The sequence below is a fragment of the Kovacikia sp. CALU 1929 genome (assembly GCF_056784235.1).
The window spans coordinates 1-115,343 of the sequence record NZ_JBXBCF010000081.1; the positions used below are offsets into that span (position 1 = coordinate 1).

Genomic DNA, 115,343 nt, shown 5'->3' on the forward strand with positions numbered 1-115,343 from the left:
GTTTGTCATTTTCTAAAGAAGCTCGAAAATCACATTGGTGCGATTTGGAACTTCATCCATCACTACAACCAGAAGATTCGAGAGAAATTACAACGCGAGCAGATGACTGATTTTTCCCTATCCTTTACCTAATGGCACTACCAAAACGGCAACTGTACCGGAATTAAATAAAACACAATCTGCGATAGAAAGGCGGCTAGATACGTCAAGCCTGCAATTTGCCAGGGAAAAACTTCAGTTGCATCTATTCCTGCATTCTGACCAACTTCGGTATGGTTGGGTTCGGGCAAGACCAGCACGACGAGCGGCAAGATGAGTAATGCCAGGAGATAGATCAGAAAAGGCATTCGCCAGTTCACATCTGCCAGAAAGCCACCCAGGGAGAGAAACAAGACTCCACCTAATCCCATGAATCCTGCCTGAAAGCCGAGAAACTGGGCACGGACTGCCCCAGTATAATAATCGGCGATCAGGGCGGTCGCCGTGGTCATGATGCCTGCCACACTCAACCCCAGCAGCACTCGCCCAAACAGGATGATGCCAATATCGTTTAATACAGCCCCCGAAGTGCCTGCAATACCATACAACAATACGGCAAATGCCAGCAGTGGTTTCCGTCCGAAGCGATCGATCATCGTCCCGACAAAAGGCGCACCGATCGCAATAAACAGTGCGGGAATCGTCAGCACGAGGCGTACCCAGTAGTCGGCATTGGATGTTGCTGCAAAGTAATCGCGCATGGCAGGCAGAGACGGGGCGATCGGCGCTCCTGCCATCACTGTGAGGCTACTACTCAAAAGCAGCGTTGCTTTAACAAGAAAAGCGTTTGTTTTGAGGGGGCATAGACGGGTTAACTTGCTAAAATTCCTGCCATCCACTTTTCAACCGATTTGGGGTCTTGAAGTAACTGAGCTTGCATCTCCTGCGCTTGCTCTCCGGGATAGACATCCTCAACCTCATCAATAACCGCCTGAAGTGCTGCCCGTACAACCTCTTCAGGGGCAACTTTAGGAGGTGGGAAGTTTTTACTCATGCCTGTATCCACCGTTCCGGGCATGACCCCAACCACCAGCGTTTTTTGTGAGGCAAGCTCTGCTCGAATTCCCTGGGTTGCCAATAGAGCCGCCGCCTTAGACGCACAGTAGGACGAATTCAGCGGAAAATTAACCTTTGCCAGGATGGTGAGCATATTAACGATTGCCCCTCCCCCATTGGCTTTCAAAACTGGAGCAAACGCCAAACACATCCGCAACATACCGAGGTAATTGACTTCAATTTCCGATCGCACCTTGTCAAAATTGATATCTGCGACCAATCGTTGATTAAATCCCACTCCAGCATTGTTGATGAGGAGATTCACATCTGAGTACGCCTCAACTGCCGCATTGACCGAAGCTTCATCAGTAATATCGAGTGGAATTGGAATAATGCGATCGGGATCTGCTGCCGCAATGTCCTTCAAACTATCTGGATTACGTGCCCCTGCATAAATGCGTGTGGCTCCAGCCGCTTGTAAGCCTTGAATATAGTATTGCCCAATCCCACCATTTGCGCCCGTTACTAATGCGATCGCACCTTGAATTTGCATTGTGTTTTGTCCTTAAGGGGTTTGTCATTTGTCATTCGTCATTTGTAATGCACGTAACCAATGACCAGTGACCAATGACCAGCAACAAAGAACAGGGTATACTCCTACTAACTTTTTCGGAAGTACTTACTTTTTTGTAAGCTCCCTCAAGATATGGGAAAGTAGCGTTAGATGACCAATGAACCCACTCAAGGCACTGTGTTTGTGCAAACCACCTTAAGAGTGTTAGGTGGAAAATGGAAGATTTTGATTCTGTGGCATCTCAAAGATGAGAAAAAGCGCTTTAGTGAACTCAAGCGATTGATGCCGGAGATTACAGAAAAGATGTTGATTCAACAATTACGAGAGCTAGAAAAAGATGGCATTGTCAATCGTAATGTCTATTCAGAAGTGCCACCTAAAGTAGAGTACTCGTTTACAGAGTATGGTCTGACTCTCAAACCTGTCCTGCAAGTACTGTGCAATTGGGGAGAGAATCACTTGGGGCGTAGTCAGTAAAGCAATTGAAGTTTACCTGGAAAGATTGGGTGCTACAGCATCGGGAAAACTCTCAAAATTACGCCGCACCCAATCCATACCGACTTCGTGATTGAGTTTAATCTTTTGCGGCGTGTTGGGATAAAGTTTTCCAAGAATATCAGCATCCTGATCAATTACGACCTTACCGAATTTGAGATACGTTTTACCAAATACTCTAAAGGCAGGATGTTTAGCTTGACCAAAAAGCAGGATGTAAGTCCGAGTGCGATTCTCGGCTTCTGGTACAAAGAAATGACACTGTGCTGCTTTCCCTAGTGGCATCTCACCATGAAAGATGATCAGGGAGGGAAAATGGTTTTCCAAGTGTGCTTTGATTGCCGTAGGCAGTAGAAATAAATCTGGTTTTCTCAGCTTCTCTACCAATGTGTAGGGTGCCGTAGGCATGTCATAAAACGCATGAGAATTTAGCCCATTGTCAATAAACTGATGAAACTCGACATCGGTGATGCGGAACAGATCCCGATGGGTACCGTTCTGATGGTTGTAATCATGCATATTCAGCAGCATGGTCAGCAAATCGGTTTCAACGCTGCGATCGCCCGTATGTCCCACAAAGCTATATTTCACTGCAATGTCATTCATCACAGCAGGAATGGGGATCTTTGGTTCGTAACCACCATAGGACCAGATGAAATCGCCTTGAATGATGAGTTCCAGGGGGTTCAATAGAGACAATGTTTTCTTGCCGGAACCTGGCAGAACCGTGCAACCTGTGGCGTCGAAGGGCAGCGCATGGAATGGACAAACAACGGTACTGATACCATCGTTCTGCACTTCACACCATCCTTCTGAAAGCATCGCCCCCATATGAGGACAGGCGTTCGGCAAGGCATGAACTGCTCCAGTTGAATCTTTCCACATCACATAGTCAACCCCATACAGCGAAACTTTTTGCGGCTGATTGACCTTCAGCATCGATTTGTGTGCCAACAACCAGGGCGCACCGGGGAGCATCGAGCGCATAGTGTCCTCCACTGATAAAATTGTGAAAAATCCGTCATGTTTCAACTTATAGAATTCAAAATATGACAGAACATTCACGTTCGTCAAGTCCCCCATCATCTGTTAATTTGCGTCGTCAGCCGAAACAGCAACGGGGCAAAGAAAAAGTTGAGAAGATCCTGGATGCGGCGGCGTCCGTGTTTGATGAGGTGGGCTATGACGCTACAACGACTCACATGATTGCAGCCAAAGCAGAAACAGCGATCGGGTCACTCTATCAGTTCTTCCCAGACAAAGCCGCGATTTTTAAGGCAATGGAGATTCGCCATTCAGAACGGGTGAAAGGGTTTTGGTCGCAAGTGGACATTCCAGCCCTGGTGCAGCTTCCTTTACGTCAAATGATTCATGTTCTAGTCGAGTCGGTTGCAGAACTGTTTGAGCAACCTGTTTCACGGGTTGTATTCGTCCAGTTTTACTTGGCGCGTCAGATTTTTCAATCGATTGACGAAAGTATGACCCAGGATGCGATCTCCTTCATGGCAAGTATTCTGAAGCACCGCAATCCCGCTCTATCAGAGGAACTACACTATTTATTGGCGGAAGTCTGTGTCCACAGTAGTAATGCCGTCATCCTGGCAGCACTCCGCAATCCAGATCCAGAGCATCGCCAACGCCTAACGCAACAGATTGAGGATTTGATGGTGTCATATTTAGAGCCGCATGTGGGCGATCAGCGGTCAGGCAATGTAATGAAAGTAATGATATGTCCCCATTGCCAATCTGACCAGTTATCGAAAAATGGCTATCGTCGGGGGAAGCAGTGCTATCTCTGTAAGAATTGCCGCAAGCAGTTTGTGGCTTAGTCATTTATGATCGAAGCAATGAATGGCAGAGGGTTCTATGCAATCCACAACAACCAATCCCATCCGCTGGACGATCGCTGACCTGGTGATCTTTGAGGGCGATCGCACCAATCGCTATGAAATTATTGATGGAGAGCTATTTGTGACCAGGGCACCCGATTGGAAACATCAAGCAGTTTGCGGCAACATCGTAACCTTGCTCAAACTTTGGTCTGATCAGAGTGGCTTGGGTCAAGCTGCAATTAACCCTGGCATCATTTTCTCGGAATCCGACAATGTAATTCCTGATGTGGTCTGGGCAAGCCATGAACGGTTGGAACAGTCGTTGGATGAATCAGGACACCTCACCGCTGCGCCAGAGTTAGTGGTTGAAGTGTTATCACCGGGCAAAGCAAATGAGCGACGAGATCGGGAAGCAAAGCTGAAATTGTATTCTGTTCGAGGCGTACTGGAATACTGGATCGTGAATTTCCAGGAGCAAGTGGTTGAGGTTTATCGCCGTGAGAATGGGATATTGAAGCTGGCAGCAACGTTGTATCATCAGGATGAATTAACCAGCCCCATCCTGCCCGGTTTCAGCAGTTTGATCAGCAAGTTCTTCTAACTGAAATAGCTTGGTGGATGTTGGAATCCACCAATCACAGCGTCAAGTTGCTGAGCGATCGCCAATAACTCCATTTCTTTCCACCGTTTACCGACAATCTGCATCCCGATCGGTAATCCACTTCGGAAATACGTACCGTTCTTCAAATTGGCTCTGCTTCCAAAGAGGAATAAGAGCGTGTCTAGCTGCATTTAATTGAGACTGAGAGTACCTAATTTCATAATTTTTTACTATAGCAATGAATGACCGCGATATGAGATCAGCAATGAAGGCGAATTCATATTCTACTCTATTAATCCTCTCAAGATGTTGGTTCAAAGCCTGAAGAATGTAGTCTTTATTGAGACTTCTCATAAAATTATAATCACATTCTTTGCCAGATTGACGTAAATCAATTGCATACATATTTTCTATTAAATAATTAATGCGATCACCTGTCGAAAAATCAGCTTCTCTACATAGCTCTATGAAATTTTTATAATATGAACGCAGAATTGAGGCATCCAGATTGTACCTATATATATGATATATATGAATCCACGATTGTACATCGTGTAAGTAAGGTACTAAATGCTTTGGCTTATCAGCCTTCTCTAGAGGAATCTTTCTATTAGCATCAGTTTCATAAGATACATAAGATCGATACCATCCTTCCTCGGAGTTCTCACTAAATTGCCAATAGTACTTTTCAAATTCATCAGAATAATAACTCTCGATTTTAGGAATTAATTTTTCTATAAGCCATTTCTTTGTATACTCAACAGTCCAAATACCTTTCAATCCGATAGTCTGTTGCCAGGTTGTTTTATCTAAGCGTGCGGAAAAAGTAAAAGAGGTATCATCTACAGCATAGATGACATCAACATATCCACCTAATAAATTATTAGAATAGTCCCCATCACAATGAACTGGATATAGATATGCATTGGTATGCAAGCCATGTTTTATACGAATAGCTCTAGTATTGAACGCAAAGATATCCCATTCTGATCGATCATCTTTATTACACTGCTCCTCTGAAAAATTTTTCATTAAATCCCAAAACCATTGTTGAACTGACAAAAGACGAAAGCCAGGTATAGAGAAATTTGGAATCTTCACAGGTATATATTTTTCTGCTTCCAGCAGAGTTTCAACTTCAAGTATGGTGTCTTTATATCTTTGACAGATTTCATCTATGCACGAGCATAAGTCTTCAATTTCTAACCTGGATAATGTTGTGAAAGTATCACCTAAAACAACTTCAAACGCATCTTCACTAACTTTTTTAATAAAAGAACGTGTTCCCCAATCTACTGAAGTACCTAAGCCAATCATAAACTTGCCAAGAATATCTCGATGATTGACTGTTATTTGTAATCCCCGACGTAGGATATTACTGAATTTAATTTCACAATTGCCTTCTTTGAGTAAAACTGGAAGGCTGCATTCAACTGAAACTTTTGGCTTAATAATTTTAAGTCTGTTTGTATAGGTTTGCAATTCTGGCTCAAACTCACCTTGCTCCAAAATGGTTTGTAGTTCTGGATAATTCCGGAGAGCTTTTTCCAGTAAAATATACTTCTCATGAGGTAATGCGTCTGCTATATCTTGATATTGTTTCTTGGCTCTACCCACAGCTTTAAAGTTGAGTTGTTCGTAAAATTTTTGAGTTGTCTCAATTTTGCTTAAAAGCTCTTCTATAGTCAAATCAAAAACCACTTCTGATTCAGCACATCGGTTTGGTTTAATAACTTTTAGATGATACCCGTTTGTCGCCACTAAAAAAACTGGCTTTAAAGAGGTCTCATAGAACTCAGCCTGTTCTATTGCTTTCTCAAGCTGTGTGTCTTTGGGTTCTTTTGCTTCGATAACGATTAATGATGTTTTTTTATTCTGTTGCTCTGGACTACTTACCGAGAAATATACTCGATCAGACTCTGGCTTTCTTCCACTTTTGCCAGGGCTGTACGTTTTAGTAGGGTATTTACCACGATAAAATTCATCTGAATAACCAAGCTTCTGAAATAGTGGAATAACAAATTTTGTCTCTACTTCATCTTCATTCTGTAGCCATTCAGCTTTAAAGTTCTTTAACCAATCAAGTAACTGATAAACCGGATTTGAGGTGGGCATATCTTTACGACTACAGGTTTTTCTCTAAAAACTCTCCTCTAGTGTAAGCTATGCTCTTTAGAAATCTCTAGACTCCATCGTCCACAAACAATCTGACTTAATGACGATCGATCGCTCTATAGACGAAAGCTATGAAGTGATGCTGGATGCGTTATTGGTGGCGATCGCGCATATTCAACATTTCTCAAAAATTAAGGAGTTGTGAAAATTAACTTCAACGAACGGCGTACATAAGCTTCCCATGATTCAGGAGTTGGTTGAAAAATCATGGTATAGAGCATAATGCCGCTCATCGTATCGAAAACCAGACCGGGATCTAAGTCAGGCTTCACTTCCTGTCTTGCCTTTGCGCGCTCCAGGACAATAGCAAATGCTTCTCGTCGCGGATGTAAGTATTTTGTCCAATAGATTTGAGCAAATTCAGCATTACTTGATGCACTGCTGATAATCATGGCAACAGTTTGTCGTCCTAACGGATTCAGCGAGATTTGAGCGGCATTTTGAATGAGAGCATCCATATCACCCCAAAGGCTCCCAGTATCAGGGATGATAATCTCTTCCCGAATACTCTCGATCGCATCCGCCACCAATTCGGCTTTGCCGTTATAGCGCCGATAAATGGTGGTTTTGCCAACTCCGGCACGGGCAGCGATCGCCTCAATGCTCATCGCTTCAAAACCAACCTCTGCAAGCAATTCTAGGGTTGCTTGCAACATTGCCTGATGCGATTGGGCACTCCGGGGTCTTCCAGGCGACTTTTTACTTGGATTCGTCATGGCTGCTATTATAATTTACGATACAGTATCGTATCGATATGGAAAGCCGCTCATGCAACGTCCTCGTTATGCCAATAAAGCCAGTACCCAAACTCTGGAAGCGGGGTTGGCAGAATACTACGCCCTTAATCCCCATCTCACTCTACCTGAAACCCAGCCACCAGAATTTGCTAGAATTCTGCGTGCTCATGATGTCGGTCATGTCATCTATGGCTGTGACACCGGCATGTACGACGAGTTAAAACTTCTACCGCTGTTTTGGTGGACAAGTGAGTGTACCTTTCAACGGTTCCGGGAAGTGAGAATGAAAAATGCTGCTGTGATTGACGTGATGTACAACGATCTGATTCGTGACAAAGGTACATTATGGTTGTACGGCAACATTCTCAAAGTGCTTCCACAACTTATGCCAGATCTGATTTCGCTTTGGTTAAAAACGCGCGATCGCACCCGTCAAGTTCCCTTTCTAGAATTTGAACCTTTACTCGATCGTTCTCTTCTGGATATTCGTCAGGAGTATAACTTGCTACCACTGTTTAAATAGTTCATCAAGCTTTCCTTACCAGGGTACAGGCTTACCATCTCGAAAGAAACCGCCTGTCGGTCCATCATCCGGTAGCATCGCTGCCCAAACGACACTGGCAGCCCCATCCTCTACAGGTCGCCCACCTGATCCTCCCATATCAGTTGCCACCCAACCAGGACAGATCGCATTCACTAAAATTCCTGCGTTCCTTAGTTCAGCTGCCAGAGAACGGGTAAAGGCGTTGAGTGCAGCCTTGGAGACGCTGTAGGCAGGGGTGCTGTTGTCCATACTGGCGATCGACCCCGCACCACTGGAAACGTTAACAATCCGACCCTTTTGGCTACGTCGCAGCAGGGGAACAAATGCCCTACACATCCGCCACGGACCTAATGTATTAGTACTAATTGCTTCCTGCACTGTATCGAAATCCGCTGTACTGGGCTGCTGCCAGGTATCGTAGAGGATGCCTGCATTGTTGACTAAAATATCCAATCGTCCATATTCCTGTTCCACTTGAGCCGAAAGCCGAGTCACGCTTTCTGGATCGGTGACATCTAATTGGCGTGGAAGAACCTGTAACCCTGCGTCAATCGATTGCGCCGCTGCCCGTTCGCCTTTTTGCAAATCCCGCGAACCGAGAATAACGGTCATGCCTTTGTGAGCAAGTTGCCGTACCACTTCCAGCCCAATCCCACGATTTGCGCCTGTAACAATGGCAATACGTTCTGCTAATGGCATAGGCGATCGCTCCTTCTACAAAGGGGACAATAATCTCAAACCGGGTACTCTAATACTACTGTCTAGAACCTGGACTTTTGGCAGCAACGGGTTCAGCTCCTTCGTACTGATCGCGGTGACGTGCGGCTAATCGTACATATTCTGGATCAGTCTTCGCCAATTGCCACTGTTCATAGAAAATCCTGGCAGATTGAGCTTTGATCGGATCTTCTTCGCGCGGCAAAACTGTTTTGGAGCCTGCTGCATACTTGCGTCCTGACTTGTGATTGGCATAGCGACGAGAGCGGGTGTAGCCCATCTGCAAAAACTTTCGTGCCATATCCATACCAACAAAGTCGCCTTCGGCTTTGTATTGAAGAAACAGGCTGTAGATTTTGTCAGCAGACTGACGAGCAATGTCTGGGGTTTTGAATTTCCAGTAGGGCAAAATCTCGCTCTTGTAGGGTTCAACCAGCAAAACGCCCTGTTCGCCCCGACCAATCCGGTACAGTTCTGGATGCTGGCGAAAGTCGATCGCCTTGAAATCGAGCGAGTAGTCAAATTCCTTCATCTGCAAAAGCTCATTAAACCAAGACTGCTAATTTTGATTTAGCTTCTTTATCTTGGTTGAATCCACTGTCGATGGAATCGCCCTGCTGGCATACTGCCCTTCCAATACCCCATATTTGGTAGTACATCTAAATCAAAATAGTAGGAACAGAACCGTGCATTTCCTCAATGAGCTTGTGACACCACCTGAACGATAAGCAGCAATCCAACTAAAGGACGATTACAAATTGGCATGGTCTGAATGGGGACCTGAGGATGGTATTCCGGTTTTGTTTTGCACTGGAGCGGGGATGAGCGGCTCGCTTGGTTTCGGTGCGACTCATCTTCCTGCTTTGGGATTGCGACTGATGGCGATCGCCCGACCGGGATTAGGGTTATTGGACTCCCACCCCAACAAAACTCTGTCCTCTTTAGTTGATGATGTGAGGGAGTTGATCCATATCAGAAATCGAAATCATCGCTACCTCTGAAATCGAAGCGATCGCATGGCTAAGATACAGGGATGTAGACCAGTGCGCTCCAGCCACTCAACGGGCACTGGAGTATTTGTATCAGCAGTATTGGATTGATTAAGCGCGATCGCTTCATCCAGGAGATTCTGTCATTTATCAGGGAATAAAAGGCTTAACTGGAGAGCGGTCCAGAAGTTGTAATCACAACTGAAGGAGCCGATCGCTCCATTGCTCCGTGATAGACGGCTTCGATATTATTGCCATCGGGGTCAAGTAAAAAAGCAGCGTAATATCCCGGATGGTAGTGCCGTTCACCGGGCGCACCATTGTCTCGACCTCCGGCTGCCAGTCCTGCCTGATAAAACTGCTGCACGGTTGCTTCATCGTTGGTTTGAAAGGCAAGATGAACTTTCGACGGGGCACTATCTGCCTGATCGACAAACAACTCATCCGCAAAAAAGTAACCATCTCCTTCCCCATCGATATCTCGTCCTAGCGATTGCAACACTGCCTGGTAAAACCGTTTGCTGGCAGCAACATCAGCGACCCGAAGATGGACATGATCAATCAGGCGACCCCGATGGAATTCCATAGTGTTATCCTGCATCTAAAAACGACTCATACTCTGGTCAACCATTGTTCTGGTTGAGTTCCTGCTCAAGCTGTTCATCCCAAAAGGCGGCTTCTATTTTGTGTCCATCCGGATCGCGCATAAAGCAGCCGTAATATGGCTCACTATATTCAGGTCTGCCACCGGGGGCACCTTCGTCTTTGCCGCCTGCCGCTAATGCTGCTTCATAGAAGGCATGGACAGCTTCTTTGGTGGGCGCGATAAAGCCAATGTGAGTGCCATTGCCAACCGTTGCAGGTTGCCCGTCGAAGGTCGTTCCCACCCAAAATTCAGGATACTGTTTGCCATAGGCGATCGCCCCCGGATGCTCCATCAGTCGTTTACAGCCCAACGTTGGCAGCACAGCGTCATAGAAGGCGATCGCTCGTTCAAAATCATTGGTGCCAATCGAGACGTGCGAGAGAATGCTGGGATTGTTACCCATGTCTGAATTCTCCATAAGTTAAGTTGAACGTGAAGATGTTAGGGCTGAACTTCGCGTAGCCGACGCTCCAAGAAGCGACGCTCACTGTCATTTGTCACCAATTCCAGTGCCCGTGTATAGCTTTGGGACGATTCTTCTAATGCCCCGACACGCCGTAACAAATCGGCACGGGTGGCATGAAATAGATGATAGCTGTCAAGTTCTGGAGCAAGTTGATCAATCAGTCCAAATGCGGCTTGAGGACTCTCTGCCATTGCGATCGCCACCGCTCGATTCAAGGTCACAATCGGTGAAGGCTGTAACCGTTCTAACACCTCATAGAGCCGCACAATCTGTGCCCAATCCGTATCTTCGGCGCGGGCTGCCTGACAGTGAAGGGCTGCGATCGCCGCTTGCAGGGCATAAACCCCCGTTCCACCGCGCAACGCTGCTTCCACCAGAGGTAACGCTTCAGCAATTTGTTGGTGATTCCAACGGCTCCGATCCTGATCTTCCAGCAGAATCAAATCACCTGCCTCATCCAGACGGGCATCGCGCCGCGAATCGTGGAATAACATTAATGCCACCAGTGCTGTGACTTCAGACGGGGGTTGGGGTGCCATCAATTGCCGCAGCAGTTGCCCCAGGCGAATCGCTTCAGTGCAGAGGTCAGCCCGCACGATCGAATCTCCTTTTGTTGCAGCATAGCCTTCATTGAAGATGAGATAGATTACTGTCAGGACTGCCTCTATCCGAGGAGCGAGATCAGTTGTCTCTGGCACTTTATAGGGAATGCCTGCATCTCGAATTTTGCGTTTAGCCCGTACCAGTCGTTGTGCCATTGTTGCGGTCGGTACGAGAAAGGCGCGGGCAATTTCGTCGGTTTCCAGTCCTCCCAGCATCCTCAGGGTCAATGCCACCTGAGTTTCGATCGCTAAGGCTGGATGGCAACAGGTAAAGATTAATCGCAAGCGATCGTCTCCAATTTCATCACTGTCGTAGGTTGGTTCTTCACTGGATGGAATTAGCCCCGATGCGGCATACCACTCCAGTTTTTCGGTCAGTCGTGTTCGTCGTCGGAGGCGATCGATTGCTTTATATCGGGCAGTTCGGATAATCCAGGCACGGGGAAGATCGGGAATCCCACTGGTTTGCCACTGATTCACTGCTGCTGCAAACGCCTCCTGCGCGGCTTCTTCAGCCAAATCAAAATCTCCTACCAGTCGAATTAGGATGGCAACAATTCGTCCCCATTCCGTCTTATAAACAGAGGCGATCGCCCGAGCAACATCTGAGTTTGGGGTTGAAGTCATCTCTGTCATAAAAAAACACAAAAAAGTTTGGGCAAAATGTCGATTTGAGTGATTCCCGTTCGACTGACTGACAAAGGAGGCAATAAAATAAAGAACAATTGTACTAAAAAAATAAGTTTTTTAGGAGGTGTCGATTTGAGTGATTCCCGTTCGACTGACTGACAAAGAAGGCAAAGCTCGATCGTACTCAATCAAAAATTTTCAGTCAGGTGTCGATTTGGGCAATTCCCATTCGACTTAATTACAAAGGAGGCAACCGAATGAAATATTTGCTGCTGATCTATATGGATGAAAACGCCATGAGTAGCACCGAGCGGGAGCATTGCTATGGGGAATCGGCTCAACTTGCCCAAGAACTGCATACCAAAGGACAGTTTTTGGCGACGGCTCCCCTCCATCCCGTCGCCACGGCAACCAGTGTTCAGGTCCGGGACGGCAAATCCCTTGTGACGGATGGACCCTTTGCCGAAACCCGCGAACAATTGGGCGGATTTTTCCTCGTCAATGCTCAGGACTTGGATGAAGCCATTGCGATCGCCACCCAAATTCCAGGTGCAAAAGTCGGCACTGTCGAAATCCGTCCCGTGATTGAAGTTGCGGGACTACCCGCACAGTCATGACCGTCCTCAACCGCTTGAACTCAAGGAGAACCCTGATGCCAAACAATCCCCAAATTACTCCCTGTTTATGGTTTGATGATCAAGCCGAAGCCGCTGCTCAGTTTTATACGTCGGTTTTTCGCAATTCCAAGATCGTCCACATCAGCCGATACGGAGAAGCTGGACAGGAAATTCACGGAAAACCCGCCGGAACCGTCATGACCGTCAGCTTTGAATTGGATGGTCAGCCATTCACAGCGCTAAATGGAGGTCCGACCTTCAAATTTAACGAGGCGATTTCCTTCCAAGTCTTTTGCGATACCCAGGAGGAAGTGGACGATTACTGGCAAAAACTATCTGCGGGTGGGGATGAAACCGCCCAGCAATGCGGCTGGCTCAAAGATCAATATGGCGTCTCGTGGCAAATTATTCCTCGCATTCTGATTGAGTTGCTCAACCACCCCGATGCAGCAACCTCTCAAAAAGTTACCACTGCCATGCTGCAAATGAAAAAGATCGAGATTGATGAACTCAAGCGGGTCGCTGCGAGTTAGCGATCAGCACACCAAACCCCTAGCAATCCAACTCAAAACCACTCAACAGGAGATTTCACAATGAAAGTCATGGTCTTTGTTAAAGCAACCCAAGATTCCGAAACTGGGATTATGCCCAGCGAACAGCTTATGACTGAAATGGGGCAATTCAACGAAGCATTAGCCCAGGCAGGTATTTTGCTTGCTGGTGAGGGGCTTCATCCTAGCTCAAGAGGGGCGCGAGTTCACTTTTCAGGAACGGAACGCACCGTCACCCAGGGACCCTTCACTCCAGCGCAGGAGCTAGTTGCAGGGTACTGGCTGTGGCAGGTGGACTCCATTGAAGACGCGATCGCCTGGGTGAAGCGCTGCCCCAACCCAATGCCCGGAGATTCCGAGATTGAGATCCGTCCTGTATTCGAGGCAGAGGATTTTGGTGAAGCCCTGACACCCGCATTAAGGGAGCAGGAAGACCGCATTCGCGCCCAGGTTGAAACGCGACAGCAAGAGTAACTTTATCAACTGCCGCGCAAATAATGTTCACGCGGGAACGATCAGCTCCTCAAAACCCAGAATCAATTACTAAAGGAGAAATCAATGCAACTCAATTCTTATCTCATGTTCGATGGCAATTGTGAAGCCGCATTCAAGTTTTACGAACAATCTCTTGGTGGCAAGATCACCATGATGATGACACACAAAGAGGCCCCCTCCGCAGAAGAGATTGCACCGGAATGGCAAGACAAAATTATGCACGCTTGCCTTGACCTGGGAGATCGCTTGTTAATGGGATCTGACTGCCCACCGGGATATTTTGAAACTCCGCAAGGCTTCTACGTACAAATTAGCGTGCCTGAAGTCGCTGAGGCAGAACGAATTTTTCACGCTCTTGCAGAAAAAGGCAAGGTGAAAATGGCGATCGCTCAAACCTTCTGGTCTGTTCGCTTTGGTATGTTGATTGATCAGTTTGGTACACCGTGGATGGTTAACTGTGAGCAGGTCGTTTGAGCTTTTTACCGCCTCCCAACCTACTTTCAGCTTTTCGCAGATAAATTTCAAAGCACTACGCAGGAGAAATCATGAGTACTCAAATTTTCGTCAATTTACCCGTCAAAAATCTCCAGCAATCGATCGCGTTCTTTACAAAACTCGGCTTTCAGTTCAATCCCCAATTCACCGATGAAACTGCCACCTGCATGATTGTCTCCGAGAACATCTTCGTGATGCTCTTGACCTATGAGAAGTTCAAGACATTTACACCAAACGCGATTTGCGATGCCACAAAAAGTACCGAAGTGTTGACGTGCTTATCGGTTGAGAGCCGAGCAAAAGTGGATGAGATGGTTCGTCAAGCAGTTGCCGCTGGTGGCACAACCTATAACGAACCTCAAGACCACGGATTCATGTACGCCCATGGATTTCAGGATTTAGATGGTCATATTTGGGAACTGATTTACATGGAACCCAGCGCGATCGAGCAGGCGGAATCTACCAAGGAAAAGGTAGAGGTATAAGCCGCCCATTTCGTCCCCCTTCAACCATTACACTATGAGGATTCACCATGATTCAAAACGCAATTGCCCATCCAAAAGTTGTTGGCAGAGACGAATGGCTGACTGCTCGTAAGACATTGCTGGAACATGAAAAAGAGTTAACCAAACATCGCGATCTCGTCAACGCTGGACGACGCAGACTACCAATGGTCAAGCTTGAAAAGGAATACACCTTTGAAGGATCAAATGGCTCTGTCAAACTGGCTGATTTGTTTGAGGGACGAACCCAATTGATCATCTATCACTTCATGTTTGCTCCGGAGTGGGAGAAGGGCTGTGGGGGGTGTACAGGCTTTGTTAATTCGCTGGGCGATCTATCCATGCTGAATGAACGTGACACGACCTTTGCGTTAGTTTCCCGTGCCCCGTTTCCCAAGTTGGAAGGCTACAAGATGCTGAAAGGATGGACACTTCCCTGGTATTCCTCCTTTAGCAGCAATTTTAACTATGATTTTCATGTCACCTTGGACGAAAACATTGCGCCCATTGAGTACAACTATCGCGACAAAGCAGAGTTAGAGAGATTGAACGGACCGAATGTGATGCAAGGCGAGAGTCATGGACTCAGCGTTTTCTTCCGCCTCGGTAACGATATTTTCCACACCTACTCGACCTATGCCCGTGGAGTTGAATCTCTGACTGACACCTACAGTCTGCTGGATATGACTCCCTACGGGCGACAGGAAGACTTTGAAGACTCACCCCCTGGATACCCGCAAAAGCCGACCTATGGATAGAGACGCAGCGCTTCTACGCCAATACTGCGATCGCACTTTTCAATCATTCATCACAAGGAGATAAAAAATGGAAACCATCCAAACCGAACAAACCTCATCCATGCCTGCTCAACCTCAAAAAGAACATCAGTGGCTCCAAAAACTCGTTGGGGAGTGGACCTATGAAACCGAAGCGATGATGGGACCCGATCAACCTCCCGTAAAATCAACGGGAACAGAAACGGTGAGATCGTTGGGTGGACTCTGGATACTGGCAGAAGGACAGGGTGAGATGCCGGGATGTGGTCCTGCAACAACACTGATGACCCTCGGCTATGACCCACAGAAACAGCGTTATGTGGGCACCTGGATTGGATCAATGATGACCTATCTCTGGCAATACGAGGGTGAATTGAATGCAGGCGAAACCGTGCTAACGCTCAACTCCGATGGACCTGTCATGACGGGTGAGGAGAAACTAGGCAAGTACAAAGACGTGATCGAGTTCAAAAGCGACGATCATCGAGTCTTGACCTCCCACATGTTGACAGATGACGGGCAGTGGCAGCACTTCATGACCGCCCATTATTATCGGCGCAAGCAATAAGACGTATTCACGAAAAACATCCATGCGATGCTCAGTAGGATTTACCATTTGGGTGTCGCATGGATCTAACGATGAACAATTTGTTTTTCTATGAGATTACTCCTGCTTTAACTTCAAATAAACTCTCATGAAACTCCTTAAAATACTTTGGTTTCTCTTTCTAAGACACAATTGGCAATAGGTTTACAGAGAAAATAAGTGCTCCCATGATTCTCTTGTAAGTTGCCATTTAATCTGCTTCCATCCCCGCGCGCGCATCCAGTCGGAACCAGGTTGTGTACCGATCACCTGGAATCCATAACGTTCTGCTAACCGGGATACTCGCAGGTTAGCATTCACAGAAATACCGAGAACTTCCTTCAGCCCCAAATCGCGGAACCCAAAATCAATCAGGGCTTTCCCGACTTCAATGGCATAGGCATAACGCCCCCAGTACTGAGGTGCTAGCTCAATTCCAAGTTCTGCCTGCCCATTCGCATAACCATCCTGTCGCAAGCCGCCACAGCCAAGTAACTCCAGATTGCGGCGATCGACGATCGCCAACTGATAATTGCGTCGCGGAACTTCAGTTGCCCACTGCATAAACCGTTGAAATAGTTGATGATTAAAGTCAGGGGTCACTTCTTCCGCCGAACAGAACTCGGTATAACGAGGGTCAGCATGATAGACAAGGAAGGCAGGCTCATCCTCTTGAACAAAATCACGGAGAATAAATCTTTTGGTGATAATCTCTATAGCCATTTCTTAGGAGAGCGATCGCTGCTGGGTTCCTTCACCAGGCGTGATAAATAACACTGAACTGGGGGTATAAACCTTTGCTGTATGCCATACTCCGCGTGGCACTAAAATGTACTGACCGGGGGTGTTGAGAGAGACAATTTCTTCACCTCCATCCTGCTCCAGTACGAAATCAATCTGTCCAGATAAAAGGCACACAAATTCCTCTCCAGCAGGGTGCCTTTCCCAACAATCCCAGTCATGCTCGAATGTGTAGTGGGAAATCAACCGTTTTCCCTTAAAGTCTCCAAATTGCTGTTCTAGCTTTTCATAGAAGCATTCTCCGACTGCAATTGGAATTGCATTGCCAGTGTCATCCAGCACAACAAATGCTGAGTTGATGTTTTGTGGAGTCACTTCACTCATGATTCGATGAGTCCTGCTGTAAGAATGAACAACTATCCATTGGTTAAATCAAAATGAGGATTCCAGGCGACTTCCCACAAGTGACCATCTGGATCAGCGAAGTAGCCGGAGTAACCGCCCCAATCGGTATCTTGTGCAGCTTTGAGAATGGTAGCTCCTGCCGCTTTTGCTTGTTCAAGAACGGAATTGACGGCTTCCTTCGACTTCACATTGTGTGCCAGAGTAAACCCTGGAAAACCATTCCCTGCGGCTGAAACGTGAGCATCGGCTGCAAGTGCCTCACGGGGATAGAGAGCCAGCCAGGTTCCTCTAAGATTGAGGAACGTCACACCCTCAAACTCTTCTTTCGCGGGTAAACCCAACCCCCGCTTGTAAAAGGCAGTGGAACGAACAAGATCAGACACTCCAAGCGTAATCAGGCTAATGTAGGGTTCCATAATCATGCCATCACTTTATCTTCTAAATGATCATTTAACTACTCTGGACTAGTTGCGGTCAATTTTTCTTGCTCCCAAGCGATCGCCTTGCCGCAATGCGTGCTCTTCAGCAATAGGTTCAACATAGCCTAACTCCTCTCGAAACCGGGTTGTATCGATCACCAGGTGATACTGCTACTGAAAATTCATTTGCAAATGGGACGGGAGTTGGTCTTTGGGAAGAATCACTGTCTCGCCATGCCAATTCACAAAATTTCCTAACTTCTGGATGTGCTCCAATAAAGTTGGGGTTGCTGGTTCATCCAGGTTGTAGATGCGATTGCTGAACATTCATGGCATGGGATGAATAATGGGTAGAGGTTGCTACGCTTCACGCTCCACCACTTTTGTTATCCAAGCAGATCAAGTTACCACTTTCCTGCTCCCAAAGTTGAGGATAACGAGCGATCGCCCCATAATCATCCACTTCTAAAACATCGGCATAGCCTACTTCTGATGCCGTGTATTCATAGCGATCGTGGGCTATCCGATGGTATTGTTGCTTCAATTGTTTTAGGGTAAAGTCTGGAAACTCTAGCCATGCAGCAGGGGCTTGCGATCGCGCTCCAATTGCTAACGATAACCGACGAATAGCAATTAAATTGGTGGCTGGGGTAAACCCTAAATCTAGATCAATGCAGTCTGCTGCTGTCTGTACTTCTGTATCGTTAATGCTCCAATGGTTGGTTGAAGTACGAGCGATCGTCAGAGCAATGACTGATTTACCAACATAGCCTGAAATACTTGCGGTGCAGGTTTTCCAGTTGGTATTCGTATTTACTTCGTAGTATAAATGACATGGTTGATGATCGAACAGAAAGATGGCTGTCCCCGATAATTGCCAACCATGATTAAATTTCCGAAGACAACAACTGTCATGTCCAGGGAAATCTAATCTGCGCCAAAACATTGTATGTTCAAGTGAATTCATCGAACTCTATAATTTTGCTGGAGTACCGATCGCCAGTGTAAACAGGGTTGATGCGATGAATGCGGCGATCGTCCGAACGTGGTTCCAAAACGTCCAGTTCGTCAGGTATCTAGCCCAGAGACTTGCGCTTTCAGTCCTGTTAGGGTTAGCCACAGCCAACGCATCATTAAGTGGGACATTGAACACCATTGTCACCCCAAAACAACCGAAGGGGCAACCTGCACCCTCCCTACTACCGATTGATACTGCAACCCCCTGAACGGTTACTCCGCTTGAGACTGCCATTCTCAGAAAGTTATTATTAGCATTACAAAAGCCTTTGCTGGAACCGTTGCTTCATTTGGCGATCGCCCTTTCTCCCTTGCTATGGCTTTCAAGCTGGCTTAGCTATTTCAACGGTGCAACGCTGCTCACAACTGAGATTTCTGGATTCAGAGGGACAGAAACACGAGGACAACTTAATTTCTCCAGTTTGGTTGGCATCAAGGCATCACCAGGAGTTCTGGCACGCGCCGTTCTGGCAATGTTCAAGTTTGATGAAACAGAGACGCTACCGGAAATCGATGTTCCCACCCTAGTGGTAGTTGGCAAATCTGACATCGCCACGCCCAGCATTTCTCATTTGTTCGCCGTCCCATCGGTCGTCTCAGTCACTGCTCTGAATTATCGCCGCAGGTCCCGTTATCCTAGAAGTCACGTTAATATTCTGACAATAGATCAATAGAGATAAGTGCCTTTATCTCTATCTCAAATGCAGGCAACCCGTCGATCTCGCTATGTATTGATCCCCCTCTGACCCTATTTTTTGATCGGTATCGTGGTTTTTCATAGCGGAAAGATTGAAGGGGTTAAACTAAGCGGCATACCAAATTGGACAAATGGGTCTCCAACCCGTTGTTATCTCCAGTTCACCTTAATCAGAAAAACCATCTTCAACAAATGGTACAGGATTACTGTCCTTAGCCGACTTTGATAGAACGGGTGTATGCCGATTTAGTGATTTGTTTGCTTAAACCCTAAGGAATTTTTAATCATGATGACGGTATCTATGCCTGGAACGCTGCCCATGTCCTCTGCCTTATCATTGCCAACTGATAATTTGAACGGTTTCGACAGGAGTGAGCTACTTCGATACGCTTCATCTCAGGCTTCACAAAGCTTGAGCGATCGCGACTTCATCAGCTTAAGAGCGATGAAGGCTAACCTTCTGCAAACGATCGCGCCGCACTCAATGCCGCAGAAGACCACGATGAGAAATCGGAGAGCTAGACGATCGCGCCGCCTTAAAATCAAGCGCGTTGGGGGCGGCAAACAGCAACGAGGGTTTGGAGTTGTAAAAGGCGGGGATAATGCTACCCGTCATCCTGAATCCCATCAGCCCGGCAACCACAGACCCCACAAGCGGTATCACAGACATCACAAGCTGCCCACCGACCCGATTAGTGGGCTTCCCCAAGCCACCTTCAACCAACTCTCCGCTGAGATGCTGTTTGGTGCTCCCACCGATATTGCCGCCGGATGGGATGGGACATTGTCTGCCATTGACGCGAGTGGTGCTCACCATCTCTATGACTCGATCGGGGATGCGTGGAATCCTTCTGATGAAGGTATCGATGCGATCGCATTGGATTGGATTAACAAAGTGCTCTACTGCTTCCGGGGGAGCCAATACATCACGATCGACCTCGCCAACAACAATCAAACCAGTTCCCCCACCGAAATTGCCACGACCTGGCCCAGTCTCCCCTACTCCTTCACGCTGGGTGTGACGGGAGCTACATTTGCCCCGAACGGCAAGTTCTACCTGTTCAATGGCGGTCGCTATGTCCCCACGGATGGATCAGCTGCTCCGGTCAATCTGACTGACTGGTCCAGTTGGCCGGTCAACGACCCTACCTTTGGTTCCGGCGTGATTGATGGGGTCATCGCCGAGTATGTGAGTGGAGGCATCCTGGTTGTGCGGGGAAATGAAGGTTTAGCAATTGACTTGGTTAAGGAAACCATCACTCAAGGCTCAGCACCACTCTCTCAGTGGCACAACTTTGGAGAAGCGCTGCCCCCGAACTGGCTGTTGTCGGGAATTAATACAGGAGTATGGACGGATGTACATTGCGTCCACCTGTTCAAAGGGTCAGCAATGCTCACCCTTACGGGGAGCGAAAATAGCCCGGTTACTCCCGTTTATATCCCGACCTTCCCTCTGTTCTCTAACTGGCCCATCGCCTGGCATCCACGGCTCGCTCAAGCACCTAGCGGTCGGGTCGGCAATCTCTGGTCGGTTGATGGACAAAATAACGTCTACCATCACGATGGCACTGCCTGGTCTGTGATAGCAGGGTGGTCAGCGACATCGATTTCGGTGGGGCAAGACGGCACGACAATCTATCTCAGTCCTTACACAGATGTGAATGGTAATTGGCAAACTGATGTTTACCGAGTGGTTGAAGGAGTTTCACAGAATCTTACACCCTTCCCCGGAAATGCAGTGCAAATTTCAGTGGGAAATGCGGAGCAAATCTGGATACGTGATAACCAAAACAATGTGTACCTGTACGACTTACAGCAAAAGAGCTGGAACGCTGTTGATTTGGGCGTGAGTCCAACCGCCACTGCCGTTGCTGCCGATGGAACGCTGTGGCACAATGACAACCAGGGCAACGCCTACCGATTTCTGACTGGAGCGGACACCAAGCCAGTGGCAGGCATTACAAATGTGCAGAAGCTGACCACGACTGGCTATGGAGCAACTCACTGTCTGGTGCAACAGGGCAGCAGTACCCAACTCTACCGCTACGATTCGCCCTACGTCTTCAAATCGCCTCAAGGATATCCGGTTGATCAAAATACTTCGATCGTACAGGGACTGGGCAACCTTTACATGTCTATTTATTACACGGATATCTATGACTCGAGTGAACCTGGACAAAGCCATTCCTACATCGTTGCTGTAGATGCCCATACCGGTCAAGAGATATCACGCACTGAAGATTTAGGGCTGGGAGACACTTCAGGATATTACATCGGTGTGGTGTTTGATCCCATCCACGAGCTTGTATACCTCACCAGTTTTTTGAATTCGGGTCAGAGTGTTGTGACAGCGGTAGATGCGCGGAATTTGACAAATAAAATCTGGCACTTCACTGCCGATATCATTGATAGTCCCCCAGCGTTAAGTGGAACACGGCTGTGTTTTGGCGATCGAACCGGCACTCTTTACGTATTCAATACGTCTATGGCGCTGCAAGCTGCTAATCAATCTGGAGTTTCAAATCCAGAGTTGCGACCTCAAGATTGTGAAGGTTGGCAGCAAGCAATACCTCAAATCGGGACAGATACTCCAATACTAAGCACACCGATCTTTGCGGAAAGTCCCTATGGTCAGATTAATGTGATAGCTGAAACCCTCGGCAACAGCGGAATAAGCGTGTTTTTAGTTCAATGCGGTGTGCAAACCCCCTCAACCATAACAGTGACTAATTTCGCAGGACCCTATGGACATCCCTGTTCCCCTGGGTTGTCTCCTATATCTCTTCCTGTTACCTTAGGACAGTCTTTTGATAATTACGTAGGTCAAGCCATTCCTGCTCTGTTTACCATTTTAAATGGTCAGTATGTGTACGCTGTTCCAATCAATCCGCCGAGTAATTATCCCGTAACCACCTTCTCCTTTTCACTACCTGGATTTTCTGCCAACAAACATATCTCCACTGGCATTGCATACGGTTCTGGTCTTGGCTCTTCCGACGCTTCCGTGTGGTTTGCTGATTCAATCGGCACCCTTTGGGGACTGAATAACCGGCTTGAGGTCGTCCACCAGCATCATGCTACGGGTGATGATTCAGGTGCTAGCATCGCGACAACGCCCTTCATTTACAACATCACTGTGCCTGATTCGCAAAACACTGGCGGGTCAGTCACAAAGCCAGTTGTGTTTTTTGGTATCACCACTACTAGTGATGATTTCGACTGGAACTCTCTCTATCTTTATGCTCCAGATTCCGATAATCAGTTTTCCATTGATACAGGTAATACTCAAATTGCAGCACTCTCAACCAGCCTCAATAACGGCGTGATTTATGCGGGTGGTAATAGTTTGGACTTCATCTCAACACCTGAGTTGAACCAAATGTTTGGCATCCGGGTTGATGAAGTGGTTCAAGGACTGTGTGATTTCATTATTGAGTCGCAGTTGATGCAGGATCCAGATGCGTCAGCCACCAATGGCAGTACTGATCTAACCAATCCCATTCCGCCTTCGGTAGCTCGTTACCAGACTCATCTGACGATCGTCGATGACCTGAAAGCGCCTCGTCCCAATGAAGCAGTCAAAATCTGGGCAGATCAGCCTAACACGCAGGTCATCATTAACGGTCAATCCTATACGATCGGTCCTGGTGACAGTGAATATGCCTCGGTCAAAACGGGGGTGGATGGCAGTCTGGTGATTGTTAGCACTGCTGGCAACGTCAACACCTCGCTGTTGCGCGTGTGGGCAACCTTCATGGATCCCTTCGAGCGGATTCTGGTCTTCCCCGACCATGAATTTCACGGGCGCGTCTCTAACAGCTATGCCTCTGGTAGCACCTCAGATGCCTCCTATACTGACCCTGATCATCCCGACTTGTCCTCTGTAGGTAACTACAGTGGCACGTCGTTGTTCACCACCGATGAAAAGAGCGCTGGACAACCGCAGCAAATAGCAAAAGCCACACAGCAAATGCGGCAGGGAGTAGACCCCGGTGGCTCGACTCAGGTGCAACTGGGAAGGGTGCTGTCGGCACTACGATCGGCTGACCCCAATACGCCCTATGTGCCCTATGAAGACCTCACTGGAATGCACTATGCGCCCAATAATGCGATCGCCACTCGTCCCGTCCAGATTAATCAAGCGACTGGGTTGAAATTTGCCCTTACCAATCCAGATGGTTCCTATGCCCCCAACAGCAATCCCTTCAGTCACACTGCAATCAATCATGCCGATGCCCGCACGGCGATCGACCAGTTAGAAGGTACGCCCTGGTCTCCCACCGAGGCAAGACTACCTTTTGAGCATCGTCGCGTCGGCAATATCTTCACCGACTTCTGGAACTGGCTGACGAAAGTTGTGGCAGAAATTAAACAGGTGATTGTTAGCATTGCCGAAGACGTTTATGTGGGGCTGCAATACATCTATAACGGAATTAAAAGTGTCTTCAAAGCGATCATCAAAGTGGTTGAAGACATTGCCCATGCGATCGCCAGCTTCTTTGTGGCGCTCGCTAAACTAATCGAAGACATCATCGAAGCCCTCAGCGTCCTGTTCCACTTTGGCGAGATTCTCTGGACGCAGAGGTGGTTAGAGAAATATCTAATTGATCAGCTTCTTGACCTGAAAAAAACTGTCAAAGAGACCGTGCTGCCAAAAGTCGATAATTGGTTTCAGCAGGGCAAGGACGAGATTAAGCAGGCGTTTAGCAACGCCACTAAACAGGCTCCCCCAAGCCCGATTTCTCAGCAAAAAGGGGTTGGAGCGAGCAATCACACCGCTTATAACCTTGGTCAGAAGGGGAGTAATACCAAGTCTTCTCGCTCGGTACAGTGCACCTATGGAACGCAAAAGATGAAGACAGGGGCACCTTCTAGCACGGTCAATAGCCTAGGTGGCAGTTTCTACAAGATAGCGGATGATAATCCTGTAAGCCAATTTTTTGCAGGTTTTATTGACCTGGTTACAAACGGCACCTTGAGTGATGATTTTTCCAATTTTACATCATCGTTCAAGAATTTATTTCATTCGACCTCCGTCAGCAGTTTCTTCGATAATGCGCTCGATACTTTTCTCGGTCTCATTGAGGGTTTAGTCGAGTTACTGATCGATATTGCCCATGCCTTTATTGGTTCCTACAGTAATGACCAGCCGCCTAAGCCACAGGGAATACTTGGAGTTTTTGACTCTGTGATTGATTTGCTTATTGGTGAGAATGGTGAGTCAGGACTGTTAACTCAAACGATTGAGATTCCATTTCTAAGTTGGCTCTTTAAGGTACTAACAGGAGACAATCTAACCTTACTCAATTTATTTACCCTGGTCATTGCGATTCCAGTTACTATCATTATTAGGATAGTAGAAGGGAAGTATCCTTCTCAATTAGGACTCCCTGATTCTCTAGATGAGCAAGTTGGACAACCCGATGTTTTAGCCCCAATTCTTCAGGAGATTCTTGGATTCGTCAATTTTTTGGCAACCACTATAGCAGCAATTTTGGGTGCACTCTCCGACGCTGATCCAGATGACAACGGTATTCCGCCAATACTTCCAGTTGCGATTAGTCTTTTGTTAATTCCATTAGCCCTGCCTCTGATCAGTGAGGCGACTCCCCAGGACAACGATTGGCTCTCTTTTGGCATTGGTGCAGCAGTAGGACTGCTGCCACTGTTTGGCTTAGTCTCCTTTAAGGAGCAAGCTAATCAACAGATTTCCAACGTCGTTCAATCTCTCATGCTGTGCATATGCAGTATTACCTCACTGGTGTTTAGCTCGATCGTCTTTAATGAGTCAGGTTCACCTGGAGGCTGGGCTGGTGTGAGTTTCGCGATCGCCGTTTTCTCAGTTACTGCAGGTATCATCAATCCACTCAAGCTCATTCCCAGTGATGGTGTTACAAACATCGTTGTTGGAGCGTTTGATCTGGTTTGTGGCATTATCACAGCCGTGCTAAACCTGATTGATGTAATTGGAAATTCGGGCGATGAAGATGAGCCGATAGAAAGACTCTACTCAACGACCTAAGTCACGATCTAGAAAGGCGTGGGGTCGAGTAGAGAGGTTTCCTCCAATGTTTAGGCTTGCTTTGTCTTCTCCGTTTCTCTCGCCTTTCGGTATTGAGAGTGCTACACCATTCAGCCCTGCATCGTTGTAAGCCTCCCCCTCACAGAAGCCTGCCTGCGGTTTTCCCGCACAAGCCTCTTCATTGAGTCATTCACTTCATCCCTCAGATCCCCCCGTAATTCTTCTCCTGGATAACAAAGCTTACAAAGGAGCCTTGACGCTTCAAGCTACCCCCCTGCCATGCGAACTGTCTATTCCCAAGATTCGTCCTGTAAGTGGATAAGCTGACCCAGCCAGCATAAGCAGGCAATGCCAGCAATTCTCATTTTGAAACATTTGTACTGCAACAAGTACCTTCACAAGCTTTCTCGCTCAATTTTCTGAACGACAGAATGCGGGTTTCGGGCACTCAAACCAATTGAAACCAGAGATTTTGTGAGAATCATTCTCATGCTGAGAATTGCTGGAGGGGTGTGGAGCACACTTGATAAGTCTGCCTGGTCGCGATCGCTGAGATCGGGCTTTTTGCTATACAAAAGCGCGGTTGAGCCATGACTCCAAAAGTTAGCGATCCAGTCAAGAGGTTGCTCACCCTCTGTAACCTCCTTTCTCTTCAATACCTGTGATTAACCGCATATTTTCGCTCCTTTGTTATCACAACTGAGAAGCGGGAACCGGTGGATTTCAGCCTGTAGATGTAAGCATAAGCCCATCTACAAGGATTTTCACAATGAAAGCTCTACTTTCTGTACCTGTTTCAAAGCTCAGTGTCTGGATGACTATTGGCGTGTTGGGTACCACTCTCTTGGGTCTTCCCATGACGGCAGTGGCTCAAGAAATAGCGACTCGCTCAGCCAGGATTGAAGTTTCGCGTTCATCCCATCGCCAAATTTATGTGCATCATACGAGTTGGAGGGTTGAACCTGCCAACAGTGGACAAAAACGCGATTACCATTCCGTTCCCTGGGTGTTTTCCCCTGACGGTTCCGTGTATTCGGGCGATCTGTGGTCTGGGCACTGGCACTACTTGGGCAAAGGCAAGCTTAGCGTCAGGTTGACCATGAATGACGGTTCAAGGGATCACTTTATTGTCAAGTTCACCAGTCCACACAAATTTACTGCCTATAAGAATGGACGCAATTATCGGTATGGTGTGCGCCTTTAATTTCTGCAAGAACTGAGATTGCCTAGAATTTTTGAGCTACGAACCTAAAGAAACGTAAAGCAATCCGGTTTCTGTCCGCATATAGAGAATATTGGGTTAACGAATATTCTCTATATGCCTATACAGCCTGAATCATGCAAAAAAAGACATTATGCTTGGGAATTATGGCTGCGCTGTTCTCCTTGCCTTTATCCTCCAAAATGGCTCAGGCTAACAGTTGTGATCAGTTTGGTTCCTACGTTCAAACGCCCAATGGTGAATGTGTGAACCTGAGTTATTTAAGTGTTTTGGGAGCTTCCAGGACTAACCTACAATCAGCAGCCAGCCAATACGATTCAGCGGTTACAGCCACTCTGTTTGAGCCTGTCAGAACTACATTCACTACAGCAGTAGGAGACAGAAGCCGTTTTGTTAGCCAGTCTCAGTCTTCTTCACGTGATTTAACCGAGGAAGCAAAACGGAGGCTACAGGAAAACGCTGACAATAAGGGAAGGGAGTTGCAAAACGCAGCAAATATCAACGAAAGAATTGAACGATGGGCTTTCCAGCAACAACTAAAAGTAATGAATCGCGTATCAGGAATGATGGCACCACCTCAATCTAGATATATTGATGAATTTTGTGATCAGTGGTAGGTGGCAATCAGAAACTCGAAAAGCATCCCCTCACCAGTCTGATCCCGTTGAAGTTCACGGGAAATTGTACTCGAAGACCGTCCGAAGTGACGAGCAATGGCGCGGTTGGATAACTATCTCTGCTTCATCTGGTATAGTCCCAGGCGCTCATCTGGGCTAAGGCGAGTGTAGCTCATGAGGGTTTCCTGTGGTTGTGGTAAATATCAGGCTATCCTCTTAAGTTCCTCTAGGAAAAGCTTTTGGGATGTCGCACTTCAGATTTGAATTGGCGATGTTTCAGACTATGAATAGATGAATTTTAATGATTGATTGGCTAAACTTAGATGTCTTTTAGATCCAACAAAACATTTGGTGAAACACTGGACAAAAAGATCTGCAACATCTTCTATCCGGGTAGCACTTGCTACTATGATCCTGGTTTTGTTACTGGTTACAGGAGCAGGGGCGCAGGTGGAACGAGTAACTGTTCGTCTTGATGGACGAGCAGTATTTCGCATCGGCGATACAACAGAGCTAGATGGCACAAATCGATCGCAACAGATCGAGCGGCGCATGAATCGCATGTTAGAAAACCCTGCTGCGATCGCCCCTGCACAGATTGAGCCGAGTCAAGATGGAACTCAGCGAGTGATTACGATAACTGGGATTCCAATCGTTACAGTCACAGAATCTGATGCTCAAGACAATTTGACGACGGTAGATGCTTTATCACAGCAATGGTCACAGGCACTTAACACAGCTTTAGAGCGAGCCAGCCAAAGGCGACTCTCCCCCTGGGGGCGCTTTGTCACACAAGTTCAAGCATCGATCGAAACAGCATTTGGACGGTTATTAGAATCCGCTATTGTCATTATTCCTCGTGCGTTGGCTGCCCTATTGGTAATTGGGCTATTTTGGGCGATCGCGGCACTTGTGCGCTGGCTCATGCGCCTTCTCTTCCGTCGCATCATTGCAGATTTGACCATTGAAAACTTGATTAAACAAATTGCTTACTATGCAGTTTGGACGTTAGGAGTCATTGTGGCACTGGATGCCTTTGGCTTTGATCCTCAAACCGTTGCAACTGGTTTGGGCTTAACCAGTCTTGCACTGGGTTTTGCATTAAAGGATATCCTTTCTAACTTTGTCAGTGGCATTCTAATTCTGGTGCTGCGACCGTTTGAACTGGGCGATCAAATTATTGTGGGCGAAACTGAGGGCAACGTTGAGCGAATTGATTTGCGCGCAACGCAACTACGAACCTATGATGGTCGCGTTGTGCTGGTTCCAAATGCAGAATTGTTTACCTCACGTATTATTAACAACACGGCTTCCCCAGTTCGCCTCAGTCGAGTCAGTCTAGCCATTGGTTACGACAGTGATTTACAGCAAGTTATGAGTGTTACACGTAAGGCAGCACAGGCTACTGAGGGAGTGCTTGCTGATCCCCCAGCATCCGTGCGAGTTCAAGAACTGGGACCAAATGACATCATAGTGGAGGTTCGCTTTTGGACAGACTCCCGTCGATCGGACTTTGTTGCTACTACGTCAGCCGTAAGAACTGCGATCGTCTTTGCTTTGAAAGAAGCGGGGATTAGTTTACCCGAACCTAACGTGCGTATCCTAACATCCCGCTATCCTGAAACAGGATAACAATTTGCATATGTTTAGCTATATAGGGGTAAAGGGAGCATAGCGGCAACGAAGTGCCACGTAACGTCTGAAAACTTTACTGTGTAAGGAATCCAGAAAAATTTCCCTGATTTAGCTAAAACTTACCAAGAAATGCTCATTTTCGCCTTTGTATAGTAGATGAGAAAAAATGGTCGCTAAGGATCAACTGTCCTACTTACGGTGTAAGGAGGCGCGATACATGCTGTTGTATGCGGTGCGGGATTAGCAGGTGGCATCATTCCTACTCTGCCAGTTTGCATTCAACGGCTTTGAATAGTTCATCAAAACCTGATTCTGTATGCATTTCTGGAGTGAGGGTGTTCATGTCTTTGAGGATGTCAATTAGTCCCGCGATCGTTCCGCGAATCTCGGTGTACAAATCAATGTCATCGCGGAAGCCTTGTAGATTGGCAGCATTAACCGTTTTCATGGCTTCATTCAGTTCATGAATTTGGGCTTCCCAGTGCTGGATGTATTGGAGGCGCTGGATGGGTTTGTAGATGTTGGCATCAGCGAGAACGATGGGAAAAATGCGATCGTAAAATTTGCCGTTTTTGGCAATTTGCACCAATTCGTACATGCAGTTTTCGGATTTGAGATATTTCTCACTAATCACGACGACCACACATTTGCCGCGTCCGATGCGCTGCATAAATTCTTTGATGCGTCCTTTGAAACCGAGGTTTCGCTTGTCGCGGATCAGGGTAATACCCTTGTTTTGAAATGCCTTGTCTAGCTGATTGACAATCGCTTCGCTGTCGCCACCCCAGGCGTAGGAGATGAACACTTCTTGGTCGGATGCCATAGCAGGTTGGCGTGTGGAGGTCGGGGAATGAGAGCCATAAACCTCTAGATAGCGGCGTTGCAGTTCCTCCCAGGGCAGTAGCAGGCTATCTTCAATTTCAGCCCGAACCTCCGGACTCACTGCACCCTCAATCTGCATCAGTTTGACGAGGAAGCGGTTGGCATCGTAGTAGCGTTGCGGTTGTTGTTTCTGTTGACTATCAAACTGCCAATCGTGCCCGATGTTGCGATGCTGAATCATCACCTGCCGCAGGTCTTTTAACCACTGTTGCCCCTGAACCTGCCACCATTGGCGGAGGTGCTGCCAGTTATCCGATGAAGGTAATTTAGCTTTCAACTGTACCAGCTTGACTGTGAGTTCACTGCCTAGATTGAGGTCGAGGTCGAGAGCGCGGGCGCAGGTGATGGCGTGGTCGAGGGAGTGAGCGAGAGAGCGGGCAAGGTCGTGATCGTGCTCGAGGTCGGGGGCGAGGTCGGGGGCGAGGTCGAAGGCGCGGGCAAGGTCGCGAGCGAGGTTGCGGGCGCGAGCGAGGTTGCAGGCGAGGTCGAAGGCGAGGGCGAGGTCGAGGTCGAGGGTAAAGTACAAAGCTCGAAGGGCGGCGGGGTTATAGCTAGCTTGAGTAGATTCAGTTTTTTGAAGTATCCAGGTTAAAAAACGGTGTATTGTTGGTTCATCTGAGATTGATTGATCGATGGATTGTTTAATCAGGTGCAATAAGCGATCGGCGGGCTGTTGCGATTTCACTAGTTGCTCAACCACCCGCTGCCATTGCGGGTTGGCAATCTTTTCAGCTAGTTGTTCTTGGGGCAGTTGAGTCAGCCATTGAACGGTGAAATATTCCTGAAACGTGAGGTGGGAAAATGACCACAACTCATCTGCTCGTTCGATCAGCAACCCATGCTGAGCTTCCATCGCTCTTAAGACTGCAACCCCTTCTTTGCGGTTAGCAAGATGGAGAAAATCAGCAATCTGAGCGACAATCTCGTTCTGCTGGAACAAAACAAAGTTCTTTGGGTTCTCAAATTTGCGGGCGGCAATCTCGATCAACAGGGATTCTTTTTGCTCCACACTCAATCGGTGATACGTGTCACTGCCCACTTCCCAACCTTCAATCGCCTTGGTATCATTCCACTGCTCTAGCAATAATCGAATCCCTCTTTTGTAGAGAGCCGTCACTTGGAAGGGCGTTTCTCCCTCATCTTGAAGGACTAAACACATCAGACTCAGCAGCGCCGGAGTCACCGTCAGTTCCTTTAGTGCCGAATTCTTGCTAACGGCATTGTTGAACCTTTCCCACTGCTGCGATGCTTCTGCGTCCGATTGCCCACTTGCCTCAAAGCAGTTTTGAACAAACTGCTGAACCTGCTCTGGGCTGAAGTCAGCCACTTCCACCGAGGTAAACCCAACCGGAATTGACTCAATAATTTGAGTGCGGCAAGTCAGAATCCATCGATTGTTGACATACTTTTCTGCATTCTCTCGGAGTTGATCCTGAACGTTGCAACGCAGTTCATTCGTTGGCACTTCGTCCAATCCATCCATCAGCACCAAAAGCTTGCCTTGCTTTAGCAATGCTTCGGTCTGCTCTGAGGTCTCCAGTCCCAATTCCTGGCGAATCGCGTCCAGTAACTTCCATTGCCCATCCCGAATGCGACGAAGTTCGATGAAAATCGCAATCAGGTCTGGCTGAAACTGTCCCTTGCACCAATCTACTGCCAGGTGCTTAAGAAACGTTGTTTTCCCTGCACCGGGTTTGCCCAGAATCAGGACTTTTTCATTGGCATTGGCGACCTCAAAACCTGGGTTGCGTTTGATGCGATCGCCCAAGCCCAGGCGATCGTTCCGCAAATCAAAGGTTTGCAACAGCTTATCGTGAGACACCTGATAGGTGCGGGGCGATCGATTCAGTAACCAGACATCGACATAAAGCTGATCAACCCCAATCTCCTCCCCACTTAGCAATCGCATTCGACTGTGCTGGCTGAGGATTTTCTGACGGCAGTGTTCTCGAACTTGCTGGAGTGGCTCAATCTCGTTTTCGGGTTTGGGAGTGTTAGGAATTGCTTGAACTGTAGAAACCTCTTGCCAATTCAACCGCAAAGCCAAGCAGAGCTTACGAAACTCTGCCTCACGTATAGGCTCCTGCTTGAAAAAAGCGGTCACTGTGGTTCGGGACATCCGAACGCGCTCTGCCAGCTTCGATTTATTGCCCTCGAAGTACAGATTCAAAGCATCGTTCGCTTTTGTCCAATCCGTCAGAACCAACTTGCGCGATCGCTCCATCCCTCCCATCACTCCACTATTCCAGGCTGATCACTATTCTATCTACACGAACAAACCTGAGCACTCGTGAACAATCTTGAACATTGGCTGAACAAATGCTGAACAGTTTGCCCCATAAGGCTTTGACAGACTGGAAGCAAGTTAACCAGGTACCAAACCATGAAAAAAACGCTACTCTCTCTTACCACCCTCATCACTACCACTGCCGCAGGCACCAGTCTTTTCCTCGCGACCCAGCCCAACCCCACCGACCTTCAAAAACAACTGAGCAATACGACAAACGCAATCGCGATCGCTGGAACGACAGCGATTTTTGGGCTGCTCAACAATGTAGATGAGGACAACAGCAAAGATCGTTGATTTTCTGACCCAGCAGGTTTACCAGCGAGGGTTGGTGGGCACTTTCCAACCCTCACCTTCCAACTTATAAAAGCGATCGCCCTCCTCCATCGAATGTCTCCGATTACATTGCCATTGCAATCCACCACATTACCAATGCAACTCGATTCATTACGAATGTGACCCCCTACAAATCAAATGCAGACCGATACAACACGAATGTAACCCAATGCATCAAGATTGCAACTGCTGACAAAAGCAATGCAACCCCCTACATTCCCATTGCAACCCAAAATCCTCTGTAGCCGTTAAATTCTGTGTAGCTAAGGGCACTCTAAAAAGGTTATCTACTACTTAGGAGCGCACTATGCCCTCACCCAACACCAATCGCCGTCTGTCTCCTCAAATCCTGAATCAAGATACCAACTCCCTCAATGGCTTCAACACCATCCAGGGTTATAGCACCAAACGCCAGGAAGCCACCCCAGAGGCACTCCAGCAGGCTTATCAAACCATGCTGGCAATGCAACAAGCCGAGACCGAAAAACTTGCCCTCTATCGTGCCGCCTCCGATGCCGCCCGCTTAGCAGAGTGGGAATTTCATAACGCAGTCCTGGCAATGAAAGAAGTCGTGCGAGGACAATTTGGTGCAGACAGCGATGAAGCCCAATCCGTGGGATTGAAGAAAAAATCAGACCGCAAACGCCCTGTGCGACAAAAATTAGCTGCTGCAAGCTAAGAGCTTGGGCCGACCGGATATTAAAAGCGATCGCATCCATGCTGTTAATCAGGCAGAAGGTGCGATCGTATATGTAAAGTAATAAAACGGACACCAATTTCATGTTCTAAAACCCCGATTCTGCCGTTTTGCATTTGGAGGCAAGAAAAAACGGATCACCAATTTCACTCATTTCCTTCGTAATCTTTATTCGGCTTTTTAACATAGAGTTAGCATTGCCTTGATTGTGCTTTTTTTGCCTGATTTTATCTCTTGCTATGCCATCCTGTTCGTCATTGTAAGAAGGCTAAAGCTAGGGTTCATGACAAATTCCTAAGCTGTTGGAACAAGCTAAGTCAGGCATAAGGCTTCTCAAGAAATATCTCTGAGGTTTTTTAGCCATCGATTTTTAGAGAAAACGCCACTGAAGAATGATGGGTCATTTTTTGGGTTGCTGAAAGAATAAACGACAAACCCCACCAGTCTGTTGGCAAAAGAAATATTTTTGTAAAGTTTTCCGAGTTTGGCAGAATGTAGCATTCTGATTGATGAATAGCCTTTGAAGCATTGCAGTAGGGTTTTTACATTTTCTAATCTCATTATGAATTTGGATGAACAACTCAAGCAACTCGCAATAGAAGCGCAGCGGCATCTGCCTAACACGCCCCAGCGTCAGCGATCGCTGGGGAGACTGGTGGGCGAGATTTATCGCTCCAGAAAGCTAGTTCGTCCTTATCGGGGACAGTTTCTAGGCGTGTATGAGGAGATTTATGCTGAGGCTCAACAACGGTTGTTTTTACATATCTGTGAAAAAATTGACCAGTACAATCCAGAGTTGGAGGTGATGCAATGGGCAAATTTTCTGATGAAGCGGCGGTTTTTTATGGAGGCGAGTCGCGATTTGATGACTGCAATACCGAAAGGCGTGAAGCGATCGCAACTCAAACGCACCCCTTTGGAAGCGTTGGAAAAGCAGGATCCAGTCGAACTGCGATCGCAGGCAAACGTTTCCCTGTCAGAAGAAGTCATCCAGTATATTCAGGAAGATCACGATAAAGTCTTTCAGCTTACCCATATCGAACAAAAGCCAGCAGCAAATTTTCAGTACATTGCACTGCGCTTTTTGGGTGGGTATTCCTGGAAAGAAATTTCCGAAGAACTCGACGTTAAAGTGATTACACTTAGCTCTTTTTATCTACGTTGTCTGACTAAATTTGCCCCTACGTTCAAAGAATATCTATCTTCTTAAGTTGCAGTTGCAGGATGGGTTGAAGCCCGAAACCTAACATTGCCAGAACTTGGCGCAGTTAATCATTCCTATGAGCTTCCAAACTGATATGTTCCCCTTCACTGTTCCACTCACCGCAACCAATCACCAAATTGCGGAGAAATTTTATCAGCAGCATTCTGACCCTCAGAAGGCTAAACAAATTTATTTCAATACATTGAGTGTACTGGCAGTCAATTTCTATCTCTCCTGCTTAGGCATCAAGACTAGCCTTGAGCAAAGTCAAAGCTGGGATCCAGCCTTGCAAGTCCTAGCCGATACCGCTGATCTGTGGGTGGATGATTTGGGGCATTTAGAGTGCCGCGCTGTGCTTCCGGCGGCAACAGCTTGCACAATTCCGCCACAAGTATGGAGCGATCGCATTGGATATATCGTTGTTCAACTGAATGTAGATTTGACAGAAGCATCTTTACTGGGATTTGTTCCAAGTGTGGAAGTAGAAAGCTTGCCATTGGAGCAATTGCAGCCGCTGGATCAGTTTCCAGAGTATTTGAACAGTTTGGCTACGATCACACCTACTACCACAGTGCCTGCTGTCATAAAGTTAAATCAGTGGCTACAAAATCAAGTCACAGCGGGTTGGCAAACTTTAGAAGCTTTGTTGGAATGGCAGGGACAGCCAGTTCTTAGCTTTCGTGCTCCGACCACTCAATTACCAGAAGAAGCCTCGTTCGGTGTTACACGCGGTCGAATTTTAGCGATCGGAACTCCCGCAGTAGAGGTTTTATTTCTGGTTGAAATTACCCCTAGAACGGCTTCTGAGTATCAAATTAAAATAGAGTTGTATCCTGCTAGAGCAGATACTTATCTGCCGCGATCGCTGCATCTTTCGATCCTTGATGAAGCTGGACAATCAGTTTTACAAGCTGAGAATACTAACAGCGAAGGGCTAGAATTTCAGTTTGCAGGAGAGATCGGAGAACGATTTAGCGTCAAGATTAGCTTGCAGGAGGATAATCTGATTGAAACATTTGAAATTTAGGGAGAACTGTAAGCGCTGCAAGTGAGAAGCGATCGCCAATGGAAAAACTCGTTGTTTTGGAATTAGAAGGAGATTTTGATACAGCGGGTTTTCGTGCCACGCTAGAGATTCGAGCTGGAGTGCAAATCTTGAAGGTGAAAGGCTATTTGCCTGCTGCGCCTGAAGTCGCAATTCAGGTTCAGCACCACTGGCAACACACTTACCGCTCTTTGGGAATGCCACTCCGGATTAAAGGAGAGAAGATTATTCACAAAGGATCGCTAAATCGCCGAATCGCTGAGTGTCAGGCATCAGCGACCGTGTTGCGCGATCGCTTTCGCCATTGGTTGAATGCAGAATCGTTTCAATCCATTGATCGTCGGTTGCGAGAAGAGTTTAGTCGAGACGATCCAATTCGCTTCCTGATTCGCACTGATGATCTGAATTTGCAGAAGATGCCCTGGCACGAATGGGATTTTTTTGAACGCTATCCCAATGCCGAGGTTGCTTTAAGCGCTCCCGAATATGAAATGGTTCCCAACCGCAAGACGGCTCCTGCCAAAACAGCAGTGAAAGTTTTGGCGATTTTAGGACACAGTCAGGGCATTGATTTACAACAAGATCGACAGCTTCTCGGACAAATTCCTGATGCCAACGTTGAGTTTCTGGTTGAACCCGATCGTCAGCAACTCAGCGATCGTCTTTGGCAAGCTACATGGGACATTCTGTTCTTTGCCGGACACAGTCAGACTGAGGGCGAGAGCGGACGAATTTACATCAACCAGACAGATAGCCTCACCTTGTCGGAGCTAAAGTATGGTCTGCGGCAAGCGATCGATCGAGGTTTGCAATTGGCAATTTTTAACTCCTGTGATGGGCTAGGTCTTGTGCAAGAGTTACATCAACTCCGCATCCCTCAAATGATCGTCATGCGAGAGCCTGTCGCGGATCAGGTCGCCGCCGTCTTTTTGCAATACTTCCTGGAAGCGTTTGCGGCTGGTGAATCACTTTACCTGGCAGAACGACAAGCAAGAGAGCGCTTACAGGGGTTAGAACACCAGTTTCCCTGCGCCAGTTGGCTCCCCGTGATTTACCAAAATCCCCTGGTAACGCCTCCAAACTGGCAAAGTCTCGGTGGGCATTTCAACGCATCTCCAACCCCAGCAGTGCTGCCTCGCAGAAAACAACGTGGGCACTCGTCCATAATCTGGATAGGCTTGATCGTCACAGTTGCAATCCTGGTCATTCGAGCGATCGGAATGCTGCAACCTGTAGAGTTGGCAGCCTACGATCATCTAATGCGTTTGCGTCCAGCCGAGACGATCGATCCGCGCATTTTAGTGGTCGAAGTGACGCAAGCCGATGTGAATCAGCAGGGGGGCTATCCCCTGACCGATGCCACGCTTATAAAAACGATCGCCGCTCTGCAATCGCTGCAACCTGTGGCGATTGCCCTGGATATGCATCGCTTCCAACCTCGAGGAGAAGGACGACAACGCCTGATTACACAGTTCCAGCAAAATTCTAAACTGCTAACGGTCTGTGCCTTCAATCAAGCTGATCAAAATTATGCGGTTCCACCCGAGTTTGCAGCAGATCAGCAAGTTGAACAAGTGGGATTTAGTAACCTGATCACGGACCACTTCAATCTGTGGCAACCTGCATTACGGAGCGATGTGCAAACCACCAACGCAGGGCAATCCGAAAGGGGAACGGTTCGCCGTCATCTTTTGTCCTATGATCCCAATGATGCGCTACTGCGATCCGCTTGTGCCACGCCTTACAGTCTCAGCTTTCAACTTGCCTACCGCTTTTTGCTAAATGCTAAAGTTCATCCCCTTCAGGTGAATTCCGAGCAGCATTGGCAGTTTGGTTCGGTCGTTTTTCGTCCGTTACCAACTCGGTTTGTCGGTTATCAAGCACTCGATGGCACGGATCAAATCATGCTGAACTATCGCACTACACCGCCGGGACAAGCTGTTTCACTTCAGCAAGTGTTAGATGGGCAGGTAACGCCTGAGATGGTGCGCGATCGCATCGTTTTAATTGGTTACACTGCCCCGGTTGCCAGAGACAGCTTCGACACGCCTTACGGTGAAATGGCAGGAGTTTGGATTCATGCTCACATGGTGAGTCAGCTACTGAATGCTGTGTTAGAAAAGCGACCACTCATATGGGGGCTACCGCAGTGGCATAACTTCCAATGGGGCGATACAATTTGGATTCTAGGGAGTGCTCTGGTCACGGGTCTGCTAGTTCAACGACTGCGATCTCGTCCGCTCTGGTTGGGCGGCATGATTGCGATGTTGGCGATCGGAATCTATCAGCTTTGCCTGATTGGTTTAGGTCAGGGTGTTTGGCTACCGTTAACTCCAGCCCTATTGGCTGTATTTCTAACAGCAATTGGGATCATCATTCATCTGGAAAAACAATGCAGATTGATGTAGTTTGTCATTGGTTATTTGTCGTTAAATCTTGGCTCTATCACGGTTTCGACTACTAAACCCACGCCCTACAAGATTGTGGTTATTTGCAAGACTCGATATGACAAACAACAAATGACAATCTTAAAATATTGGATGATGTCAATCCCGTTGGCGATCGGGTTAAGCTTACAGGCTGATTTATCGGCTCAAACAGTGAGCGATCGCGTTCCTCATCCTACGATCGCTCAAAAACCACCGCCGCCGCCGCCCAAACCACCTCCAAACGGCACTCGACCTGGTGGCGGACTCAATCCCCATAATCCGTTGTCGTGTAATACGCTCAATCATTCTGTACGAGCGCTGCTTCCTGTTGAAAATCCAGTTTTAACCACAACAGATTCTCCTACCTTTTTGTTTTATATTCCATTTGCAGCCGAGCAAATTCAGTTTGGTGAATTTACCCTGTTGACTTGGCCCGGAGAACAACAGCGGCTCTATCAACTTCGCTTCACGCTACCTAAAACTCCTGGAATTGTGAGTGTTACGCTGCCGCCTCAGTCGGCATTGCAAGAGAGGCAATATTACCGTTGGTACTTGCAGCTTTACTGTCAAAATGGCACCGGAGTACAACCGGATTTAACGGTCAATGGTATGGTGCAGCGAGTTGCACTAACAGCGGAGCGAGAACGCCAAATTCGCAATGCTACACCAGATGTTTGGTACGATGCTTTGGCACAAGTTGCGGCTCAACTTCAGCGATCGCCACAGAATTCAAACGTGAGAAATCAATGGCGGACTCTTTTACGCACCATTGAGGCAGAAAACTTAGCTGAAGAACCGTTAGTGGGTCCGGTGATTCCTTAACTTCTAGATAAGCGCTGCTTTCTAACCCAATTGGGACTGAAATTGTAACGAAATAATTCAATATCGGTACGTTGCAGAATTTCAGTCTGCTTTTTCCGAATCTCCTCAGAAGCACATACAACCTGAGGCTGAATTTCAGAGTAATAGAAGATCGTTCTCAGTTGAACACATCCTCACTGAACTACTCGGAAGTATCCGACTAAAGGTAACAAGAACTATCCAATCATCGAACAACTGACCGTTTTTTGATGATCGGTATCAACGATAAAACCACAACCAGTGGTTAAATCTTGACAACCGATCGCAGGGAGTTTTGTGCTGTTCAGATTGTTTTCTAAAGCAAAAAGGTGGGCATTCCAATCAAGGTGCCAGTAAAAAGATCGAAAAGTCTACTGAGAGTTTAGGAGAACCAAAATGACGGGGATCTCACCAACAGCCACCCAAATTCCAGCCTTAATTCAACAGGATTTATATTTTGGGCGAAGCCTGTCTAACAATAAGTCCGTTTCTGCATCAGACTTTCACCTATTTATCGATGATGTGATCACACCGCGTTTTTCATCAGGACTGACCCTGTCTGATGGCAGAGGACAGTTGCTTGATGATTCAGGAACGCACGAAACTACTAACATTGTCACACTGTATGCGGAAGATACACTAGAAAGCCAGATTGCACTCAATCAGGTTGCTCAAGCCTATCGTGAAAGATTTGGAGTTGGCATCTTTCAAGTTACAAATAAAGATGATTTGAAAGTGGGGTTTGGAATCGGTGAAAACCTGATTGACAATGACGTAACTCCAGAACTGATCCAGGTCGATCTATTTTTTGGGCGCAATATTGGCGGCATCGAAGGAGTTACACCAGAGCAGTTTCAAACCTTTGTTGATACAGCAATTACACCCCGCTTTCCCTTAGGTCTGACTAACTTTGATGCGAATGGACAATTTTTGTCCAGTAACGGAGCATTGATTCGGGAACCGTCTGAAGTGGTGAGCCTGATTCTGGAAGATACTGAAGCAAATGAAGCGGAGATCGACGCTATTGTTTTGGACTACATTCAACAGTTTCAGCAAGAAAGTGTGCTGATCTCTGTCAATGAAGACATCACTGTGGCGTTTGGTGTAACCGAAGACTTAATCGACAATGATCCAATTCCAGAGCCGATTCAGGTCGATCTATTTTTTGGACGCAACATTGGTGGTGTTGAAGGTGTGTCTGAAGCAGCTTTTCAGCAGTTTCTTGATGAAGTGGTTGATCCATACTTCAATAACTTCACCGTGATTGATGCAAAAGGACAGTTTTTGTCTGGCTCAGGAGATTTGATTCAGGAGCGATCGAAGGGTGTTAGCTTCATCATTGAAGATACGGTAGCCAACGAAACTGCAATCAATCAAGTGGTTGCGGAATACATTGAGCGGTTTCAGCAAGAAAGTGTCTTGATTGTCGTCGATGAAGATATTCAAGCCAACTTCATCGGAAACCGTTTGGCAGATAGTCTGATTGATTCAGCAGGCATCAATCTCTTGGACTTTGCCGAACAGTGTGTCCAAACGACAATCTCTATTTTAGCCCAGAGTGTGTTTGATCATCAGGGAGGCTTGTATACTGCGATCGATGCTTACGGAACAGTCGTTGATCCCCTAACTGGTTGCTACCTCGCTCCGGGCGAAACGGGGTATGCAGAAGCTGCATTGCGTCAAACTGTGCAGTTACTTAACATCGGCTCCAACAGCTTCGATTTAATCGGTGGTTACTACTACGTCCCTTACTTACTTGCAGATAGTAATTCCGCCAACTTCTACACACCGTTTGCTACTGCAAATGCGGATGGTTTGCCCCACACTCAATTCGCCCTCGGTCAGACCTTCCGCTTTGAAGATCTCTTTGGTTTGGGAGACAGAAGCTTCAACGACTTTGTGATCCAGGTTGATATAACTCCCAGCCTGTAACCTAACAAATCCTGAATGAGGATAACCATGTCACACGCATCTTTTCGACAACAACTTCCTGAATTACAGGAATCATCTAAAGCAACAAGCGATCGCCCAACTCCAATGCAAACCAAACTCAGAAATGAGCAACTAGAAGTAGTCATAGGTGGGAGAACTGCGGTCATTCAATCATTCATCGTGTCGGTTTTGGAGGTTAGTAGATTTTTCCCAACAGGAGAACAACTATCTTACACGAGAAATCTAAGTCAATTCAGGTGAAAGTGCAGTCTCAGATGAATGCCTCTATCGCAGGACTCCGTGACGTTTTGCCTAAACTCTATCAAATTTACCAGTAGGAAATTTACCAATGCTACATCAACTGACCCAAAACAAGTTCGCTCGACTCATGCTCACAGCAGGACTCTGCTTGACTACAGTTTTCGCGAACCCGATCGATTGCAATGCCGCCAAAACGACTGAGACACCGTCTTTAGAAGGTACTCAACTTGCGCTCAAGATCAAAAGATCTGATGTTTTAGAAGGTGCTCAACTTGCGCTCAAGATCAAAAGATCCGATGTTTTAGAAGGTGCTCAACTTGCGCTCAAGATCAAAAGATCCGATGTGTGATGAGTTTCAACTCGACCATTGCTTCATAACAGTCTGAAATCAGTTGTGGAAGGCTTTTCCCCTCAACCTTGGAGAGGGTTTGTAGGTGGTAGTTCATGATTTATTGAGGACTACCATCTCCCGCACCTGCCATAGAAAGCCTCTATCGCAGGACTCCGTGACGTTTTGCCTAAACTCTATCAAATTTACCAGTAGGAGATTTACCAATGCTACATCAACTGACCCAAAACAAGTTTTCTCGACTCATGCTCACAGCGGGACTCTGCTTAACTACAGTTTTCGTGAATCAAATTGATCGCAATGTCACCAAAACGACCGAGACAACGGTTAACAAGATAGCTCTCGACAGCTTGATGCCAAACGGGGCAGACTTAAACGGGCTTAGGATAAACGGAGTTGCGCTAAACGGGACAAGCTTTAACGGAACTGGTCTTAACATGAACGAACTGTTTCAAAACGGGACAAACCTAAACGGGCTTAGGATAAACGGACTGGTGGTAAACGGTTCTGGTCTTGGTGCAAATGGAATCAATTTTAGTAGGTTTGAATTAATCTCGCCAACTTTGACAACCGCAGTGCTCAAGCAAAAGCCCATCCAACAAATCCGTTTAGACGGTAGCCAACTTGCGCTCAAGATCAAAAGAGCTGATGTTTTAGAAGGTGGCGAACTTGCGCTCAAGATTAAAAGAGCTGATTAGTAACTAGTTAGAGGTTTCTCTCCTCAATCTTGCTACCGTGTACACACAAGTCGAACCGATCCTCCCTAGCCCTCCTTAAAAAGGAGGGAACCGAGCCAAAAACCTTAAAAGTCCCCCTTTTTAAGGGGAATTTAGGGGGATCGGATCAGCTTCCCGACTGAATCAAAGAGATCTGTGTACACCATAGCAACCTTGGGGAGGATTTGGAGGTGGTGGTTCATAATTCACTGAGGACTACCATCTCCTGCAACTGCCAAGAGGTTTGCCATGAGATTTACTCCAAAAAGGCTTGTTTCTTTGCTCTTAGGAACTGGCTGTCTACTGACGATCGCTGCATTCATTCAAGCTCAGAAAAACCCGAATTGGAAATACTTTTCAGCAACCATGCAACCGGAGCTTGTAGTTAAAGGACAGGATGTAGAAGGCACTGAAATAACCATTGTTGAGGGCGGGCGATCGCTCAAACTCAAAATTACTCAAGTTGAGTTAGATCCTCAAGATCCTGAACAAGAAACTTACCTCTACACCATTCTCTATCACGATTCCGTCTCGAAACAGTGGCAGAATTACTGTCTCCCCGATCGCAACAATGTTGCCAAAGCCATTCCCCTATCGGGAACTTGGGATAAAACGGGTAATCACCATGAGAATGGTCGCATCACCTTTGCCTGTACGAATGGGGTTTTAGCCAAATGTGTTCGCATTGGTTACAAACCCTGGAAAACGGTTCAGGGGCGATCACTGCGAGATTTTCATCAAGCTTGTACCCGTATGGTTCGGGCAGACTATTGCGGAAGTGGGCGCAGCCATACTAAAGAAGGCACAACCATTGACATCTATGACCGAGTCACAATTCAAACCCGCACTCCCGCAAGTGGCATGGTTTTTGAGGCAGCCTGGAGTCCTGATGGTGCCGTGTTGATCAATCGGACTCGATTCCCTAAATCTTTAGCCCAGCTTCGGAAAGAGTGTCCTGAGCGACTCAAAAGTCCTGCAAATGACTCAATCAATCCCACAATTATCCAACAGCAAACCCCTGAAGCGCTGCTCTTTAACGACTCATTCGATCGCTTGGCACCAGTTCGCTGATCGTCCTAAACCGAAGCTAGGTTGAGGTTTTTGGAGTGCGATCGCTTCATCTACAACAATACCACCAGGAAATTGTTCTTTGATGCCGATGGCTATGGTGCTAACGCCCAGGTTCTTCTGGCAACCCTCACTGGCGCACCCACGATCAATAACACCCACATTGTTGTGATTAGGCCAGTTACTTGTTGTTGCAGCATCGCAATACCAATGTATCTGTTTATAGTGCCGATATGATGCCATGACAATGTGATGCCATGCAATACCAATTTAAGTTCATGTAATGCCAATGCTAGCGATTGCATCAAGAAGAAATGCAGACTGTCGCGGCGCGATGGTCGGCGATCGCACAAAGACCAAACTAACAACTAACACAAAAGGAGAAAATCAATGGCTTCAGCTATTGACGCAAAGTACGCTCAACTGATCGGTACAAATCCCTGGATTGGACAACCCACGACTAAAGAACAAGCCTGCCCTGATGGTGTCGGAAGCTATCGCCACTATAAAGGTGCATCCATCTACTGGAGTCCCAAAACAGGTGCAAGGTTGATTCACGGGTTGATTCGCGCTAAATGGGCAGCCCTGGGATGGGAGAAAAGCCCCCTGGGATATCCCACCACGGATGAATTGAATGCAGGCAGCGGTCAGGGTCGCTTTAACAACTTCCAGGATGGCACCATCATCTGGAAAACAGGCTCTTCAGAAGCTTTCGCAGTTTATGGTCTGATCTACGCTAAGTGGGGAGAACAGAACTGGGATAGGGGCGAACTGGGCTTTCCTGTCACCGATGAAACGGGCACACCGGATGGGGTTGGGCGGTACAATCACTTTGAAAATAATGCCTCGATTTACTGGACATCCAACACTGGAGCACACATCGTCAAGGGACATATTCGTAGAGCTTGGGCAGAACAGGGATGGGAGCGAGGCAGATTGGGATACCCGGTGAGCGATGAACTGGTGACAGAAGGCACCAACGGCAGAGGCAGATACAGCCGCTTTGAAGGCGGAGAAATTCGCTGGACACCGGAAGGTGGCGCAAAAGTAACCTACTACGAAGTGAAGGTAGAACTCTGGTTCTCTGGCTTCAAGTGCCTGGATGAGTCCACTGAATGGTCGGGCAGCGATGAGCCTTATATGTTCCTGGGAGTTTCCACCTCTGGACAGCCTCAGACACCCCATGAAACCGGAGTGATTGGGGATGTGGATAAGGGGGAAATAACTCGCTTTGCCAAACGGCTCTATTCCGGCAATGCCCAGGATGTGATTCTGGCAGTGGTGATCCGCGAACACGATGAAGGCAACCCGCACGCATTCTCTGGGGCATTCAAGTCAATTTTGGATATGGGGAATGCAGCACTTGCCAGCCAAACCGGAGGTGTTTCAGTTCCTCCTGAGGTTGTGAAACTGATGTCCAATAAACTGAGCGAGTTGGTGGGTGCAGGGGATGATGATGTGGGCAGACGCGCTGAATTGTTGACGCGAGATTATCTAATTCAAATGGCAAGGCAGACTGAGGGTGGTGATCCCAAAGCTGACTTTACCTGGGATCTGGGCAATAACAGTCAGGGACGCTATCGCCTCTACTTTTTCGTTCGAAAGGTTTAAGCGGTGTCAGCCGATCACGACCAACGGAAGACTAACCTCTTCATCAGGATGGTCAGAGGTTACGAATATCTGAAACTCTCACACTAAACAATGCGATCGCCCTTCAATGAAAATAATTCAGAGACTGGCGATCGCCTCACTTCAGAGACAGCCGTAACAAAATCAGAACTCAATACTGAATGGTCTCCGGGTGCTGATACCGAATCAGCGGGTAGTGTTTTAGAAATGTTGCTCCAATCAGTAAAAGCGTTACATACAAAGCTGTTACAAGATTTCAACCACATGTTTAGAACACTACCTGAATGTGCAGTTTAAAGAGAGTGCCGATGTGTTCTCGTTTCAACAGGCATTTAACCAAAAGTAGGTAACGATCCAATGATTTCTACAATCGCCTCTACTCAAACTGCGGTGGAATTAGCCTTTACCAGCCTCAATTCTGAGGTTGAAATTGATGACTTACCAGTGGAAGGTGAAATTCCCCGATGGCTGAATGGAAGTTTGTTTCGCAATGGTCCAGCGAAATTTGAGATCGGTCAGGCGAGCTACAATCACTGGTTTGATGGTTTGGCGATGATCCATCGCTATGCTTTCCGAGACGGTCGGATTGCCTATCGTAACCGTTTTCTCCGCACGTCTCCCTATACCCAAATGATGTCTACTGGGCAGCTTAGTTCTGGCTTTGAGATCGTTCAGCCAACCTCTTTAGGCAGACGTATTCTCAAGACGACCTTAGAGATGCTCGGTCACAAAACAGGACAGACTTACAACACCAATGTCAGTGTGATTCGCTTAGCCGATCAGTTTATGGCTCTGACTGAGCAACCCGTTCCCACGGTTTTTGATCCGATTACGCTTGACACCCAGGGAGCGTTTTATTTCGATGACACCCTCTTGGGGCAGCTTTCTTGTGGACATCCCCACTATGACCATCAGCATCAGGAATACATCAATTACGTCACTTGTTTTGGACCGATCAATACCTATAATCTCTACCGGATTAAGGCGACGAGCAGCCAACGGAATCTAATTGCCAGAATACCGGTGCGATCGCCCTGCTATATGCATAGTTTTGCCCTGACTGAGAACTTCATCATCCTGGTCGAATTTCCACTAGTGATTAAATCACGAGCGGCGATCGTTGGCGGAAAAGCGCCGATGCAATGCTTGAGTTGGGAGCCTCAGCGTGGCACTAACTTTTTGGTTATTCATAAGCAAAATGGTCAGCAAGTTGCTCGTTTCCACAGTCAAGCCTGTTTTGCGTTCCACCACATTAATGCCTATGAGCAAGACGATGCAATTGTGATTGATATTGCCGCTTCTGACCAGCCAGATCTGATGTACAAGTCCTATCTGAAGCCGTTACGAGCTGCAACTCAATCTGAAGATCATCCCCTAGCAGAGTATCGACGCTATCGTTTACCGCTCCAAAAATCTTCCCGCGGTGCTGAAGTTGGTTATGAATTGCTATCTGATCAGTTGATTGAAATGGTCTGCATTAACCAGGATCGTTGTCATTCGCGGGACTACCGCTATGCGTATGCCGTTAGTCATAACCGCAACTGGTCAACTCTAGCGGGTCAACTAGTCAAAATTGATGTAAAAAATCGCAGCAATAAATTATGGTTTGAGCCAAATACTTACCCAGGTGAACCCCTCTTCGTCGCTGCTCCCAATGGCACGGATGAGGATGAGGGGGTAATCCTCAGCGTCGTCCTGGATGCTGCCAAAGCGCAATCTTTTCTGCTGGTTCTTAACGCAAGTTCTTTTGAAGAATTAGGACGGGCTTACTTACCCCACCACGTTCCACTTGAATTTCATGGACTGTTTGTGGCAAGAATTTAATCTATTTGATCCTGAATAGCGATCGCAAAACTGTCACAGAACTATATGGCACTTTGTCTATCTGGAACTGCATCACAGCTTGACTCCTAAAGCGGAAATTCGATCGCATGATGCAACTTTACAGAGCGCGATCGCCCTCTCATGAAAAGAGACCATCATACCCAATACCACCATTAAGTTGAGGCAAAAAACAATCATGAAGTATGTACTGAAGAAGATCTTTGAATACAAACAAATTTACTCCGACTTGCCCTTATTCCAATATATGCGCGACTCCAGTTTGACTGAAGAAGAGAGACTTGGTTTCTATCCTTGCATGGCGCACTTCATTCTGAGCTTTGGCGACATCAATAAGTATATGCTGCGAGAAGAACCCACAATCAACATATACCAACAGCGAGTCAATAATCATACCTATGAGGATGATCATCATTGGCCCTGGTATCTTGAAGATTTCACTAAGCTCGGTTTTGATCATCTGTGTAGCCCAACATCATGGATGCGTTTTCTATGGAGCGATGAAACACGCCAAAACCGTATTCTGACCTACCGACTTGCTGCTCTCATTTCAGGGGCAAGTGCAGTGGAACGGATTGCCATTATTGAGGCAATTGAGGAGACAGGAAACGTACTCTTCACCACCATGCTTGATTTAGCGAAGGCAATTGAAACTCGGCGTGGGATCGAACTGCGCTACTGTGGAGAATTTCACTTCAGTCTAGAGTCTGGGCATTCGGTCGGCAGCGATCACGTTGAGATTGCTGGAATTCTATTAGATGAGACAGCTCAAGCGCGTTGCCTCTCTCTTGTTGATGAAGTCTTCGGATTATTTGAATCCTGGACACACGAACTTCTTGACTATGCAAAAGGACATTCGTTTGCTTTCTCAAGCCATAAGCATCACACAATAATCCCAGAACTCTATGGACTCCACTTCTAATTTTCTGTATCCTCGCCACCGATATTACGGACAGTTCAGCCCTGAAGCTTTGATTTTCAATGCCAATTTGCAAGAATTTGCCCAACGGGTTGGTTATATTGCCAATCTGGAAACGGGAGGCAAGATCCCGCCGCAGGAAGCCTACCACCAAATTGAATCCCTTTGGGAAACCCTTAAGTCGAGCCTGGATGATTCGAGCTTGAGTTAGAAATTGACCTCTATTACCTATTCCAAAAGTAAGGAGTTTTCTTATGACTGAAATCGAGATTTATAGTGCTGCACTTTGTCCCTTTGCCCATCGATCGCGCTTAACGCTCATGGAAAAAGGCATTCCCTTTAAGCTGATCGAAATTGATTTACAAAACAAACCTGCAAACTTCAGAGATATTTCTCCCTATGGCAAAGTGCCTGTACTCAAACATGGCGACCAGCGAGTGTGGGAATCTGCTCTAATCAATGAATATCTGGAGGAAATGTTTCCCAATCCCCCCTTGTTACCAAAAGACCCAATGCAGCGTGCCCACGCACGAATCTGGATTAATTTTGCGGATACTCGGCTATTTGCAGCCACTGGCAAGTTGCTATATGGTAGCCAAAATCCACAACAACAGGCAGAAGCCGCGCAAGAGCTGACTCAGCACTTGCAATTTATCGAACAAGAAGGATTGCAAAAACTATCACCCCAGGGACCTTACTGGCTTGGATCAGCGATTAGTCTCGTCGATTTCACTTATTATTCTGTGTTTGAGCAGTGGGCAGTGCTAGAGCATTTCCGAGGCATCAAATTTCCAACAGGACTCGATCGCCTCAAGCAGTGGTGGAACACAATGGCAAATCGTGGTTCAGTCCGGGCGATCGCTCACTCTCCAGAGATGTATATCGAACACTATGCTCGATTGGCTCAACGACTAGCTTCACCTGCCACAAACAAAATATAAATGCAGCCAGCGTTTAACCCGGTTGGTGCTAGCGTTGCTGGAGAGGCAGGACTAGAATTTCTAGGTTTCATAACTCAATCTAGTCAACGAGGTGACTGGATTGCACAAGAAGGAGAGTGGCGATGAGAAAAGTAGCAGTATTTGGTAATGCTGGAGGCGGTAAATCCACTCTAAGCAGAAGATTATCAGAAATCACTGGTTTGCCACTTTACATCCTGGACAAGATTCAATACCAAGCAGGGGGCACGGAGGTTTCATCCGAAAACTATAAGCGCGCCCATCAGCAAATTCTAGATGCTGATCAATGGATTATTGACGGGTTCGGCTGTATGGAAACTCTCTGGCTACGGCTTGATGAGGCAGATAGTCTAATTTTTGTGGATCTACCGCTATACGTGCATTTCTGGTGGGTGACTAAGCGACTCATCACAGGTTACTTTAAACCGCCAGCAGGTTGGCCTGAAAAAAGCCCAATCTTAAAGAGTTCGCTGACTAGCTACCGCGTGCTTTGGTTATGCCACAAACGCTTAACCCCCCGATATCGTGAGTATGTCGAGCAGGCGGAAAAGCACAAACGGGTTTATCACATTCGATCAACTCAACAGATTAGGCAGTTTTTTGAATTGATTAAAAAAGAGTCTCACTTCAAAAATGATGCATCTGCTTAATATGCTGGATTTAAAGTTTAGTTCTTTAGCTGTCGCGCGCGCTATGCGTCAGGTTTGCTCTGCTTGGGAGTCTCTGGGTTGTAATGTACTTACACACTAACCGTTTGAATCTATGTCCCTGCCAGATGAGCGATCTGAGTGCCATACACCAGCTATGGACGGAGGCTACTGTCAGACGGTATCTCTTTGACGATCGCCCAATCACTTTGGAAGAAGCACGATCGTTCCTGGAAGCAAGCACGGCAAGTTTTGCCAATCAGGGGTATGGAATCTGGCTCTTTTTTGAACATTACACCAACCAAATTGCAGGGTTTACAGGGTTGCTACATACCTCACAAGAATTGCCAAGTCTAATCTTTGGTACCCAACCTCACCTTTGGGGACGGGGCTATGCCAGGGAAGCTGCCGCTGCCGTTTTGGATTATGCATTCAATGTACTGGGATTGAAGACAATTGTGGCAGATGTAGATGAACCCAATAAAGCCTCGATTCGAGTGCTTGAGGCATTGGGAATGACTCAAACTGGAAGCGCGATCGCCAACGAACGCCCGCTGCTTTACTACGAAATCCAGTGCCCCACCAGCCCCGCAACTTGATGGCAACTGAGCCTGTGTATGCCCTGGTTGCTCGTAATGATTCTAACGAGCAGGAGACTACCATACTCTACGATCCAACATCGGAGGAACTATGACATTTCACACAAATTACACCTTACCGCCCTCCGCTCAAGAGGTGCTTCAGTTCTGGTTTCCCATTCCGCCAGATTGTGATCAAGCGACGTTAGTACGGCAGTGGCGGCAGTGGTTTCAAGGGGGTGCCAATGAGGAAATCAGCGATCGCTTTTCACCCCTGTTGGAACAGGCAATCCGAGGTGAACTGGATGATTGGGCAAGTGAACCGCGATCGCGCTTGGCGTTGATCATTGTGCTGGATCAGTTCTCTCGCACAATCTATCGCGGCACTGCTGAAGCATTCGCGCAAGACTCAAAAGCGTGTGCGCTGGCGCTGGAAGGAATTGCAGTGGGACACTATGCCGCACTGGCAACACCGTGGGAAAAGACTTTCTTTGTGCTGCCATTGGGGCATTCTGAAGATCTTCACAACCTAGAACGAGTGGTGAAACTGACGGCTGACTTGTTATTGGAAACTACACCAGAACACCGCGAACTTCTGGAATTTTCCGCAGAGCAAGCCCGCCGCCATCGAGATATCATTGCTCGGTTTGGTCGTCATCCCCATCGCAATCAGGTGTTGGGACGACCATCCACTCTAGCCGAGTTGGAATACCTCACCTGTGGAGAACTGGTGCCGCAGAGATCGCTACCGCCTCACCTACTGCAACGGCTCTCCAACCAGTAAGAGATTTTTGCCATTTTCACACTTAAACATTGGAGGATACAATGGTGCGATTTTTGATGGGAACTATCCCTATCATTGGTCATGTTAGTCCGGCTATACCAATTGTGCAAGAATTAATCAGCCGTGGGCATGAGGTGGGCTGGTACACGGGACAGGCGTTTCAAGCCAAAGTGGAAGCAACGGGAGCGCGATTTTTCCCGATTCGCAGTTGGATAGACTACTCTGACCTCAATAACGTTCCGTCCGAGTTGATGGATCAACGGGCAGCATCTGAGGGCGTACAACGGCTGAAGTTTGATTTGAAAACCTTTTTTATTGATCCAGCCGTGGGACAGGTGCAAGATTTGTCCGATATTCTCTATGAGTTTCCAGTCGATATTTTGCTAGCAGACTCGATGTTTTTGGGCATGGCCTGGCTGGCGGAACAAAAACAGCTTCCCTGGGCAGAATTTGATTCGTCTGCGATCTCCACCAGCAGTCCAGATACGGCTCCGTTTGGATTGGGCTTACAACCCAGCAACACCCTATTTCGGTGTTTGCGAAATCGAGGGTTAAACTGGTTCTTTAAACGAACGGTGCTGCGAGAGTTGCGAGAGTACACCAACGAGGTGCGATCGCAGGTCGGATTACCACCTAGCCCAGTGTATTTCTTTGACCGGGTATCTCCCTTTCTGTATCTGGCAGCTACGGTTCCAGAGTTTGAATATCCCCGTCGTAATTTGCCGCAGCAGGTGCATTTCATCGGACCGTTGCTGTCTGCTCCCACTGCCGAATTTGCTCCTCCTGCTTGGTGGGACGAACTGAAGGGCGACAAACCCGTGATTCATGTAACGCAAGGTACGATCGCCACCGATTCAGCAGAGTTGATTATGCCCACGTTACAGGCTTTAGAAAATGAGGATGTTTTAGTCGTAGCAACTACGGGAGGAGTGGCGATTGACACGCTCAAACTCGCTTCCCTGCCAGCCAACGCCAGAGTTGAGTCATTCATTCCCCATGCCCATTTGCTGCCTCATGTAGATGTGATGGTAACGAATGGCGGCTATAACGGCGTGCAAATGGCGCTGTCCAATGGCGTGCCTCTGGTCGTGGCGGGACAAACTGAGGAGAAACCGGAGATTGCAGCGCGGGTCGAGTGGGCAAAGGTCGGCATTAATTTGGGGACAAAAAACCCTAGCCCAGCCCAGGTGAGAAAGGCCGTGAAAACATTGCTGACTGACTCTAGCTATCGCACTCGGACTAAGCAGTTTCAAACAGAGATGCAACAGTATGATGCGTCTGCGATCGCAGCCACCTTACTTGAACAATTAGCGACCACGAAACAACCTATTTTGATGAGACACTGCAATTAGCAACAAACATCTTAGCGACAGAAATGACTACAACGATACCATCAAAACTTTCCCCTGATTTTCACCAACCATCAAAGCGAGATCGCATTGAGCTATCAACGCTGACTCCTTTTCAAAGAATTCTGATAACAACCGATGGCACACTCACGAAGATCTTAGAAGCTTATCTATTGGAGGAAATTCAAATGGTTAAGCTATCTGAGCGATCGCTGATCACCACTCATGCTATTCCACAATTAGATATTGATCGTGGCAGCGAGGTGATCAAAAGAAAGATATTGCTACAAGGAAAGAGCAGCCGAAAAACCTTTGTTTATGCTGAGACGATTCTTGTGCCTGAACGATTAACCCAACACTTCCAAAAGGAGCTAATTGAATCTGAAACGCCATTAGGGAAACTTGTGCTAAAGCACAGAATAGCGACCTTTAAGGAACTATTGGATTCAAGCAAGGAGCCGTCTGGTGAACTATCTTCTTTCTTTGAAGTTAATAATCAAGATTACTTGCTTTCTCGGACTTATTGCCTCTTTTTCAACTACCGTCCCATCATGATGATCACTGAAAAGTTTCCCGAAAGTTACTTTACCAGTAAGTGGATTTATTAAGTTATGCAAAAATCACCCTAAAAGGTCTCTCTGATTATCTCGATCGCCGATAAGCTAATCAACAAGTCATATTGGTGTGAGACCTCTCAACTGGAATTCCTCGCCGCCTATGAAATTAGCTTCGCGATCGCTTGGAATCGGAAGTCTGGTCTTTTATCTGATTGCTGCCAACGCAGTCAGCGCTCAAATTGTGCCAGATAATACCTTGCCAGTGAACTCTAGAGTCGAAGCGGGATGCACAACTTGCACGATCGACGGTGGCACCACTCGCGGCACTAATTTGTTTCATAGCTTTCGTGAGTTTTCAGTTCCCACAGGCGGCACGGCATTTTTTAACAATGCAACTCAAGTTCAGAACATTCTCACACGGGTAACTGGGAGTTCGATTTCTAACATTGATGGACTCCTTCGCACTAATGGCACGGCGAATCTATTCTTGCTCAATCCGAATGGAGTGATTTTTGGACCCAATGCTCGTTTGGATGTGCGGGGTTCCTTTGTGACAACGACGGCAAACGCGATCGCCTTTCCTAACGGCGAAACCTTCAGCGCCAGCAATCCCACCCCACCCAGTGCGTTGCTCACGATCAATCCCAATGCGTTGCTGTTTAACCAACTCAATCCGCAACCAATTATTAGTCGCTCAACGGCAAACTCGACTGGTTTGAGCGTGGACAGCGGTCGCAGCCTGTTATTAGTCGGTGGTGATGTTAGGCTAGTGGGAGGGAGATTAACGGCTCCAGGCGGACGGATTGAACTGGGGGGACTATCAGAACCGGGGGCGATCGGGTTGGCGCTGAATGGTAACATCCCCAGCTTGGCGTTTCCAGTGAGCGTTGCACGAGCAGATGTGTCGCTTGTGAATGGTGCTCTGATCGATGTTGTGGCAGGCAGCGGTGGTAGTGCATCGATCATGACTCGAAACTTAAACATTCTTGATAACAGTGCAATTAACGCTGGAATTGGAACAGGTTTCGGAGCCGTTGACAGTCAAGCTGGGGACATTGAGATCAATGCTACGGGGGCGATCGCGATAGACGGTGGTCGAATCCTTAACAATGTGCGTGCTGGGTCTGTAGGCAAGGGAGGGAATATCCGCATCACCACTGGGTCTCTATCACTCACGAATGTTTCTCTGTTGTCTGCCAGTACTCGTGGGCGAGGTGATGCCGGGAACATTTTCATTGATGCGCGTGATACCGTTTCCTTCGATGGCGCATTTCCCGATGATAACTCTCCCACTTCTGTCCTCAGTTCTGTAGAAGGCAGTGGCGCAGGACAGGGCGGAGATATTCGTATCACTGCTCGGTTTTTCTCTCTAACGAATGGTGCTCAGTTGGGTGCGGTTACCCAGGGGCGGGGTGATGCGGGTAATGTCTTCATTAATGCCCGCGATGCTGTTTTTATTGATAGAAGCGCTATTTCCAGTAGTGTGGAGCGAACCGCAGTTGGACAGGGGGGAAATGTGGATGTGAGCACAAATATCCTCTCTCTGACCAATGGCGGTCAGTTAATTTCCGGTGCTCGTGGACAAGGCGATGGAGGAAATATCTTTGTTAATGCCCGAAGTGTTTTCTTTGATGGTATTAGAATCACCCTTCTCAGTACAAGCTCGGAAGGTTTGGGTCCCAGTGGTGTTTTCAGTTCCGTAAGCGCTACAGGTACAGGACAGGGGGGAAATATCTATATCACCACCGATTCACTCTCAGTGGCGAATGGTGCTCAGTTGGTAGCAAGTACGGGTGGACAGGGGATTGCCGGAGATATCTTGATTAATGCACGCGATACCGTTTCCTTTGATGGCATCGATCGCACGGGTAGGCGAGCGAGTGGAGCTTACAGTTCCGTGCAGCCGGGTGGTATCGGACAGGGAGGGAATATCCGTATCGCCGCCGAGTCACTCTCCTTGAGAAATGGTGCTCGGTTGTCTACCGCTACTTTTGGACAGGGCAATGCGGGCAATATTTTCATTGATGCGCGCATTGCGGTTTCCTTCGATGGCGCAGGTCTCAACGGTAGTGTGGCCACTACTGCCGCCAGTGCTGTAGGCACGGGTGGTATCGGACAGGGAGGAAATATTCGCATTACCACCGGGTCTTTCTTACTGACGAATGGCGGTCAGTTAACGACCACTACTTTCGGACGGGGCAATGCGGGCAACATTTTCATTGATGCACGGGATACGGTTTCCTTCGATGGCACAAGTTCCAATGGTGATTCTCCCACTTCTGCCTTCAGTGCTGTACAGGAGAATGGCATTGGGCGGGGGGGAAATATTCGCATCGCTACGGGATCACTCTCCCTAACGAATGGTGGACAATTAGTTGCTGGTACTCGTGGGCAGGGTGATGCTGGGAATATCTTTGTTGATGCCCGTGGCAGCATCTCTTTCGATGGTAGAAGTCGCAATGGCAGATTTATTAGTGGTGTACTCAGCAATGTAAACCCCCTGGCGATCGGTGCAGGAGGTAATATCACGTTGATTACGCTTGATTCCCTGGCTGTGACGAATGGAGCGACGATCAGCGCCAGTTCTGCTGGAACCGGGGGAGCAGGTAGCATTCGTGCCAGCGCCCCTTCTCTTCAGCTCGACCAGGGCAAGATCACCTCTGAAACAGCATCTGGCAAGGGCGGTAACATTGACCTAACGGTGCAAGACATTTTGCTGTTGCGACGTGGTAGTTTGATCTCTAGCACAGCCGGGACGGCTCAAGCGGGAGGCGATGGCGGCAACATTCGGTTTAACGGTGGCTTCATCGTGGCGGTTCCCTCGGAAAATAGTGACATTACTGCCAATGCCTTCACTGGCAGCGGCGGCAGAGTTGATATTACAGCCCAAGAACTCTTTGGGATTGAGTTTCGTCCTCAGTTAACCCCTTTGAGCGACATAACCGCCAGTTCTGAATTTGGCATTGCAGGTATTGTCACCATCAACACACCGAACGTCGATCCAAACCGAGGTTTAGTCGAATTGCCCACCGATCTAACCGATGCCTCCAACCAGATTGTGAGCGGTTGCTCTCCCACCACAACCGCACAAACCAACCGGGGCGAATTTTATCAGACCGGACGCGGTGGCATTGCTCCTCTACCAACCGATGCACTAGGCAGCAGTGATATTCTGGAAGATTTACAGCCACCCAACACTTGGACAGCCACCGCCAAACCAACCCCAATCATTGAAGCGCAAGACTGGCAAACCAACGATCGCGGCGAAGTGATCCTAGTCGCATCAAAGCATCAAAAGCCGTGTCAACCTCGAAAGCATTATTAGGAGGACAGGACTATGCTGCGATCGCTCCTAATCTTCCTCATTAGTCTGAGCATTACGATCGTCACTGTTCAAGCCGTCAATATTGCATCAGGAATGGAGGCGACAGCGACAACGACAAAAACAATTGCTCAAACTTCAACTCAATCACTCCTTCAGCAAGGAATCGATCGCTACGAACGCGAACAGTTTGCTGAAGCGATCGAGCTTTGGCAGCAAGCAAACCAGAAGTTTACCGCTGAAGGAAACACCTTAGGGCAGGCACTCACACTCAGTAATCTATCCTTAGCTCATCAGCAAATAGGACAACTAGAACCTGCCGAAAAAACCATTAACGCCAGTTTGCAACTCCTCAAGTCTCAGCAGTCTGCTTCAAACCAGTCAGAGATCTATGCCAAAGCATTGAATACTCAGGGCAAGCTCTACTGGCTGCAAAATCAGCCAGAGGCGGCGGCAACTATCTGGCAAAAGGCGGCTCAGGCTTATGTTCAGACAGGCGATCACAAAGGTAGGGCGATCGCGCAAATTAATCGAGCCAGAGCGTTACAGGCATTAGGGTTCAGTCGTCAAGCAGCAGCGTTGTTGCAGCAGGTGTATCAACAGGCGCAACAGCAACCCGTTGAATTAAGAGCCATTGCGTTACGTAATCTAGGAAGTGTTTTGCGGCAGGTTGGCGATCTCAATGCATCTCGCGATCTCTTGCAACAAAGCCTGAAGCTTACCACAAACCCAAAGAATACCAGCTTAGTTTTGCTGGAGTTAGGCAATACCGAACGTGTGATGGGGGAGCGACTCCGGTCAATCGGGCGATCGGCAACAGCCCATCTGCAAACTGCCCTCACCTACTATCAGCAGGCGAAAGATTTGGATGGTTCGCTCTCAGCCCAGTTAAATCACTTCAGCCTTCTGATTGAGACAGGACAAACAGACACAGCCCGCCGCCAATTGCCAATGCTCAAACAAGCGATTGAGCAATTGGCACCCAGTCGAGCCTCCATCTATGCAGCTATCCATTTTGCAGACCACTGGATGCAATTGACTCAGATTCGCCCATCACAATCAGAGACGCTACCCATTGCTCAGTTGCTTTCCACTGCCATTGGGCAAGCAAAAACGTTGCATGATGAACGGGCAGAGTCTTACGCTTTAGGGCAACTCGGTCATTTATATGAATACAATAAACAATGGATCGAAGCACAAGCACTAACACAGCAGGCATTGCTAAAAATGGAGTCGATTCAGGCTCCTGAAATTCGATACCGTTGGGAATGGCAGTTAGGACGGTTGGCGCAGGCTCAAAACCAACCTGAACAGGGGATTGCCTTCTACAAAGCCGCGATCGCGACTCTGCAATCGGTCCGCAGTGATCTATTGAGAGTAAATTCTGACGTGCAATTCTCCTTTCGTGATGATGTCGAACCTGTTTACCGAGAATTCATCCAGCTACTCCTGACTGCCAAACCAGGACAGTTACCCAGCCAAACTCAACTTCAGTTAGCCATTCAAACGGTTGATGGCTTGCAACTGGCAGAATTAGCCAACTACTTAGGCTGCACCTTAGCCAATGTGGGACGGGTGAGCGAAATTCAAGATCCCAAAGCTGCCATTCTTTACCCGATTCTGTTGCAAAATCCGCAAAGCGATCGCACCGATCGCCTTGTCATCATCGCTCAATTTCCGAATCAATCCAACGCACTGATTTACGCTAACACCGCAATCACCACAGGCACGGCTGAGCGGACTATTCAAGCACTGCGAAACAATTTAGAAATTCCCGATCGAACGCCGGAAGTGTTAGCAGGAGCGAAAACCTTGTACGATTGGATAATTAAACCGTTAGAGTCAGAACTGAAGCAAACCTCCGTCAACACGCTGGTATTTGTGTTAGACGGAGCCTTACGAAATGTGCCCATGTCCGTTTTACATGACGGCAATCAGTATTTGATTGAGAAGGACTATGCTGTCGCGATCGCTCCCCGTTTACAGGTATTCACACCCAGTCCGTCTCCCAATCCACTTAAAGTCAGCATTGGCGGAGTTGGGATTTCACAAACTATCGATGGCACTGAATTTCCACCCATTCTGAAACTGCAAGAAGAACTCGATCGTATTGCTCAATCTGTGGCGATCGGCAACCCTTTAATCAATCAAGCTTTCACTGTACAAAACATTCGTCAACAACTACAAAGTCATGAGTTCTCGGCAATCCATTGGAAAACGCATGGAACCTTCAGTTCTGACCCTGCGGAAACTTACGTGGTCGCTTATCAAGAACGCATCACCACTGATACTTTAAGTGATTTGATTCAAGTCGGCAGTCAGGGTGGCAGTCGTCTGTTAGAACTGCTGGTTTTAAGCGCCTGTGAAACGGCTCGTGGGGACAATCGCGCCGTCTTAGGTTTGGCAGGAATCGCCGCTAGAACCGGAACCCGCAGTGTTCTCTCGACCGTATGGGATGCTCAGGACGCGCCCAACACCGAGTTTATGGCACGTTTTTATCAAGCCCTGTCTCAACCTGGAACAACCAAGGCGGAAGCCGTGCGTCAGGCGCAGCTTACCTTAATTCAAGCCAGCGGGTACACAGTACCTCACATTTGGGGGAATTATGTATTGATTGGTAACTGGCTATGAGTTAGGGTTGCGTCGCAAAAACAAACCAATGCCGCCAGGTCTACTACGAGCCGCAGTCCCCGACCGATGAAACCGACCTCAAGGGAGCGATCGCGACCCTTCTTCACTTCAATCCTTGCTCCATAGCAGGCAGCTCTGAGCGGAAAAAGGAAGCAACTTTGCAAGCAAATCCGGGTAAAAGGGGAGAGGCAATTTCATCAGTTGACATTAAAGTTGCAGCTAGCTTTAGCGTTGCCCCTTGCCGACGATAAACCTGAATTTGCTGCAATCGGCGATTCACAATCCAATATTCCTGTACTCCCTGAGATGCATACAGTTTCAGCTTCACTTCACTATCACGGCGTTCATTTTCTGCACCTGGGGACAATACTTCCACAATCAATTCCGGCGCTTCAGTAAGATGTCCTGCCTCATCCAGTAATATTGCCAATCGCTTATAGCTTGCCCACACAACATCGGGAATTACATTGTCTGCTTCCGAAAAAATAATTCCTGGCGTGGTCGTGGCTTCCCCCAATTTCGTTTCATCAGACCAATGGTTTAAAGCTGCACAAATGTTGTCAGCCACTCTCTGATGTCCCCAGTGAGGTGATCTCGTCATAAATAACTCACCATCAATAATTTCGTAGCGAGTGCCATTGTCTGGCAGTAGATCCAGATCTGAGATCGTCCAGTAGACCCGTTCAGTAGCTGGTTGACTCATGAGACATCCTCTTGAGCGACTGGCTCTATTGTAAGGGATGAAATAGGAAGAGGAGACTTCCAAGAATGCCAGTAGAATATAAGCCTCTGCCTCCACTGTACGGTTAATCATTCAATGCCCTGTTTCGCAGAAGATCCAAACATTGCCTTATTGAGATCGCTAGCACGCGGTTCTTTGAAGCAAAACCTGCTGCGAGCCTTGCGGTTGTGGGTCTGGTTGCGGGTTCTCTATGCCGATTTGGATGAGGGAGTGAGCGCCCCCGCCGATCCGTTTACCTTTGCCGAGTGGCGAACTCACTTCTTTTCTGAGTCCCATCCCCCTGGCGAAACGATGCCTCCATTGCATGACCCTGCCTGCGCCTGTGCCAGAACCGTGCATGACTGGCTTGAGTTATTGACACCAGAGCTAGATCTACGCGCCTGGAAAGAGTCCTTGCGTCAACAGGACTGCTTGCCCACTCAGTTTGATGCCTGGTGCAACCAACGATTGTTTGGGGTAACCCGACGCAGCCTGGACGAAGACCTGCGCATTCTGACAAAACTGAGTTGGGTGAATCGTCAGAAACAGTCCTATCAGCGAGTCAAGGCATTTCCCAATCATCCCAGTCTGGCTGCCCAAATCGGTCATCCCCAACCCCTGATTCATCCTGACCTGGCGGCGATCGCCCATAACCTTGCCCCTGCCATTAACGGGTATCGACGCTTTTTCTTGCATGTGGAATACGTTGTCCCACCTGAAGCAACCGACCGGGTGGATGACTGGCAGGCTTTACTCCGACAGATCTGGGAGCAAATTCCGGTTCCCCCGATTCAACTGACGTTCTACAGTGCCAGGTTGGATGCCATTTGCATGAGTATCGTTTATCCCGTGTGTGTGTATTACGCGCAACGTGCTTCCTATCTATGCGCCTGGGGTCAATTACCTGATGATGATAAAAACTTGATGGATTGGCGCAACTATCGACTTGACCGCATTCACGCTATCCAGCCCCTAAGCTGGAGTACCTCTGTCCTCCCGAAAGCGCTACATCAGGCATACCAGCAAAACCAGCTACCCACTCCAGACACCATTCAAGAACGCATGATAGAAGCCTGGGGATTTGACTTTTATCAACCCGCTGATACGCTGCTGCTACGGTTTGATCAAGACTTTGCCAAACGCTACATCAACAACAGCCTGCGCCATGAAACTTTTACCGCCATCAGTTACCCCAAAGCAAAAACCTTAATTCAGTCAAATACCAGTGCTGAAATTCGTCGGAAATTATTCGGTGTATTAGAGGCGCGATCGCCTGACGATGCTTACTATACAGCCCAATACCGCCGTCACGATCTCAATATTTTGTTGCGTCTGCGGGCTTGGCGACCTTCAATGGAAGTGCTGTTGCCCTGGGACTTACGCCAGCAGATTGCCGCTGAAGTGAGGCAAGAAAAGCAATTTTATGACGAGGTAGAAAGCCGCTCCAGTTCTTCTAAGGTTTGACTGTAGGCTTGAATCCAATCGTTCTCTTGCCATCCCCTCTGTTCCCATGTTTGAAATACGTCTCTCAAGGCTTTGTAAAACCAGAGCGTTTCAGATGATTGAACCGTAAACCAATCCCACACTTTGGTTCCTTCTTGCCGGAAGGATGCCAGGAGCGATCGCACATTGTGCAGTTTGTCTGCCAGGACTACCCGCTGCACAGACAGGGGCGCATGGCGCAGTTGCTCCAGGTATTGCAGCTTGCGATCATGCCAGGGCAGAGATGGATCTACGGCAGGTTCAGTGCAACCCTCAACAATTTGTGTAACGCGATCACCAAACTGGCGTTGAATCTCTTGACGGATGCGATCGCCGCCCTGGTCTTCAATGGCATCATGCAAAAGGGCGGCGATCGCCTCATCCTCATCTCCACCGCTCTCTAGAACCAGAGCTGCAACACTCATTAAATGAGCGATATAGGGAGTTTTGCCGTCTGCTCTAAGTTGGCTGGCATGGAGGCGATAGGCGTAGATCAAAGCGGCTTCAAACTGGTGAGTTAATAAGGTGCAATTCATAGGGTGCAAAGTACTGGGATAGAAAACCCGTTGCAATGCCAATGGAAATGGTTGCTTAAACTGAACTTGGCTAGTGTTACAAACACTAAATTTTGCAACATGGGGGTTTGGGGGCTTCGCCCCCAAGAAGGGGTTCCACCCCTTCACCCCTTACAAAACTTTCGTTTTGCTGTACTGGTATTGTGCAGGGGTGGATGAGTGGAGGGGAGAAGGCACCGTTACCTACCCGTCTGCCGTCTATTCCCTATCTACCCATCTCCCCTTTCTCTCCTACCCTCATCATCCGCGATGCTCAATTGGGGATTGCCTTTAAGGGAAGTCCATTGTTTGATTAAGGAAATTACGAAAAATAAAGTGGGAACGAAGGCGATCGCCCAACCAATCGCCAGCGCCCAACCGGGATATCCTTCATAGGGCGTATGGATATCCACCGAAAACTGGGATGCCAGTAGCATAAACAAAACGGCTGGAGTAAAAAATTTAATCGAGAAATTCCACCATTTTCCAATCGAGCGATCGCTGACTTCGTTGATGTAGCGCCGCATGCGTTCGGCTCCATACAACCAGCCCACCAGAATCGCCTGCAAGATGCCCACTATCATTGAATTGTAGCTGGTGACGAAGTGATCTGCAATGTCCAGAAAGTAGAGTCCGGCACGGGTGGTATAGAGAATGCCACCCATCAGACCCGCCACACAAACCCAGAACGAAACTTTCACCGTCTGGGAATGACCCACTTTATCTAGAAAAGCGGCATTCACGGTTTCAACTAACGAAAATGCACTGTCGATTCCCAGCGAAAGCAACATCAGAAAAAATAAAGCGCTAAACACTCCCGGCAGTGGCATTAAACTTAACGCTTCAGGGAAGACCACAAAAGCAAGCCCAGGACCAGAAGCGGCCAACTCCGTCAGGGGAGTTTGGGTTTGGGAAGCCATATAGCCCAGCACCGCAAATACCACAAAACCAGCAAAGAGACTGATTGAAACATCCAACCAGGCAGTTGTCCAGGCGCTTTGAGAGACATCATCTCGGTCTGATTTGTAACTGCTGTAGGCAATCATCGTGCCAAATGCTAGGGAAAACGAGTAAAAGATCTGGGCAAAGGCTGAATTCCAAACCGTTGGATCCAGGAGAGCGCTCCAGACTGGATTGAGATAGAGTGCCCAACCATCCAAAAAACCGGGTAGCGTCATTGCCCGCACCAGTAATATCGCCAGCAAAATGACTGGTAGGGGCACACTGAGAACAATCACTTTTTCAACGCTTTTGGTGCCCTTCCAGACACAAAAATAAATGGCAATCCAAATAGCGACTAATGCAGCCAACACGGACCCGTTAATGCCGCCCAGATTGGCAACACTATCACTCACCTGCAAGACATTTTGGAAGAAGTGTTCCTTTGCTCCGCCTGCTAACCCTGTGCCAGAAAAGGAGTTGAGGAAGTACATCAGACACCATGCCATCACCACGGCATAGTAAGAAACCACTACAAAAGCAGAGAGGGCAGTCAAAATACCAAGTCCACCAAATGCAGGATGCAACTTCCGGTACGCCCCGATCGCGCTCTGCTGCATCTTTTGTCCAATAGCAATTTCCAGCATCAACAAGGGTACGCCTACGACAAACAGGGCTATCAGGTAAGGAACCAGAAATGCCCCACCACCATACCTTCCAGCCAGGTAAGGAAACCGCCATACATTGCCTAACCCAACGGCTGAGCCAACGGCTGCCATTACAAAAGTTGCCCGCGAAGCCCAACGCTGACGAGACATTAGAATAAACCTCCTAGAATAAATATATAAAGGTCAAGCTCTTTGGTTGGAGTGTAACCCAATGGGTCATTCACTGAATGAATTCGTGAGTGCTTATGCAAGAGAAGCTTACCTACCAGTTTGACAAGCCGCTGTTTGATGGTCTATCTGGCGTTGCTCATGAGTATTTATTCTGGCAAAGTGACGCCGTCGCGATTAACCTTTGACCAAAATTGCTGCTATTCACTGGTCGTTTATGATTTTCCCTAAGGTCTTCCACCCTCATACATTGATCATCTCGGCATATTGGTGAACTATTTGTTTGGCACGAGGGGAACTGCGGCATTGACCAGAGATAGCAGAATCCCGGTTTGCTCCTGTCCGTTGGTTGCCAGGTCGCTGTGGCAGAGGTAAACCCGTTCCTGCGATCGCCCCAACAGGTCTAGCAAAATTCGGCGCAGGCGGCGCTCATTGGATTCCATCACCTCTGCGGCTGTCAAAGCCCGTCCAGACCACTCTTGCAGGAACAGGGGCGCACCAAACAGCGCATCAATACCCGTCAGCCAACGGGGAGAACCGGCATCCAGCCAGAACTGCCAGCGATGGGTCCGCCGATTGGAACGGTACTGAAACACCGTTGCCAGGGTGATTGCATTACTGGCTGCTCCAATCGGACGCACCGGGTAGGGGTTCGCCGTAATCGTGCCACTGTTCAACAGTTGGATGAATCGGCTGACAGTCATATAGGCAGGTGATTCATACCGTTCCCGACTCCTGAGCCTGCCGCTGACCTCCCAGTAATGCTGGGCGACCTCAATCAATTGACGCAGGGCAGAAAGCTGATCAAACGGTAGAGACCCTCCCCCAAACAAAAAAGACTGAATTGCCCGGTCTAGTAGCGAAACCGCATTCGGAATCAGGCGTTGCTCCAGTTGAGCCTGTTGGGTTGCAATCCACTGCACGATCTCCTCGTAGGCAGTTGTCACCTGATAACCCAGCCGATCCCAGCGAGGAAACGTGCTGGCAGGCAACAGGCGGGGTGTTTCCGGGTGGGGAACGAAGCAGTAGTCGGCAATCAACCCAGCACGGACAGGGTCGATCGCAGACAGTACCACCAGCATTTCGGCTACCCCATCCCGATTAACTAACCGCCCCAAGCCGGGATAAACCAGGGTAAGCAGGGTGAGCAGGGCACGGATGATGGGAGAACTGGTGAGGGGACGCTGATCGTTGAGGGACTCCACCGGAATCTGATGCTGGGTCAAAATGTTGCTGAGGCTGTAGCGGGCGATCGCATCCAAGCCGGGACCAATGATGGCAATTTCCTTCGGCTCGATTTGCCCCTGCTGAATTGCCTCCACAATCACCGCCGCTGTCCACTGTAGAAGCTGGGCACGGGAGGTCGTCTGGATCGTTTGCACGGCTTCAGGCAGGCTGGCAAGGAAGATGGGGTCTGTCACCAGTTCGACCACAGAGGTTCCTAGCTCCTCTGCCAGGGAAGGAACCGGGCGCTCCGTCAATTCTTCTACCTGGCAGCGTTCCGCCAGACCCGCCAGGTAACTGGGATCTGCCCCCAAGCCTAAACGGACGGCTCCATCTGGATTGTAGGTGAATGCCGCCGCCGCCCCCGCATCCAGCATTGCCTCAAATAGGGTGCGGGCGATCGCGGGGTACTCGTCCAGGTCATCTGCCAGGATAAGCCGATAGCGCTGTACCAGATGCTCCCGGTACGTAGGGTGAGGTAACAGATGTTGCCCGTACAATCCGGCAAGGATGCCATAGGTCAACAACCCCCGCTCCAGACACCAAGTCTGCCAGCGTTGCAGCATTTCACCTACTTGCTCTGGCGGGATGGGGATCTCGTCCGACTGTCCTCCGAACCCCTGTTCTAAAATGTAGGGAATGTCCTGAATCGGAATTTCAGCCAGGGCTGCCAGTTGCAGCAGATCCAGCGATCGCCTTACCAGCCGCGAGGCAATCAGACTGGATTGTTGGGCAATGACCGGGTCTAGCTCTGGTTGCCAGAGCTGGCTGGCAAGGTCCTGTTCATTCTCTGGAGCTAACCGCAGAGGAAATTGCGCTTTCAGGTCTAGCTGCTGAATCAACAGGGGCCAAAACAGCATCACCTCATCCTGAAAGAACCCCAACGGGGTTGTAGAGTGGAACGGATAGCGACTCTGGATTGCAGCCGTCAGACGATCAGCCAGTTCAATCCGGTTGTCGCCAATGGCAGCAAAGACCAGCACGCCCCCTTTGTCTCTCTGCCGCTCTGCGTCTCCACTGCCCTGAACCTCCCCCCCATCCTGCTGAACCCACTCCCGAAATATTCCCACTAACCGGCTTGTTTTGCCGCTCCGGGAAGGTCCTGTAATCCAGACGGGTTCACCGCTCACCAGATGCTCTCTCCTCAATGGTTCTCTTGAATGGTTCTGTGATGACTTTAGTTAGGATGGCTAGTGGTCGGCAAGAATTATTTTGGAATTTTCAACCCCTGAATAATCACCCCTTTCCTAGCCCAGACTCACAAACACAAAGTTGACAAACCACCAGGGATAGTGGATTCAGTGATGCCGCAGCCGGTAGAGGAGGGTTAAACCGTCCGCGCTCCAAGTGTATAGAATTATCAGTAAACCCGTTCCTACCCAATTCTTGAACCTGAACGCTTGAGCGCAACTTTAATTTCTGTCCCAAGTACCCTAAGAATCTAGAGTACACTTTATTTTCAAGTGTTGGATCTATTCAAGCCTGTTGCTATGACTTCATTCTGGACGAGAGCCAATCGGCAATTGCAGACTGTGAGACAGTGGTATGAGAGAACGCCAGAAAGGGCGCTTGACCAGGCATACGATGCAGCGTTAACGATTCAGGCGATCGAGGATGAACATTTTGGCGGTAACCGAATTCTTAATAGCTCCGGTCAATATAGTGAAAACACCTTTGCCTACTTTCAGACTGAATTAAAGAAATATCTTAAAATTGCCGAAATTCGGTTATCAGAGTTTAAAGCAAGTCGCTTCTTCTTTAACTTAACCGACCCCTCTGCAAGCGCTCGTCCTGCCCGTAATGGAATGGTTGACCGGGATCAGGCGACTATTATTCTGGAAAAGCTTAAATTCATTGATACCACGATTGAACGGTACAAGCCCAAAGAACCAACCTCCTTATCGCTCGTACCTGTTTCGCAGGGAGATGGGAGGAATCCAATCCCATCTCCCTATCTGTCCTCAGAAATGGAAGGGAAGAAACCCTCCTACTCTCCCGAACTAATTTCTGAAGACGACTCTATTCTGGATAAAACAGGGGTTTTACCGCGATCGATTTTAGGGACACTTAACCGAATTAAACGTGATTTGGATCCCAATTCTGAACCTCAGGTAGTTCAAAGTTTTCGCAATACAAAAGCAAAAACCCTGATCTCTATTCGATTTCTTTTGCTGTTGATAATTGTCCCGCTTTTAACCCAGCAACTAACCAAAGTTTTTATTATCAGTCCCATTGTCGATCGCCTTAGGCAACCTGACCAGGCTCAAGTATTTCTCAACTATGAGCTTGAGGAACGGGGACTTGAGGAATTGCGAATTTATGAGGATAGACTGCGGTTTGACAGCATGATTGGCAGATCCCCTCGGTTGACCGAAGCCCAGGCAAGAGAATGCCAGGTCGAATTAGCGATTCGAGAGGAAAATGCGGGCTTCAATCCTCCGGTTGACTGGGAAGGAACCGTTGGGCAACCAAATGTTCCCGTTAGACTTTCTACCCAGCAGGTGCGGGAGTGCCTGGTGAAAGAACGGGCAGACGAACTGGCTCAACAAAACTACCAGGACGGGTCAAATGCGATCGCCAATGTTTTCGCAGATGCTTTCTCTCTGATTGCCTTTGCCATTGTCATGCTGACCAACCAGAAAGAGTTAGGGGTGCTCAAGTCGTTCCTGGATGAAACCGTCTATGGCTTGAGTGACAGCGCCAAGGCATTTATTATCATTCTGTTCACTGACATGTTTGTGGGGTTTCACTCGCCTCACGGCTGGGAGGTCTTGCTAGAAGGGGTCGCCAGACATTTTGGCTTACCCGCCAACCGGGACTTTATCTTTCTGTTTATCGCCACGTTCCCAGTCATCCTGGACACGATCTTTAAGTACTGGATCTTCCGCTACCTCAACCGCATCTCACCGTCTGCCGTGGCGACGTATCGGAATATGAACGAGTAATTCTGGGGTGAGGAGTGAGGGGTAATGGGTGGGGAGAGTTGTTAGTTCTTAGTTGATAGAAGGGGGGCAGTGGTCAGTAGATAGAGCTTACTAAAAAAGCTACTTACTCTTTCAATTATGAAAAGCCAGCTAACGATTGAGTTCAGCGGCGGCTAATAACCTGTGCATATCCTCCGACCATCTTTATCCCGCCGCTGCAACGATTTGTTAGCCCGGTGCGATCTCTGCCGACCATCTCCATGCCTAGCCAGAAACAGTTTTACTCCGGCTCAGTGCCAAACTGCTCTTCATAAGCTTCAAATTCCGAAGGGGCAAGAATATCAATATCGCCAAACTTTTTCAGAATCAGTAGATCCTTATCGCCAGTAATGATACAAGCTGCTTTACCCGTAAGTGCCGTCGCCAGAACCATATCATCTTCAGGATCGCGACACACATTACTTTCCGGTGGAGTTGGGTCAACTAGCCTCATCCTAGGGCGTAAAAGCACTTCAACTGCGGCTGCATCTGCGTCAGAGTATTTAAATTTCCCTATTAACTTTTCTCTCAATTCATTAAGAATAAATTCTGAAGTGATGACAGAATGTACCCGTAAGCATTGCTCGACAAGGGTATGACAAAATCCTTTGGCAATAAAGGCAGCAATCAGAACGTTGGTATCCAGCACTACGTTCATGACACTAGCTCAAAAATATCGTCATCCGTATAGGGAGTCTGCGCTTTCTGCATCAGTTGGGCGCGTAACGCTCGAAATTGACGAATGAACAGGTAGTCTTGAATAGCAGCTTGAACCAAATTCTCTGCGGAAATACCTTCAGTTTGAGTGAGATTGTCAAGAGTTGCCTTGAGTTCTGGGGTCAATGTGATCGTCAGGATATCTTCCATACAGTTAGGCATCATTACTCTACATTATTAGTAAATTTTAACAAACTCAAGATAGCTTATTTACCCAGAGCCTCTGTCGAGAGCAATCAGGTTTAATAGAGAATAATTGCATCAAATCGGGTCAGTCTAAATGCGTGGGTTTAATCGGCAACATTGGCTAATTCCCCTGGTAGCAGTAGTTGTTATCTTTGTTACAGATGCCCGGAGTATTCTCATCAATCTCTTAACAGCGGATAAACCTTTGTCTCTGCGGGAGCTATTTCTATCACCGTGGCGACGTATCGGAATATGAACGAGTAATTCTGGGGTGAGGAGGGAGGGGTAAAGGGTGGGGAGAGTTGTTAGTTGTTAGTTGTTAGAAGGGGGGCAGTGGTCAGTAGATAGGGCTTACTAAAAAAGCTACTTACTCTTTCAATTATGAAAAGCCAGCTAACGGCTCCGTTCACCCGCCGCAAACAAGCTCTCGAACTCAACCAGCCGACTTGATACGGTCGGATGCAACGGAATTGTTAGACCGTTCGGTACAAGCTTGCATCACTATTCCAGCCATGTCTATGTCTAAACTAATAAACTTTCAATAAAAGTGAATATCTTGTCTTTGTCCTCAGTGGGATTACTCATTAAATAAGGAATGCTTAATTTATCCCTAATGTATTCAGCATAAAGGATTTCCTGTTCCTGAAAAGACTTCAACAAAGACAAATCGTGTCTGATACTATCCCTTGAATTTAAACGAGCATAAATATTTTCAGGTTTGTCAATCAAGACAAGAATTGCGCTAGGGGCGATGCCCTCATAAGTTGAGTACGGAATTCTAGTGATTTCATTATCCTTGTTTAAAAGACAGAAATGTCCATCGAGTAAATACCAATTTGTAGTGTTGAAGTATTTATTTAACGCTACTACCAGATAGTCTTAATTCCCAGCTATATTTTCAACTTGTTTACTCCGAAGATGCTCCTCTTCTTTCTCTTTGGCAATCAAATTACTTGCCGAAAAATGTTCAATGCTAAATCTAACTACTAGATCATTGCAAAGTGTTGTTTTACCAACGCCGTGTACTCCGGCGACAAAAATTATTCTACGCTTTTCCAAATTATTTACCTCTTGAAAAGCCGACAAAGATAGTGGTTTAGCTGAATTCAGTACGATGTTAGTAAATTTAACTGTTCACCCAACCGTTCCTCTTGCATTAGTTCATTTCTTCCCTTTTGAAGCGCATCAAGCCACTCAACTGGCACATACCAATCCTCACGCCAATTGATTGTGGCTTGTGGTGGTACAAATCCCGGACAAAGTTTCTGCATTTGTTTTAGAGATAATGCAGTAAAGGAAAAGCTCTGATGTATTAAAGTGCCGTATGCAAATTCACAGTTCTCAAAATAAATGTCATAGAATTCTTTGTCTACACCCATAATTTGGTGATACTGATTCCACATTTTAGAAGGAGGTAAGGATATAGTCTTATCCGCTATAAAGCCTCCTTTTATAACAGAATTAGGAGTAGTTTCATATAGAAGAACAAGATCGCCTAATTCCATACCGATTGGGCGCTTTCTTAACTCAATCTTCTTGGTGCCAGCAATAATACATTCAGCATAAACCTGTTTGATACTGAGTGCTTTAATATGCTTATCCTGCATAAATACCTCCAAGTTCAACGGCTCTTCTATAACGTTCTAAGGAAATACTATGCATGGTTTGTGGTGTTCCATTCAGGACACCATTGCTTAATAAGTCACCTCGACTGATTGCTTGACGAAGTGGCATTAGGAAATCAAACTCAACAGCGTGTCGAGTTTGTACTTCTCCGCCGATCTGCTCTAATGTAAGAACGCCTCTTATACCTAAATCACTGTAGAGTTGAGCAGGTGTGCCAATATATCGATTGACAATTCTGGCGATCGCTACAACACCGGATATAGGACGGCTAGCATAAAACAATATCGATGCCCCTCTCATATCATCTTGAATACAAGTAGGCTTGCCGTAATAAACTGTCTTGCCAGCTTGAAATATTTGAATTAGAAACTGAGGACGAATTGGTATAACGTAAGCCGTTCGAGGGGTATAGATTGATTCTGCCGGATATGTCAAATTGAGCCAGGAATGAAAAGAGCAACGATGAACAGAATTTGCATCTGAGTCTAGTAACTCAATAGTTGCATCGTTGTATTGAATCTGTGTGACTTCCTTTCTACCTTCAGGATCATAAGAAGACCCAATAATCGATGGAAATAAATATTTCGCCTTATTTATAACATCTAAATTGTTTGTATCAGGATCATAAAATAGCAGCTTCGTTAAAAACCATTCTGGTTGATGAGCTTCGCGTTCGTATATCTCACGCCCTATACCTTCTACCCAAAAGCCATAACGTTCAAAGAATGGAATAAGCTCAACTCTAGCTGTAGTAACAAAAGCTCTTCTAATTCTCTCTGATTTCCACTGTTCAAAGCAGGTTAAAATCAGGTTTCTCCCAATACCACTGCGTCGAAAATCTTGATAAACATAGAGAGTTGATAATTTAGCTATTCCACGACTTTTAGGTTTCCAAATTGCAACGCCAATCGCGTGTCTATCTCTGTAAGCTACATTGAAGACAGTACTTGAATCGCTCATCGTTCTGTCTAGCCATTGAGGGAAACCAGGATAGAGAGGAGATAGTTCACTATCAAGCATCCTAACTAACTCAGTCTCACGTCTAAATTCACTACCGCTTAACTTTTTCACTCCAAATGCAGCAACAACAGACTCAAACGAGTCTCCCTCAATATCTCTTCGTCCCCCAACCAGTTCTGAGAAATCGTCGAAAATTACAGCACGATAAAGTTTATTTACAAAATCTTGTAATTCTTGTTGACTAGGGAACCTAAACCACTCAATACCAGGTGCCTCTGAGACATGGTATCCCTTCGCTGTCAACTGAGAATGAATTATTGACTCTACACGCTCGTCTGGAATTTTAATTGCACCTAATAAATAAGGCTCTTCTGGATGCGAGGTTCTGATCTGTGCACGTATACGCTGCCATGCCAAGTCCGTAGGATCAGCATCAATACTTCCAGAGGTTCTACCAATTTTTACCCTCGGGTGCTCTCTTAAATATGAAGGAAATGAATAAATGTAAAGAACGACCTGGGTTTCCATAACTTAGTTGGACTGACTACAAGCTGCCCCAGCCTACTGTGCAGGAATAAACAAAGGGGTTAGTGGGTTATTATAGCCAACTCACGGGCTTTAGGCGCAATCGCCCCCGCAACAATTTCCAAACAACGCCCGAACTAAAAACTTACGCCTACTTGAGTATCGCAACTTACAGGCAACCTTTCGCTACACACCCCAACAAGAGAATTGTCGGTCTAACGTTGCCCATCACCCGCCGCAGATAACCTTTGCATCATAACCGATCAACTTTCGGCGGTCGGTGTGCATGGGCGTTGTTAGCTTGCCTGGTTGACTCAGCAACGGTTTAGTACTTGTACTTTTACTTGTCTAGTTTTTGCCTCAAAACTATCTAGGACAAAATACAAACTGCCAAACTTAGACACTTTCACTACTCAGTTGATCCGCTTTCATCACAACATCAAGCAACTTTTGTTTCAAAGGATCAAGATTTTCTTGCACCATCTTGATCAAAAGTTCTGCCTTCTGTTTACTCCGACGAGCTTCAAGAGCAATTAAAAGAGGAAGTGCAACTAGGAAAACTACCCCTGCACCAATAACTTGACCTGTTAGAGCAACACCCTGCCAACGCAGGATAAAAACAACGAGAACAACTAAAGCAATTACTATAGGGATATATAGAAGAAATCCTTTGTTGCCCGGAATTTCCAGTTTGTCTAATCGCAGTTGCTCGATAGTACTTTGAAAACTGTCTCCTAGTGAAGGATTTACCCGCTTTAGGTTTCGCAACCAAGCTCCATTATAATGGCTACTCATAGACCACTTGTCTACTTCAGACTGAATGACTGAGTTGAGCCACGTTAAGTCTACCGACCCACTGCTTGCTATTTCTCGACGAATACGGTTTTCAAGGATATCCCAAAAAGTTTGCCATTGTGCAGAAAATTCTGATTCCCAACTCATCTTGAGTTCTCCTTTAATTTTTTCCCTAATATTGTTGATCCCACTCTGAAATTGTTCACACCAATCAACTAGAGCACCGTAACCTTGTAGAAGCTGCTGTGCTGTTTGATAATCTAGATTGTAAATAGAGGGGGTATATGAATCGCTATAAGAGGCAAGGAGCCGATCAACCTCTTCAACATACTGACTTGCCTTCGCATAGAGTATTGCCAACATTCCACGAGATGCCTGTTCGATGGAGTCGGCAGCTCTTTTCTTTGCATCCTCCTCTAAGAAGTTTCTACGAAACCAACCTTTTACTCCAGTCCCTGTTGCATTACCTAATTCTGGAATTGGTACGCTATAAGAACTGATAGTGAAATCGGGAATCTCCACAGGCGTTTGAATTACAGCAATTTTAACTTTTTGGTGTACCTGCCGAGCATAGTCTGAGATTGCTTTAGAAAAGCAGTTTTTCAGATTGGTTGACCAATCGGAAGAGGTGTTCATTATTTGTTTGGCATTTTGAACACAATCATTAATAAAAGAGTCTCCTAACTTATAAATCTCACTATACACTTGACTAACATGTAAGCGATCTTCTGCAACTTGGTTTCTTAGGCTAGCTAGCTCTTTAACATAAGTTCTCTCTTGTTCTTGCTTTAAGAACTGAACATTAGGTTCTAGTTCAGCAAGTTGCGTATTTAATATTGAACGAGCCTTGAATAGATGATTATTCAAAATCCCTAATCTAGAAATAATTGCCATCTTCTCACAAGCTGGTGTATTAAGCAGCACTTCCAACCATCGCTGAAATGCAATAAGATCTCCAAAATAGTTCTCGTCAAGTAAGTTATCTGCTCTTGCTTCTAAGGTGGTTTTCGCATCTGCCGTAAAAAGACATAAGCGATCAACGAGAGGATTCTCTAACCCTACAAGAGTTGCTTCTGCCCATTCAAAAAGTACATCTCTATCTTCTTGTTCGGTTAAACCTAAGCGGTTTATGACAAAAACAATATTGCCATCAAGGAGCTCATGAATTTCTCTTGCAGCTTCCTTTTCAACTTCCGATAACAACTTATCAGCCAGTAAGATCATAATAACTAAATCTGATTTTTCAACCTCCTGATAAGTTCTTGCATTTAGAAGCGAAGTATCTTCCAAACCTGGAGTATCAACAAATACACAGCATTGGTTACAGAAGAAAAAGGGAAACTTTATTCTAACTTCTTCAATTCCCTCTGGAGGCTCTGAGCTGCCTTCTGAAAGGTCAAGTAAAATATATTTATCTAGATTGCTGAAGGCGATTTCTTGCTCAGAAAAATCACCATTTGAAGTCTTTAAAGAAATAGTTGCTGATGGTTGAGAAGCGTAGCTAATCTTAGTAACAACGCCTGTAGCACGATTGACTCTTGATGGGACGACTCTAGAACCGAGCAAAGCATTAAGAAAGGTTGATTTTCCTGCCTTAAAAACTCCTAAAAGAGTAATATGTATTTTCTCTCTTTGAAGAACTGTACGAAATTCCAAAACAGGTTGAATAAGTTCCTTCGCTTCCTTTGGTATTCCATTATCAGGTAAGTCAACAAAGTAAGTATCTAAAGAACTTAGATAAGAACCTGGTGCAAGAGAATTGTATGGAGAATTCATCTTTCAAATTCTCCTAGACATTTACTTGTATTTGCGTAAAAGAGATTTCATCTCCTAAGAGCTTAGCGACCTCAGCAGGAGTTTTCCCAGAAGCTTGACCAGCAATGTAAAAAAGTTCAGCCAGCTTGCGCGAGATGGCGTCTAGACGCATCTTTTCCTGCTCAGCAGAAAAACTCTCCTGCCGCATTTCCTCAATTAGTTGGTGCTGTCTTGTTCTGATCTGATCGATTTCCGCTTGTAGCTTATCAGTAAGATGCCTTGCACTGGAGTTGAATTGTTGCTGAACCTTTTGACGGATGGCATCTTGTTGTTTTGCCATTTCAGTGGGCAAGGTGGCATGAACCTTCTCCCCGATTGTATTCAATAAGCGATCCTTAAAGCTACTTTGTTGAATGCCCATGTGAATTAACTCAAGAATGGCATACACAATAAACCCAACGATAGGAGTTGCGATTGAAGAAACCACACCGAAAATGAAGAGATCGGTCAAACTCCTCATGAGAAAACTACCCCAATTGCCTCCACCCATAAGAGTACCTGTCAAACCGCTTGGATCGAGGAAAAGGACATTCACAAAGCCTTGAACAGCTTTGCTAAATTTACCTTTTTCAGTATCTAACTCATAACTCCCTAAAAGCTTTCCGGTCGAGAATATACTATTTACCTGAGCTAATCCCTTCTGAAAGTCCTCAAGTTTGATCTCTAGCTCAGCTTTCATCCTTTCAGTATCTTCTTGAATCAAGGTTGGAATTTGTTCAGCCCATTGGCGTAGCTTTTCTTGAAGATATTTGTCAACCTCTCGCTCAATGACAGTTTTAATTTTCTCTTTGGCTCCACCAGAAACGCTAGATTTTAAAATAGTCCAAAAACCAACTTCATCAATATTCATGAGAGTTTTGGAGTCAGTATCCCATGTATCTTTCAATTCATTTACAAAAAGCATTAGGTTTCCGAATAGTTTGCCTCCAATGACTTCACCAAAACGACTTATTGTTGTTTCAATTTTTAGCTTTTCATTTTCTAATTCTTTCAGTTTCTCTTCGGCTAGCATCCGATTCTTCTCTAGTAAAGCAATCGGTTGTTCCACCCTTATTTTCTCGTCATCAATTGCATCACGAGAAGTCTGAATGATTCCATGTAGTTTTTTTAGAGTTTCTTCCAATGCAACAGCATCTTTAGCATCACTAGTCAAAAAAATCTCTAATTCCTTCTCTAAGGCAGGAACTCCAGAGTCATTTAGTTGAGTCGTAGCTTCAGAACCAGAGATTTTTGCATCTAAGGCTCCCTTGGCATTAACGAAAAAGACCCGCCTTTTATAAAGATCTTCGTCAAATTGACCATTCTTATCAAAAAAATGATGTCTAAGTTTAATACATACCCAGTCTTTTACTTCATCAACGCCTTCCTCATCTTCAATGCGGTTGATATAATTAACAACAAAGAAAACGTTTTCAAGGCGACCTGAGCCTAATTTGGTTTCAATAAATTCTACTTCTTTATCTCCCAGGATTTGAGTGGCATTAAGCACAAAAATTACAGCTTGAGATTTTTCCAAATAGCCTGTAGAGAGTTTTGTGCGGCTTGCTTGTTCTCCTAATCCTGGCGAATCAATCAACCTGACCCCATTCTCGCATAAAGTGTTTGAGCATTCTATTAGCGCATACTCGATATCTTTAAACCTATCTAAATAACCTTCTTTATCAAGAAGTTCGATGTCTTGTATTGTTAGTTTAAATTCTTGTGTAAAATCATCCCAGGATAAGTTTCGAGGTGTGTCTTTTCCTGTTTCATAGATCAGTACATTCTTGCTACTGCCATAAACTAAAACAGTAATAATAGCAGTTGTAGGAGTTGCTTTTGCAGGTAGAGTTTTAGTACCAAGAATTGCATTAAGCAGAGTACTCTTGCCCTGTTTAAACTCGCCAAGAACAATTACCTTAAAAATGCCTTGACGTATGTCATGAGCATACTTAGACAAATTTTCTGACTCATTTAAGAGGTTTAAGCCAGATTGATTGAATACTCCACCGAGCTTTAGATTAACTGTACTGCTTTGTTTACTGCCTATAAGAACAGCACTATCTTCTAAAACAGAAGCAAGAGTAGAAATCTTGGCTTTAATGCGATTGTACCCTTGAGTGCCGTGATCCTGCTGCAATTCGGAAGAGACAGGGTTGTTGGTCGAGGCTTGCTGAGAAGTCATGACAATATCTCCTTATAAACTGCTTAATAGTCATCAATTAAATTCATTACCAATTGAAGATTTTGTATCGGCTTTGTTTATTGCATCGCGGCTAAGCCCTCTCTCAAAGCAGGAATCGTAACATTTAGTAAATGCTCTATTTTTTTTTCATTAGCTTTTATCTCTTGATATGATTCTAAAGATTGTTCTAGGACTGAACGGACCCTTACAATTCCCGTATTATATAAATTTGTTGTCTCTACTTTTAATTTATCGGTGAGTTCTGTAAATTCAGACTGAATTTGTTGTTTGATGAAATTTTCTAAATCTAGAATTGCCTCATCAACTGAGTTGAGAATTGCCTGCTTATCCGCTGCATCCATACCTTTTTTATTAAGAATGCGGATAATCTGCCCGGAGCCGATCGCACCAAGACCTAGTGGTAAATTAGTAATCAGTAGAAGGAATCCACTTAACTGTAATCCTGTAGCTACTAGACCTACTTGATTCTTACTTCTTTTAGGCATTAGGAAATTGCTTAAACTAGCTGGGAGCACATTAAATTCATCCAGCAAATTTGAAAAATCAATTTCCTCATCTATGATTAGTGCTTTCAAATCCTCTTCAACTGTAGATCTAATCTGTTTAACCTCATTCAAAAGTTTATTCTTGATTTCAAGCAGTTGTGATTGAAAGAACTCTCCCCATACAGCCTCAAGGTATCCAGGTAAATGTTTTTTGATGAACGTAACATTTTCCATAGGCACAACTTCTTTGGAAATCTGTTTTTGCAGCGCTCGACTAAAACCTTCAATGTCTTGGAACAGTTCTTCCTTAAGTAATGTATTCAAATATAGTTCTATCTTGTTGTGAGAGCTTTGAATTCGCTTCTGAATCCAATGATTCTGCTGCTCAATTTTGTTTAATGCTTTTCGGATGTCTGTCTCGCTAACTAAGAGAATAGCTTTCTGGCTATTAGCTCTTGCTGCTATGTGTTGAAGACATATCTCTATTGCTTGCTGTATGGCAGAGGCTTTCAGTGAAGGTTGCCTTTCAATTAGATCAGATTGAATCAGGTTATGTAAGGTTGAATAGTTGCTATCGGACAAGGGATTACCCACTTCCATCGCTTTTCGAGCTTGAATTGCAGAGAATTCCAATAACAAAGGCTGGCTTTCAAAGGTTCCCAGAAAAGTTCTGACCAATTCAGATATTGATGAACGCTCATCATCAGGCACTAGATCGATGTGATTTAGGACAATCGTTACTCTTTCCAACCCAAAGTTTGGTTGCAAAATCTCCTTAATAAACTGCCGTTCGCGCTCAGCCAATAGTGCTGTTGATCTTAAAATCAAAAACACGTAATCAGATCTAAATAGTAGTTCTTTCCAGTCAATAACTGATCTTTCAACGCCGATATCTTCAATATGAAGATTGCAGTTTTTCAGAATTTTAAAGTTAGCTTTAATGTTGATTCTTGTGCAATCACTAGTTTCTTTACTTTTGTTGATTAAAAAAGATTTTAATTCCTCAAAAGGGATTGAGGCTCCATTTCTATCGCTATAATCAGCCTCTATACTCAATGTTTCTCCGTGACTAATATCTATACTCACTGCTGCTCGTGGTATTGAAGATGGCGGTAAAAAAACAGGTTGCTCTAAAAGAGAATTAGTAACAGAGAAGCGTCCTGTACCCGAAGAGCCAACTACTAAGAGTTGTAATTTGGATTTGCCAATCTGGTGTTTTATGGTTTTAAGCAAATCGCATGTTTCTAGATCCTCTAGAAAATTGGCAATAGATTCAATTTCCTGTAATAAACTTAGGATATTGTCATCGGACTTTGCTGCTACAGAAGTAGGCATGAGCTTCACTCCAAGTAGTTAGGGTTTAACAATGTTATTGACTTGCCGATTCAATTCATCTTGATTCAAAAGAACTTTCCCTGCTGGTCTTGGTTTTCCAGAGAGAGCATAGTAAAGTTCAGAGCTTGAAAAGAGCCTTAAAGCTTCAATACGCTTAGGAATCTCTGGGTGGCTGCTAAAAAACTCGTGCAACTCCGATAGCTGATGATATTTTCTTACTTCTTTAGCTTTTCGGAGATAGTCTTCAAGATCAACACGATCTACATCTGCGATGCCCGATACCAGACGTAACAAAGCTCTTTCAGCAACTTTAATATCATTACAACAGAGCAATCCTGCTCGGTCGGCTGTGATCTCAGAGCGACGTGACCATGCCATCAGTGGAAGCCCCGCTGTTGCCCTTAATATTCCGCCTAAAAAACCAAGTCCTCCTAGAGTCGCTTCAGTGAGGACTGTTACTAGAGTATGGTATACCATGTGACCAGAAGCAATATGTCCGCATTCATGACCAATTACAAAGCAAGCCTCTTCTTGCGTGTAGAACTGGCATAATCCGGTTGAAATATTAATGAACGCATATTCGTCAGTACCAGCAGTATATGCATTGAATAAAGCAATATCGTTGCGGGCAACTGCATGAGGTATTGGGATGCCTAAAGTCCTCGAACAATGAGATAAAACCTTAAACAGTTCGGGAAATGATTTTTGGTCAATAAAAATGCTGCTAGTGAGATCATGCCCAAATTGGAAACTAGTATACGCTTCAATAGCTTTATTAATAACTGCTTTGACTGGAGTAGCGTTTAGAGTTCGGAGAATCCATGAATCCACAGGATGAGCATACAAAGGTGTCGAGTCTGAACTAAAGACTGATCCTTTTGCATAGTGATCAATGTAGTCTTGAAAACCTAAGAAAGCTCGATCTGCATATTGAAAAGTCATGATTTTAATCCCAATAGAGAATAGAGTCTTTATCTTACATGCAGAATCCAAAAAACAAATGAGGCGGTTTTTGTATGTTTTTTTACAAAAAAGAGGGTGTCTTAACTCGATATGACTCACACTGTAAATTGTGTGGCTGAGTTTCATGGCAAAAACTCATTTTCTTTCAAGACTTGCAAATCTGTATCCTGAAACACAATATTGTTTAGAAAACTCGATTGGGAGCGTGAAACACGACAGACAAGTTCGGCATACCTGCCCTAGCCAGGGATTAAGGCAAGCTAACGTTCCTGCTGAGCGGCTGCAAGCAGCCTTTGCGATCCATCCAAGATCTCCTTCCAGTCCGCTCCAGCAGGATTGTTATGCCGCCTTAAGATTAAAGTAATTATAGTCATCCTCCCTATCTCTATTTTTTGGACAAAGACAATGGAGTAAATCACTCCTCAGATCTGTTTGCTACACATTGGTTAAAGATGATATTTGTGAGTTATTCTGAGTATTTGGTGTCAGCAAAACAGGTGAATCAATAGGTATTATATCTGCTGATATTGTCTGAGTATTAGAGATAGTAGAAGGTTCTAAAAGCTTAATTGTTGTCTGGGGACTAGTTTCTATCTCTTCGTCAGTCAAGCAGTGATGAAATAGATCTTCAACCACAATTCTTTCTTGCTCCGAAAACAAATCAACTTGTAAACCTAAGGCTTTTAGCTCATAGTAATCAATCACGTAGCCATGTGATGGATAGCCGTAAACCAGTTTTTGAATTACATCCCTTGTTTTTTCCGGACTCCAATTATCAAAATGCTGCAAAAGACGCTTACTGTATTCTTTGCTTACAGACAATGCACGGCTATAGTCACCCAGTTTCTTCAAGTCAAGCTTGGTGAAAAGAGGTCCACTCACAACCTGAACAAAATTTATTGCATGTTTAATACAGTCATCCACAATTAGCTCCGTCGATTGAGCCAGCATCTTAGCAACATCATGTAGAGTATCCTTTGAAAATGTTGTTAGCTCTTCGAGATTTTTGAAAGCATTTAGTGCAGATGTACGCTCTCCTTCACCTATATAAATTTGGGGATCGAGAGGTCCAAGTTGAGCCAATTCATCTAACACAATGTTATCTGCACCAATACACAGAAGAGTTGCTGCACTCTTTGCAAATAGAGGTACACAGGCATTTATTTTCTTAGTGTGCAATCGCAATATTTGAATAATGAGATAGGCTGCATCGCTCAAGCCACCAAAGGAATGAACAACTAAATCAAGATCTTCAAAGTACCTATTCTTTAAAACAGAACGAATTGCAAATGCATGTTTCCAAGTTAATTCCTCATTAGGCATGAGCAGAAAAATTGCTGGTCGCCCCCTAACATCCACAAAAGCTTGAAATGCTGGATGCATATTTTCACCTTCACGCTCAGGAGAAGTAGTCTCACTTCGGGCTTGCATAGTAAAACCTCCCTTATTCTCTTAGAGTTTTCTGGGTTTCTGATGAATTAGGATCTTGAGAGAGTACCTAAAAATCATATTGATTGAGAGGTGTGAGGAACTTGTGAGGTTGGGCTAACACAAAATAAATCTTAAATATCCAAGTAGACATGAGGAAAATTCCATGCACTAGGAATTCTGGAGCCGATCATATAGGCAGGGTTCAGGCTAACCACAATCTAGGAAAGCTGAGGTAAATCCAGGAGTTCAATTCGCTTAAATGCTTTGAAAACATGAGGGGAGTTCAGAAGAGTTCAGGAAAGTTGAGGTGCTATTTTCAAACCGTATTTAAGAAGGTTTAGCAGCCTGTGTTGGATGATATATTTTTTTGAACGGAGTCTGTCTTAAGTTGACAACACCATTAAACTGACAGGTAAGCTCAGTAGAAGTGGAAATTAGAGTGTCAGAGAACCTATCAGACCTTAATTCCCAATCTGTATCCCTAGCCAAACCTTTTAATCTGCTGAAGCTAACAACCGGGCGGTTCTCAGTTGCATGAAGTACAGTTCTGTGATTTTTTGCCAATAAAGATATGCGGTTACCTTTGCGTTTACGTCGTTTCCTTCTCGCCCAGTCCTTTCTGTTAGTTGCATTAGGGTTTTCGAGCTGTAGTCAAAATAATTCAGTTCCTGTCGAAAGATGGATTGTTGGCATCGTTAGTTATGATGCAGGTGCCCAGTCGCTAGATAAGTATGAAAACTTTAAGGAATACCTGGGAAAGCAGACTCACAAAATTATTGAACTTGAACCTGCACTGAATGAACTGCAAGCGGTTCAACAGATTAATAGCAAAAACTGGTCGGTCGTGTTTGCGCCTCCGGGTTTAGCCGCGATCGCCATTGGCAAAAATCAATATACTCCGATTTTTCCGCTACAAGGGTTGAACAACTTGCGATCGGTGCTGCTCGTCCGAGATGACAGTCCCCTACAAGGCATTCCCGATCTGGCAAACAAAGTCATTGCCCTGGGACAACCCGGTTCTGCTGCTGGATATTATTTGCCCCTCTATGATCTGTATGGCTTAACGCTCAAGGAAATCCGCTTCTCACCCACGCCAGCAACTATTCTGGAGTGGCTCAGCCAGGGTGTTGTTGATGTTGGAGCTTTATCTGAACAGGAGTTTCAGCAATATCGCAACCAGTTTGGGACGACAAAGTTTCGAGTTTTGCACAGGAGCCGCCCTGTTCCTGTTGGCGTAGTTTTAGTGGCACCCACGGTCGATATCAACAATCAGGAACAAATTAAGAAAGCCATGAGTCAGGCAACGGCAAGTATTGTGGAAGATGCAGGCTATCTTCCCAGTGCTAAAGTGCCTGATTATACCCAGTTTGTTAAACTGGTTGAAAAAGTGCGTCCGTTAGAAGCACAGGTTAAAAAGAAACCGGCTGTGCTGGAATTCAATCAAAATAGTGCGACGACTTCACAGCCACAGTAGACTCTACAGCCGGTGACGGTACTGCTGATTGGCAGGATGAATGGAAACGTTGTTGCTACTCATCCAATTCCAAATTCATCCCCAGAATCAGCAACGGCGCGGGTGACAGATGCTAAGGAAACAGTGAAGAAAGGCTGAATTCATTGAAAACTGTTGAGGTGTTTATGATCAATCGTTTCTGTGTCCCTCGGATTGTTGTCTCCCTTGCCACATCGCTTGGCACAAGTGTTCTGTTGGCAATTCCAGGTTGGGCATTTACGTTGTCCAGTTCTGAGGGAACCTTTACAGTCAATAACTTTAGCAAGTTGCCGCTAGATGTTCAGGCGCTTCAGGGTGCCAATACAGAATCCCTCGCTCCTGGTGGCACGGTTACCAGTAATGCGAACGCAAATGCAACGTTTTTGACCGATCAATTCAATCAGTTGAACTCGCAGGCGAATGGGTTTTCTTCAAGTGTGGTGAGTGGCAGTGGTGAGAACTACTCTGGGCTGGCGGAGAGTGTTGCGCAAGTGATTGGCTACAGCTTTCAGATGGACAGTGGAGAAACATTTTCGTTTGATTTCAATACGGCATTTAATTTAAATACCGCAATTGATCGGCCCGAAATTGAGACGGCTACTGCGATCGGCAACATCAATCTCGGCTTATATGATGCCTCTGACCCCAACAATTTGACTCTCCTGGATTTTTTAGCGATCGCCGGTAATTTAGGAACATCCGGTACCAGCAATGCGCTGACCGTGAACCAGAGTGCTGGGATCACCTTCAATTTCAACCAGACATCTCTGGATAATTTCTTAGGGGACAATCAAGCTTTTGCCTCTGCCTCAATTCAGGGTAGCCTTTCCCGCTCTTTTACGACTCCGACCTCTCTGGTTTTAGTCAAGTTCAGTTCAAATCAAGCTACTGTAGCAGCCGTGCCTGAACCTTCAACAGTTCTGGCTTCCTTAGTTGGCATCGGGTTAATTGGTATCCGACTCTGGCGTAAACCAAAACTGAACCAGAAAGCTTAGTACTCAACGGCACCTAACGCTTTCAAGGTCGCTTTTTGAGCATCCGTCAGCCCTCTCACATCTGTAATATTCATCCCTTCGTAGGGTCTTCTAGCAATCAGGGTTTTAAGGCAATGACCTGTCTTCAGATCCCAAAGTTTGATGGTTTCGTCTTGAGATCCGCTGGCTAAAAGTTGGTTGGTTGGTTGGTTGGCGAAGCTTGCGTCTGGCGCATAGGCAACCGACCAGATCCAACTGAGATGTCCCTGGAAAGTCTGTCGGCACTCTCCTGTTTGCACATCCCATAGCTTGATGGTATTGTCACAACTGCCACTGGCTAAGATCTGCCCATCTGGACTGAAGGCGACGGTCTGAATCCAGCTTGTATGCCCAGATAGGGTTTTAAGGCACTCTCCTGTTTGCGCATCCCATAGCTTGATGGTATTGTCACAACTGCCACTGGCTAAGATCTGCCCCCTGCTTCGCGTAGCGTCTCCAGAGGAGAACGGCATAACGTCAACGGAACTGAAGGCAACGGTCTGGACCCAACTGGCGTGACCAGACAAAATGTTGAGGCATTCGCCGCTACTGGCATGCCATAGTCTGATGGTTTTGTCGTAGCTGCCACTGGCTAAGGTTTGCCCGTCGGAACTGAAGGCGATCGCCCAAACCCACCCCGTATGCCCGGAAAAGGTTTTTAAGCAGGCTCCTGTTTGCACATCCCATAGCTTTAAGAGATGGTCGCCGCTGCCACTGGCAAGGGTGTCACCATTCGGGCTGAAGGCGATCGCCCGAATCCAGCGATTCCCCTGCAAGGTTCGGATGCATTGCCCCGTATAGACATTCCACAACTTAATCTTGTAGTCGCTGCTGCCACTGGCTAAGGTCATTCCATCAGGACTGAAGGCAACTGAACAAACCCAGCCCTGGTGCCCCTTCAACGTCCTGCGGCATTCCCCGCTATCCACGTCCCACAACCTTACCTGATGATCCTCGCTGCCACTGGCTAAGGTGGCACCATCCGGACTGAACGCCACGGACTGCACCCAGGTTGCATACCCCTGCAAGGTTCTGAGGCATTGTCCGGTAGTGGTATCCCACAGCCGCATGGTGCGGTCTTCCCCCACACTGGCAAGGGTCACTCCATCGGGACTGAAGGCGATCGACTCCAGGCGATTGCTATGCCCATACAGGGTTTTCAAGCATTGCCCCGTACTGATATCCCATAACTTGACCGTATAATCACCGCTGCCGCTTGCCAAAATATCCCCTTGCGGACTGAAGACGACAGAACGAACTCGATGGCTGTGGCCCTCAAACGTCTGGAGACATTCCCCTGTCGCCCGATCCCAAAGCTTAATAGTGTTGTCCCCGCCGCCACTGGCGAGCGTTTGACCATCGGGGCTGAAGACGACAGAACGAACCCAGAGGGTATGTCCCTGCAAACTGTTCACACACTCACCCGTCTGAGCATCCCACAGTTTAATTGTTTTATCTTCGCTGCCGCTTGCCAGCCATTGTCCATCCGGGCTAAATGTCACAGACCAGACCCAATGGCTATGTCCCTCAAGGGTTTTGAGGCATTCCCCCGTCTGAGCATTCCACAGTTTAATTGTTTTGTCTCCACTGCCACTCGCCAGGGTTGTCCCATCGGGGCTAAAGGTGACAGAACGGACCCAACTCGAATGCTCCCGTAGTTCTTTTAAGCAGTTTCCACTGCTGACATCCCACAGCCGAATTGTCTGGTCGCTACTGGCACTTGCCAGGGTTGCCCCATCGGGGCTAAAAACCACGGAACGCACCCAGCCAGAATGTCCCCTACAGGTGATTAGTTGTTTGCCATCGGCAACCTGCCACAGCCGAATTTCTCCACTGGCATCCCCGGTCGCCAGTAATTCACCGTTTGGGCTAAATGCAACCGACCCAATACTGGTTAACCGCTGAGCAAACACGGATCTGGCTAAATCTGCGCCAGTAAAATTGACCTGGTGCAGGTTGACGTTTTGCAGATATGCCTGCCAGATGGTGAGATGGGAAAAATCTTCACCGCTTAAATCCGTTTCCCACAAGCAAAGGAGATTGATGGCATTACCACCGGCGTACCCCGGTTCCAGGGTTGAGTCATCTCGTAAGGCGGTGAGGATTTGCTTGAGTTGGGTGACGGCATTCTTTTTCAAGCTAGACAGGAGTCGATCGCCAATCGGTTTCAGGATAAAGCTGGTTTGAATATTTCTCAGGTATTCCTTGGCTTGCGCTTCGATCAAGGCATGACTTTGGAACAAGGCAAGCTGCCCCGTAGAAACCTCGGCACAAATGTGCTGAATCAGGCGATCAGTAATGTACTCCATCACCACAGGTTGTAAGGAAAAACTCGCCCCATATTTCTCCAGCAGCGATCGCCGCCCCAGAGACTTAACCGCCTCCATCAGTTCCCGCTTCGATAAGGGCGACACAATACTATCCTCTACCCCCGCGAGTGAGGCTGGCTCCCGCTTGATCGCAAGCCAATACAAAATGGTCTGCTCTAACTCTGAGAGGCGATTGAACTGTTGATCCAACAATTCGCCCAGATCATCAAAAACGAAGGTTCCCTGGTGCAAGAATTCCGAAATATCACTATCGAATAACTCTTGAATCGTCGTCGAAACAATCTTCAATGCCAGGGGATTGCCGTCGTAGCGTTCTACTAAGCGTTGCCATTCCGCCGCCGCACCCATCAGGCTGCCCTTGAGTTTACAAATGGCTTGCCCTTCCTCAACGTTTAAGCCCTTTAGCTGGAGTGAACGAACCGGTAGGGTTTCCCCTTCTAATAAAGCAATTTCCTTATGCTTTTCCCGACTCGTTACCATCACGCAGCTTTGGTGCAGATCCGCACCAAGATGATGGAGCAGTTCTCCATACCCTTCATAGCCTGCCTGGTACTGCCCGACACAGTCGCCGCTCTGTAAAACGGATTCGGCATTATCTAGAATGACCAAACAGCGCGTCATGCGTAACTCTTGAACCAGCCGCACCACTCGACTGGCGGTATCCTCTGGCAAATCAGTTTGCTCACTTTGGCTCAAAAATTGCAGTAAGTCAGACAGAACATCTTCAACCGATGGCGCGTCTCGCAGCGATCGCCAGATAATTCGTTCAAATTGATCTTGAACTTGTTGTGCCAGCTTGATCGATAGGGCAGTTTTACCAATCCCACCCATGCCTAAAACAGCAACCAATCGACAGTTATCTTTGACAATCCATTCCTGGAGCTGGGCAGATTCTTCAGTGCGTCCATAAAAAACGGACACGTCCACCACTTCTCCCCAATCCTGGCGCAAGCTGGAACGTTTGGTTTCGGAAGGGACTGGGGGCTTGCTATCTTGAATTGGTAGAGGAGCGGGCTGGGCAGTACTCGCTGAACTTAAATGCCAGCGCCGTTCGATCGCAGACTTGAAATTCGTTTTACTGACCTTTTCCCCTAAAACCTCTGACAGCAACTTCCACAACTTGGGACCCGTATCTTGCTTGATGTAGTTAGGCGAATATCCGTAAGTTTCAGCAATCTGGTCATAGCTCTGGGTTTTCAGGGGCCACGACGCACGGAATACAGATCGTTGCAAATCACTGAGATATTTGCCCGTATGTGCAAAAACTAGAGAATCGGTAAATTCTAGTGCAGTATCAAGTTCCATTCATTAACTCGATATTTTGACTAACAAATAGACCGCACTCCCCATTCTCACGTAGCAAAGGAGGGTTAGGTCTCAGAAGTCGGAGCGATCGCAGCCAGTTCTAATTCCATGACTAATAGGTATTCCTGGCTTTTAATATACAGTAGTTCAGACAGAATTAAGCAGAGTGTTATAACCAGAAGCTGGCAGGTAAACCCTTATGAATCCTCTCCCAAACCGCATTGATAGCCCATCCTGGTGGCAACTTTTAAATTGGATCTCTGATCCGATCCGCTTCAGCCAGAAGATGAGCCAAAAGTACGGTGATACCTTCACTATGAACCTTGGCAAATTGGGCACCTTCGTTATTGTCGGAGATCCGCAGGCGATCCAGGAGATCTTTAGCCAGGACCCAAAGCAGTTTGATGTGGGTCGTGGAAATAAGCTGGCAGAGCCTCTTTTAGGACAGAATTCGCTGATCGTGTTGGACGGCGATCGCCACCGCCGGGAACGGAAACTACTCATGCCTTCCTTTCACGGAGAACGGCTCCAGTCCTACGCCAAACAGATCTGCCTGATTACTGACCATTTCATCAACCGTTTGCCGGTTGGACAGCCATTCACTGTCCGCAGTGCCATGCAACAGATCAGCCTGGAGGTGATTTTGCAGGTTGTCTTTGGTCTCAGCCAGGGAAGCCGATATCAACAAATCAAACCGCTCCTGACCGACTGGATCAACATGACAGACTCGCCGCTCCGTTCCAGCATGTTGTTTCTAAAATTTTTGCAGTACGACTGGGGCGCATGGTCTCCCTGGGGACGCATGAAACAGCGGCAGCAACGCATCCATACCCTATTGCAGGAAGAGATTGAAGAGCGGCGATCGCAGTCGCAGGAAGGACGCACGGACATCCTGACCCTGATGATGGCAGCGCGGGATGAAAATGGACAGGCAATGACCGACCCAGAATTGCGAGATGAACTGCTGACCTTGCTATTTGCCGGTCATGAAACCACTGCCACCATCCTTGCCTGGGCATTTTACCAAATCCACCAACATCCAGACATCCAGCAAAAGTTACTGAATGAACTGAACAGTGTTGGAACCAGTACTGACCCATTCAAAATCGCCCAACTGCCCTATCTGAGTGCGGTGTGTCAGGAAACCTTGCGGATGTACCCAGTCCTGCCCGCAATTTTTCCGCGCATTCCCAAATCAGCCATGGAAATTGCAGGACGCAAGTATGATGCCGAAACCAACTTATTACCCAGTGTTTATCTGGTGCATTACCGAGAAGACCTGTATCCCAACCCTGAGCAGTTTAAGCCAGAGCGCTTTCTTGAGCGGCAGTATTCACCTGCCGAGTACTTGCCCTTTGGTGGGGGCAACCGTCGCTGCCTGGGCTATGCGCTGGCACAGTTAGAAATGAAACTTGTCCTTGCCAGGGTTCTGTCCAGATGCGAACTGGCGTTACTGGAGACTCAACCGCTCAAAAGCCAACGGCGCGGGTTTACCCTGGCACCGCAGGGAGGGGTGAGAATGGTGATGACAGGAGTACGGCATGGGGTTGACTCAGATTTGCCCTTGCTTGAATACACCACTCATGACACTGGGCGTTCATAGAGCGATTTTTAGATGGGTCAACCACAACAGCGTGCGGAAGAGTGGAAAAGTCACCGATTTATCCATCCACTCTTCACGCCACAACTGGGTAGTGATTTCTCCAACTTTGACTAGCGTTCCGCCAGGAAAATTTTGATGGGTCGTAAGCTGTTAAGCATCTAAATTGCATGTAATTGATGATAGACCTTTTGGATTTAATATGGCAATTGAGAATTATTTAACCCCAGAAGAGAAACTTGAGTTGCAGCGACAATTCAAGTTTCATGAGCATCCTGAGATTCGAGAAAGAATTCTAATTCTGCTATTAAGGAATGCTGTAAGAACACAACAAGAAATAGCAGATCTTTTAGGTTGTTCATTACGAAAAGTTGCTTGTTGGTGTTCCCATGGAGACCCAAGTAACTTAGACAGTCTAATGGATGAAAGAATGGCAGGCAACTACCATAAAGCGACAGAAGAGTATATCAATTTGCTGCTAGAAGTAATCGATAAAGAACCCCAAGAATACGGTTATGAATTTGGCAATTGGACCGCTCAGAGACGTGCAACTTATTTAGAGAAGGAGACAGGGATAAAATTAAGTCGGAGTCAGATTAGGAGGATTCTCAGTAAAAAAAATACGTTTATGTCTGGTCGAAATACAGCCTTGAAGACAAGCAAGATCCAGAGGAAAGAAAGCTATTCAAAGCTAAGCTAGAAGAGTATTTACGTATTACGAAAGAATCTCCAGAACGACTTCAAGTATGGTTTTGGGATGAGACTGGATTTAGTTTAAGAGTAATTAGAAGACGGAGATGGACTAAGAAAGGTAGCCGAAATAAGGTTTCGGGACGACGCAGAAAGGGGCAATTTAGTGCTATGGGAGGAGTGCGATTTTCTGACAAAAAAGAATCGTTGACTTCATTTCAAAAGGTACTGGAGAGAGTTTCATGAGTGTTCTTGAAGGATTTTATCAGGAACTCAAAAATGAGTGGGCAGAAACAGGGCATGATATAGATGATTTTGAACAAAATGGACCAAAAATCATAATTATTCTGGACAATGCCCGTATTCACAAACGCCAGGATATTTTAGAGATAATAAAGAAGAAGATGCCTAATCTGATTTTAGAATTCCTACCTGTATATAGCCCTGACTACAATCTGGCAGAGTTGGTTTGTCACTCAGCGAAAGAATTTATCTCTAATCGCTTGTTTAAATCAATTGAAGAGTTAGAAGCCCTTGTCAATAAACTACTGAATGAGGGTGATTTAATTATAAATTGGGAAAGAAGCATCAAAAATAAGGGGAATGCTATTAATGCAATTTAGATGCGCATTGGCTTAGATAACCGCAAGTATATTTGAGATAGATAGCCCTTGAGGTACGCTTTTGCCTGAGGAATATTTCTCCAAATCCACTTTTTTATAGCCTTGAGGAACAATTGGAGATTCGATCGCTCGTTTAATCAAAGTCAAAATTTTATTTGACTTTATTCTAATGCTCAGCTTTGCTAGCAATTTCTCCCTATCTATTGAATCATAAAAACTTTCTATACCTGCCCGAAAAACCCCTATACTTGAGGGATTTTTATCCTTAACAAAATCACTAATTTTGTAAATATAAGTATTAGCGAGATCTCGTGGAATTGACTCAGGAAACACTTTAATCAGGATTTCCTTTAGAGCGTACAGAACAATTCGATCCCGTACTGCGGGAACAGCTAGTACTCTAGGAAGTTTTCCTCTTCCTTTAGAGCGTAATAATTCAAGATAAGGTGAAAACTTGTAAGTACCAGCGAGACACTTCTCACGGATTATCTTAATCTGTTCTTTTGACTGTCTTTCGAACTGAATTCCACTGAGACGATCAACTCCTTGAGTTTTATTTGACTTAAATCTTGAGTTATAAATTTCTTTAAGAGTTTTACCGTAAAGTAAAACTTTAGTAATTGATAGGGGGTTGTTGAAGCTTTATTCATAAAGGAAAAACTTCAGCTATCTCTAAAGAACGAATTGAATTACTTTATTTTCTCCTATAATCCAAAGTATCTTTAAGTGCATTGCCCCTTGCCGCAGGGCGATCGCCAGGGCTTCTAGCTGAACCAGGCTTAACTGGGAGATGCGATCGCGGCTGTCATTCGGTAACTGCCCAACTCGTTGCTCCAGCAGCAGAATCAGAGATCGCCGCCCTTGTTGGATGCCACGCTCAAAGCCAATTTCTTCCACACTCGTGATGTAGGGCACCTTGCGTTTCTCCTCGTAAGCCTTCAACTCTAACCAGAATGCTTGCTTTAACCCCTCTGGCAAAATCATCAACCCAATCAACGAATCCTTCCAGGAGGAGCCTTGGTCTGAACGTGGTACGGACATTGGCAATCAATTGTTTGTCCCAGGATAGTAGTGCGATTGTACTTTTTAGGGTGTATGGCAAGGGGATTTGCCTGGTGCTCGCTCTCTGCAAAGCGAGGGGAGATCGCACTACTTATCCACCAAATTTAAGATTTTGCCATTGTCCATAACGGCACTTTTTGGGTGACTTCCAGGCTGGCTCCCTGCACACCTGGTTGAGCAAACAGAAAGTCCTTGTTTTGCCATAGGGGAATAAAAGGGACATCCTGTGCCAGCAGATCTTGTAGTTGGGCAAAAAGCTGTTCCCGAATTGTTGGGTTTTGTTCTTTACGGCTCTGGTCAATCAGTTGGTTGGCGCGATCGCTGTAGTAATAGGAACCCCAGAGAACGCTTTGCCCTTCCTCACAACCTTTCTCGGCTGAGCCGGTGGAACATTCCATAAACGGCTGAATATAGTTATCAGGGTCAAAGAAGTCGGGAGTCCAGTCCAACAGAAAGATAGGGTAAGCCCCTTTATCCAGATACTTGTAAGCGGTGGTAGACTCCACACTTTTTAAGTCAATTTGCATCAGCCCGTCCATTTTCTTGCGGGCGATCGCCTTGAAGGTAATGGCTGCCAGTTGATCTTTGATCACGTTAGAACGGTACCAGAACTCTAGTCTGAGGGGGTTAGCCCGCGAGTAACCTGCCTGTTGCAGCAATTCCATTGCCCTGGCAATATTGCTGTCACCGTACTGGTTCTTAAAAACAGGTTTCTGGGCATCCAGAGTTTCAGGCAGCAGGCTGTAGAGCGGATCAATTTGTCCCTGAAACACCCGCTCTTGTAGCAGAGGACGATCAATCAGGGCTGCGATCACCTGCCGCACTTCTAGCTGGTCTAACGGGGGTGACTTCAGGTTTAAGGTCAGGACATCAATGCCACTGCCTGAACGCTCAATCACTTGCCAACCAGCCGTTGCAGAGTCTTGTTCAAGATTGGCAATTTGTTCGATTGCAAGGCTTTGATAGGCAATATCGATCGCTTTCGTCCGAAAGGCGTTAAACAGGTTGGCTGAGCTGGAAAAAATCTGAATATTAACCCCTTGATTGGCAGGTTTTTGCCCCCAGTACTGCTCAAAAGTATCAAGCAGAATTTGATCGGTGCCGAACTTGACCAATTTATAAGGTCCGGTGCCGACAAATTCCTGAGGTTTAAATTCACCTTGCTTAATTTCATAAGCCTGGGGGGAAACCGCACAAGCACCAGAAAATGCCAGCAGAGATGGAAACGCTGCAAAGGGCTTTTTTAGCTTCAGAGTCAGCTCATAGTCAGCCGTGGGTTCCACGGAATCAACCAGGTCGGATAGCAAAAACGAAGGCGATCCCCCGTTTTGCATAAAGCGCTGGAGTGAAAACGCCATTGCTTTTGCATCAAACCGGGTGCCGTCGTGAAAGACTACTCCCTGTCGCAATGGAATTGTATAGGTAAGACCATCTTTACTTACCGATGGGAAAGCACTCGCCAACTGGGGTTCCAGATGATTAGTGCCCAGTTTATAGGTGTAAAGGCGATCGCCCAGGTTATACAGTAGGGTACCAGGAAAGGTTCCGTAGGCATCCGCTGGATCCAGGGTGTTAATGGCTGAAGTGGTGCCGAGAACAATTCGGTTGCGATCGCCAGTGGGCGCACTGAGATCCAAAGTGGAGCGGTTGCAACTAATCGTTAGCAAGCCGCACAGCAGAAACAATAGAAGAACACGCAATGGCTCAGGCACCACCCCTCGAAACAAAACCCGCCTAACCAAACGGAGCATAGCCTTTCATCCCTAGAAGAACCTGGCAGGATAAATTATCATACTTTTTGATTTTAGAAGCCTATCCAAAACCTTCTGAGGTCTAGCGTGTTCAGCCAGGGCGGAGTCGGTCAGGAGGGATATGCAGATTTCCGTCTGTGAGGACTGATGTTCCGTCAAGAAAATTTTGATGGGTCGCAGACCCTCAAAATTTAACCTTCATTAACTTCCTGGGTGTTCGCTACCCGTCAAATTTAATTTGACAGCGCCCTAGAAATTAGCTTGAGGGTGTATTGACAGAAACTCGGCGCTTTTCCGCGTAAAACAAGCAGGCAAGATAGCCAATGGTATAGATCAGGGTAGCTCCGCTAGCCACCCCAACCACCGTGCCCACCCCCGGAATGATCTCAACAAAACTTAGACCCGACTTTAGAACCCCTGAACCTCCGGTTGATAGACCCCAAAGTGCCAGTACTTCACCCCGGCGAGTCGGCTCGGTGGGGGAAAATTCATAGATAGCCGCAATCCGATAGATCATCTCAGCTTGCAAAGCTGCGATCGCCCCTAAATCTACCGCAAACAACGCCAATGCCAGCGGTGGAATGGCATTCGTCACCAAACCAATCCCAGCAGCTCTCCAGGCAGTGGTTACCATGACTCGCTGTGCCAATTGGTCAGCGGTTTCTAAAGGATACTGCCGCCGCAGCTCTTCCACTTCTGCCTGCACCCTGGCTACATTGACCTGACCCAGTGCTGCCGCCAACCAGCTTAAGATAGGAACTCTGGTGGCAAATCGCACCACAGGATTTTCTGTAATAGGAGCAACCACCTTACCAATGGTTTCAGTTCCCTGCTCAACAAACTGATAAAGGGGAACTCCCACCGTTTCCTTCAATTTATCTGAAATTCCTTGGGATGACTTAACCGCATCGGCAATCGCCTGGTTCATCCAATCAACAAATGACTCGTTTCTATCTTGAGTAGGCATTCTAATGGGATCCATTCCGGGAACGTGTACTCTTTCCACTTTAGAAAATTGCTCACCAAACTGCTTCTACTCAATGGTAGTAGGAACCGTCCATCCGAAGGGGTACCTCACCACTCAATGAGAATTTTGGTGCAAATGTAACAAAAACTCATAAGTGTTTAAGCATCCCTACTTATTTAGAAGAAAATTAATAAAAAAAGTCAGCCATAATCATCAATACTGATTAATGTGAAAGCAGACATCAACCCTATCTGATTTAAGCTCCATGCCTTGAAAGACTTAGATGTCTCTAATGGGCGGGAGTTTTTTAAACCAGATTGCTACGTGCGAGTATTGTTTATCCGCTCGGAGTTCTTTCTAACCATGCGATGCCCCTTTTGCCAGTTCACCGAAAACCGTGTCCTTGAGTCGCGCTCAGCAGAAGCGGGGCAAAGTGTCAGGCGACGGCGAGAATGCCTCAGGTGCGAGCGGCGCTTTACAACCTATGAGCGGATTGAGTTTGTTCCCATCACCGTTATCAAGAGGGACGGCGATCGCGAATCTTTTGATCGCTCCAAGCTTTTACGTGGAATCGTGAGTGCCTGCGAAAAAACAGGTATTTCATCCGCCCAGCTCGAAACATTAGTCGATGAGATAGAAGCGGAACTGCAACAGCGATCAGTACGCGAAGTCACCAGTGCCGAAATCGGTGAACTCGTACTGCAAAACCTACGCAATGTCAATGAAGTTGCGTATATTCGATTTGCCTCTGTCTACAGAAAATTTCAGGGGATTCGAGACTTTGTGGATACCCTGAATCATCTCCAGAGTACGACCACCCAGCCCTCGGAAAATGGATCTCTAGCTCAAGAAGAGTCCCCAGTCAGTTCAGATACGACCATTCTCACTCCCTCTCAGACAACCACTCGGGCTGAAGTTTAGCCCAACGTAGGTAGGCTTGTTCAGCCAGGGCAGAGTTCGAAGTGCGAAGTAGAACCCAACGTAGCCAGGTTTACGCCTGTGAGTACTATGTAGAGCAACCTCAAAGTTCTGCAATGCATCCACACCTATCCACTCATCCACACGCCGTTGTGGTTTACCCCATCTGAAAATAATTGTGTTCGGCTAGACGGCTAAGCCTATCCAAAATTTCACGGGAGGAAATTTAAGATCACTTCTATACACCTGATTTCTTCCTTTTTATTAAGCTTTGTAAAGCTCGTATTTCCCTTACTGGTGTCTGAATTAGTAGTCAAAACCCTTTTCTCCAGATTTAATCGCTTTTCCAGGACAAACGGAAATGTCCTTAGAAATAATGTGCTTAGCAACCCTGATTGAGTTATCATGGTTCTTCTGAGCCCCTAATTGCATAGGCTGAGTTTTCCTACCAAATAGGCAGGAAAAATGTAGGTGTACAAGCACGGCTTTAGCGTGCGTATGCATCGACAGGAGGCGGTTGTTTAAGGAGAATAGTTACTAGGACATGATTCGCATGGTCAATCAGCAAACGATGGATATTGACGTCGGCTTTACCCACGAAGATTTTGCAGCCCTGCTCGACAAATATGACTATCACTTCAGCCCCGGTGATGTGGTTGCCGGGACGGTATTTAGTCTTGAACCAAGGGGTGCTCTGATTGACATCGGCGCAAAAACTGCTGCTTATATTCCAATTCAGGAGATGTCGATTAATCGGATTGACAGCCCGGAAGAGGTGCTTCAGTCCAATGAAACTCGTGAATTCTTTATTCTGGCAGATGAAAATGAAGATGGGCAGTTGACCCTCTCTATCCGCCGAATTGAGTATATGCGAGCATGGGAACGGGTTCGCCAGCTTCAAGCCGAGGATGCAACGGTACGCTCTATGGTGTTCGCAACGAACCGGGGTGGTGCTCTGGTGCGAATTGAAGGTCTGCGTGGGTTTATTCCCGGCTCTCACATCAGTACTCGTAAGCCCAAAGAAGATTTGGTGGGCGAAGAATTGCCGCTGAAGTTCCTTGAGGTGGATGAGGAGCGAAACCGCCTGGTTCTGAGCCATCGTCGTGCCCTGGTTGAGCGTAAGATGAACAAGCTCGAAGTGGGTGAAGTGGTGATTGGGACTGTACGCGGGATCAAGCCTTATGGGGCATTTATTGATATTGGTGGTGTAAGCGGTCTATTGCACATTTCTGAAATTTCCCACGATCATATCGATACTCCTCACAGCGTTTTTAATGTTAATGACGAAGTAAAGGTGATGATCATTGACCTGGATTCTGACCGGGGACGGATTTCCCTCTCTACGAAGCAACTGGAACCGGAACCCGGTGACATGGTAAAGAATCCCCAGGTTGTTTACGATAAGGCAGAAGAAATGGCAGCCCGCTACCGAGAGCAGGTACTGGCTCAACAGCAGGGCAAATCAATGACGCTTGAGGCTGAACCTGAGCCTGTGATAGATGAGGTTGAAGTTGAAGATCTTCCTCCTGCAATTGATGAGGATTAATTTGATTCAGTCTGGTTTAAGCTTTTGACGACTAAAAGGAGGGATTTTCCCTCTTTTTTTATAGGGCTAAGATAGGTAGGCAGAATTAAACGAGGATGTGTTGGGATCAAAGACTTCCCCAGCATGGGTTACGCTATTTTATAACCCATCCTGAAGGGGTTTTATATTTAATTTAGTCTCCCCTACTTAGTAGGTACTGCAAAAGGTTAGAGGGTGGCAGTGGGAATTGGAGGTTTTCTTTGGCAAGCATTCACTGTGGAACAGTAGGATTCAAAAACATTCAAGCAGTCATTTTTGACAAAGACGGAACTCTGGCAGATTCCTACGATTTTTTGTGGAATCTGGGACAAAAGCGTTCTCGTCTGATTGATGCTCAGATTCCGGGGGTGCAGGAGCCGTTGCTAATGGCATTTGGTCTTGATGGGGGAAAGTTAAACCCGGCAGGACTAATGGCTGTCGGGTCTCGTTTAGAAAATGAAATTGCAGCAGCAGCTTATGTGGCAGAAACCGGGCGAGATTGGCTGGAGTCCCTTTCAATTGTGCGATCGGCATTTTTAGAGGCAGACAGCGTGTTTAAACGAAAGGCAGATCACACTCCTTTGTTTGAGGGGGCACGGGATTTATTGCAGCGTTTAACCGGGACTGGGGTGAAAGTTGGCATTTTGTCAGCGGATACGACTGAGAATGTTCAAAATTTTATCGAACGATATGAGCTTGGGGCGCTCGTACAGGCAGGTATCGGGACAGATATTGGTCCAGGTAAGCCTGACCCAGAGTTGTTTTATCGGATTTGTGCAGAGTTGGAGGTTGAGCCACCGACGGCGATCGCAATAGGTGACTCTACCGCAGATGTAAAGATGGCACAGGCGGCAGGAGCATTGGGTTGTATTGGAGTAACCTGGGGTGGCGCAAAGCCTGCTGGATTAAGCGGGGCAGATGTTGTGGCTGCCCATTTTTCCGAAATTCAAATCCTTCACAGCGTGAGCGTGAGCGCATCAGAACAAGGGGACAAGTCCTTTGTCTAAAATTTTTCTAAAATTTTGCTTTGCAAAGAATAAGTAAAGATGCCTCGTAATTACTCCTGTGATTCCCTTGGGTTCGGTTAACATTCTATGCAGTTTGACAGGTAAAATTACTTAAGCTCTTTAGGTGCCTATTTCCTACTATTTGTAGGAATGGTTTCGTTTACTCCATATTTAAGGAGAGGGTATCCAGTTGTCTCGTAGCTATTTATTTACCTCTGAATCCGTTACCGAAGGGCATCCTGACAAAATCTGTGATCAGATCTCAGATACGATTTTGGATGCCCTCTTGAATGAAGACCCTGCCAGCCGGGTAGCCGCTGAGGTCGTGGTCAACACAGGTTTGGTGTTGATTACAGGTGAAATTACCACTAAGGCACGGGTCAATTATATTGATCTGGTCAGGCAGAAAGTAACCGAAATCGGCTATACCGGAGCCGATGGTGGTTTTTGTGCAACAAGTTGTGCTGTTCTGGTAGCCTTAGATGCTCAATCCCCTGATATTGCCCAGGGAGTCAACTCAGCCCATGAGACCCGTGCCCAAGCCAGTAATGAGGAACTCGACCGGATTGGTGCGGGTGACCAGGGAATCATGTTTGGCTTTGCCTGCAATGAAACCCCTGAACTAATGCCACTACCCATTAGTCTGGCGCATCGCATTTCTCGTAAGCTAGCAGCGGTTCGTAAGACAGGACAACTTCCTTACCTCCGCCCAGATGGAAAGACTCAGGTCACCATTTTGTATGAGAACGATCGCCCCGTTGGCATTGATACGATCCTGGTTTCGACCCAACACGCTCCGACTATTGGCAGCATCACGGATGAGGCTGCTGTTCAAGCAAAAATTAAGGAAGACCTGTGGTCAGTCGTTGTGTTGCCTGTGTTTTCAGATATTGACATCAAGCCGGATGCCAATACTCGGTTCCTGGTTAACCCCACCGGCAAGTTTGTCGTTGGTGGTCCCCAGGGCGATGCGGGATTAACCGGACGTAAGATCATTGTCGATACCTATGGCGGTTACTCTCGGCATGGGGGGGGGGCGTTTTCAGGCAAGGATCCTACTAAGGTAGACCGGAGTGCGGCTTATGCCTGCCGTCATGTTGCCAAGAACATTGTGGCGGCTGGATTGGCAGATAAGTGTGAGGTGCAACTGAGCTATGCGATCGGGGTCGCTCGTCCGGTCAGTATTATGGTTGACACCTTCGACACGGGTAAAATTGCCGACGAACGCATTCTAGAACTGGTTCTACAACATTTCGAGTTGCGTCCTGCGGGGATTATTCAGACATTTAACCTGCGTCACCTTCCATCTGAGCGGGACGGGCGCTTCTATCAAGATGTGGCAGCCTATGGGCACTTTGGGCGTACCGATCTGGAGTTGCCCTGGGAACAAACCGACAAAGCTGCAATCTTGCGGGAAGCCCTAACCGAGTCTTTGTCAGTCAAGCTCTAGGGACTTGTTCTGTCACCGGAACCTGAGGATTTTAGATCCGAAGTACGGCTGGCAATGTCTTGGTTAGTTTGACTAACGATAAGCCTTCTGGAATTTCAGATTGACTCTGTCAGACTCCAGAAGGTTTTTTAGTGTGAGGAGTCCTTTAATGACAGCTACTAGTAAATTGCGGCGTAAGTTCGGCAACCCTTGTAAAGGGGTCAGGGGTCAGGAATAGAAGGCAGATTTACGCCAAGCTCTACTAATGGTCTGTCAAGAATTATTTTGTGGGTTAAAAACCCCAAAATAATCACCCCTTTCCTATCCCAGACTCACAAACACAAAGTTGACAAACCACTAGATGTATCTGAAACAGCCATAATGGGCAAGCCAGGGTTAGCTTATGTCTACCGAGTTACTCCATCAAGAACTGTCAGCCCTCCGTCAGAGCGAAGAAAAATTTCGCAGCATTGTTGAAAATGCCAATGATTTAATTTTTATGCTCTCCCCGGAGGGAATTTTTTCCTACGCCTCTCCAAATTTCACCGATGTGTTGGGGTACGATTTGTCTGAAATTGAGGGCGAATCCTTTGTCCCACTGATTGCTCCAGATGATCTGGCAATTTGCTACCGGGCATTTGAGACGGCGATCGCCACTGGACAAAAGCAGTCTGGAGTAGAGTATCGGGTTCGCCATAAGGATAATAGCTGGCGATGGCATACGCTCAACCTGGCAGTTCAAAAAAATGGCAATCAACAAGTCGCTTCCATCATTGGTGTAGCGCGGGATATTACTGAACGCAAACTAGTAGAGCAGCAACTTCACCGACAGGCACAGTTTCTACAAAGTATTTGGGATGGCGTGGACTATGGCATTTTTGTTCTGGATGTATTAAATCAAGGCGAGGAGTTTCGCTATGCCAACTACAACCCTGCCATGACGAGCATCAGTCCAGTTCCCTTTGAGACTTTGCTGGGTAAGACTATGTCGGAGGCACTCGGAGAAGCGGCTGTTCCTCTGCGCCAGTATTTTCAGGAATGTATCCAAATCAGAAGAACACTGACCTTTGAAACCTGTTTTGGAGAAGTGGGTGCAGAAACCTGGTGGCATCTAAACGTGTCCCCTTTGCAGGATAGCGCTTCCTGCATTTATCAATTGGTGGTGACGGTGACGGATATCAGTGAGCGCAAGCGGATTGAACAGGAGCGAATACGAGCAGAAAATGCGCTGCGGCAATCAGAAGCAGAGTTAAGACAACAATCCGCTGAACTGGAAGAAACGTTGCATCAACTGCAAAGTACCCAGGCGCAACTGATTCAGACGGAAAAAATGTCTAGCCTGGGGCAGTTGGTGGCGGGGGTTGCCCATGAAATTAACAATCCGGTCAACTTTATCTATGGCAATCTTGCCTATGCGAATGAGTACACGCGAGATCTTTTGAGCTTAATTCATCTCTACAAGAAGCATTATCCAAATCCCGATCCAGAGGTTCAAACGGTGGCAGAAGCGATCGACCTCGACTTTTTATTAGCCGATCTACCTAGATTGCTTGCTTCAATGAAATTGGGGGCAGACCGGATTCAGGGAATTGTCACTTCGTTGCGTAACTTCTCTCGCATGGATGAGGCGGAGTTTAAAGCGGTTGATATTCATGAAGGAATTGACAGCACATTGATGATTTTGCAGAATCGCCTGAAGGCGCGCCACGATCGCCCCGAAGTGAAAGTGATCAAAGAATATGGCAACCTACCCCTGGTCGCCTGCTATGCGGGACAGCTAAACCAGGTATTTATGAACATTCTGACCAACGCCCTGGATGCCCTGGAAGAGCGCGATGTCAGGCGGGAGATTGAAGATATGCAACGGCTTCCCAGCACTCTCCACATCGCCACAGAAATGCCTGACAAAGACCATGTGGTGATCCGCATAGCTGACAATGGCTTAGGAATGGCGGAATCTGTCCGGCAGCGTTTATTTGATCCGTTTTTTACCACCAAACCAGTGGGAAAAGGCACTGGTATGGGTTTATCGATTAGCTATCAGATTGTCACTGAACGACATGGGGGGTCTTTGAGCTGTCGTTCATTCCCCGGTCGGGGTGCGGAGTTTGTGATTCAAATTCCGATTCGCCAAAAATGAAGCAAGGGGTGGGGGCTTTCAGGGGCGATCGCCTTTCTTACCCGATTACCACAATACTCGTCCATATCATTGTAGATTCATCATAGATATGGACTAGAGGATGTTTCTATGAGCTTTAGCGATGAGTTTGAGTTACTGCTGCGAGCGCGGTACTCGCTGATCTATATCCCCACTCGTGAAGAAGAACGGATTGAAGCAGCGATCGCCCATTCTGCTAAGCAACTTGGCAACCGGGCAGTCTATATCTGGGATTTTGTCGATGGCTACCAGGGTAACCCCAATGACGCAGGCTTTGGCAAACGTAACCCACTCCAAGCACTGGAGTTAGTTGAGAAATTGCCCGCGGCTGCCTCTGCCGTCTTTGTTCTACGGGATTTCCATCGGTTTCTGGATGATATTTCGGTTTCCCGTAAACTGCGAAACCTGGCACGGTTGCTCAAGTCCCAGCCTAAGAATCTGGTGATTATTTCGCCTCAGGTCACCATTCCCGACGAGCTGAGTGAGGTACTGACTATTCTCGATTTTCCTCTGCCAGCCGCCGCCGAAATTCGGACAGAGGTGGAGCGCTTGCTGGCAGCTACAGGACACACTCTAGAAGGACGAGCACTGGATGACCTGGTACGATCCTGTCAGGGGCTATCCCTCGAACGCATTCGGCGGGTTTTGGCACGGGCGATCGCCACTCACGGTGAACTCCGCCCCGAAGACGTCGATTTGATTCTGGAAGAAAAACGGCAAACCATCCGTCAAACCCAGATTCTCGACTTCTACCCCACCACCGCCAACATTTCTGACATTGGTGGGCTGGATAACCTGAAAGACTGGCTCCTGAGGCGGGGCGGGGCATTTTCTGAACGGGCGCGACAGTATGGCTTACCCCATCCGCGTGGACTATTGCTGGTAGGCATTCAGGGAACGGGAAAATCGCTAACGGCAAAGGCGATCGCTCACCACTGGCATTTACCCCTCCTGCGGCTGGATGTGGGACGCTTGTTCGCCGGACTGGTCGGCGAGTCTGAATCCCGCACCCGGCAGATGATTCAATTGGCAGAAGCCCTGGCTCCCTGCATCCTCTGGATCGACGAAATCGACAAAGCCTTCTCTGGAGTAGACAGCAAGGGGGATGCCGGAACCACCAGCCGCGTCTTTGGCACCTTCATCACCTGGATGGCAGAAAAAACCTCACCCGTTTTTGTGGTCGCCACAGCAAACAATATCCAGTCCCTACCACCAGAAATGCTGAGAAAAGGACGGTTTGATGAAATCTTTTTCGTGGGTCTGCCCACCCAAGACGAACGGCAGGCAATCTTTTCTGTTCACCTTGCCCGACTGCGCCCCCATAACCTGAAACAATACGACGTGGAAAGGCTTGCTTACGAGACCCCTGACTTTTCCGGTGCCGAAATTGAGCAGATTTTGATTGAAGCTATGCATATTGGGTTCAGCCAGAACCGTGACTTTACGACTGACGATATTCTAGAATCTGCCAGTCAGGTGGTTCCTTTAGCTCGGACAGCCCAGGAGCAAATCCAGTTTTTGCAGGAGTGGGCAGCCGCCGGTAAAGCTCGTTTAGCTTCAAAACACAGTAGCCTCAGCAATCGCATCCAACGCCAGATGCAGCAGCCAGATTAGGCTATCAATGCAACAAATCTCGCTGGTGGCTATACAATTGCAGCCAAAACAATTCTTGGGTGAATGCGATGAAATGGTCTGATTTAGTCAAAGTATTAAGCGGTGTGTTTCTGGCAGTCGTTCTTATTGTTTCTGGCAGTTTTATTGCAGCACAACACGTCATATCCCAGTTCACCACCCTTCCACCCAAACCCACTTTTCCGAATGACAAACCCTCTCCAAATGACAAAGCCACTCCGAGCAACAAAGCCACTCCGAGCGACAAATCTTCCACCCAAACTCCATCTGTGAAGACGGCTCAGGCAAGCTCTGCCCCTGCTAGCCCGGCTAAACCTTCTCCCTCACCCAGTCCTTCCCCTAGCGCCCAGCCTTCTCCTCAAGAGACCGAAGCAGCGGGTTATCGGGCGAAGATTATGCTATCAGAAGGGTTAAATCTTCGGGGAGATCCGAACCGCGATGCTGAACGGATCGGTGGAGTTGCTTATAACGACCAAATTACTATTCTTGAAGACAGTCCGGATGGAGAATGGCAAAAGGTGAGAATTGAAAGTAGCGGACAGGAAGGATGGATTAAATCTGGATATGCAGAGCGTCTAAATTGATCGATCGCATGGCTGATTAATTCTGAACAAAACTATCCCTTAAGAGGGTTGTCCCTGCCCGCTTATCAACAGTCCATAGCCCTGACTGAATCACTATTAATTGCCAAACAGCCGATTGCCTGGTTATTTACGTGAATTTACTTATCTAGAGAGGCGATCGCCAATTTAATGCTTAATCGCAAGTTTATTCAAACTTTTGCGGTCAATTCTCGCTTGCACAATTGAAAAATCTAGACTTTTAATAAAGAATAGATTACATAGCCAATTTAAGGCTGTTTAGTTTAAGTTTCTGTAGGAAAGCTATGAAAATCTCTGCATTGTTGCACTCTGCTCGCGCCAGCCGAGCATCTAAAGTGCATCCTCTTTCTGCTGGCTCTAAGGGTTTAGTGCGGAGGCACCTGGCTAGTTGGGTAGGAGTATCTGCACTGCTTCTAGCTCCTGCGATCATAATGAGCACGGCTGATCTTGCATCTGCTGGGCGCTCCCAATGTGGTAGCAGTCGATATCGTGCAGCAAGTTGCTACAGAAGCCAGCCAAGAAGGCAGTGTGGACATAGAGTTTCTTGTGCTCCTCGTCCTATTGCACATCCTCCAGTGGTACGTCATCCAGTGGTACGTCATCCAGTGGTGATAGCTCCTCCAGTGATTGTACGTCCTCCAGTGACTGGTCCCCTGGTGAGAGAAGGCTTGAGGTACGTGGTTGCAATTCCATCCGATGACCTAGAAACCCTGACTTTTGTGAGGCGAATTTCACCAGGGGCATTCCTCGCCGATTCTCGCCTGGGAACGTTTATTAACGCGGGTTCTTTTACAGATCGTGATCCTGCCCAATCTCAAGCTGAAGTCCTTCGTGCCTTTGGGTTTGATGCCCAAGTCAGACACCGGGACTTTTAAAGTCCTGCTGAGCCGGTTGTAGGGTCTACACCCCATGACCGGCTCGGGCTAAAATCGAAAAATCAGCGATTTGAGGGGCTATACAAAGCATTTGATAGCTGAAACTGCGTTTCAAATCATCCTGCTCTTAAGCAACTTCCCTTTCAGATGCCCTCAAATAGGCAGCAGCGATCGCTGACAAGTAGGGCAGACTGCATGGATGGTCAATTGGCAATCCAACAGGTGATAGCCCTCTTTTTGGGCAGTCTTAGCACCAATTTTTAGCACAGGGTCATTCTTAAACTCAATCGTTTTGCTGCAACGAACGCAAATCAAATGGTGATGGTGATAAGGATAGGGCTGGTTTAGCTCATAGTGCTTATGACCTTCTGCCAGTTCCAGTTCTCGCAGAATACCCATCCGCGCCATCAGTTTGAGCGTGCGGTAAATAGTGGAGAGGCTAATCGCCTCTCCATCTTCTTCCAACGTATTGTAAAGATCTTCAGCGCTGAGGTGATTTCCCTTTGGCAGATTCTGGAAAACTTGCAGAATTGTTTCCCGTTGGGGAGTCAATCGCCAGCCTTTCTCGTTGAGTTCCGCTTTGAGGGAAGCAGCGGTGTAAGGAGCAGCCATCATAGTCTTCTCAATAACTCCCATTTGATGAGAATGATACACAATAAAAGTTTGATTTTCAACTAAGATTCCTTATTGAGAATTACTTCTGAAAAGAAAGCTTATGTCTGCTCAAGTTGGACAGCCAGTGAGCGGCATTCAGAAACTAATGACAGCAATAAGCCCTGATTTCTGTAAGGAAATCAGGGCTGGTGTTCTCAGGGGGAAGTGGCTGAAGTTGAAGCCTGACAGTCGATTCAGCTTAAATCGGGTGCTTCAGAACTTTCACAATGAATATTGCTATATGCTAGGGGACTGTTAAGAATTATTTTGGGGGTTGAAAACCCTCAAATAACAACCAGTGCCTCACCCTTATCTATCAACTTAAAGGTAACAGCCTACTAGCTTAAAGACTCTAAATAATCGCGTACACGATTACGACGTTTGGGTTGGCGTAGCTTTTGGAGTGCTTTTGCCTCAATCTGTCGTACCCGTTCCCGTGATAGATCGAGGGCGCGTCCAATTTCAGCCAGGGAGTAGGGATGTCCGTCGCCTAAACCAAACCGCATTTCAATTACATCCCGTTCTCGGCTGGTCAGATCTGCCAGGAGTTGTTGCAAGTCGCGCCGCAGTGCTTCCCGCATCAGGGTATCTTCAGGGGAAACATCGTCCGTTTCTAGTAAATCGCCCAGTTCGGTGTCTTTTTCCTTACCCACCTTTGTTTCCAGGGAAACCGAGCGAGGTACGCGCAGAAGAACTTCACGCACTTGAGGAGCGGTCATTTCCAGTTCAAGTGCAACATCTTCGATGGTGGCAGTCCGTCCTTTTTCCTGAGAAATTTTACGCTGCGCTTTTTTGATTTTGTTCAGTTTTTCGGTAATGTGAACCGGCAGGCGAATCGTGCGACTCTGGGTGGCGATCGCCCGCGTAATCCCCTGACGAATCCACCAGTAGGCATAGGTACTGAACCGATAGCCTTTGGTTGGGTCAAATTTCTCAACCGCCCGCTCCAACCCCAGGGTGCCCTCCTGAATTAGATCCAACAGTTCTAAGCCCCGGTTCTGATACTTTTTGGCAACCGATACAACCAGGCGCAGGTTTGCCTTGATCATGTGTTCCTTAGCATGGATACCCTGAGCCTGAATCTGTTCCAGTTCTTCAACGGTGAGACTGGTGACTTCTGCCCATCGTCGCTTACCTTCCGCCAGGATTGGCTTTAAGTCTGCCACAGCCACTCCAGCTTCAGTTGCCCATCGTTCTAGAGAGGGGCGATGACCTAGATGAGAAGCGAGGCGATCATGGGCATCAATCAGTTGAACGTAGCGTTGAATTGAACCCGCTTCCGTTTCGGCTGCTTGCGATCGCTGTTCCAGTAGCCGCATGTACCGCTGCACTCGCTGCGCCTCAGAGACCTCCTCATCTCGACCCAACAACCGCACTCGACCAATTTCTTGGAGATACAGACGAACCAGATCGGTAGTGCGGCGACTTGCTGCTCTCTGGAAACTGGCTGAGTCGGAATATTCCATTTCCAGACTCATCAGGTCATCCACGGTTCGCTCATCGTCAGCAGAGCCATTTGACGGAAAACTCTGGGCATAGAGTTGTTGGTCAAAGTCTACTTCAGCGTAAAAAGATGATGCTGCCATAATGCTCGTCTCAGTGGCTCCAGGTAAGATTGGGCTTTAAAGCCTGTCCGAAAAGCCTTAATTGCTAAAGCTCAAGATTGAGCCTAGATAGTTTTCGGATAGGCTTTTAGTCTGCTCCGTAGAGTTATTGTTCCCGTCAATGTGGACTAAGAAACACTGCTTAGAGTTCCGTAATGAACCCTTTACAGACACAGGTTTGTCGTCTAAGACAGTTACATTGCTGCGTTGACTATGCACCCGGAAAACTTACGCAAAAATGCAGGACTGCTTGTTTGGAAATCTGGAATCTTAGGTTTAGCTGTTAGTATAGGTACCTGACCTGGGACAGATGAGTGACCCAAATCAAGTGACTAGTTAACCTACATCACTTCTAAGGCAAATTCCTGACGTTTTTTATCTCACGCCCCCATCTTCATAAAGGCTTTGTACTAGTTGAGCTTTATACGAGGGAACTGCGGTGTCAGTCTGGCACACGTTGTTAGGCAGGGCAGAATTGGGAGTGCAAAGTAGCTCACCGTATTCAGATCTCCGCCTGGGAATACGAGTGATTTGTCAACTTTGTGTTTGTGAGTTTGGGGTAGGAAAGGGGTTATTACTTGGGTTTGTGGGTTGAAAACCCACAAAATAATTCTTGACAAACCATTAGGTTCGGGTTAATCGCTAAAAAATTTCTCGGACACGCTTGAGTGCAGATATGATTTGTTGAATTTCTTCTTCACTTAACTGGCTAAAACGTTCCTTTAAACGGTTGATGTGTGCTGGAAAGACTTCCTCAAATACCTTTTCACCTTCTAGTGTCAGCACAATCTGAAAACATCGGCGGTTGTTTGGCGGTACTTCCCGCCGCACCAAACCCTTCTGCTCCAGGCGATCAACAATGCCAGTCAGGGTTCCTTTCGTCACTAAGGTCTTTTCGGCAAGCTGCCCCATCATCATTCCAGATGTATTGCCTAGTGTTGCAAGCACATCGAACTGGGGACCCGTCAGCCCTAAATTACGAATATTTTCTTCATCATAGGAACAGAATGCCTGGTATGCCCTGGCAAGTTCCCGCATCAGTGGGAGAAATGGCTCCTTTGCTGCCTGTTGGGAAGCGGTCAGTTGCTTGTTTGAATTAACACCTGTCTGCATCTAACTTACCTATAAGAGAGCCATCCTTCCCCATGATAACGGGGGATAGTACTAATGCGAACTGTTTTACGGGGTACAGGGGATGGGAGTTGGAAGTTGAGAGTTGAAAGTTGAGAGTTGAGAGTTTTGGGGTGGAGGGTGAGAATGAAAGCTCTCCCCTCCCCTCTGCTCCTCCGTTCCTCTGCCCCTCTGCCGCCCTCTCTCCTCCAACAACTAACATCAACAACCAACAACTTCCTCCCCCTCCCCTCTCTTCCTTCAGTTACAAAATACTGTAGCTAGAGTGCGTTCAATATTCTCCATGTCTACAATAGAGGTCTAGCTTGACTGGAGGACGGGAATGGGAATCGCTACAGTGAACCCGGCGACCGGCGAGGTTATTAAAACATTTGAGCCGTTAACCGATGCCGAAATTGAAATTCGGTTACAGAAAGGACAGGAGGCGTTTGAGCAGTATCGGAAGATTTCGTTTGAGCAGCGCTCTCGCTGGATGAATGAGGCTGCCAAAGTTCTGGAGGAACGGAAGGAAGAGTTTGGCAAGCTGATGACTCTGGAAATGGGAAAGACGGTGAAATCCGCGATCGCTGAAGTGGAAAAGTGTGCCTGGGTCTGCCGCTTCTATGCTGAAAACGCTGCCCAGTTTTTGGCGGATGTGCCTGCTCAAACTGACGCCAGCCGCAGTTTTGTGCGGTATCAACCCATGGGCATGGTGCTGGCGGTTATGCCATGGAATTTTCCCTTCTGGCAGGTGTTCCGGTTTGCAGCACCAGCATTGATGGCAGGCAATGGTGGCTTGCTCAAACATGCCTCCAATGTGCCCCAGTGCGCCCTGGCAATTGAGGATATCTTTCTTCAGGCTGGCTTTCCTCCGGGGGTGTTTCAGACTCTTCTGATTGGGGCGGACAAAGTGGCTCCTTTGATGGCAGACGATCGCATCAAAGCAGCTACCCTGACTGGCAGCGAACCAGCGGGAGCCAGTCTGGCAGCGGCGGCTGGAAAGCAAATCAAGAAAGTGGTGCTGGAGTTGGGTGGTAGTGACCCATTCATTGTGATGTCCAGTGCAGACCTGGATGTGGCGGTTTCCACTGCGGTTACTGCCCGGATGCTGAACAATGGACAGTCCTGTATTGCCGCGAAGCGATTTATCGTGCAGGAAAGCATTGCTGATCAGTTTGAAAGCCGTCTGATTAAGAAATACCAGGCGTTGAAGGTGGGTGACCCCTTGCTGCCAGAGACAGATATTGGACCTCTGGCAACTCCCGGCATTCTTAAGGATTTGGAGGAGCAGGTGAAAAGGGCGGTGGAGCAAGGCGCTACAGTGCTGGCTGGAGGGCAGCCCTTAGATCAGCAAGGTAATTTTTTCCCACCTACCATCCTGGCGACAATTCCAGTGGAAAGCGCGATTGCCCAGGAGGAATTCTTTGGTCCAGTGGCAATGCTATTTCGTGCGTCCGATATGGATACTGCAATTCAGATTGCCAACAGCATCCCATTTGGTTTAGGAGCCAGCGCCTGGACAAATGATTCTGCCGAACAGCAACAGTTCATCAATGACCTGGATGCGGGAGCCGTCTTTATCAATGGGCTGGTCAAATCGGATCCACGATTACCGTTCGGGGGCATCAAACGCTCAGGTTTCGGTCGAGAACTGGGAATTCAAGGAATGCACGAATTTGTCAATATCAAAACGGTTTGGGTGAAATAGAAACCGAATTTATCAATGTTATGTCAGCGATGCATAACAATGGCGTCAGGAAAATTATGTAGCATACGATACGGTTGATTTCTTCTCTATGGATGGGATAACTAATGGGATAAATAGCAGTAGAGGAACCTGAAACTTTTGAGAAACCACCAATAGTTCTCTACAAAGCGGGTAACAGAAGTTAATTTAGATGGTGTTCTGGTCTTCAACAGAAAAAGATTATTGGTTCATAGTTAAAGCCTATCCAAAAATTTCTTGGGGTTTAATGTTGGGCTTTAGCGGTTAAGGCTTTTCGGATAGGCTTTTAGTCTGAGTGGTAGCAGTTTTGAAAGAGCCTGGAATTTGGTTGTTGAAGAGATTAGAGCTGAGCCGCGATTTTTGGGTAGAGGCACCAGGCGATCGCGCTTGCGCTGATGTGATGGGTTGCGAAACCAAAGGGCAAACTTAACCATTGTTGTGAAGGGGAAAGTTATGGGTGAAATGAATACGGCTGAACTGCTCGTTCGATGCTTAGAGAATGAAGGAGTTCGCTATGTCTTTGGTTTACCAGGTGAAGAAAACCTGCACGTCCTTGAGGCACTGAGCAATTCTTCAATTCAATTTATTACCACTCGCCATGAGCAGGGTGCTGCCTTTATGGCAGACGTGTATGGGCGCTTAACGGGTAAAGCCGGTGTTTGTCTCTCAACTCTGGGTCCAGGGGCAACCAACCTGATGACCGGCGTTGCCGATGCTAATTTAGACCGGGCACCGCTGGTTGCGATTACCGGGCAGGTGGGCACTGACCGAATGCACATTGAGTCTCATCAATACCTTGACCTGGTGGCAATGTTTGCCCCAGTGACTAAGTGGAATGCTCAAATTGTTCGCCCTACCAACACACCAGAAATTGTCCGTAAAGCGTTTAAGATTGCCCAGGCAGAAAAACCAGGAGCCGTGCATATTGATCTGCCAGAAAACATTGCAGCGATGCCTGCCCCTGGTAAACCCCTTGCCAAGGATAATAAGGAAAAAAGCTTTGCTTCCTTCCAAAGCATTGAGAAAGCCGCCGAAATTATCTCCCAGGCTGAGAATCCGCTGATTTTGGTTGGCAATGGGGGAATTCGATCGGGAGCCAGTGAAACGCTGACAGAATTCGCGACCCGATTGAATATTCCTGTTGCCAATACGTTTATGGGTAAGGGGGTGATTCGGTACACCCATCCTTTATCTCTATGGGCAGTCGGTTTACAACAGCGCGACTATATTAGCTGCGGATTTGACCGGGCTGACCTGGTGATTTGCATTGGCTATGACCTGGTGGAGTACTCTCCGAAAAAGTGGAACCCCAGCGGGACGATACCCATCATCCACATTGGGATGACACCCGCAGAGGTGGATAGTAGTTACATTCCAGCAGTTGAGGTGGTTGGGGATATTGCCGACTCTCTGAAGGAGATCCTTTACCGTGCCGATCGCACGAATAAGCCAGATCCCTATGCCCTCGAACTGCGGGCTGATATCCGCAATGACTATACCGATTACTCTAAGGATGATGGCTTTCCAGTGAAGCCTCAAAAAATCATCTATGATTTACGCCAGGTGATGGCACCGGAGGACATTGTGATCTGTGATGTGGGTGCCCATAAGATGTGGATGGCACGCCACTACCACTGTGAACGCCCCAACACCTGCCTCATTTCTAATGGCTTTGCTGCTATGGGAATTGCGATTCCAGGGGCGATCGCGGCAAAACTGGTGCATCCTGAACAGCGGGTAGTTGCGGTGACTGGGGATGGCGGCTTTATGATGAATTGTCAGGAGCTAGAAACGGCTTTGCGGGTTGGCGCTCCCTTTGTCACGCTGATCTTTAATGATGGCGGCTATGGCTTGATCGAATGGAAGCAGCAAAATCAATTCGGTCATTCAGCTTTCATCAAATTTGGCAATCCCGATTTTGTTAAGCTGGCGGAAAGCATGGGCTTAAAGGGCTACCGCGTTGAGTCTTGCCTCGATCTGATTCCTATTTTGAAGGAAGCCCTGGAGCAGGACGTTCCAGCGGTGATTGACTGCCCAGTAGACTACCGTGAAAACCTGCGGTTTAGTCAACGAGCGGGAGATTTGAACTGTGTGATTTAGGTGCTATAGCAGTTCAATATGAGTTTGCACTTAACAAGGGGCTTAAGCCCCTTGTCTATTAGGCTTTCTTCTGTGCAGCTTCAAAGAAAATTGATATTAGGTGATAGGTTAAGGAGAAAACCCTTTTGTTAAGCAGGTTTCACAGTTCGGCAAACTCAGTATTAAACCTGGTTGACTGACAAATCTTGGTAGTACCAGGGGTATCCGCCAGGAAATCAATTTCCTGGCTTATCGCTCAAGTACTCTCAAGAGTACTAGGCAAGCACTTTTGGAGACTTTTGTCAGGCAATCAACCTGACACCTGACACCTAACACCTATCCTGCCCCCTACTTTTCCACTTTTACCGGAGTTCCGATCGCTATCTGATCAAACAACGCAGTCACATCTTTGTTTAACATCCGGATGCAGCCGTGGGAAACTGCATGCCCAATCAGTTCAGGTTCGTTGGTGCCATGAAACCCAAGTTGGGTTTTGCCGTCAGTCCAAATGCCTATCCACCGGACACCAAGAGGATTGTCAGGACCCGGTTTGATAACGCGACCTGACTTGAAACTTTTGAAGATGGGATTTTTCTCCATATTGAATACTTTGTACTCACCTACGGGAGTTTCCCAGCCCGTCTTGCCAATAGCAATTGGGTAGCTGGCAATGACCTGATCACGTTTGTAGAGGTAGACCCGGCGCTTGCTTAGTTTGACAATCAAGCGCATACCCAGGACATCTGTGTCAATGGGGAGATAGTAGGTTGAGTCGCCCAGGGGCGGAACGGCAGGCTTATGTAGGCTGGGGTCTGGAGGAATGACAATCGACAGCGTTGACTTTCCATCCTGAAATTCAAAAGGAGGAAATTCCTGGAGGGTGGAATCTAAGGGTGGGGGAGAAATTGCAAGGGGGTACGTCAAGGAACTGTCTGTAGTTGGCAGTCTTTCCAGGGATGGTGACCGTTCCTCTAATGCTTTTTGAATATGGTTTTCGGGTTCAGGTCGTGGAGCAAGGGACTCTCGGATCTGGATTTGTGCCGTAGCCTGCTGGGAAGCAAATAACAGAATGCCTGCACTGAGGCAGGGTGAAAGCAGGTTAAACGATAGCCAATTAGCACTATGCGAACTTCGGGTTAAACCGCTTACCATACCGTCCATTGGCGATGTATCTTTACATAATCGACTGTAAAACAAAAAAGGCGATCGCTGCCACGCAACCATCGCCTCCTTACAAAAAATCTACAATTTTATGATGTCTACCAGGTCTGGGGAACGATATCCACAGGTTCTTGAATAGGAGCAGGCTCGGCAGCAGGTCTTGGAGTTAAAGGTGGCACGGTTGGCGAGGCTGGCGTAAATTGCAATGCCGGAACTTCAATTGGTGTGACTAGGGGCGGTGGGGGAGGAGCCAGATCAATCCGACGGCAATAGACATCCCTGACAGCAACTTTTTTGCCCACCAGTTGTCCCATGTGTCCCCGTTCCCACCAATCCAGATAAACATGCTCAGTGGTTCCGTCCTCTTTCTCAATCATGACTGTATTCCCAATCACGCTGTAAACTCTGCCAATAATTCGGTCATCTGCAACCACAGGGTCCTGAGCGATCGCCTGTGCCAGTAAAGGACACTTTGTGCGCTCGATAATTGTGACAGATTCAGAAAGGGGCACCTGCGGGGTAGCTTTAGCACCTGCCAGCGCGTTACCTGCTGCTAGCAGAGGTAGCAGAGCCATTGAGGGAATCAGGGCTTTTTTTAGCATTAGGATCAATCCTTATCTCAAACGCTCGGTGAATGAATTTTTATCTTGACTTGTTAGCATTTTAGTATCTCTGAATTTAATTTTAACCAGGCGTTTTTTTGAGCAATTAACAAGAATCGTTGGAAAATCGGGCAAGTCTCCTCAAGGGAAGATTTTTTGCCCAATTACTTACAAAAGGATGGCAAAATCGAGCGTTAGCAAAGCCGCCGCAGGCTTAACCCCATCCTTGAAGCCGCGATCGTGCGTGTCGTAAACTTCTCTGCCGCCTAAATCCAACCATTGCAGTCAGCGGATTATGCTGACGGTACCCCAGATCCCCGCTTTCTGGTCAAACTTCTAAATCGTTTTGGGCAGTTTAAGCGAAGAAGCCGGGGAGCTTTAAGTGATCGTCCTCTCTCCCGTAGGATGGATAGACATGGGAAACCCCATCATTTCAAATCGTGCAACGCAACAACAAAGGCTGGGTTTTCACAAAGCTTCAACCCAGCCTACGGCGACGTGGCGATCGCATTCAAAGTTTCAAATTCTGGAGTACTTAGCTCCAGGCAGAGTTGCTCTGACGTGTGAATCAATAATTTCGCAATTTCTTCGGGAGATAACCCAGAAACAGGAATGGGATAAATGGGCACATTGCGTCGTTTCAAGTCGTAAAGGTAGGTTTTATCGTAATAGTCCAGAACTATTTCGGTTGCGGCTGCCAGGTTCCCCTGGTCAATCATGTCCACTGCGGCTTGAACCCGATCGCCGCCTAACCGTTTGCGTAACCGCTCGGTGGCAATCACCAACTCGTTGCGGTCAATCACCCCGTAGACTTCTAACAACAGGGCGATTCGTTCCGCCCGCGATCGCTCAATTTGCAGGACTGGAGCGGCCATCATCTGGGAAAATAGCTCATCTGGAACGCGACAGGTACCCACCATGCGGCTTTCTGCCTCAACCCACACCGGGCGGTTCGGGGTCAGAGATGCCCAGGCAACGGCGGTTAAATTCTCAAACTGCTCGGTGCTGGGCTGGGGAGGCAACCCCAAATTACCGTAGCTGCTCCCCCGATGATTCGCGTAATGTTCTAAATCGAGAATCTGCTCTCCCTGTTCTGCCAGTGTGTGCAGGATAGCCGTTTTACCAGTGCCCGTCATGCCACCCAGGGTAATGATTGGTTTGGGAACTGTCAGGGTTTCCCGCACCCACTGGCGAAAGCCTTTGTAACCCTTCTCCAGCACGGATACCTGAAAACCTGCTGTTTCCAGTAACCATGCCATACTACCGCTGCGCATACCGCCCCGCCAGCAGTGAATTCGCAAGACCCGATCTGGAGCAATCTGTTTTGCCTGGGTAACAAACTGGGCAAGTTTGGGACCGGCGATCGCCAATCCCAGTTCCACGGCTATATCTCGCCCCTGCTGTTTATAGCAGGTTCCTACCTGTGCCCGTTCCTCATTCGTAAATAGGGGAAAACTGATTGCTCCTGGAATGTGACCATGCTCATACTCCGCCGGACTCCTGACATCCAGAATGATTCCGGGGGTGGAGAGGAAGTCGAGAGTGGGCACGGGGGTAGGCATTGGGGTGAAAGGGGGGAGGGAGGGGAAGCGGGAAGAGGGGAGTTTTGGGTTTTGAGTTGGGCTGTATGGGGAGTGTAGAGGGTTGCGTCATTAAAGGGTTTGAAGTTGCGCTCTGATCCAGTTTCGGAATGCCTTCATGACGGTATTTCTGCCTGAGATTTTGCTCTCTCGTAAACAGCGAGGGATGATTTCTTTCAATGGCATTCCAGGGAAATTGGGGCTTACTTCTGTCTCACTGTACTCACCATTTCTCAAAATATTGATTTGGAGTTTGTTCCCATTAAATCGCCACAGTTCAGGAACCTTCAGGGCTTGATAGATACTGAGATGGGTGCGTGAGGTGATATCAATTTCAATTGCCAGATCAGGAGGGGGATCGACTGCCAGATCTAAACGTTTTTTGCCGCGAATGGTTATCTCATTTTGAATATAAAAGCACTGATCAGGCTCCAGCCCTTGAGCAATCTGCTGATTTTTGAAGGTGGTGGAACCCAGGGTTCTAAATTCTATATCCAGTTCTTCTAATAGGGCTTTTAGTAAATCGCCCACAATTTCCTTGTTGTCTTCATGTTCAGGTAGCGGCATCATCATCTCCAACGTGCCGTTGTCGTAAGCCAGGCGAGAACCTCGGTGGTCACCCAATTCTTCCAGAATTGCCTCGAATTCCTGCCAGGAAATATTTTTTAGTAATACACGCTGTCCGGGGGGAACCGACAGTTGTCTTAGAGCAAGCTGTATCATTTGCTTCTTGCCAATTTAGGGAAGGCGAGCAGTTCACTCCTATTGAGCTACATCCCACACACCCATTGGAGTACAAGGTGTAGAGTACAGGGTACTGCTACCCAATACCCGATGCCCTACTTAAAAGCCTATCCGAAATCTTCCGAGGTCTAGTGCTGGGCTTTGGCAGTTAAGGCTTTTCGGACAGGCTTTCAATGGGATGTCCTTCACTTGAAGGGGAATTGCTGCTATATCCAGTTGTAGCGTGAAGAGGGGATGGGGAGATGGGGAGATAGGGGATGGAGCAAGATAGAGACAGAACAGGATGGTGGCGATCGCTATTCGTGAACGTCTCCAGTTAAGCTTTTAGCAAGTTCTTGGGAATTATGGATTGAGCAAGTTGAGCAAACTGAATTAGGACGATACAAACTATGGACTTTCAGCAGTTAGTTGATCGTTTACCCCATTTATATCAACACTGGGGACTGCCTTCAGTTTGTCCTGTATCTTCTCAATTTCAGCCGTTGCTAGAACGAATGGGAAATCCCATTACGGCAGCGGTGGTGCCGTTACTGAATGAAGCGGTGGGTTGGATGGCTCCAGAGGCGGTTTACTGTGAAATTGGTTGCCTGTGGGGAACCCATGTGATTGGTGCCTTGTCTGGGCATGGCGAGCGCCTGGGGTATGCGGTAGAAAGCCCAACCCGTATGGATTCCCAGGGAGAAATGGTAGAGCAGTTGCTAGAAAACTTGACTGCGTTTGATCTGCAAGAACAGGTTTATTTCTGTGCCCAGGATACGGAAGAATTTTTTGCAGATCTGGGTGCCACTGGATTAGTGGATCGGATTGGAGTGTATTTCTATAACGGGGCAGCGGACTACCGATCGCAACTGTTAGGGCTATTGCAGGTCAAACCGTTTCTGGCAGAACAGGCATTGATTGTTCTGGGGCAGGCAGATTTAGAAACGGTGCGGCAAGCAGCCTGGGATTTTTTGGCAACCCATCCCCAGGCACAACTGTTGCTAGATTTGTCGAAACAGGCTGGACATCCGGCTTTTGGCTGTGGCATTCTGCTGTTGAGTTGGGCGGCAAACGCCGATCCAGAGTTATCAAGCAGGGTGCAGTCCCAGGAGGGAGCCGTTATCCAGGCAATGCACTCCCTGGAACAACAGCAACAACGTCTGAGTGCAAAGAGCCTGCGCCGTGAAGCTGCCCAACTTGTGGTTGAGGGGCAACTGGAAAGCGCGGAAAGACTGTATCG

Annotated in this window: 97 protein-coding genes and 2 pseudogenes (1 of these 99 running past the window's edge); 56 read left to right on the plus strand and 43 right to left on the minus strand. The window is 47.1% G+C overall.

Features of this window, described 5'->3' with window-relative positions:
• Positions 1-137: 137 nt before the first annotated feature.
• Together AC1S52_RS21135 and AC1S52_RS21140 are read right to left on the minus strand one after the other, a co-directional pair.
• Positions 138-797, minus strand: coding sequence for an MFS transporter (locus tag AC1S52_RS21135; RefSeq protein ID WP_482031030.1), 660 nt, complete (start codon positions 795-797; stop codon positions 138-140).
• Positions 798-850: 53 nt separating this feature from the next.
• Entirely contained in the window at positions 851-1,588 is a 738-nt protein-coding gene (locus AC1S52_RS21140; RefSeq protein ID WP_482031031.1) for an SDR family oxidoreductase, read from the minus strand.
• Between the two features lie 171 nt (positions 1,589-1,759).
• On the opposite strand from AC1S52_RS21140, the gene AC1S52_RS21145 reads away from it, so the two are divergent.
• Positions 1,760-2,086: a winged helix-turn-helix transcriptional regulator gene (locus tag AC1S52_RS21145; protein WP_482031032.1), complete on the plus strand. Its 327-nt coding sequence runs from the start codon at positions 1,760-1,762 to the stop codon at positions 2,084-2,086.
• Positions 2,087-2,098: 12 nt separating this feature from the next.
• Here the strand turns inward: AC1S52_RS21145 and AC1S52_RS21150 are convergent, their stop codons facing one another.
• Positions 2,099-3,091: a Rieske 2Fe-2S domain-containing protein gene (locus tag AC1S52_RS21150; RefSeq protein ID WP_482031033.1), complete on the minus strand. Its 993-nt coding sequence runs from the start codon at positions 3,089-3,091 to the stop codon at positions 2,099-2,101.
• A 62-nt stretch (positions 3,092-3,153) separates the two neighbouring features.
• Here AC1S52_RS21150 and AC1S52_RS21155 point away from each other — a divergent pair, with 62 nt between their 5' ends.
• On the plus strand, positions 3,154-3,933 hold the full coding sequence (locus tag AC1S52_RS21155) for a TetR/AcrR family transcriptional regulator (RefSeq protein WP_482031034.1): 780 nt from the start codon (positions 3,154-3,156) through the stop codon (positions 3,931-3,933).
• Positions 3,934-3,970: 37 nt separating this feature from the next.
• Complete coding sequence (locus tag AC1S52_RS21160) at positions 3,971-4,537, plus strand: Uma2 family endonuclease (protein WP_482031035.1); 567 nt, start codon at positions 3,971-3,973, stop codon at positions 4,535-4,537.
• Positions 4,538-4,624: 87 nt separating this feature from the next.
• Here the strand turns inward: AC1S52_RS21160 and AC1S52_RS21165 are convergent, their stop codons facing one another.
• On the minus strand, positions 4,625-6,652 hold the full coding sequence (locus AC1S52_RS21165; RefSeq protein WP_482031036.1) for a type I restriction enzyme HsdR N-terminal domain-containing protein: 2,028 nt from the start codon (positions 6,650-6,652) through the stop codon (positions 4,625-4,627).
• A 191-nt stretch (positions 6,653-6,843) separates the two neighbouring features.
• The gene (locus AC1S52_RS21170) at positions 6,844-7,428 is read right to left on the minus strand and encodes a TetR/AcrR family transcriptional regulator (protein ID WP_482031037.1); all 585 of its coding nucleotides are present in this window, start codon (positions 7,426-7,428) and stop codon (positions 6,844-6,846) included.
• Between the two features lie 52 nt (positions 7,429-7,480).
• On the opposite strand from AC1S52_RS21170, the gene AC1S52_RS21175 reads away from it, so the two are divergent.
• Positions 7,481-7,972, plus strand: coding sequence for a hypothetical protein (locus tag AC1S52_RS21175; protein ID WP_482031038.1), 492 nt, complete (start codon positions 7,481-7,483; stop codon positions 7,970-7,972).
• Positions 7,973-7,987: 15 nt separating this feature from the next.
• Here the strand turns inward: AC1S52_RS21175 and AC1S52_RS21180 are convergent, their stop codons facing one another.
• Together AC1S52_RS21180 and AC1S52_RS21185 are read right to left on the minus strand one after the other, a co-directional pair.
• Positions 7,988-8,692 carry an SDR family oxidoreductase gene (locus AC1S52_RS21180; RefSeq protein ID WP_482031039.1) on the minus strand — a complete coding sequence of 235 codons (705 nt, stop codon included), beginning with the start codon at positions 8,690-8,692 and terminating at the stop codon, positions 7,988-7,990.
• A 55-nt stretch (positions 8,693-8,747) separates the two neighbouring features.
• Positions 8,748-9,242: a DUF4385 domain-containing protein gene (locus tag AC1S52_RS21185; protein ID WP_482031040.1), complete on the minus strand. Its 495-nt coding sequence runs from the start codon at positions 9,240-9,242 to the stop codon at positions 8,748-8,750.
• Between the two features lie 226 nt (positions 9,243-9,468).
• Here AC1S52_RS21185 and AC1S52_RS21190 point away from each other — a divergent pair, with 226 nt between their 5' ends.
• Positions 9,469-9,711, plus strand: a complete 243-nt coding sequence (locus AC1S52_RS21190) for a hypothetical protein (protein WP_482031041.1) — start codon at positions 9,469-9,471, stop codon at positions 9,709-9,711.
• Positions 9,712-9,865: 154 nt separating this feature from the next.
• On the opposite strand, the gene AC1S52_RS21195 is transcribed toward AC1S52_RS21190, so the two are convergent.
• The 3 genes from AC1S52_RS21195 to AC1S52_RS21205 are packed head-to-tail and all read right to left on the minus strand — an operon-like array spanning position 9,866 to position 12,040.
• Positions 9,866-10,300, minus strand: coding sequence for a VOC family protein (locus AC1S52_RS21195; protein ID WP_482031042.1), 435 nt, complete (start codon positions 10,298-10,300; stop codon positions 9,866-9,868).
• 22 nt (positions 10,301-10,322) lie between these two features.
• Positions 10,323-10,748 carry a VOC family protein gene (locus tag AC1S52_RS21200; RefSeq protein WP_482031043.1) on the minus strand — a complete coding sequence of 142 codons (426 nt, stop codon included), beginning with the start codon at positions 10,746-10,748 and terminating at the stop codon, positions 10,323-10,325.
• 38 nt (positions 10,749-10,786) lie between these two features.
• The gene (locus tag AC1S52_RS21205) at positions 10,787-12,040 is read right to left on the minus strand and encodes an RNA polymerase sigma factor (RefSeq protein WP_482031044.1); all 1,254 of its coding nucleotides are present in this window, start codon (positions 12,038-12,040) and stop codon (positions 10,787-10,789) included.
• Positions 12,041-12,300: 260 nt separating this feature from the next.
• On the opposite strand from AC1S52_RS21205, the gene AC1S52_RS21210 reads away from it, so the two are divergent.
• The 7 genes from AC1S52_RS21210 to AC1S52_RS21240 all read left to right on the plus strand — a co-directional run bounded on the left by AC1S52_RS21210 (position 12,301) and on the right by AC1S52_RS21240 (position 16,048).
• Positions 12,301-12,660 carry a YciI family protein gene (locus AC1S52_RS21210; RefSeq protein ID WP_482031045.1) on the plus strand — a complete coding sequence of 120 codons (360 nt, stop codon included), beginning with the start codon at positions 12,301-12,303 and terminating at the stop codon, positions 12,658-12,660.
• A gap of 35 nt (positions 12,661-12,695) precedes the next feature.
• Positions 12,696-13,193 carry a VOC family protein gene (locus AC1S52_RS21215; RefSeq protein WP_482031046.1) on the plus strand — a complete coding sequence of 166 codons (498 nt, stop codon included), beginning with the start codon at positions 12,696-12,698 and terminating at the stop codon, positions 13,191-13,193.
• Between the two features lie 60 nt (positions 13,194-13,253).
• Positions 13,254-13,685, plus strand: a complete 432-nt coding sequence (locus tag AC1S52_RS21220) for a YciI family protein (protein WP_482031047.1) — start codon at positions 13,254-13,256, stop codon at positions 13,683-13,685.
• Between the two features lie 84 nt (positions 13,686-13,769).
• Positions 13,770-14,180, plus strand: coding sequence for a VOC family protein (locus AC1S52_RS21225; RefSeq protein ID WP_482031048.1), 411 nt, complete (start codon positions 13,770-13,772; stop codon positions 14,178-14,180).
• A gap of 71 nt (positions 14,181-14,251) precedes the next feature.
• Positions 14,252-14,686: a VOC family protein gene (locus AC1S52_RS21230; RefSeq protein WP_482031049.1), complete on the plus strand. Its 435-nt coding sequence runs from the start codon at positions 14,252-14,254 to the stop codon at positions 14,684-14,686.
• Between the two features lie 47 nt (positions 14,687-14,733).
• On the plus strand, positions 14,734-15,462 hold the full coding sequence (locus AC1S52_RS21235) for a DUF899 domain-containing protein (RefSeq protein WP_482031050.1): 729 nt from the start codon (positions 14,734-14,736) through the stop codon (positions 15,460-15,462).
• A 67-nt stretch (positions 15,463-15,529) separates the two neighbouring features.
• Entirely contained in the window at positions 15,530-16,048 is a 519-nt protein-coding gene (locus tag AC1S52_RS21240) for a DUF1579 domain-containing protein (protein ID WP_482031051.1), read from the plus strand.
• Between the two features lie 183 nt (positions 16,049-16,231).
• On the opposite strand, the gene AC1S52_RS21245 is transcribed toward AC1S52_RS21240, so the two are convergent.
• From AC1S52_RS21245 to AC1S52_RS21265, 5 genes are all read right to left on the minus strand, one after another.
• Positions 16,232-16,789 carry a GNAT family N-acetyltransferase gene (locus tag AC1S52_RS21245; protein WP_482031052.1) on the minus strand — a complete coding sequence of 186 codons (558 nt, stop codon included), beginning with the start codon at positions 16,787-16,789 and terminating at the stop codon, positions 16,232-16,234.
• Positions 16,790-16,792: 3 nt separating this feature from the next.
• On the minus strand, positions 16,793-17,191 hold the full coding sequence (locus AC1S52_RS21250; protein ID WP_482031053.1) for a WxcM-like domain-containing protein: 399 nt from the start codon (positions 17,189-17,191) through the stop codon (positions 16,793-16,795).
• 32 nt (positions 17,192-17,223) lie between these two features.
• Positions 17,224-17,634, minus strand: coding sequence for a VOC family protein (locus tag AC1S52_RS21255; RefSeq protein ID WP_482031054.1), 411 nt, complete (start codon positions 17,632-17,634; stop codon positions 17,224-17,226).
• A gap of 364 nt (positions 17,635-17,998) precedes the next feature.
• Positions 17,999-18,598, minus strand: coding sequence for a putative glycolipid-binding domain-containing protein (locus AC1S52_RS21260; RefSeq protein WP_482031055.1), 600 nt, complete (start codon positions 18,596-18,598; stop codon positions 17,999-18,001).
• 6 nt (positions 18,599-18,604) lie between these two features.
• Positions 18,605-18,883, minus strand: coding sequence for an anthrone oxygenase family protein (locus AC1S52_RS21265; RefSeq protein ID WP_482031056.1), 279 nt, complete (start codon positions 18,881-18,883; stop codon positions 18,605-18,607).
• Between the two features lie 34 nt (positions 18,884-18,917).
• Here AC1S52_RS21265 and AC1S52_RS21270 point away from each other — a divergent pair, with 34 nt between their 5' ends.
• The 4 genes from AC1S52_RS21270 (at position 18,918) to AC1S52_RS21285 (ending at position 27,206) form a co-directional block, all read left to right on the plus strand.
• Positions 18,918-19,322: an alpha/beta fold hydrolase gene (locus AC1S52_RS21270; protein ID WP_482031057.1), complete on the plus strand. Its 405-nt coding sequence runs from the start codon at positions 18,918-18,920 to the stop codon at positions 19,320-19,322.
• Positions 19,323-19,631: 309 nt separating this feature from the next.
• Entirely contained in the window at positions 19,632-25,367 is a 5,736-nt protein-coding gene (locus tag AC1S52_RS21275) for a hypothetical protein (RefSeq protein ID WP_482031058.1), read from the plus strand.
• 769 nt (positions 25,368-26,136) lie between these two features.
• On the plus strand, positions 26,137-26,571 hold the full coding sequence (locus tag AC1S52_RS21280; protein WP_482031059.1) for a hypothetical protein: 435 nt from the start codon (positions 26,137-26,139) through the stop codon (positions 26,569-26,571).
• A 134-nt stretch (positions 26,572-26,705) separates the two neighbouring features.
• Positions 26,706-27,206 (plus strand): hypothetical protein, encoded by a 501-nt coding sequence (locus AC1S52_RS21285; protein ID WP_482031060.1) that lies wholly within the window; start codon positions 26,706-26,708, stop codon positions 27,204-27,206.
• Here the strand turns inward: AC1S52_RS21285 and AC1S52_RS21290 are convergent.
• Positions 27,197-27,313: pseudogene (locus AC1S52_RS21290) on the minus strand (helix-turn-helix domain-containing protein); the annotation flags it as partial. The gene AC1S52_RS21285 and the pseudogene AC1S52_RS21290 sit on opposite strands and share 10 nt — an antisense overlap.
• Before the next feature lie 301 nt (positions 27,314-27,614).
• Between AC1S52_RS21290 and AC1S52_RS21295 the strand changes: the two are divergent.
• Positions 27,615-28,838, plus strand: a complete 1,224-nt coding sequence (locus AC1S52_RS21295) for a mechanosensitive ion channel family protein (RefSeq protein WP_482031061.1) — start codon at positions 27,615-27,617, stop codon at positions 28,836-28,838.
• A 262-nt stretch (positions 28,839-29,100) separates the two neighbouring features.
• On the opposite strand, the gene AC1S52_RS21300 is transcribed toward AC1S52_RS21295, so the two are convergent.
• Positions 29,101-31,956: an NACHT C-terminal helical domain 2-containing protein gene (locus AC1S52_RS21300; protein ID WP_482031131.1), complete on the minus strand. Its 2,856-nt coding sequence runs from the start codon at positions 31,954-31,956 to the stop codon at positions 29,101-29,103.
• Positions 31,957-32,106: 150 nt separating this feature from the next.
• Here AC1S52_RS21300 and AC1S52_RS21305 point away from each other — a divergent pair, with 150 nt between their 5' ends.
• The 22 genes from AC1S52_RS21305 (at position 32,107) to AC1S52_RS21410 (ending at position 58,104) form a co-directional block, all read left to right on the plus strand.
• Complete coding sequence (locus tag AC1S52_RS21305) at positions 32,107-32,307, plus strand: hypothetical protein (RefSeq protein WP_482031062.1); 201 nt, start codon at positions 32,107-32,109, stop codon at positions 32,305-32,307.
• Positions 32,308-32,653: 346 nt separating this feature from the next.
• Positions 32,654-33,025, plus strand: coding sequence for a hypothetical protein (locus tag AC1S52_RS21310; RefSeq protein ID WP_482031063.1), 372 nt, complete (start codon positions 32,654-32,656; stop codon positions 33,023-33,025).
• A 580-nt stretch (positions 33,026-33,605) separates the two neighbouring features.
• Positions 33,606-34,253, plus strand: coding sequence for a sigma-70 family RNA polymerase sigma factor (locus AC1S52_RS21315; RefSeq protein ID WP_482031064.1), 648 nt, complete (start codon positions 33,606-33,608; stop codon positions 34,251-34,253).
• 70 nt (positions 34,254-34,323) lie between these two features.
• Positions 34,324-35,274 carry a DUF1822 family protein gene (locus AC1S52_RS21320; RefSeq protein WP_482031065.1) on the plus strand — a complete coding sequence of 317 codons (951 nt, stop codon included), beginning with the start codon at positions 34,324-34,326 and terminating at the stop codon, positions 35,272-35,274.
• A 38-nt stretch (positions 35,275-35,312) separates the two neighbouring features.
• Entirely contained in the window at positions 35,313-37,700 is a 2,388-nt protein-coding gene (locus AC1S52_RS21325; protein ID WP_482031066.1) for a CHASE2 domain-containing protein, read from the plus strand.
• A 111-nt stretch (positions 37,701-37,811) separates the two neighbouring features.
• Positions 37,812-38,543: a DUF928 domain-containing protein gene (locus tag AC1S52_RS21330; protein ID WP_482031067.1), complete on the plus strand. Its 732-nt coding sequence runs from the start codon at positions 37,812-37,814 to the stop codon at positions 38,541-38,543.
• A 414-nt stretch (positions 38,544-38,957) separates the two neighbouring features.
• Positions 38,958-40,493 (plus strand): DUF3574 domain-containing protein, encoded by a 1,536-nt coding sequence (locus tag AC1S52_RS21335; protein ID WP_482031068.1) that lies wholly within the window; start codon positions 38,958-38,960, stop codon positions 40,491-40,493.
• Between the two features lie 349 nt (positions 40,494-40,842).
• A complete protein-coding gene (locus AC1S52_RS21340) occupies positions 40,843-41,103 on the plus strand; it encodes a hypothetical protein (protein ID WP_482031069.1) in 261 nt (86 codons plus the stop codon).
• A gap of 206 nt (positions 41,104-41,309) precedes the next feature.
• Entirely contained in the window at positions 41,310-41,801 is a 492-nt protein-coding gene (locus AC1S52_RS21345; RefSeq protein ID WP_482031070.1) for a hypothetical protein, read from the plus strand.
• Positions 41,802-42,068: 267 nt separating this feature from the next.
• Positions 42,069-42,890: an ADYC domain-containing protein gene (locus AC1S52_RS21350; protein WP_482031071.1), complete on the plus strand. Its 822-nt coding sequence runs from the start codon at positions 42,069-42,071 to the stop codon at positions 42,888-42,890.
• Between the two features lie 387 nt (positions 42,891-43,277).
• Positions 43,278-44,498, plus strand: a complete 1,221-nt coding sequence (locus AC1S52_RS21355; RefSeq protein WP_482031072.1) for an LGFP repeat-containing protein — start codon at positions 43,278-43,280, stop codon at positions 44,496-44,498.
• A 375-nt stretch (positions 44,499-44,873) separates the two neighbouring features.
• Positions 44,874-46,340 (plus strand): carotenoid oxygenase family protein, encoded by a 1,467-nt coding sequence (locus AC1S52_RS21360; protein WP_482031073.1) that lies wholly within the window; start codon positions 44,874-44,876, stop codon positions 46,338-46,340.
• Positions 46,341-46,536: 196 nt separating this feature from the next.
• Positions 46,537-47,280 (plus strand): hypothetical protein, encoded by a 744-nt coding sequence (locus AC1S52_RS21365; RefSeq protein WP_482031074.1) that lies wholly within the window; start codon positions 46,537-46,539, stop codon positions 47,278-47,280.
• Positions 47,264-47,488: a DUF7219 family protein gene (locus tag AC1S52_RS21370; protein WP_482031075.1), complete on the plus strand. Its 225-nt coding sequence runs from the start codon at positions 47,264-47,266 to the stop codon at positions 47,486-47,488. Before AC1S52_RS21365 ends, AC1S52_RS21370 begins: the two co-directional genes overlap by 17 nt.
• A gap of 19 nt (positions 47,489-47,507) precedes the next feature.
• Positions 47,508-48,218 carry a glutathione S-transferase family protein gene (locus AC1S52_RS21375; RefSeq protein ID WP_482031132.1) on the plus strand — a complete coding sequence of 237 codons (711 nt, stop codon included), beginning with the start codon at positions 47,508-47,510 and terminating at the stop codon, positions 48,216-48,218.
• A gap of 122 nt (positions 48,219-48,340) precedes the next feature.
• A complete protein-coding gene (locus AC1S52_RS21380; RefSeq protein WP_482031076.1) occupies positions 48,341-48,886 on the plus strand; it encodes a P-loop NTPase family protein in 546 nt (181 codons plus the stop codon).
• Positions 48,887-48,969: 83 nt separating this feature from the next.
• Positions 48,970-49,482 carry a GNAT family N-acetyltransferase gene (locus AC1S52_RS21385; protein WP_482031077.1) on the plus strand — a complete coding sequence of 171 codons (513 nt, stop codon included), beginning with the start codon at positions 48,970-48,972 and terminating at the stop codon, positions 49,480-49,482.
• A 91-nt stretch (positions 49,483-49,573) separates the two neighbouring features.
• Positions 49,574-50,245: a DUF924 family protein gene (locus AC1S52_RS21390; protein ID WP_482031078.1), complete on the plus strand. Its 672-nt coding sequence runs from the start codon at positions 49,574-49,576 to the stop codon at positions 50,243-50,245.
• A gap of 41 nt (positions 50,246-50,286) precedes the next feature.
• Positions 50,287-51,597: a glycosyltransferase gene (locus AC1S52_RS21395; RefSeq protein WP_482031079.1), complete on the plus strand. Its 1,311-nt coding sequence runs from the start codon at positions 50,287-50,289 to the stop codon at positions 51,595-51,597.
• A 23-nt stretch (positions 51,598-51,620) separates the two neighbouring features.
• Positions 51,621-52,202, plus strand: coding sequence for a chorismate--pyruvate lyase family protein (locus AC1S52_RS21400; protein WP_482031080.1), 582 nt, complete (start codon positions 51,621-51,623; stop codon positions 52,200-52,202).
• Between the two features lie 109 nt (positions 52,203-52,311).
• Positions 52,312-55,476, plus strand: a complete 3,165-nt coding sequence (locus AC1S52_RS21405) for a two-partner secretion domain-containing protein (protein ID WP_482031081.1) — start codon at positions 52,312-52,314, stop codon at positions 55,474-55,476.
• Positions 55,477-55,488: 12 nt separating this feature from the next.
• The gene (locus tag AC1S52_RS21410) at positions 55,489-58,104 is read left to right on the plus strand and encodes a CHAT domain-containing protein (RefSeq protein ID WP_482031082.1); all 2,616 of its coding nucleotides are present in this window, start codon (positions 55,489-55,491) and stop codon (positions 58,102-58,104) included.
• Positions 58,105-58,207: 103 nt separating this feature from the next.
• Here AC1S52_RS21410 and AC1S52_RS21415 read toward each other — a convergent pair whose 3' ends face one another.
• A complete protein-coding gene (locus AC1S52_RS21415; protein WP_482031083.1) occupies positions 58,208-58,918 on the minus strand; it encodes a Uma2 family endonuclease in 711 nt (236 codons plus the stop codon).
• Positions 58,919-58,921: 3 nt separating this feature from the next.
• Between AC1S52_RS21415 and AC1S52_RS21420 the strand changes: the two genes are divergently transcribed.
• On the plus strand, positions 58,922-60,289 hold the full coding sequence (locus tag AC1S52_RS21420; RefSeq protein ID WP_482031084.1) for a TIGR03985 family CRISPR-associated protein: 1,368 nt from the start codon (positions 58,922-58,924) through the stop codon (positions 60,287-60,289).
• Here AC1S52_RS21420 and AC1S52_RS21425 read toward each other — a convergent pair.
• The 3 genes from AC1S52_RS21425 to AC1S52_RS21435 all read right to left on the minus strand — a co-directional run bounded on the left by AC1S52_RS21425 (position 60,247) and on the right by AC1S52_RS21435 (position 64,990).
• Entirely contained in the window at positions 60,247-60,843 is a 597-nt protein-coding gene (locus AC1S52_RS21425; protein ID WP_482031085.1) for an HD domain-containing protein, read from the minus strand. The genes AC1S52_RS21420 and AC1S52_RS21425 overlap by 43 nt on opposite strands.
• Before the next feature lie 248 nt (positions 60,844-61,091).
• Positions 61,092-62,618, minus strand: coding sequence for a sodium-dependent transporter (locus AC1S52_RS21430; protein WP_482030344.1), 1,527 nt, complete (start codon positions 62,616-62,618; stop codon positions 61,092-61,094).
• Positions 62,619-62,911: 293 nt separating this feature from the next.
• The gene (locus tag AC1S52_RS21435; RefSeq protein WP_482030345.1) at positions 62,912-64,990 is read right to left on the minus strand and encodes a recombinase family protein; all 2,079 of its coding nucleotides are present in this window, start codon (positions 64,988-64,990) and stop codon (positions 62,912-62,914) included.
• A 360-nt stretch (positions 64,991-65,350) separates the two neighbouring features.
• On the opposite strand from AC1S52_RS21435, the gene AC1S52_RS21440 reads away from it, so the two are divergent.
• Positions 65,351-66,805, plus strand: a complete 1,455-nt coding sequence (locus AC1S52_RS21440; RefSeq protein ID WP_482030346.1) for a proton extrusion protein PcxA — start codon at positions 65,351-65,353, stop codon at positions 66,803-66,805.
• 259 nt (positions 66,806-67,064) lie between these two features.
• On the opposite strand, the gene AC1S52_RS21445 is transcribed toward AC1S52_RS21440, so the two are convergent.
• The 10 genes from AC1S52_RS21445 to AC1S52_RS21490 all read right to left on the minus strand — a co-directional run bounded on the left by AC1S52_RS21445 (position 67,065) and on the right by AC1S52_RS21490 (position 79,846).
• Positions 67,065-67,481: a putative toxin-antitoxin system toxin component, PIN family gene (locus AC1S52_RS21445; RefSeq protein ID WP_482030347.1), complete on the minus strand. Its 417-nt coding sequence runs from the start codon at positions 67,479-67,481 to the stop codon at positions 67,065-67,067.
• The gene (locus tag AC1S52_RS21450) at positions 67,478-67,705 is read right to left on the minus strand and encodes a ribbon-helix-helix domain-containing protein (RefSeq protein WP_482030348.1); all 228 of its coding nucleotides are present in this window, start codon (positions 67,703-67,705) and stop codon (positions 67,478-67,480) included. Before AC1S52_RS21450 ends, AC1S52_RS21445 begins: the two co-directional genes overlap by 4 nt.
• A 900-nt stretch (positions 67,706-68,605) precedes the next feature.
• Positions 68,606-68,812, minus strand: coding sequence for an AAA family ATPase (locus AC1S52_RS21455; protein WP_482030349.1), 207 nt, complete (start codon positions 68,810-68,812; stop codon positions 68,606-68,608).
• Positions 68,813-68,832: 20 nt separating this feature from the next.
• A complete protein-coding gene (locus AC1S52_RS21460) occupies positions 68,833-69,333 on the minus strand; it encodes an ASCH domain-containing protein (RefSeq protein ID WP_482030350.1) in 501 nt (166 codons plus the stop codon).
• Positions 69,323-70,840: a GNAT family N-acetyltransferase gene (locus AC1S52_RS21465; RefSeq protein WP_482030351.1), complete on the minus strand. Its 1,518-nt coding sequence runs from the start codon at positions 70,838-70,840 to the stop codon at positions 69,323-69,325. Before AC1S52_RS21465 ends, AC1S52_RS21460 begins: the two co-directional genes overlap by 11 nt.
• Positions 70,841-71,233: 393 nt before the next feature.
• Positions 71,234-73,408 (minus strand): dynamin family protein, encoded by a 2,175-nt coding sequence (locus AC1S52_RS21470; protein ID WP_482030352.1) that lies wholly within the window; start codon positions 73,406-73,408, stop codon positions 71,234-71,236.
• A gap of 13 nt (positions 73,409-73,421) precedes the next feature.
• The gene (locus AC1S52_RS21475; protein WP_482030353.1) at positions 73,422-75,611 is read right to left on the minus strand and encodes a dynamin family protein; all 2,190 of its coding nucleotides are present in this window, start codon (positions 75,609-75,611) and stop codon (positions 73,422-73,424) included.
• Between the two features lie 77 nt (positions 75,612-75,688).
• Entirely contained in the window at positions 75,689-77,452 is a 1,764-nt protein-coding gene (locus tag AC1S52_RS21480; RefSeq protein WP_482030354.1) for a hypothetical protein, read from the minus strand.
• Between the two features lie 18 nt (positions 77,453-77,470).
• A complete protein-coding gene (locus tag AC1S52_RS21485; RefSeq protein WP_482030355.1) occupies positions 77,471-78,541 on the minus strand; it encodes a M48 family metallopeptidase in 1,071 nt (356 codons plus the stop codon).
• A 309-nt stretch (positions 78,542-78,850) separates the two neighbouring features.
• Positions 78,851-79,846 (minus strand): SDH family Clp fold serine proteinase, encoded by a 996-nt coding sequence (locus tag AC1S52_RS21490; RefSeq protein ID WP_482030356.1) that lies wholly within the window; start codon positions 79,844-79,846, stop codon positions 78,851-78,853.
• A 571-nt stretch (positions 79,847-80,417) separates the two neighbouring features.
• Between AC1S52_RS21490 and AC1S52_RS21495 the strand changes: the two genes are divergently transcribed.
• Both AC1S52_RS21495 and AC1S52_RS21500 read left to right on the plus strand, forming a co-directional pair.
• A complete protein-coding gene (locus AC1S52_RS21495; protein ID WP_482031086.1) occupies positions 80,418-81,320 on the plus strand; it encodes a phosphate/phosphite/phosphonate ABC transporter substrate-binding protein in 903 nt (300 codons plus the stop codon).
• A 164-nt stretch (positions 81,321-81,484) separates the two neighbouring features.
• Entirely contained in the window at positions 81,485-82,333 is an 849-nt protein-coding gene (locus AC1S52_RS21500; RefSeq protein ID WP_482031087.1) for a PEP-CTERM sorting domain-containing protein, read from the plus strand.
• Here the strand turns inward: AC1S52_RS21500 and AC1S52_RS21505 are convergent.
• Entirely contained in the window at positions 82,330-85,986 is a 3,657-nt protein-coding gene (locus AC1S52_RS21505; RefSeq protein ID WP_482031088.1) for a WD40 repeat domain-containing protein, read from the minus strand. The genes AC1S52_RS21500 and AC1S52_RS21505 overlap by 4 nt on opposite strands.
• Positions 85,987-86,185: 199 nt before the next feature.
• Here AC1S52_RS21505 and AC1S52_RS21510 point away from each other — a divergent pair, with 199 nt between their 5' ends.
• Entirely contained in the window at positions 86,186-87,589 is a 1,404-nt protein-coding gene (locus AC1S52_RS21510; protein ID WP_482031090.1) for a cytochrome P450, read from the plus strand.
• A 199-nt stretch (positions 87,590-87,788) separates the two neighbouring features.
• Positions 87,789-88,899: pseudogene (locus AC1S52_RS21515) on the plus strand (IS630 family transposase).
• A gap of 12 nt (positions 88,900-88,911) precedes the next feature.
• Here the strand turns inward: AC1S52_RS21515 and AC1S52_RS21520 are convergent.
• The 4 genes from AC1S52_RS21520 to AC1S52_RS21535 form a co-directional block, all read right to left on the minus strand.
• Complete coding sequence (locus tag AC1S52_RS21520; RefSeq protein ID WP_482031091.1) at positions 88,912-89,232, minus strand: hypothetical protein; 321 nt, start codon at positions 89,230-89,232, stop codon at positions 88,912-88,914.
• 339 nt (positions 89,233-89,571) lie between these two features.
• Positions 89,572-89,940, minus strand: coding sequence for a DUF4351 domain-containing protein (locus tag AC1S52_RS21525; RefSeq protein ID WP_482031092.1), 369 nt, complete (start codon positions 89,938-89,940; stop codon positions 89,572-89,574).
• 125 nt (positions 89,941-90,065) lie between these two features.
• Positions 90,066-91,712 (minus strand): ABC transporter substrate-binding protein, encoded by a 1,647-nt coding sequence (locus AC1S52_RS21530; protein WP_482031093.1) that lies wholly within the window; start codon positions 91,710-91,712, stop codon positions 90,066-90,068.
• Positions 91,713-91,968: 256 nt separating this feature from the next.
• Complete coding sequence (locus AC1S52_RS21535; RefSeq protein ID WP_482031094.1) at positions 91,969-92,679, minus strand: DUF697 domain-containing protein; 711 nt, start codon at positions 92,677-92,679, stop codon at positions 91,969-91,971.
• A 270-nt stretch (positions 92,680-92,949) separates the two neighbouring features.
• Here AC1S52_RS21535 and nrdR point away from each other — a divergent pair, with 270 nt between their 5' ends.
• The 8 genes from nrdR (at position 92,950) to AC1S52_RS21575 (ending at position 102,864) form a co-directional block, all read left to right on the plus strand.
• Positions 92,950-93,600: a transcriptional regulator NrdR gene (gene nrdR, locus AC1S52_RS21540; RefSeq protein ID WP_482031095.1), complete on the plus strand. Its 651-nt coding sequence runs from the start codon at positions 92,950-92,952 to the stop codon at positions 93,598-93,600.
• Between the two features lie 550 nt (positions 93,601-94,150).
• A complete protein-coding gene (locus tag AC1S52_RS21545) occupies positions 94,151-95,143 on the plus strand; it encodes a 30S ribosomal protein S1 (protein ID WP_482031096.1) in 993 nt (330 codons plus the stop codon).
• 239 nt (positions 95,144-95,382) lie between these two features.
• Complete coding sequence (locus tag AC1S52_RS21550) at positions 95,383-96,168, plus strand: HAD family hydrolase (protein WP_482031097.1); 786 nt, start codon at positions 95,383-95,385, stop codon at positions 96,166-96,168.
• A gap of 190 nt (positions 96,169-96,358) precedes the next feature.
• Positions 96,359-97,618 (plus strand): methionine adenosyltransferase, encoded by a 1,260-nt coding sequence (gene metK, locus AC1S52_RS21555; protein WP_482031098.1) that lies wholly within the window; start codon positions 96,359-96,361, stop codon positions 97,616-97,618.
• A gap of 382 nt (positions 97,619-98,000) precedes the next feature.
• Positions 98,001-99,737, plus strand: a complete 1,737-nt coding sequence (locus AC1S52_RS21560; protein ID WP_482031099.1) for a PAS domain-containing sensor histidine kinase — start codon at positions 98,001-98,003, stop codon at positions 99,735-99,737.
• 108 nt (positions 99,738-99,845) lie between these two features.
• On the plus strand, positions 99,846-101,369 hold the full coding sequence (locus AC1S52_RS21565; RefSeq protein WP_482031100.1) for an AAA family ATPase: 1,524 nt from the start codon (positions 99,846-99,848) through the stop codon (positions 101,367-101,369).
• Between the two features lie 68 nt (positions 101,370-101,437).
• Complete coding sequence (locus AC1S52_RS21570; RefSeq protein ID WP_482031101.1) at positions 101,438-101,971, plus strand: SH3 domain-containing protein; 534 nt, start codon at positions 101,438-101,440, stop codon at positions 101,969-101,971.
• 593 nt (positions 101,972-102,564) lie between these two features.
• Positions 102,565-102,864, plus strand: a complete 300-nt coding sequence (locus AC1S52_RS21575) for a hypothetical protein (RefSeq protein WP_482031102.1) — start codon at positions 102,565-102,567, stop codon at positions 102,862-102,864.
• Between the two features lie 153 nt (positions 102,865-103,017).
• On the opposite strand, the gene AC1S52_RS21580 is transcribed toward AC1S52_RS21575, so the two are convergent.
• The 3 genes from AC1S52_RS21580 to AC1S52_RS21590 all read right to left on the minus strand — a co-directional run bounded on the left by AC1S52_RS21580 (position 103,018) and on the right by AC1S52_RS21590 (position 106,235).
• Positions 103,018-103,479, minus strand: a complete 462-nt coding sequence (locus AC1S52_RS21580; RefSeq protein ID WP_482031103.1) for a ferric uptake regulation protein — start codon at positions 103,477-103,479, stop codon at positions 103,018-103,020.
• A 377-nt stretch (positions 103,480-103,856) separates the two neighbouring features.
• Positions 103,857-105,104: an RNA polymerase sigma factor SigC gene (gene sigC / locus AC1S52_RS21585; protein WP_482031104.1), complete on the minus strand. Its 1,248-nt coding sequence runs from the start codon at positions 105,102-105,104 to the stop codon at positions 103,857-103,859.
• Between the two features lie 660 nt (positions 105,105-105,764).
• Entirely contained in the window at positions 105,765-106,235 is a 471-nt protein-coding gene (locus AC1S52_RS21590) for a MarR family winged helix-turn-helix transcriptional regulator (RefSeq protein WP_482031105.1), read from the minus strand.
• 340 nt (positions 106,236-106,575) lie between these two features.
• Between AC1S52_RS21590 and AC1S52_RS21595 the strand changes: the two genes are divergently transcribed.
• A complete protein-coding gene (locus tag AC1S52_RS21595; protein WP_482031106.1) occupies positions 106,576-107,940 on the plus strand; it encodes an NAD-dependent succinate-semialdehyde dehydrogenase in 1,365 nt (454 codons plus the stop codon).
• Between the two features lie 471 nt (positions 107,941-108,411).
• The gene (locus AC1S52_RS21600; RefSeq protein WP_482031107.1) at positions 108,412-110,058 is read left to right on the plus strand and encodes an acetolactate synthase large subunit; all 1,647 of its coding nucleotides are present in this window, start codon (positions 108,412-108,414) and stop codon (positions 110,056-110,058) included.
• Positions 110,059-110,385: 327 nt separating this feature from the next.
• Here the strand turns inward: AC1S52_RS21600 and AC1S52_RS21605 are convergent, their stop codons facing one another.
• From AC1S52_RS21605 to AC1S52_RS21620, 4 genes are all read right to left on the minus strand, one after another.
• Positions 110,386-111,261, minus strand: a complete 876-nt coding sequence (locus AC1S52_RS21605; RefSeq protein ID WP_482031108.1) for a L,D-transpeptidase — start codon at positions 111,259-111,261, stop codon at positions 110,386-110,388.
• Between the two features lie 35 nt (positions 111,262-111,296).
• Positions 111,297-111,800, minus strand: coding sequence for a hypothetical protein (locus AC1S52_RS21610; RefSeq protein ID WP_482031109.1), 504 nt, complete (start codon positions 111,798-111,800; stop codon positions 111,297-111,299).
• A gap of 488 nt (positions 111,801-112,288) precedes the next feature.
• The gene (mnmH, locus tag AC1S52_RS21615; protein ID WP_482031110.1) at positions 112,289-113,362 is read right to left on the minus strand and encodes a tRNA 2-selenouridine(34) synthase MnmH; all 1,074 of its coding nucleotides are present in this window, start codon (positions 113,360-113,362) and stop codon (positions 112,289-112,291) included.
• 90 nt (positions 113,363-113,452) lie between these two features.
• Positions 113,453-114,103 (minus strand): Uma2 family endonuclease, encoded by a 651-nt coding sequence (locus AC1S52_RS21620; protein ID WP_482031111.1) that lies wholly within the window; start codon positions 114,101-114,103, stop codon positions 113,453-113,455.
• Positions 114,104-114,513: 410 nt separating this feature from the next.
• Between AC1S52_RS21620 and AC1S52_RS21625 the strand changes: the two genes are divergently transcribed.
• A protein-coding gene (locus tag AC1S52_RS21625) for an O-linked N-acetylglucosamine transferase family protein (protein ID WP_482031112.1) crosses the window boundary here: on the plus strand, positions 114,514-115,343 show its start. The gene runs 2,701 nt beyond the window's last position; 830 of the gene's 3,531 nt are visible here — the first part of the coding sequence; the start codon lies at positions 114,514-114,516; its stop codon lies off the right edge, out of view.

What these genes read in the sequence shown, in the direction of transcription:
- AC1S52_RS21275 (WP_482031058.1), top strand. Translation starts at nt 19,632, where the DNA reads ATGATGACGGTATCTATGCCTGGAACGCTGCCCATGTCCTCTGCCTTA.
- AC1S52_RS21280 (WP_482031059.1), top strand. Translation starts at nt 26,137, where the DNA reads ATGAAAGCTCTACTTTCTGTACCTGTTTCAAAGCTCAGTGTCTGGATG.
- AC1S52_RS21140 (WP_482031031.1), bottom strand. Translation starts at nt 1,588, where the DNA reads ATGCAAATTCAAGGTGCGATCGCATTAGTAACGGGCGCAAATGGTGGG.
- AC1S52_RS21450 (WP_482030348.1), bottom strand. Translation starts at nt 67,705, where the DNA reads ATGATGCCTAACTGTATGGAAGATATCCTGACGATCACATTGACCCCA.
- AC1S52_RS21355 (WP_482031072.1), top strand. Translation starts at nt 43,278, where the DNA reads ATGGCTTCAGCTATTGACGCAAAGTACGCTCAACTGATCGGTACAAAT.
- AC1S52_RS21235 (WP_482031050.1), top strand. Translation starts at nt 14,734, where the DNA reads ATGATTCAAAACGCAATTGCCCATCCAAAAGTTGTTGGCAGAGACGAA.
- AC1S52_RS21345 (WP_482031070.1), top strand. Translation starts at nt 41,310, where the DNA reads ATGCTACATCAACTGACCCAAAACAAGTTTTCTCGACTCATGCTCACA.
- AC1S52_RS21260 (WP_482031055.1), bottom strand. Translation starts at nt 18,598, where the DNA reads ATGAATTCACTTGAACATACAATGTTTTGGCGCAGATTAGATTTCCCT.
- AC1S52_RS21600 (WP_482031107.1), top strand. Translation starts at nt 108,412, where the DNA reads ATGGGTGAAATGAATACGGCTGAACTGCTCGTTCGATGCTTAGAGAAT.
- AC1S52_RS21240 (WP_482031051.1), top strand. Translation starts at nt 15,530, where the DNA reads ATGGAAACCATCCAAACCGAACAAACCTCATCCATGCCTGCTCAACCT.
- AC1S52_RS21255 (WP_482031054.1), bottom strand. Translation starts at nt 17,634, where the DNA reads ATGATTATGGAACCCTACATTAGCCTGATTACGCTTGGAGTGTCTGAT.
- AC1S52_RS21465 (WP_482030351.1), bottom strand. Translation starts at nt 70,840, where the DNA reads ATGGAAACCCAGGTCGTTCTTTACATTTATTCATTTCCTTCATATTTA.
- AC1S52_RS21360 (WP_482031073.1), top strand. Translation starts at nt 44,874, where the DNA reads ATGATTTCTACAATCGCCTCTACTCAAACTGCGGTGGAATTAGCCTTT.
- AC1S52_RS21365 (WP_482031074.1), top strand. Translation starts at nt 46,537, where the DNA reads ATGAAGTATGTACTGAAGAAGATCTTTGAATACAAACAAATTTACTCC.
- AC1S52_RS21560 (WP_482031099.1), top strand. Translation starts at nt 98,001, where the DNA reads ATGTCTACCGAGTTACTCCATCAAGAACTGTCAGCCCTCCGTCAGAGC.
- AC1S52_RS21380 (WP_482031076.1), top strand. Translation starts at nt 48,341, where the DNA reads ATGAGAAAAGTAGCAGTATTTGGTAATGCTGGAGGCGGTAAATCCACT.
- AC1S52_RS21385 (WP_482031077.1), top strand. Translation starts at nt 48,970, where the DNA reads ATGTACTTACACACTAACCGTTTGAATCTATGTCCCTGCCAGATGAGC.
- AC1S52_RS21285 (WP_482031060.1), top strand. Translation starts at nt 26,706, where the DNA reads ATGCAAAAAAAGACATTATGCTTGGGAATTATGGCTGCGCTGTTCTCC.
- AC1S52_RS21405 (WP_482031081.1), top strand. Translation starts at nt 52,312, where the DNA reads ATGAAATTAGCTTCGCGATCGCTTGGAATCGGAAGTCTGGTCTTTTAT.
- AC1S52_RS21525 (WP_482031092.1), bottom strand. Translation starts at nt 89,940, where the DNA reads ATGTCCGTACCACGTTCAGACCAAGGCTCCTCCTGGAAGGATTCGTTG.
- AC1S52_RS21590 (WP_482031105.1), bottom strand. Translation starts at nt 106,235, where the DNA reads ATGCAGACAGGTGTTAATTCAAACAAGCAACTGACCGCTTCCCAACAG.
- AC1S52_RS21415 (WP_482031083.1), bottom strand. Translation starts at nt 58,918, where the DNA reads ATGATTAACCGTACAGTGGAGGCAGAGGCTTATATTCTACTGGCATTC.
- AC1S52_RS21295 (WP_482031061.1), top strand. Translation starts at nt 27,615, where the DNA reads ATGATCCTGGTTTTGTTACTGGTTACAGGAGCAGGGGCGCAGGTGGAA.
- AC1S52_RS21500 (WP_482031087.1), top strand. Translation starts at nt 81,485, where the DNA reads ATGATCAATCGTTTCTGTGTCCCTCGGATTGTTGTCTCCCTTGCCACA.
- AC1S52_RS21220 (WP_482031047.1), top strand. Translation starts at nt 13,254, where the DNA reads ATGAAAGTCATGGTCTTTGTTAAAGCAACCCAAGATTCCGAAACTGGG.
- AC1S52_RS21265 (WP_482031056.1), bottom strand. Translation starts at nt 18,883, where the DNA reads ATGGCAGTCTCAAGCGGAGTAACCGTTCAGGGGGTTGCAGTATCAATC.
- AC1S52_RS21230 (WP_482031049.1), top strand. Translation starts at nt 14,252, where the DNA reads ATGAGTACTCAAATTTTCGTCAATTTACCCGTCAAAAATCTCCAGCAA.
- AC1S52_RS21315 (WP_482031064.1), top strand. Translation starts at nt 33,606, where the DNA reads ATGAATTTGGATGAACAACTCAAGCAACTCGCAATAGAAGCGCAGCGG.
- AC1S52_RS21470 (WP_482030352.1), bottom strand. Translation starts at nt 73,408, where the DNA reads ATGAATTCTCCATACAATTCTCTTGCACCAGGTTCTTATCTAAGTTCT.
- AC1S52_RS21185 (WP_482031040.1), bottom strand. Translation starts at nt 9,242, where the DNA reads ATGAAGGAATTTGACTACTCGCTCGATTTCAAGGCGATCGACTTTCGC.
- AC1S52_RS21320 (WP_482031065.1), top strand. Translation starts at nt 34,324, where the DNA reads ATGAGCTTCCAAACTGATATGTTCCCCTTCACTGTTCCACTCACCGCA.
- AC1S52_RS21420 (WP_482031084.1), top strand. Translation starts at nt 58,922, where the DNA reads ATGCCCTGTTTCGCAGAAGATCCAAACATTGCCTTATTGAGATCGCTA.
- AC1S52_RS21605 (WP_482031108.1), bottom strand. Translation starts at nt 111,261, where the DNA reads ATGGTTGCGTGGCAGCGATCGCCTTTTTTGTTTTACAGTCGATTATGT.
- AC1S52_RS21330 (WP_482031067.1), top strand. Translation starts at nt 37,812, where the DNA reads ATGACAATCTTAAAATATTGGATGATGTCAATCCCGTTGGCGATCGGG.
- AC1S52_RS21155 (WP_482031034.1), top strand. Translation starts at nt 3,154, where the DNA reads ATGACAGAACATTCACGTTCGTCAAGTCCCCCATCATCTGTTAATTTG.
- AC1S52_RS21390 (WP_482031078.1), top strand. Translation starts at nt 49,574, where the DNA reads ATGACATTTCACACAAATTACACCTTACCGCCCTCCGCTCAAGAGGTG.
- AC1S52_RS21425 (WP_482031085.1), bottom strand. Translation starts at nt 60,843, where the DNA reads ATGAATTGCACCTTATTAACTCACCAGTTTGAAGCCGCTTTGATCTAC.
- mnmH (WP_482031110.1), bottom strand. Translation starts at nt 113,362, where the DNA reads ATGCCTACCCCCGTGCCCACTCTCGACTTCCTCTCCACCCCCGGAATC.
- AC1S52_RS21595 (WP_482031106.1), top strand. Translation starts at nt 106,576, where the DNA reads ATGGGAATCGCTACAGTGAACCCGGCGACCGGCGAGGTTATTAAAACA.
- AC1S52_RS21480 (WP_482030354.1), bottom strand. Translation starts at nt 77,452, where the DNA reads ATGCCTACTTCTGTAGCAGCAAAGTCCGATGACAATATCCTAAGTTTA.
- AC1S52_RS21490 (WP_482030356.1), bottom strand. Translation starts at nt 79,846, where the DNA reads ATGCAAGCCCGAAGTGAGACTACTTCTCCTGAGCGTGAAGGTGAAAAT.
- AC1S52_RS21300 (WP_482031131.1), bottom strand. Translation starts at nt 31,956, where the DNA reads ATGGGAGGGATGGAGCGATCGCGCAAGTTGGTTCTGACGGATTGGACA.
- AC1S52_RS21445 (WP_482030347.1), bottom strand. Translation starts at nt 67,481, where the DNA reads ATGAACGTAGTGCTGGATACCAACGTTCTGATTGCTGCCTTTATTGCC.
- AC1S52_RS21150 (WP_482031033.1), bottom strand. Translation starts at nt 3,091, where the DNA reads ATGCGCTCGATGCTCCCCGGTGCGCCCTGGTTGTTGGCACACAAATCG.
- AC1S52_RS21195 (WP_482031042.1), bottom strand. Translation starts at nt 10,300, where the DNA reads ATGCAGGATAACACTATGGAATTCCATCGGGGTCGCCTGATTGATCAT.
- AC1S52_RS21180 (WP_482031039.1), bottom strand. Translation starts at nt 8,692, where the DNA reads ATGCCATTAGCAGAACGTATTGCCATTGTTACAGGCGCAAATCGTGGG.
- AC1S52_RS21530 (WP_482031093.1), bottom strand. Translation starts at nt 91,712, where the DNA reads ATGCTCCGTTTGGTTAGGCGGGTTTTGTTTCGAGGGGTGGTGCCTGAG.
- AC1S52_RS21510 (WP_482031090.1), top strand. Translation starts at nt 86,186, where the DNA reads ATGAATCCTCTCCCAAACCGCATTGATAGCCCATCCTGGTGGCAACTT.
- AC1S52_RS21215 (WP_482031046.1), top strand. Translation starts at nt 12,696, where the DNA reads ATGCCAAACAATCCCCAAATTACTCCCTGTTTATGGTTTGATGATCAA.
- AC1S52_RS21205 (WP_482031044.1), bottom strand. Translation starts at nt 12,040, where the DNA reads ATGACTTCAACCCCAAACTCAGATGTTGCTCGGGCGATCGCCTCTGTT.
- AC1S52_RS21475 (WP_482030353.1), bottom strand. Translation starts at nt 75,611, where the DNA reads ATGACTTCTCAGCAAGCCTCGACCAACAACCCTGTCTCTTCCGAATTG.
- AC1S52_RS21225 (WP_482031048.1), top strand. Translation starts at nt 13,770, where the DNA reads ATGCAACTCAATTCTTATCTCATGTTCGATGGCAATTGTGAAGCCGCA.
- AC1S52_RS21565 (WP_482031100.1), top strand. Translation starts at nt 99,846, where the DNA reads ATGAGCTTTAGCGATGAGTTTGAGTTACTGCTGCGAGCGCGGTACTCG.
- AC1S52_RS21250 (WP_482031053.1), bottom strand. Translation starts at nt 17,191, where the DNA reads ATGAGTGAAGTGACTCCACAAAACATCAACTCAGCATTTGTTGTGCTG.
- AC1S52_RS21160 (WP_482031035.1), top strand. Translation starts at nt 3,971, where the DNA reads ATGCAATCCACAACAACCAATCCCATCCGCTGGACGATCGCTGACCTG.
- AC1S52_RS21570 (WP_482031101.1), top strand. Translation starts at nt 101,438, where the DNA reads ATGAAATGGTCTGATTTAGTCAAAGTATTAAGCGGTGTGTTTCTGGCA.
- AC1S52_RS21350 (WP_482031071.1), top strand. Translation starts at nt 42,069, where the DNA reads ATGAGATTTACTCCAAAAAGGCTTGTTTCTTTGCTCTTAGGAACTGGC.
- AC1S52_RS21485 (WP_482030355.1), bottom strand. Translation starts at nt 78,541, where the DNA reads ATGAAACTCAGCCACACAATTTACAGTGTGAGTCATATCGAGTTAAGA.
- sigC (WP_482031104.1), bottom strand. Translation starts at nt 105,104, where the DNA reads ATGGCAGCATCATCTTTTTACGCTGAAGTAGACTTTGACCAACAACTC.
- AC1S52_RS21340 (WP_482031069.1), top strand. Translation starts at nt 40,843, where the DNA reads ATGCTACATCAACTGACCCAAAACAAGTTCGCTCGACTCATGCTCACA.
- AC1S52_RS21400 (WP_482031080.1), top strand. Translation starts at nt 51,621, where the DNA reads ATGACTACAACGATACCATCAAAACTTTCCCCTGATTTTCACCAACCA.
- AC1S52_RS21430 (WP_482030344.1), bottom strand. Translation starts at nt 62,618, where the DNA reads ATGTCTCGTCAGCGTTGGGCTTCGCGGGCAACTTTTGTAATGGCAGCC.
- AC1S52_RS21245 (WP_482031052.1), bottom strand. Translation starts at nt 16,789, where the DNA reads ATGGCTATAGAGATTATCACCAAAAGATTTATTCTCCGTGATTTTGTT.
- AC1S52_RS21505 (WP_482031088.1), bottom strand. Translation starts at nt 85,986, where the DNA reads ATGGAACTTGATACTGCACTAGAATTTACCGATTCTCTAGTTTTTGCA.
- AC1S52_RS21305 (WP_482031062.1), top strand. Translation starts at nt 32,107, where the DNA reads ATGAAAAAAACGCTACTCTCTCTTACCACCCTCATCACTACCACTGCC.
- AC1S52_RS21175 (WP_482031038.1), top strand. Translation starts at nt 7,481, where the DNA reads ATGCAACGTCCTCGTTATGCCAATAAAGCCAGTACCCAAACTCTGGAA.
- AC1S52_RS21410 (WP_482031082.1), top strand. Translation starts at nt 55,489, where the DNA reads ATGCTGCGATCGCTCCTAATCTTCCTCATTAGTCTGAGCATTACGATC.
- AC1S52_RS21370 (WP_482031075.1), top strand. Translation starts at nt 47,264, where the DNA reads ATGGACTCCACTTCTAATTTTCTGTATCCTCGCCACCGATATTACGGA.
- AC1S52_RS21620 (WP_482031111.1), bottom strand. Translation starts at nt 114,103, where the DNA reads ATGATACAGCTTGCTCTAAGACAACTGTCGGTTCCCCCCGGACAGCGT.
- AC1S52_RS21335 (WP_482031068.1), top strand. Translation starts at nt 38,958, where the DNA reads ATGACGGGGATCTCACCAACAGCCACCCAAATTCCAGCCTTAATTCAA.
- AC1S52_RS21325 (WP_482031066.1), top strand. Translation starts at nt 35,313, where the DNA reads ATGGAAAAACTCGTTGTTTTGGAATTAGAAGGAGATTTTGATACAGCG.
- AC1S52_RS21165 (WP_482031036.1), bottom strand. Translation starts at nt 6,652, where the DNA reads ATGCCCACCTCAAATCCGGTTTATCAGTTACTTGATTGGTTAAAGAAC.
- AC1S52_RS21545 (WP_482031096.1), top strand. Translation starts at nt 94,151, where the DNA reads ATGGTCAATCAGCAAACGATGGATATTGACGTCGGCTTTACCCACGAA.
- AC1S52_RS21200 (WP_482031043.1), bottom strand. Translation starts at nt 10,748, where the DNA reads ATGGGTAACAATCCCAGCATTCTCTCGCACGTCTCGATTGGCACCAAT.
- AC1S52_RS21210 (WP_482031045.1), top strand. Translation starts at nt 12,301, where the DNA reads ATGAAATATTTGCTGCTGATCTATATGGATGAAAACGCCATGAGTAGC.
- AC1S52_RS21310 (WP_482031063.1), top strand. Translation starts at nt 32,654, where the DNA reads ATGCCCTCACCCAACACCAATCGCCGTCTGTCTCCTCAAATCCTGAAT.
- AC1S52_RS21460 (WP_482030350.1), bottom strand. Translation starts at nt 69,333, where the DNA reads ATGCAGGATAAGCATATTAAAGCACTCAGTATCAAACAGGTTTATGCT.
- AC1S52_RS21610 (WP_482031109.1), bottom strand. Translation starts at nt 111,800, where the DNA reads ATGCTAAAAAAAGCCCTGATTCCCTCAATGGCTCTGCTACCTCTGCTA.
- AC1S52_RS21535 (WP_482031094.1), bottom strand. Translation starts at nt 92,679, where the DNA reads ATGCCTACTCAAGATAGAAACGAGTCATTTGTTGATTGGATGAACCAG.
- AC1S52_RS21440 (WP_482030346.1), top strand. Translation starts at nt 65,351, where the DNA reads ATGACTTCATTCTGGACGAGAGCCAATCGGCAATTGCAGACTGTGAGA.
- AC1S52_RS21495 (WP_482031086.1), top strand. Translation starts at nt 80,418, where the DNA reads ATGCGGTTACCTTTGCGTTTACGTCGTTTCCTTCTCGCCCAGTCCTTT.
- AC1S52_RS21580 (WP_482031103.1), bottom strand. Translation starts at nt 103,479, where the DNA reads ATGATGGCTGCTCCTTACACCGCTGCTTCCCTCAAAGCGGAACTCAAC.
- AC1S52_RS21145 (WP_482031032.1), top strand. Translation starts at nt 1,760, where the DNA reads ATGACCAATGAACCCACTCAAGGCACTGTGTTTGTGCAAACCACCTTA.
- AC1S52_RS21170 (WP_482031037.1), bottom strand. Translation starts at nt 7,428, where the DNA reads ATGACGAATCCAAGTAAAAAGTCGCCTGGAAGACCCCGGAGTGCCCAA.
- AC1S52_RS21395 (WP_482031079.1), top strand. Translation starts at nt 50,287, where the DNA reads ATGGTGCGATTTTTGATGGGAACTATCCCTATCATTGGTCATGTTAGT.